The organism is Nocardia seriolae NBRC 15557 (genome assembly GCF_007990715.1).
GTDB lineage: Bacteria > Actinomycetota > Actinomycetes > Mycobacteriales > Mycobacteriaceae > Nocardia > Nocardia seriolae.
In genome coordinates this window covers 1-113,469 of record NZ_BJWY01000007.1, presented here as the reverse complement: position 1 = coordinate 113,469, position 113,469 = coordinate 1, and the positions used below count along the sequence as shown (strand labels likewise).

Genomic DNA, 113,469 nt, shown 5'->3' with positions numbered 1-113,469 from the left:
CGGTGCGCGGCACCTCCAGGATCGAGATCCCGATCTCGGCGGCCGTCTTCACCGCCTCGGAGAGCCGGTCGTCGTTCTCGGTGCCGTTGGCGACGTACAGCGCGGTGGCGGGCACACCCGCGCGCAGGCACTCCACCACCGGGTTGCGGCCGAGCACCAGCTCCGGCCCCTCGTTGTCCTTGCGGCCCGCGATCGGCCGGGAGGCATTGCGCGAACGGGTGGTGGCGGCCGACGCCTCGGCCTTGGCCTTCGCCTTGGCGCGCTTGGCGGCCACGTGATAAACGCGGTCCTCGGCCTTGGGGGTCGCGCCCTTGCCCTCGAGCCCGCGGCGGCGCTGCCCGCCGGACCCGACGGTCTGCCCCTTCTTGCTGCCCGACTTGCGTGTCGCCCCGCGTCGCTGGGAATTGCCTGCCATCACTTCGCCTTCCGTGTCTAATTTGCCCTCCGCTTCGCTCCGGGCGGTTCGCGGCCCCCGAGGTCTCGATTCTTCCCTCCTCCGCTTCGCTCCCCCGCTCCGTCAGTCCAGAATCGAGACGGGCCGCGAACTATGCGTGGTGCGACACTGGCGAGCTGATATCGGTCAGACCCGTAGGGACCCGCTGGCGGTCGGCCTGGCATGATTTTGCGCTGCCGAAGCGGAAAACCGGCCCTGCCGCGCAAGGATCGCTACGAATTGTGCCCCATGCTGGGCCGCGACCCCGAATTCGGTGCGGTCCGCCACACTCGGCGGACCGCCCGGCTCACTTGCTCTTCTTCAGCGCCCACTCCGCGCCCTGCGGCGTATCGGTGACCTCGACGCCCGCGTCCTTGAGCCGGTCGCGGACCGCATCGGCGGTAGCCCAGTCCTTGTCGGCACGGGCCTGCTGCCGCCGCTGCAACTCCGCGCCGATCAGCACATCCAGCGCGTGAATGGCGGCCGAGTTGTCCGCGGGCGCGGCCCAGTGCTCGTCGAGCGGATCCACCCCGAGGATGCCCAGCATGCCCCGGACCTGACCGGCCAGCAGCCGCGCGCCCGAGAGGTCGCCGGCATCGAGGGCCTTGTTGCCCTCGTTCACCACGCGGTGGATCTCGGCCAGTGCCGTGGGCACGCCGAGATCGTCGTTCAGCGCGTCGGCGAAGCCCGGGGTCCAGGTCCCGACCGGCACCTCGCCGGTCCGCTCCAGCACGCGCAGCACGAACGCCTCGATGCGCTGATAGCTGGTCGCGTACTCGGTGAGCGCCTGATCGGAGTACTCGAGCTGCGACCGGTAGTTCACGCTGCCCAGGTAGTAGCGCAGCTCGACCGGGCGGACCCCGACCCGTTCCAGCACATTGGGGATGGAGAGCACATTGCCCAGCGACTTGGACATCTTCTCGCCGCTCATGGTCACCCAGCCGTTGTGCAGCCAGTAGTGGGCGAACCCGTCCCCGGCCGCGCGCGACTGCGCGATCTCGTTCTCGTGGTGCGGGAAGACCAGATCCATTCCGCCGCAGTGAATGTCGAATTCCGGTCCGAGATAGAACTCGGCCATCGCCGAGCATTCCAGATGCCAGCCCGGCCGTCCCGGACCCCACGGCGAGGGCCAGCTCGGCTCGCCCGGCTTGGCGGCCTTCCACAGCGTGAAGTCGCGCTGATCCTTCTTGCCCTGGCCCGCGCTCTCACCCTGGTGCACGTCATCGAGCTTGTGGCCGGACAGTTTTCCGTAGTCCGGGAAGCTCAGCACGTCGAAGTAGACATTGCCCTCCGACGCGTAGGCGTGGCCGCGCTCGATGAGCCGCTCCATCATGCCGACCATCTGGGTGATGTGCCCGGTGGCGCGCGGCTCGCCCGACGGGGGCAGCACGCCGAGCGTCTCGTAAGCCTGGTCGAAGGCTCGCTCGTGGGTGGCGGCCCATTCCCACCACGGGCGGCCGTGTTCGGCGGCCTTCTTCAGAATCTTGTCGTCGATATCGGTGACATTGCGAATGAAGGCGACATCGAATCCGTTGGCGGCCAGCCACCGTCGCAGCACGTCGAAGGCGACGCCGCTGCGCACGTGTCCGATGTGGGGGTTTCCCTGAACGGTCGCGCCGCACAGGTACACCGAGGCTTTGCCAGGGACCAGCGGCGTGAATTCACGCAGGGTCCGCGTCTCGGTGTCGAAAAGGCGCAGAGTCACGACAGAGCATCCTAGCTGTTGGGATCGGGCGGATTACGGGCGCGTCGGGCCCGACGACCCGGCGGTCGTCAGGCCCGCAGACACAGCAGCGCGGTGGCGACGGCCGCCACGCCCTCGCCGCGGCCGGTGAGGCCCAATCCGTCGGTGGTGGTGCCGGAAACCGAAACCGGCGCACCCAGAATCTCACCCAGCACCTGTTGCGCCTCGGCCCGCCGCGGACCGATTTTCGGGCGATTCCCGATTACCTGTACAGCCGCATTGACAATGTCGAATCCGGCCTCGTCCAAAAGCCGCCGGACTTCCTTCAGCATGGCCGCGCCGGACACGCCCTCCCATTCGGGACGACCGGTGCCGAAAATCGCGCCGACATCGCCCAATCCGGCGGCCGACAGCAGTGCGTCGCACAGCGCGTGCGCAGCCACATCGCCGTCGGAGTGTCCCTCGCAGCCGCTGTCGCCCTCGAACAGCAGGCCCGCCATCCAGCAGGGGCGGCCGGGTTCGATGGGGTGCACATCGCTGCCGATACCGGTTCGCAGTGCCCGGGGATCGATCACGGGGCGATCACCGCCTCGCGTGTCGTGTCCAGCCCGCCTGCGGTGTCGGGCGTATCACGGCTCTCGGCAAGGGTATTGGCCAGCACCAGGTCGAGCGGCGTGGTGATCTTGAAAGCCAGGGCGTCACCGAGCACCGTATGTACGGTCGCGCCAAGCATTTCCACCAACCCCGCATCGTCTGTCGCCTGTGTGCCCACAGCGTAGGCGGTGCGCAACAGCTCGGCCTCGAAGCCCTGCGGGGTTTGAACGGCGCGCAGCCCGGATCGGTCCGGGGTGCCGGTCACCGCGCCCGTCGCGTCGACGGACTTGATGGTGTCGGACACCGGCAGCGCAGGCACCACCGCGCGGGCACCCGCGCGCAGCTCGTCGACCACGCGGGCGATGAGCGCCGGGGGAGTGAGCGCGCGGGCCGCGTCGTGCACCAGCACCAGCGTCGCGTCGGGCGCGGCGGCGAGACCGGCGCGCACCGAATCGGTGCGCTCGGCCCCGCCGGTCACCACGTGCACGGGTACGGCGGAGACGGTCAGCAGGGCGCGGGTCTGGGAGACGAGTTCGGCGGGCACCATAACCACAACCTCGTCGACCGAGCCGGAATCGATCAGTCCCTGGACCGCCCGAGTGAGCATGGGACTGCCGCCGACGTGGACGAAGGCCTTCGGCTTGTTCTCGCCGAGACGCACGCCCATGCCGGCGGCAGGAACCAGAGCGACGACACGGTGGCCGTCGCCGGGTGTAGTTTTCACGGTCAGGAAGCCGCTGCGAGAACCTCGTCGAGCAGGGTCTCGGCCTTGATGTCGTCGGTACCTTCCGCGAGCGCGAGCTCACCGACGAGAATCTGGCGGGCCTTGGCCAGCATCCGCTTCTCGCCGGCGGACAGGCCGCGGTCCTGCTCACGACGCCAGAGGTCGCGGACAACCTCGGCCACCTTGTTCACATCGCCGGAGGCGAGCTTCTCGAGGTTGGCCTTGTAGCGGCGGGACCAGTTGGTCGGCTCTTCGGTGTGCGGAGCCCGCAGCACCTGGAAGACCTTGTCCAGGCCCTCCTGCCCAACGACATCGCGGACGCCGACATACTCGGCATTCTCCGCGGGAACCCGAACGGTCAGGTCGCCTTGCGCGACCTTCAGGACCAGATACTCCTTTTGTACACCCTTGATGGTGCGGGTTTCGATAGCTTCGATCAGCGCCGCTCCGTGGTGGGGGTAAACGACGGTGTCTCCGACCTTAAAAATCATGTGTCCCGTGCCCCTTTCGATGTTCACAGTTTAACATGCGACTCGGTAACGGCGCGATCAACGGCGCAGGTCAGGGCCACAACGAGGCGGCGGCGGGGGTTGACAGAACGCGAATCGTGTGCATCCCGTTGTGGCATAAGGGGATAGCGCAACGCGCAGTTCGCGTGCATATGCGAGTGCGTAGTTCGCATACGCGAGCGAGCACCCTCACATAAACGGCAATGCATCACTCGAGAAGTCGTCTCCGAATCTCTGTCAGGCCCCCTGGCACATCCCGCCGCGGTCGTTCGCGGGCTCTCTCCGTCATACGTGGGCGCGCCCGGATCGGTTCGCGCCACACGCGCGCGACACCGCCCGCGTGTAACACGGGGGAACGCACGCATTACTCTCATTGACTACTACTCTCCATAGTGGAGTGAGCCCGGTCGACATGGAGGACCCCGTGACTGCCCTGAAAGCCACCACTGCGTCGAAGCCGCGGCGGCGTGCCGTGACAGTTGCCGCACTCGCCGCGGGCGCGGTGCTCGCGCTGTCGGGTTGCGGCGCCGGTCAGGTCTCGCAGACCGCCACCCAGGTCGCCGCCGTCAACGGCAACAGTGCGAATGTCGGTTCCATCGCGCTGCGCAACGTGCGCTTCCTGCTGCCGCAGACCGAAGAGTTCAACAACGCCAAGGGCGGTAAGGCCGTGCTGGCCTTCAGCGCCATCAACCTGAGCGACAGCAAGACCGACGAACTGGTCAGCATCAGCACCGATCTGGGCCAGGTCAAGCTGGCCGAAAAGATCGAGATCAAGCCGTCGGGCACCGTCGTCGCCGACAAGCCGACCGCCAAGGACGCGGCCCAGGCCGCCGCGGTGCACGAGCAGAACGAGGGCCAGGGCGCCTCGGACAAGGTCACCGATCCGGCCGCCAAGCCGGTCCTGATCGAGGTCACCGGCCTGACCAAGGACGTCGCCCCCGGCCTCACCTACCCGCTGACCTTCGTCTTCAAGGAGGGCGGCACCGTCGTCGTCAACGTCCCGGTCGACGCCGGCGCGAACAACCCGCGCAAGGAGCCCGTGAAGGCTGGCGAGCACTGACCTCGCGCCGAATCTACGACGGTGCCCGCCCCGGACTTCCGGGGCGGGCACCGTCGTATTCGGGCGCGGTGTGCCGGAGGTTGTCGGGGGCGCTGATTAGGCTGCGCGGGTGGCCAAGGTGAAATCGCTGTACCGATGCGCGGAGTGTTCGCACGAGGTCGCCAAATGGGTTGGGCGGTGCCCGGATTGCGGCGGATGGGGGACCATCGAGGAGGTGGCGTCCTCGTCGGCGGCGGTGGCCGTGGGGCGGCGGGCGATGCTGCCGAGCACGGCGGCGGTGCCGATTTCGACGATCGATTCGAACAAGACGCACGCCCGGGGCACGGGCGTCTCCGAGCTGGATCGGGTGCTGGGCGGGGGGATCATTCCCGGGTCGGTGGTGCTGCTGTCGGGGGAGCCGGGGGTCGGGAAGTCGACACTGCTGCTCGAGGTGGCGCACCGGTGGGCGCGGGCGCGGGATGAGATCGCGCTGTACGTGACCGCGGAGGAGTCGGCGGGGCAGGTGCGGCTGCGGGCCGATCGGACCGGGGCGGTGCACGAAAAGGTGTACCTGGCCGCGGAATCGGATCTGGCGACCATTCTCGGGCACGTGGAACAGGTGAAACCCTCACTGCTGGTGGTGGACTCGGTGCAGACCATGCTGGCCGCCGACGCGGACGGCGTGATCGGCGGTGTCACCCAGGTGCGGTCGGTGACGGCGGCGCTCACCTCGCTGGCCAAGGCCAGCGGGATCGCGGTGCTGCTGGTCGGGCACGTCACCAAGGACGGCGCGGTGGCCGGTCCGCGCACGCTCGAGCACCTGGTGGACGTGGTGCTGCAGTTCGAGGGGGACAAGCACTCGTCGCTGCGTATGGTGCGCGGCATCAAGAACCGTTTCGGCAGCACCGACGAGGTCGGCTGCTTCGAGATGCGGGAGGCCGGAATCCATTGCGTGGACGACCCTTCGGGGCTGTTCCTGCATCATCGGACCGACTCGGTGCCGGGCACCGCGGTGACGGTCGCCATGGACGGCAAGCGGCCCATGCTGGGCGAGGTGCAGGGGCTCACGGTGGACACCCAGGCGCCCGCGCCGCGGCGCGCGGTGAGCGGGCTGGACTACAACCGCGTTTCCATGGTCCTGGCGGTCCTGCAGAGCCGCGGGGGCGTGTTCGTGGGCAAGCAGGACGTCTACGCGGCCACCGTGGGCGGTATGCGGCTCGTCGAGCCCGCCGCGGATCTGGCTGTCGCGCTTGCCATCGCGAGCGCCAGCCAGGATCAGGCGCTGCCCAAGGGGATGGTGGCGCTGGGCGAGGTGGGTCTGGCGGGCGAGGTGCGGCAGGTGACCGGGCTGACGCGGCGGCTCGCGGAGGCGGAGCGGCTGGGCTTCACCGAGGCGCTGGTGCCGCCGGGCGTGGAACGCACCGGGCGCAGCATGACTTTGCGCGAGGTGACCGATATTCGTGCGGCCCTTACCGTTACCGGACTGCGCCGACGACGGCGCGCGGACGTCCCCGCGGCTGAGTTCGATGAAAGAGCGGCGGAGTGACAGCCGAAATCGAAAACGGCGGGTGAACCGAATTCGATCGAGAAAGGAATTCGGTTCACAATTACCGGAATTCTCGAATAGCGCGAGGGCTGGATTCAGGCGATATTGAACGGTTCCGGCGAGCTACGGACCGAACCGAGCTGGGCCACAACGGTGTAGGGGCCCGCCGGAACCGGGACCCGGTCGCCGGCGCAGCTGGGCTGGGACGTGGACCCGGACCAGGTGACGGTGAAAGCGGCCTGCTGGCCGGGGGCCAGAGTGCGCATGTCGGGGGTGCCGTCCGGGTAGCAGTCGGTGCTGGACCACAGCTTGCGCTGGCCGTCCAGGGACTGCACCTGGACCAGTTGCAGCCCCGATCCCATGTCGCGTTCGCAGGCGGCACTGGAGATATTGGTGATGACGATGCCGAACTGCGGCTGCTCGCCGGTCTTGTAGGTGGGCTGCCCGACGGTGACCTTCACGGCCAGCGACTGGTCGGGGCACTGGCCCTGCGCGCCCGCCGGGGCGGCGCCGCTCGAGGTCGCGCCGGACGGCTTGGCGGAGCTCGGATCCGGCGCGCCCGAGGTGCCGCTCGGGGGCTTGCCACCCGAGGTGGCGCTGGAACTGGTGGCCGCCTTGGCATCCGGCTTGCTGTCGCCGCCGCCCTTCAGCAGCGCGAAGGCGCCCCAGACGACCAGCGCGAGCGCGATCACCAGCGCACCGATCGCGGCAGCGCGGCGACGCCAGTAGATTTCCGGTGGCAGTGGTCCGTTCGGTTCCAGCACGGTGACAACGGTAAGGGCAGCGTCCGGATCACCCCCGGCAGGGTCTCGGCGTGTCGGACGTGAAAGCGCCTACGGGGACGGTAAATTCCGCCGCCCGCCTCGGCGATCCGCACAACTCCGGCGTCGCACTCTCCTCTCGTGGCCCGTGCCCACTGCTACAGCAACGGGCACGGGAGATTCGGAGAGTCAGACCACCTCGCCGATATTGCCGATGACGCGGTGCAGCTTGATCTCGCCGTCCTCGAGGTTGTAGGTGACGCAGGCGATGGCGCACTCGCCGGTGGCCACGCGCTGGGAGATGATCATCGACCGCTGCATGAGCAGGCGGGCGGTCTCCTCGACGTGGCGGGCCTCGAGTTCGTCGACCGATTCCAGGCCCTCGCGGCGGCCGATCAGGATGGACGGGGTGACCCGTTCGACGACCGAGCGGATGAAGCCGCCGGGCACATTGCCGTGGTCGAGGGCGTCGATGGTGGCCCGGACCGCGCCGCAGCTGTCGTGGCCGAGCACCACGATGAGCGGCACGTTCAGCACCTGCACGCCGTATTCGATGGAGCCCAGCACCGACGAGTCGATGACGTGGCCGGCGGTGCGGACCACGAACATGTCGCCCAGACCCTGGTCGAAGATGATCTCGGCGGCGACCCGGGAGTCGCCGCAGCCGAACAGGACGGCGCCGGGCTGCTGCCCGGCCATGAGCTTGGCCCGAGCGACGGCCCCCTGGCTAGGGTGCTGCAACGTGCCTGTGACGAAGCGCTCGTTGCCTTCGCGCAGGGCCTTCCAGGCACTGATCGGGTTGCTATGCGGCATGCGTCCCATTTTCCACAGACCCGTGGTTACCGGCGAGTCTTCGGCGTTACGGTCCGGCAAAGACGCGCCGACCGCGCCACGGGATGCCCGGTGAGCCGCCGGTTTCAGTGGCCGCGTTCTACGGATACCATCTAGAACGGTCGAGAGGAGCCATGTGTGCCTCGAATGCCAAGGCGACGACTGATTTCGGGACGGTTGGGGTAACTCCCCGGGTACGTCCGAAATCCGGCCACTGATCGACTGCCGGCCCGATGCGAAAACGGCCACGCTCCCCACGGTCGGCAAAAGTCCCGGAGAGGCGGAACAGAACAGACTTGGACAGCGACGCGCTCATCGACTGGTACGGGGAGACCGCGCGGGATCTGCCGTGGCGGCGGCCCGGGGTTTCCGCGTGGCAGATCTTGATGAGCGAGATCATGCTGCAGCAGACGCCGGTGGTGCGGGTGGAGCCCATCTGGCGGGAGTGGGTGGCCCGGTGGCCGGTGCCCTCGGCCATGGCCGCCGAGTCGTCGGGTGAGGTGCTGCGGGCCTGGGGCAAGCTCGGGTATCCGCGACGCGCGCTGCGGTTGCACGAGTGCGCGGGCGTGCTGGCGCGCGAGCACGGCGACGTGGTGCCCGCCGATGTGGACGTCCTGCTCGGCCTGCCCGGCATCGGCGCGTACACCGCGCGGGCCGTGGCGTGTTTCGCCTACGGGCAGCGAGTTCCGGTGGTGGACACCAATGTTCGCCGGGTGGTGGCGCGGGCCGTGCACGGCCGCGCGGACGCCGGGAATCCGGCCGCGCGGGATCTCGTCGAGACCGAGGCGCGGCTGCCCGCCAAGGTCGATCGGGCCGCCGTCATGTCGGCCGCGTTGATGGAATTGGGTGCGCTGGTGTGCACCGCCCGCACTCCCGATTGCGAGCGTTGCCCGTTGCCCAGGTGCGCCTGGGTCGCCGCGGGACGTCCGGCCTCGGAGGTCGTTCGCCGGGTTCAGAAATACGAGGGGACCGACCGGCAGGCGCGTGGACGGCTGCTCGACGTGCTGCGGGACGCCTCGGGACCGGTGGAACGGGTTCGCCTGGATCTGGCTTGGACTCGCGATCCGGGACAGCGGGATCGAGCCCTGGACTCGCTGCTGGTGGACGGTCTCATCGAGCAGACCGCCGAGGGTTTGTTCGCGCTGGCGGGCGAGGGCAGCTGACCCGCGAACGCCCCTCCCGGGTCGAGGGGTTGTGTGGTCCGGGAGGGGCGCGCGGGGGCGATCTACCGCCCCTCATGCGGTAGATCGCGCAAACTCGTCACAGGGTTTCGCTTCGGCGCGCGAAACTTCAGGCGGCGACGAGTGCTCTTCGAGCGGATCCGGCGCGACGATTGCGCGTGCGGGCGCCGACGACGCGGCAGATCAGGTAGATCGTGAACGAGATGGTGGTGACGAAGGTCGAGATCGGCACGCCGGGGGCCAGCGACAGCAGAATGCCGCCGACGGCCGCGATTTCGGCGAACACGATCGAGAGCACCGCGACCCGGACGGGACTGGCGGTGAGCTGCGCGGCCGCCGCGGCCGGGGTGATGAGCAGCGACAGCACCAGCAGCGCGCCGACGATCTGCACGCCGAAGGCGGCGGTCACGCCGAGCAGCACCGCGAAGACGATGGACAGCGCCCGCACCGGAACCCCACGCGCCACCGCCACTTCCGGGTCGGAGCTGGCGAACAGCAGCGGGCGGTAGATCGCGGCCAGCACCACCAGCACGGCCGCGGTGCTGGTGGCCAGCATGCCCAGGCCGGAATTGCCGACGCTCACCACCTGGCCGGTGAGCAGCGAGAACTTGGAGCCCGCGCGTTCGGGGCCGAGCCACAGGAACAGCACGGACAGGCCGAGGCCGAAGGACAGCACCACCGCGATGACCGAATCGCGTTCGCGGGCACGGGAACCCAGCACGCCGAACAGCACCGCGGCCACCACCGAACCGAAGATGGCGCCCAGGCCGACGCCGACGCCCGCCAGCAGCGCGGCGGCCGCGCCGGTCAGCGAGAGTTCGCTGGTGCCGTGCACGGCGAAGGACATCTGGCGGCTGATGATGAGCGGGCCGATGGCGCCGGCCAGCAGGCCGAGCAGCGCGGCGGCGATGACGGCCTGCTGCACGAAGTCGTAGGAGAGCAGGTGCGCGGTGGTCGAGACATCGAACATCTGCGAGAACAGCTTGGAGAGTTTGTCGATCATGCCCGCGCCTCGCTCCGGTGCTCGCCGTGGTTGTGCCGGTTTTCGCCGTGGCAGTGGGCAGCGCCGGATTCGCCGAGCGCGTCCATGGCGTCGCCGGTGCCGACCACGACCAGGCGGCCGCGTACCCGCAGCACATCCACCTCGGTGCCGTACAGCTCCGACAGCGTCTCGGAGTTCATGACCTCGTCGGGCGTGCCGATCCGGAACTGCCCGTCGACCAGATACAGCACCCGATCCACCAGCGGCAGAATGGGATTGATCTCGTGCGTCACGAACAGCACGGCGGTGTCGTGACTGCGCCGCCGCTTGTCGATGAGCTCGGACACCAGCCGCTGATTGGCCAGATCCAGCGACAGCAGCGGCTCGTCACACAGCAGCACCTTCGGATCTCCCGCGAGCGCCTGCGCGACCCGCAGCCGCTGCTGCTCGCCACCGGAGAGCGCGTCCAATGGCGCGTAGGCGAACTGCTCCGCTCCGACGGCCGAGATCGCCTCGGCCACTTTGCGTTTACGGTGGTTGCGCCCCCGGAACCCGATTCCCCAGCGGTGTCCGTCCACGCCCAGCCCCACCAGATCGACGCCGCGTAACTGCGCCCCACCTTCGATGGTCTTCTGCTGCGGCACATACCCGATGGCCGGATTCCCCAGCCGCGCAGGCGCTCCCGCGACTTCGGCGGTCCCCGCGCTCAACGCCACCTGTCCCCACAGCATCCGCAGCATCGAGGTCTTCCCGGACCCATTGGGCCCCAGCACCGCAATGAACTCCCCGGCCTCGACCTCGAGGTCCAGCCCCTCCCAGAGAGTCCGCTCCCCGAACGACAGCCGCGCCCCCGAAAGCCGCACCGCGGGCGTACCGGACTGCCTACCGCGCTCGGTCGCGGACGCAGCCAGAGCTTCGCTCGCCCCGCAGCGGTCGGCGACATCCGAATCTCGACCGTGATCGCCGGAATCGGAGATCCTCGCGCCCGGCTGCGCCGCGGCGGCATTCGAGTCGTCGCGCGGCGCCGGCCGGTCGACCGGCGCCGAGGTGGCGTCCGCCCGTGTGATATCAGTGGTGAGTGAGTCCGTCTGCCCCGGGTGGTCGGCGCGGCCCGCGCGGCCGGAGGGGGTGCGGGGGCGGGCACCGGTGAGGGCGCAGCCGGGTTTGGGGGTGGTGACGGCGGTGGTGGCCGGGGCGTCGGGGTTCGCGGACATGGTGGTGCTCCCGGTTGGGGCGGAACGGGTTTCGGATACGGCGCTGCCGCCGGGCGCGGGGTGGGCGCTCGGCGACAGCGGGGCGGTCCGGTCGTTCAGCGGGGTTCCTGCACTGCGGGGTTGAACTCGGCGGGTTGACGGTTTATGCCAGGGCCTTGGCCAGCGACTGGGCGTTGCCGGTCATCCAGGTGACGTAGTCCTGGCCCGCGGGCAGGGTTTCGGTGACCTCGACGACGGTGACGCCGGACTTGTCGGCGGTGGCGCGCAGCTCCTTGGTGAGCTTGTCCTCGGTTTGGACGTTGTAGACCAGGGCGCGAACCTGCTTGGCGGTCAACAGGTCCCGCACGGCGGCCACGTCGGCGGGCGCCGGGTCGGTGCCCTGCTCGACGGCCTCCTGGAAGGCGTGCGGGGTCTTGTCGTCGGCCTTGGCGGCGGTCAGCATGTACGCGGCCAGCGGCTCGGTCTGCAGGACCGGCTGGTTCGGGTGCTCGGCGGCGATCTTGGCGGTGACGGCTTCGATCGGAGCCAGCTTGGCGGCGAAGGCCGCGGCGCGGTCGGTGTAGGCCTGCTTGTGCTCCGGGTCGAGCTGGCCGAGGGCGTCGGCGATGTGCTCGGCGATGTGGCCGACCTGGTGCACGTTGTACCAGACGTGCTCGTTGGCCTCGTGGTCGTGACCGGCGGTCTCCGCCTTCGCGGGAGCCGGTGCGGCAGCGCCGGTTCCGTGATCGTGGTCGCCCTCGGTCGCGATGTCGAAGGCGTTCACGGTCTTCTTGTCCTTGCCCGCGATGGCCTTGTCGATGAATTCGTCGTAGTGGCCGCCGTTGTAGACGACCAGCTTGGCGTCGGTGATCTTGGCGGCGTCGGCGGGGGAGACCTCGAAGGAGTGCGGGTCCACGCTCGGATCGCTGATGATCGATTCGACCTGCACGTCCGGTCCGGCGACGGCCTTGGTGATATCGCCCCAGACATTGGTGGAGGCGACGACGGAGAGCTGATCGGAACTCTTGGCACTGCCGCAGGCCGTCAGGGTGGCGACGGTGGCGAGTCCGGCGGCGAACACGGCAAAACCTCGGGCAAAGCTTCTGGTCACGCTGGGCACTCCTGGCACTGCGGCTTACTAGAAACGAAAACGATTGCCATTTGAATGTAGCGCAAACGACCGCTAGGTCCCTAGCTCGGAGTTGAAGATGTGGCCCGCGACACGAAAGGCCCGGAGAGTGAACCGCTCTCCGGGCCTTCGATTCGAGAATATCCCTAGGTCAGCGCCGGGACGGGCTGGCTGAGCAACTGCGCGCAGCGCAGCAGGCCGAGGTGACTGTAGGCCTGCGGGTGATTGCCCAGCGAGCGTTCGGCAACCGGGTCGTACTCCTCAGAGAGCAGACCGGTCGGTCCCGCCACATCCACCAGCTGCGCGAACAACGCCTCGGCGTCCTCCCGCTTGCCGATCAGCAGGTACGCCTCGACCAGCCAGGCCGCGCACAGGTGGAACCCGCCCTCGCCGCCGGGCAGCCCGTCGTCGTGGTGGTACCGGTACACGGTCGACCCGCTGCGCAGTTCGGCCTCGGTCGCCACCACGGTGGCCGCGAAGCGCGGATCCGAGGGATCGATGAGCCCGGACAGCCCGATGTGCAGCGTGGCGGCGTCCAGGTCGGTGCCGTCGTAGGCCGCGGTGTAGGACTGCACCTCGTCGTTCCAGCCCTCGGCCTTGACCTCGTCGGAGATGGTGTCGCGCAACGTCTCCCAGTCCGGGTCGGCGGGCCGGGCGAACTGCTTGGCCAGGGTGAGCGCCCGGTCCACGGTGAGCCAGCCCATGACCTTGGAGTACACGTGGTGGCGCGGATTGCCGCGGATCTCCCAGATGCCGTGGTCGGGTTCGCGCCAGCGCCGCTGCACCGCGGAAACCATGGCGTGCACCAGTTCCCAGTCCATATCGGGCAGCGCCTTGGCGGGATCGTTGATGCCCTTGCGTTCGCGCGCGTGGGCCAGCTGGGAGATGAGGTCCACGATGGGCCCGAACACGTCCAGCTGCACCTGCATGTTCGCGGCGTTGCCGACGCGCACCGGCCGCGAGCCGGCGTAGCCGGGCAGCTGGTCGATGACGGCCTCGGGCGGCAGGGTCTCGCCGTAGAGCGTGTAGAGCGGGTGCAGGCGTTCGGGACCGGGCAGGGTCTCGAGCACCCGGTGCACCCAGGCCAGCAGGTCCTCGGCCTCGCCGAGCGAACCCAGCGAGACCAGTGCGGACGCGGTGAGCGAGGCGTCGCGCAGCCAGCAGTAGCGGTAGTCCCAGTTGCGCACGCCGCCGATGTCCTCGGGCAGCGAGGTGGTGGCCGCGGCCAGGATGGAGCCGGACGGCGCGTGCACCAGCCCGCGCAGGGTGAGCGCGGAGCGTTTCATGAGATCGGGCTTGAGCGGCGGCAGTTCCAGGGTGCCGACCCATTCGCCCCAGTACCGTTCGGCTTCCCGGCGGCGGTCGGCCTCGGGCCGCATGGCGGGCGCGAGATCGGAGGTGCCGCAGCGCATCTCCAGCACGATCGGGCCCTGGCGCGGGTCGACCACGGCGCGGGCGGTGTGGTGGTTGCCCTCGTCGATGATCTCCCACTCGACACCGGGGGAGCGCAGCACGATGGGATCGTTGGTGCCCTCCACCTTGATGCCGCCGGTGGCCAGCACCAGCCGCACCGGCACCTGCCCGAATTCGGGGCGCGGCGCGAAGGTGATGACGGCCTTGGCGTCACCGGTGATGACGCGGGTCAGATCGGTGCGCTCGGGCACCACGTCGTGCGGCAGGTAGTCGACGACCTGCAAACTGGACCAACGGGTTTCGACGGTCATGGTGCCGTCGACATAGCGCTGGGACAGCGGCAGGCTCGCGCGCTCGGGCTGAATGGTGAAGTGGCCCGCGCCCTGCCCGCCCAGCAGGTGGGCGAAGACGGCTGCGGAGTCGGGTTCGGGGTGGCACAGCCAGGTGACGGTGCCGTCGGGGGTGACCAGGGCCTTGGAACGCGGGCTGGCCAGCATGGTCAGCCGTTCGATTCGAGGGGCGCTGGCACCTGCCAACCACGTGCGGCGCTCCTCCAGTAGGAACGCCAGCGCCTTCGACACCTCCTCGGTGCTGGCCACGCGGAATTCGGCCTGGGATTCACCATCGCCGACCTTGATACCGACATCCGGCCCCGAAAGCCGTTTGAACGCCTTCTCATCGGTGACGTCGTCGCCGATGAACAGCGCCGCCGAGGCGCCCTGCTGATGCCGGACGATATCGAGCGCCGCGCCCTTGTCGGTCTCGACGACCGCGAGCTCGATGACCTCCTTGCCCTCGGTGGTCTGCACGCCGACCCAGCTGGCCGGGCCCTGGCGCACCGCAACCAGTGCGCGGCGGCCGATTTCGGGGCTGGCATTGCGGACGTGCAGGGCCACGCTGGCCGGTTTGATCTCGACGGTCGCGCCCGGATTGTCCTGAGCGATCTGGGTCAGAGTCGTGGTGACCTCGGCCAGTAGCTGTTTGGCGTCGTTGTCGATGGCGTGCACGAAGCCGACATCGAATTCCGAACCGTGACTTCCGATCAGCTGCACCTCGACGGGCAATCGGGACAGGGCCGCGAGATCGCGCAGGGCGCGACCGGAGATCACGGCGGCGGTGGTTCCGGTGAGTCCGGCGAGAGCGCGCAGGGCGCTCACCGACTCACGATGGGGATATGCCTTCGTCGGGTCGGAGACGATGGGCGCGATCGTCCCGTCGTAGTCCGAAGCGACCAGCAACCGTGGCACGCGGGCGATGGCCGACAGGGCACGGCGAAGTTCGAGTGACAAATCCTGTGCGCTCACGCATCCAACCTAATGATCGGAGGAGATTTTTCAGGGCGCGAGTGATGCTACTGGGTCTTGGTTGCCCGCTTGTGTGTGCGGTGATACATAGCGTTTACAAGACACTTCCGCGGCGTTCACGCGAAATGTGAGACTCGCGCGGGTTGCTCCTGATTCACCCTGGCTGACCTGCGCTGTTCCAGCAAACGAAACAGGGGCTGCCCAGTTCTCCGGACCGGGCAGCCCCTGTGACTCCGTGCAAACGCACGGCTGCGTTTGCGCTCCCCCGCCTCTCCGCGCCTTCAGCGGGCGGCTGGGTGCCGTCGGGGTTGGCAACCCGTGCCGGCGGTTGGGAGCCGAACCGATTCTGGGCGTACCCGGGGAGTTGCCCCGAATCTCGCCAGATCAGTTGTCGCGTCAGGAGACACCTGAGGCTTGGTTGCCGATGAGCAAGTCGACGGTCAGCTCGAGGCGTTCGGTGACGTCGGTGGCGGAGGCGCGGCGGGTGAGCCAGGCGACCAGGTTCGAGAGCCAGACGTCGGAAATGACTCGGGCGATGGCCAACTGGCGGTCGGAGGGGACCTCGTCGGACAGGGCGCGGGCGAAGAAGCGGTCCATCACCTTGCCGACCCGATCGACCTCGGCGGCCGCGGAGGCGTCGGCGAACATGAAGGCGCGGGTCATGGCCTCGGTGAGCAGCGGGTCGCGCTGCATGGCGCGGGTGACCTGGTTGAGCAGCAGGTGCATGCGCTCCTGCGCGGTGGCGCCGGCGAGGGGCTTGCGGCGGCCCTCGAACTGCTCGAATTCCCGGGCCAGCGCGGACACCAGCAGGTGCACCTTGGACGGGAAGTAGCGGTAGAGGGTGCCGACGGCGACATCGGCGCGCTCGGCCACGGCCCGCATCTGGACCGCGTCGTAGCCGCCCTTGGATGCCAGTGCGAGGGTGGCGTCGAGGATGCGCTTGCGCCGGTCGCGCTGCGCCGCCGAGCTCAAGTCCTCCTCGCTGAGGGTGGTGACGGGCGCGGTGCGTCCACCGGGCGCCGACGCGGTGCGTCCGGTATCGGCACCGTCGGCGGCCTGCGATCGGGAGGGACTGGCCATCGGTTGAAAGTCCTTTCCTGCACACGAGTTCGTACCGCGACCGGACGGCGCTTGACTTCAGCCCGGCTCGAACATTAGAACATGTTCTAGGAGTGGAAGTCACGCCGGAAAGGCGGTATGGAGTGTGACCATAGCCACCACTGACGAGAATAAAGCCGTCCAGGAGTCGATGCGCGGATGGGCCGCCGCGGTGCGCCCAATTGCAACACTGCGTTCAGGTGCGCCGGAATTCTGGCGCGAATACTGGCCGCGCCTGGCCGATCTCGGAGTTTTCCGGGTCGCGGTGCCGGAAGAGGCCGGGGGCGCGGGTGGGACCGTCGGGGATCTGGCTGTCCTGGTGGAGCAGGCGGCGCATGACCTGGTCGGCGGACCGGTGCTCTCGACGGCATTGGCGGGACTTGTCACCGGCGAGGCGCTCGACGAGATTACGCCATGCGGCGTCGCGCTCGGGGGCGAAATCGCAATATCGGTGGGCGAATCCGGAGCCTCGGTGTCCGGTGAGTGGGACTCGGTTCCGGGTGCCGCTCCGGGTGCCGCGGTGCTGGTCCCGGTGCGCGATGGCGACCGGCACCTGTGGGCGCTGATCGACGGTGACGCCGCGGGGCTGCGGGTGGAGCCGCTGGCCGGGCTGGACCAGAGCGTGCCGCTGGCGCGCGTGGTCTGTACCGAGGTCGCGGTGGCCGCGGATCGCCTTTTCGAACCGGACTTTTCGGTACTCGACGCGGCCGCCACGCTGGTCGCCGCGGAGGCGGCGGGCATCGCGGGCTGGTGCCTGGAGACCGCCACCGAATACGCGAAGGTGCGCGAGCAGTTCGGGCGCAAGATCGGCGAATTCCAAGCGATCAAGCACATCTGCGCGTGGATGCTGTGCCGGGCCGAGCAGATTCGCGCGGTGGCAGCCGATGCCGCCGCCGCCTTCGATTCCGGAAGCACGGAACTGCGTCTGTCCGCGGCCGTCGCCCTGGCGGTTGCGCTGGACGCCGCGGTGGAGAACGCCAAGGACTGCATTCAGGTACTGGGCGGCATCGGTTTCACCTGGGAGCACGACGCGCATCTGTATCTGCGCCGCGCCACCGCGCTGCGGCAGCTGCTGGGCGGATCGGCGCGCTGGCGCGCCCGGGTCGCCGAGCTGACGCTGGCGGGCGTGCGCCGCACGGTCAGCATCGATCTGGGCGACGGCGAGGCCGGATCGGCTTGGGAGGCGGCCGGTTTGGACGCCGCCGAGGCGGCCGTGCTCGGCGCCGACCTGGCCGAGATCGCCGCGCTGCCGGAGGCCGAGCGGCGCCTGGCGCTGGCCGAGGCCGGGCTGCTGGCCTCGCACTGGCCCGCGCCCTACGGTCGCGGCGCGGGTCCGATCCTGCGCACGCAGATCGACGATCAGATCCGCAAGGCGGGTATCGCACTGCCGGACATCGCGATTGCCAACTGGGCGATCCCGACGCTGTTGCAGTGGGGCACGCCCGAGCAGATCGAGCGCTACGCCATGCCGACGCTGACCGGCGAGGTCATCTGGTGCCAGCTGTTCTCCGAGCCGGGCGCGGGTTCGGACCTGGCGGCGCTGCGCACGGTGGCCGAGCGGGTCGAGGGCGGCTGGAAGCTGCGCGGTCAGAAGGTGTGGACCTCGCTGGCGGATCGGGCGACGTGGGGCATCTGCCTGGCGCGCACCGACGCGTCCGCGCCGAAGCACAAGGGCATCAGTTACTTCCTGGTCGATATGAAGAGCGCGGGGCTGGATATCCGGCCGCTGGTGGAGATCACCGGCGAGGCGCGCTTCAACGAGGTCTTCCTCGATGACGTGTTCGTTCCGGACGAATGCTTGGTCGGCGAACTGGGCAATGGTTGGAAGATTGCCCGCTCCACGCTTTCGGCCGAGCGAGTCGCCATGGGCGGCAAGGGAATCGGCGATGAGCTGGAGGCCCTGATCGCGGCCGCACCGGCCTCGGGTCCGGGTGCGGAACTGGTCGCGGACCGTCTGGGCGCGCTCATTTCAGAATCGGTTGCCGGAACTTTGCTAGAAGCCCGTGCGGCGCAAAAACTGCTGACCGGTGGGGACCCCGCCGCGCAAAGCAGCGTTCGAAAACTGGTCGGTGTCCGACATCGGCAGGCGGTGGCCGAATTTGCCGTCGAATTGTCCGGTGCGGCGGGCGCTCTGGAAACCGATGTGGTGAAAGAATTCCTGCTCACACGCTGTTTGTCGATTGCGGGCGGTACCGAGCAGATTCTGTTGACCGTCGCTGGTGAACGGATCCTCGGGCTGCCACGCGAGTCGCACGGCTAGCCCACACCTCAACCGGGAGCATTGAATTGGACTTCACCAGGGACGAGAGCCAGGACGCTGTCGCCGAGGTTGTCGTAAGTTTGCTGGAACGCGAGAGCGCGCGCGATATCGCGCTGTGGCCGGTCATTTCGGGCAGCGGCCTGCTGGCCGTGCCGCTGCCCGAGAAATTCGGCGGCGACGATATGGGCCTGCTCGAGGTCTCGGCCATGCTCACCGAGCTGGCCACCGACGCCGTGCAGGTGCCCGCGCTCACCACGCTGGGCTTCGGCGTGCTGCCGCTGAAGGCGATCGGCGTGCCGGATGCCCTGGCGGAGAAGCTGTTTCCCGCCGTCGCCGAGGGCGCGGTGCTGACCGCGGCCCTGCACGAGACCGGCTCGCCGTTCACCGTGAAGCCGGAGACCACCGCGGTCACCGACGGCGCGAGCGTGCGGATCAGCGGCCACAAGGTGTCGGTGCCCTACGCCGACACCGCGCGTTGGATCCTGGTGCCCACCGACAACGGCATCGCCGTGGTGGACGGTGACGCCGCGGGCATCACCCGCACCCAGAGCCCGACTTCCGATGGCGTGCCCGAGTTTTCGATCCAGTTCGACGAGGTGCGGATCCCGGCCGAGCAATTGCTCCCCGGCGGTTTGACCGAATTGCACCGGTTCGCGCTGGCGGGCATCGGCGCGGTGGCCGACGGCCTGCTCAAGGGCGTGGTCGCGCTGACCGCCGAGCACGTGCGCACCCGCCAGCAGTTCGGCCGCCCGCTGGCCGAATTCCAGGCCGTCGCACAGCAGATCGCCGATGTCTACGTGGTCTCGCGGACCCTGCACGTGGCCGCATGCTCGGCGGCCTGGGCGCTGGCCCAGGAGGAGCCGGACACCGAGCGCATCGACGACGACCTCGATGTGCTGGCCTTCGCGGTGGCCTCGGAGCTGCCCGCGGCCATGCAGAAGTGTCACCACCTGCACGGCGGTCTCGGCGTGGATATCACCCATCCGCTGCACCGCTACTACTCACAGGCCAAGGACATCGCCCGCTGGCTCGGCGGCGAATCGTTTCGGCTGGACCGATTGGGAGCCAGATGTTCATCGAACTGACCGCGGAACAGCGGCAGCTGCGCGACGAATTGCGCTCGTACTTCACCGGTCTCGTGACTCCCGAGGAGGAGGCCGAGATGAAGGTGAACCGCCACGGTGACGCCTACCGGGCGGTGGTCAAGCGCATGGGCCGGGACGGCAAGCTGGGTGTCGGCTGGCCCAAGGAGTACGGCGGGCAGGGCTTCGGACCGCTGGAACAGCAGATCTTCTACAACGAGGCGGTCCGGGCGGATGTGCCCGTGCCCCTGGTGACCCTGCTGACCGTCGGCCCGGCCCTGCAGTCCTACGGCACCGAGGAGCAGAAGCGGAAGTTCCTGCCCGGAATCCTCACCGGTGACGTCCATTTCGCCATCGGCTACTCCGAGCCGGACGCGGGCACCGACCTGGCGGCGCTGCGCACCTCGGCGGTGCGCGACGCCAACGGCGACTGGATCGTCAACGGGCAGAAGATCTTCACCACCGGTGCGCACGAGGCCGACTACGTCTGGCTGGCGGTGCGCACCGGTCCGGTCGAGGCGCGGCACCGGGCCATCACGATCCTGATCGTGGACACCAAGGATCCGGGCTACTCCTGGACCCCGATCATCACCGCCGACGGCGCGCACCACACCAACGCCACCTACTTCGACAATGTCCGCGTGCCCGCGAGCATGATGGTCGGCGAGGAGAACGGCGGCTGGAAGCTGATCACCACCCAGCTCAATCACGAGCGGGTGAGCCTGGGTCCGTCCGGCAAGATCGAGCAGCTCTACGAGGGCGTGCACGAGTGGGCGCAGAAGCAGGGCGTGCTCGGCGAGGCCGACGTGCGCCGCGCGCTGGGCCGGCTGCATGCCATGACCCGGCTGAACGAGCTGCTGAACTGGCAGGTGGCGTCCAATATGGAACGCCCCGATGCCGATCCGCGCGATGTCATCGCCGACGCCTCGGCGACCAAGGTGTACTCCACCGAGGCGCTGCAGCAGGCGGGCCGCATTGCCGAGGAGATCGTGGGCCGCTTCGGAGATCCCGCCGACCCGGCCACCGCGGAGCTGCTGGTCTGGCTGGACAAGCGCACCAAGCAGAACCTGGTGGTGACCTTCGGCGGCGGCGTCAACGAGGTCATGCGCGAGCTGATCGCCCAGATGGGCCTGCGGCTGCCGCGGGTTCCGCGCTAGATCGCCTGAGGAGAGACGAAGCGTGACAAAGAGTTTCACGGCCGACGAGATCCGCGAGGGCCTGGAGAAGATCAAGGCCGACGGCGAGTCCGCGCCGCGCACGGGGCGCGATCCGATCAATCAGCCCATGATCAACAACTGGGTCGAGGCCCTGGGCGACGCCAACCCGATCTACGTGGACGAGGCCGCCGCGCAGGCGGCCGGGCATCCCGGCATCGTGGCCCCGCCCGCCATGGCGCAGGTGTGGACCATGTTGGGGCTGGGCGGTATTCGCGCCGACGACGACCCCATGACCCGCACCAACGAGCTGTTCGACGCGGCCGGGTTCACCTCCGTGGTGGCCACCAATTGCGAGCAGGTCTACCACCGCTACCTGCAACTGGGTGAGCAGGTGACGGTGCGCACCAGCATCGGTGACATCGTGGGGCCCAAGAAGACCGGGCTCGGCGATGGCTGGTTCACCACCTACCTCACCAATTGGTACGTGGGCGAGGAACTGGTCACCGAGATGAAGTTCCGGATGCTGAAGTTCGCGCCAGGCACCGGAAAGACGGCCGCTCCCAAGGAATCCGGCGAGGTTTCGGCGGACGATCTGGCCAAGCGCGTGCGCCCGACCGTCTCCAGGGACACCGAGTTCTTCTGGGACGGAGTGAAACTCGGCGAACTGCGGATCCAGCAGCGGCCCGACGGTTCGCTCCAGCATCCGCCGGTGCCCGCGCTGTGGAAGGACCACTCCGAGCAGAGCGACTACGTCGTGGCCTCGGGCCGCGGCACCGTCTTCAGCTTCGTGGTGCATCACGCGCCGCGCGTGCCGGGACGGCAGCTGCCGTACGTGATCGCCCTGGTCGAGCTGGAGGAGGGCGTGCGCATGCTCGGCGAGCTGACCGGTATCGACCCGTCCGAGGTCGAGATCGGCCTGCCGGTCGAGGTCGGCTTCCTGAAGCTCGACGACGACAACACCGTGCCCTACTGGAAGGCCGTGAAATGACGACCGTCGAACTCTCGGCCGTGCAGGTCGGAACCGCCCTGCCGGAGTTGGTGATTCACGCCGACACCACATTCATCGTCTCGACGGCGCTGGCCACCCGGGACTTCCAGGACGTGCACCACGACCGCGACAAGGCGGTCGAGCGCGGGTCCAAGGACATCTTCGTCAATATCCTCACCGACACCGGTCTGGTGCAGCGGTTCGTGACGGATTGGGCGGGCCCGCGGGCCATCGTCAAGTCGCTGTCGCTGCGACTGGGCGTGCCGCTGTACGCGGGTGACACCCTCACCCTGTCCGGCACGGTCTCGGCCGTGGACGGCGCGGACATCACCATCGACGTGGTCGGCAAGGACTCGCTCGGCGACCACATCACGGCGAAAGCCGTTATCTCCCTACAGGAGGCGCAGTGACCGGCCTACGTAGTCGAGATGTGCTGAGCCGCAAGGCCGCCATCGTCGGCATCGGCGCGACCGACTTCTCCAAGGATTCGGGGCGCAGCGAACTGCGACTGGCCGCCGAGGCCGTCACCGCCGCGCTGGCAGACGCGGGCCTCACGCCCGCCGATGTGGACGGTCTGACGACCTTCACCATGGACACCAATACCCAGGCCGCCGTCGCGCGCGCCGCGGGCATCCCGTCCCTGAAGTTCTTCAGCAACATCCCCTTCGGCGGTGGGGCGGCCGCCGCGACCGTGCAGCAGGCCGCCATGGCGGTCGCGACCGGTGTCGCGGATGTCGTTGTGGCGTACCGCGCCTTCAACGAGCGCTCGGGAAATCGATTCGGCCAGTTCGCGACTCACCTCGCCACCGGCAACCCGAGCTCCTCGGGCGTCGACAACGCGTTCTCCTACACCCACGGCCTGGGCACCCCGGCCGCGCAGGTGGCCATGGTGGCGCGTCGCTACATGCACGTATACGGCGCGCGCAGTGAGGATTTCGGCCGTGTCGCGGTCGCCGACCGCAAGCACGCGGCCGTGAACCCGGCGGCCCACTTCTACGGCAAGCCGATCATCCTCGAGGAGCACCAGTCCTCGCGCTGGATCGCCGAGCCCCTGCACCTGCTGGACTGCTGTCAGGAGACCGACGGCGGCGTGGCCATCGTCGTCACCTCCGCCGACCGCGCCAAGGACCTCCCCAACAAGCCCGCGCTGATCGCCGGTGCCGCACAGGGTTCCGGCGCGGACCAGTACGTCATGACCAGCTACTACCGCGACGCCATGACCGGCCTCCCGGAAATGGGCCTGGTCGGCTATCAACTGTGGGCGCAGTCGGGCCTGCGTCCGGCGGACATGCAGGCGGGCATCCTCTACGACCACTTCACCCCCTTCGTCCTCATGCAGCTCGAAGAACTCGGCTTCTGCCCCCGCGGCGAGGCCAAGGACTTCATCGCCGACGGCGCGATCGAAATCGGCGGCCGCCTCCCCCTCAACACCCACGGCGGCCAACTGGGCGAGGCCTACATCCACGGCATGAACGGCATAGCCGAGGGCGTCCGCCAAATCCGCGGCACCTCGGTCAATCAGGTCCAGGGCCTGGAAAACATCGTGGTCACCGCCGGCACCGGCGTCCCGACCTCGGGCCTGGTCCTCACCACCAACTGAGCCATCCGCGCGTCAACGCGAGGGGGATTGCCGAAGCGTGGCTTCGGTGATCCCTCTCGTGCTTCGGCCCTCAGTCGATGCTGCCCTTCGGTACGACCCACACGTGCGGTTGCCGGGTTACGGCTGCGATGTGCTCGAAGTCGGCGTCGTAATGCACGATTGCCGCACCGTGAAATTCGGCGATCGCGGCGGTCATCAGATCGACGATGCCGGCCGCACGATGTCGACCGTGGCGAGCCATGAGCATCTGAACCTCGCGGGCACGCTCCGCGATGCTCTCGTTGATCGGCAAATTCGCATACAGTGCCCGGCGGCGCTGGGCGATGTTCTGCACATCCGCCAGATTCCGGCCCGAATACCCCGCCTCGAGGTCCACCGTCACGCAGGTGGCCGCGGTTCGGTCGGAGATCATCCGGACGATGACATTCCGAACTGCTTCGTTGCCGATTCGGGCGGCGGCAGAGGTGTCTATGAGGTGCAGGCGCAGGGGAATCTGCTCACTCATCGACGAGCCTGGCCCATGACCTCCGGATCGCCGATGTCCGGTCCCACCCCGATCCCGTAGGGATCGTTCAGCACCTGCTCGATGCGCTGACGCCGCTGTGCTACGAACTCCAGCGCGGCGTTCACCGTGTCTTTCTTCGTGGTCGTCCCAAGCTCCTTGGCCGCCAGCGCCAGCATTTCGTCGTTCAGGTCGATCATCGTCTTCATATGTCTCACGATATGTCTCCAGCATTAGTGTCGGCAATACTCTTGGTTCGCTGCCGACGCTGTCCCGGATGGCTGGATGTCGTGTCGGCTGAAAGCACCTCCGAGGCCAAGCGCTCGAGCTGATCGTCGAGGCGTTCGGCCAGGGCGGCGCTCGCGGTGAGGTGTTCGGGCGGGGTCAGGCCGCCGAAGACGATGCCGATCTTGTTGAAGGGGAGCATGTTCCGAGATAGCCGGTCATAATGTCCGCTTATTCTGGATCGGTTGCGGTTGAGCAAGTTTCAGCGGCGATCACGTCGCCCGGCGTAGCCTGGGGCGGGATTCACCTGTGGGGAAGGGGTCACGATGACCTTGCGGGAACGGTTGAACGAACTGCCGGCGATGGGGGGCACGCTGGTCTACAGCGAGCCACACGAGACTTCGGATGGCACAACGGTCATCACCGTCGCGGCCGTCAACCCCTGGCGGGGGGCGCGGCCGATCGGGGTATTGGTCATTCGTGAGGGCGACGTCAAGTGGGAAGCGGCCTTGGACGCCACCCGCATCGCCACGATTGGGGTGCTCACCGGCCTGGTGGCGGCGACGCTGGCCACGCTGGCGGTGTTCAAGCAGCCGCCCTGGCCCAGCCTGCGCTTCTGGGATGTCCACTACCGGACTAATTGACGGCCCGCAACTGGACGACCAGCACGGTCGCCAGCTGCCGCACGCTCTTCGCGGTGGCCGGTGCGAGTCCGGCACGGGCACCGGCGAAGCGATCGAACACCAGACCCTCGATGACCGCGATGAAATCCGCGGCGGCCGTGGCCGGGTCGGTCGCGCCGAGGGTCTCGAACAGGGTGGTGGCGTGCCGATGCGAGAACAGGCAGCCCGCGAGCTTCGCGTGCAGTTCGGCATCGCCGAGCAGTTCGACAATGAGCGCCTGCCGCGCGATCAGGTGGTTGCGGCGTTGCGCCAGTAGGCGATCCAGCCAGCTCGCGATCCTGTGCGCGAGCAGCTCCGGATCGATCTCGTCCATTCCGGGCTCGCGCGCGGCGAACTCGGTCCGGGAACGGGTCGCGATGCGATCCACGATGCCCTCGATCAGCGCGCGCCTGAATGCCGGAATCAATGAGTACGGAAACATCGGCGCCTCCGCGGACGCGCTGCTGGGCGACGCCGAGCTGATCTGCTTCGACGAATTCCACGTGCACGACTCCGGTGACGCGCTTCGTGAATCTGGTCGACGTGCTCTACGACGCCGACCTCGAGCTGTCGATCTTCGCCGATGTGCCACTGTCCGAATTGGGCGGCGATATCGAGCGCGTGCCCGATCTCTACCGCACCCTGAGCCGCCTCGGTGAACTGCGAGAACCGGTAAACCTCGAGTCTGTATAGCCGTCCGGCGAAGCCCCGGTGAACTGGCCGACTTGATCGACGTACACGGTTCACGTGCCGTCAACGCGCAGGGGGTCTTGCGTTGCGGGCCGGTTCCTACCGTGGCGTCAGGAGCTGCACCGAACCGGAGGGGACCGATGCGAATCCGCGAGCAGGCAAGGGATTCCGCGCCGCGGAACCCGAGCATACCGAGTAGCCCTCACCTCAGAAACAGCGCCCGGCTGCGGGTACTGGTCGTCGCCGAGTCCTTTCTTCCCCAGGTCAACGGCGTCACCAACTCCGTACGCCGGGTGCTGGACCACCTGGCCGCCAAGGGTCACGAGGCCACGCTGGTCGCGCCGACCGGGCCCGATAAATACGCGGGCTTCCGCGTGCACGTGGTGCGCGGTGCGCGCCTGCCGTTCTACCGGGACTTCCGGATCGGCCTCGAGACCCGCCGCCGGCTGCGCAAGATCATGCGCGAATTCCGGCCCGATGTCGTGCACATCGCCTCCCCGGCGACGCTGGGCTATCAGGCGGCCAAGGTGGCGGGCGAACTCGGGGTGCCGACCATCGCCATCTATCAGACCGATCTGGTGGGTTTCGCGCTGCGCTACGACCTGCCGGGCGGCGTGCGCGCCATGACCGCGCTGACCCGCCGCATCCACCTGCGCGTGGACCGCACCCTCGCACCCTCCACCGCCAGCCTGCGCCAGCTGGAGCTGATGGGGATTCCGGGGCTGGGCCGCTGGCCACGCGGCGTCGACCTGCAGCAGTTCGGCCCCTTCCGGCGGTCGGCGGAACTGCGGAAGCGCTTGGCCCCCAACGGCGAGACACTGATCGGCTATATCGGCCGGCTCGCGCCGGAGAAGGAGCTCGAGCTGCTCGCGCACCTGCGGCCGCTGCCGGGCGTGAAGCTGATCATCGTGGGCGGCGGGCCCGAGGAGAAGCGGCTGCGAAAGCTGTTGCCGGAGGCGGAGTTCCTGGGCGTGCTGCACGGTGACGAGCTGGCCGCGGCCTACGCCTCACTGGACGTCTTCGTGCACACCGGCCGCCACGAAACCTATTGCCAGGCCGCGCAGGAGGCGCTCGCCTCCGGGGTGCCCGTGGTCGCGCCCAGGTCGGGCGGGCCGATCGACGTGATCACGCCGGGTGCCGGGTTCCTGTACCCGCCCGGCGACGCCGAGGCCATGACCGCGCTGGTGCGCCGCTTGATCGAGGATCCGGCGCTGCGCGAGCAGACCGCCGCCACCGCCGTGCGCAGCGTGCGCGACCGGTCCTGGGCTGCGGTCCACGACCTGCTCGTCCGTCACTACCGCGAGGTTATCGCGGAACGCCTGCCATCGGATTCATCGCCGGGCGAGGTCCCGGCCACCAAGGAGGCATCCTGATGCTCCGCATCTCCGTCATCGGCACCGGATACCTGGGTGCCACCCATGCCGCGGGCATGGCCGAACTCGGCTTCGAAGTGCTCGGGGTGGACAACAATCCGGCCAAGGCGGCGGCGCTGTCCGCCGGGCAGGTGCCCTTCCACGAGCCCGGACTGCCGGAGCTGCTGGCCGGGCACGTCGCGGGCGGGCGGCTGCGCTTCGGCACCTCGCTGATCGAGGCCGCCGAGTTCGCCGATGTGCATTTCCTCTGTGTAGGAACGCCTCCGGGGGTGAACGGGGCGGCCGATCTGTCGCAGCTGTACTCCGCGCTGGACGGCCTGGTCCCGCATCTGACCCGCAACTGCCTGATCGTCGGCAAGTCCACGGTGCCGGTGGGCACCGCGGAGGCGCTCACCGCGCGCATCGCCGAGCTGGCGCCGGAAGGGATTTCGGTCGATCTGGCCTGGAACCCGGAGGTCCTGCGCGAGGGCCACGCGGTATTCGACACGCTGAACCCGAATCGCCTGGTCTTCGGCGTGACCACGCCGGACGCGGAATGGGCGCTGCGCCAGGTGTACGCCACGCCGATCGCGGCGGGCGCACCGGTGGTGATCACCAATATGCCGACCGCCGAGCTGATCAAGGTGTCGGCGAATGCCTTTCTGGCGACCAAGATCTCGTTCATCAACGCCATGGCCGAACTGTGCGACCGCACCGGCGCGGATGTCACGCTGCTGGCCGACGCGCTGGGCCACGACGACCGGATCGGCCGCAAGTTCCTCGGCGCGGGCCTGGGTTACGGCGGCGGCTGCCTGCCGAAGGACGTGCGCGCCTTGATCGCTCGCGCCACCGAGCTCGGGGCCGGGGAGACGGTGGAGTGCCTGCGCGACATCGACGCCGTCAACCTGCGTCGGCGCGAACGCGTGGTCGCGGAGACCCTGGAACTGCTCGGCGGCGGACGGCGGCCCTCGGGCCGGGTCGGGGTGCTGGGCGCGGCCTTCAAGCCGCTCTCCGACGACGTGCGGGATTCACCGGCGCTGGATGTGGCCGCCCGGCTGCACGCGGCCGGGGTGGACGTGACCGTATTCGACCCCGCCGCAACGGTTCCGGCGCGCGCGGTGGCGCCCCAGCTGGTTTTCGCCGCCACCGCGACCGCCGCGCTGCACGAGGTCGATGTGGTGCTGCACCTGACCGAGTGGCGCGAATTCCGGGAGCTGGACCCGGTTTTTCTGCGGAAGGTGGCCCGCGGACGGGTCATCATCGATGCGCGCAACACGCTGGATCCGGAGCCGTGGCTGGCCGCGGGCTGGGACTTCCGGGCCTTGGGACGGCTCGTGGAGCGCACGGAAACGCGCACCGCGCCCGCGCGGATCGCGACGGTGACCCCGGTCATCACCCCGTACGCCGCGCCGTCCGCGCGGCTGGAGACGCCGTCCCCGTTGACCCGACTGCGTGCCCGGGTGCGCCGGACGGCCTGACCCCCTTGGAGACGGTCTGACGCCCTCCGAGTCAGCCTGAATTCGTTCGACCGGATGCTCGGGTCGGGGTGCCACCCCGGCCCGAGTTTCTTTTACGACAGTGCAGGTTGCGGATTCATGTGGTTCGTGTATGTGATTCCAGGTTCACGATTTTGGTCCTGACGAACCGCTTGGCATGTAACTATGTGCCTGTTTTCTGCTGGACTCTGGTTAGGCGTACCTCCGCATTCGCTCCGGCCATGCGCTGGTCAAAGGACGGCTACGCCGACTGCGCCCGTTAGGAGTGTTCGTGACTGGGGTGGGGACGGTGGCAGCGCGCGCGATCGGCTTGATCGCGCTCGTGATGCTGGCTGTCGTCGCACTGCGCGGCTACATTCCGGGAACCGGAGGCCCCGCCACCCCGCATCCCTCGTCCGCCGTTTCGCTGGCCCTGATGCCCGTGCTGCTGCTGGTATCGATGGTGATCCTGGTGGCCGGGGTGGTGAACAGCCAGCATCGGCTGCCGTTGGCCATGCCCGAACCCGACCGCGAGAACGCCTCGAGCAGGCTGGGATTGCGGCGCATCGGGCTGCTGGTGCTGATCGGCATCGCGGGCATCGCACTGATCGTCACCGCGGTGATCTCGGTGTATCTGGTGACGCCGGAGCGGCAGAGCGAGGTCGGGCAGCAGCCGGCCGCCGGGCCCACGGGCAGCACACTGACCCCGGAAACCGTTGCCACGGCTCCGGATACGGTGTCCGCACCGCCACTGACCGGCACCGCGCTGCTGCTGGTCGGCATCGGCGCGGGTGTCCTGGTCTTCGTGGCCATGACCGGATTGATCGTGGTGGCGGTGGGTTCGGGCCGTGCGCCCTCGCTGGCGCGCACCCCGCTGCCCAAGGCCGTGCCCGGCGAGGCGGTGTCGCTGGCCAAGGTGGCGGAGATGGGTCTGGCGGCCATGATCGCGCCGGGTCAGGATCCGCGCACGGCCATCATCGCCTGCTATGTCGCCATGGAACGCGGCCTGGCGACGGCCCGCGAGGTCGCGCCGCTGGCCTCGGACACCCCCTCCGAGGTGCTGGCGCGCGCCTTCGATCGGGGCTTTCTGCACGACGCCTCGGCGCGGGAACTGGTGGCGCTGTTCGAGGAGGCCCGGTTCAGTCCGCACTCCATGCTGGAGTGGCAGCGGATGCGGGCCGAGCAGCTGCTGCGTATCGTTTTGGCTGATCTGCAAGGGCAGGCCGCATGAACCGGATCGCGATCGTGGTGGGCGCGCTGGCGCTGGTCGGGCTGTTCGAGGCGCTGGCCTTCGGCAATCAACGCGAGACGCTGCTGGCGGTCACCGGGATTCCGGTGGCCGGGGCGCTGGGACTGCTGGTGTGGTCGCTGCTGGAACGGTCCCGGCGACTGGCGCCCCCCGAACCCGACGACAACGACATCGACAACGGCCCCGTCGACATGCTGCGCCGCTGGCAGGCACGGGCCCAGATGCTCGCCGACCGATCCGAGGGCTCGCGCGCCGACTGGGATCGGCACCTGCGCCCCTTGCTGGCCAAGGAATTCGAGCTGACCAGCGGGCACCGGATGGCCAAGAACCGGCGCGCACTGGAGGTGGCGGGACAACTGCAATTCGGCCCCGACCTGTGGCGCTGGGTGGATCCGGCCAATTCGGCGCTGCGCGACCAGGCCAACAGCGCACCCGGGCGCGCCGCGCTCGACGAGATCCTGCGCTGCTTGCAGAACATGTGAGCCCGCTACCGAACATGTGAGATGAGATGCGAGACATGCGATGACATCACCGATGGACGTGACCATCAAGCGCACCGATGCGGTGCTGCGTGAAGTGGCCCGGGTCGTGGTCGGCAAGCGGGACGAACTGCAGCTGATCATGATCGCGGTGCTTTCCGGCGGCCACATCCTCATCGAGGACCTGCCCGGACTGGGCAAGACGCTCATCGCGCGCTCCTTCGCGTCGGCGCTGGGGCTGAACTTCACCCGCGTGCAGTTCACCCCGGACCTGCTGCCCGCCGACCTGATCGGCTCCACCATCTACGACATGCATTCGGGCCGTTTCAGTTTCCGGCGCGGCCCGGTGTTCACCAATATGCTGCTGGCCGACGAGGTGAACCGCACCCCGCCCAAGACCCAGGCCGCCCTGCTGGAGGCCATGGCCGAGGGGCAGGTCTCCATCGATGGTGAAACCTTCCCGCTGCCACAGCCTTTCATCGTCTTCGCCACCGACAACCCGATCGAGTACGAGGGCACCTACCCGCTGCCCGAGGCCCAGCTCGACCGCTTCGCCATGCAGCTGCGGCTGGGGTACCTGTCGGAGTCCGACGAGATGAACATGATCCGCCGCCGCCTCGAACGCGGCTCGCAACCGGCCCAGATCGCCCAGGTCGTGGACGCCGACGGCCTAATGGAAATGCGGCAGTCCGTCGAATACGTGACCGTCCACCCCGACGTGGTCGGCTACGTCGTCTCCCTGGCCGCCGCCACCCGCAGCCATCCCCAGGTGGAGGTCGGCGCCAGCCCCCGCGCCGAACTCGACCTGGTCCAGATGGCCCGCGCCCGAGCCCTGTTGAACGGCCGCGACTACGTGGTCCCCGAGGACGTCAAGGCCCTCGCCATCCCGGCCATCGCCCATCGCATCACCCTGCGCCCCGAAATGTGGGTCCGCCGCATCCGCGGCGAGGACGTCATCTCCGAACTGCTGCGCCGCCTCCCGGTCCCCCGCGCCAGCACGCCCGCGTGAGCCGCACATGAGTCACAGCTCCACCTGCGCGGCAGACCCTCCTCGTCATTCCGGCATGCTTTCGGCCGGAATCCACTGTGCCAAGGGAGATCCCGGCCACCGCGCCGGGATGACGGGCGGGGCAGTCGCTGAGCACGCCCTGATGACGGGCGGGCCGACGTGAAGCATCGCGATACGACTACGGCGGTTGAGGCCGAGTTGCGCTGGCGGCCCGCGCCATTGGTGTTCATGCTCGCCGCGGTGTCCGCACCCGCGCTGGTGCTGGCGGTGGTGCTGGGGAAGTGGCAGCTGGTGGTTTTCGCCGCGCCCATGCTCGGGGTGCTGGCCACCGCGCCGCTACAGCAGTCGCGGACCCGCATCCAGGTCGACGGGGCCGGGGTGCTGCGGTGTTTCGAGACCGAAGAAGTGGTGCTGACCGCGGCCGCGTTCGTCGAGAGCGGGCACGCGCTGTTGCGGCTGCATCCGGAACCGTTGCACGACATGGAGGTTCATGTCGAGGAGACGGTGGACTCCGGGGCCGCGCCCGCGGGGCTGCGGCTGGCGCTGTCGGCGCCGCGCTGGGGGCGCTATCCGGTGCCGATGCGGGTGAGTGCGCTGAGTCCGGCCGGGCTGGCGGTGGCGTCGGTGCGGCTGCCCGCGGGTGAGGTGTACGTCTATCCCATCACCGACCCGCAGCGAATGCGGTTGCCGCGCACCGAGCTTCCCGAACGCATCGGCACCCACCTGACCCGGCGGCACGGGCCCGGCGTGGAGTACGCCGATATCCGCGCCTACACGCCCGGGGATCAGCTGCGCACGGTGAACTGGCCGGTGAGCGCGCGGCGCGGGCAGCTGTTCGTGACCGAGCGGTTCACCAACCGGGCCGCGGATGTCGTTGTGCTGCTGGATACTTCGCTACAGGCCCCGGGTCCCGCGTCGGACTCGCTGGAGCTGTCCGTGCGCGGCGCGGCCCAGGTCGCCCAGTCGGCGCTCCAGGCCGGGGACCGCACCGCCGTCGTCTGCCTGGGCCGCAGCCCGCGCTGGCTGCGGCCCGATATCGGCCGCCGCCAGTTCTACCGCATCGTGGACGCCGTCCTGGACGTGGGCGACGAGCACATCCTCACCCAGGGCACCCTCGCGCCGCACGCCGCGGTGCCGATCGGCGCGGTGGTCGTGGCCTTCTCCACGCTGCTAGACACCCAATTCGCCCTGGCCCTCATCGATCTGCGCAAGCGCGGGCACGTCGTGGTCGTGGTCGACGTGCTGCGCGGCACCCCGTTCGGCCCGGACCTGGACCCCACCCTGGCTCGCATGTGGCAGCTGGAGCGCAGTTCCATGTACCGCGATATGGGCACCGTCGGCGTCGATATCGTGTCCTGGCCCGCGGATGCCCGCCTCGACCAGGTCATGCGCCTGCTGCCCGAACACCGCCGCACCGCGAGGGTCCGCCGATGACCAAGTTCCTGGCCGTGCTCTCCGGCCTGCTGCTCGCGGCCGCGGTCGCGATCGTGCTGCCGTGGGCCGTGATTCCGGTGGCGGTCTTCGCCGTGGCCGGTTGGCGATGGCGGGTGAGCGCGGTGCTCGCGGTGCTGTCGGCCATGGCGGCGCTGGCCTGGATCGGGACCGGGGCGTTGGTGGCAGGCGGCATCGGGCTGGTGGCGACCACCTATCTGCTGAATACGGCCACGGTGTCGGCCCCGGTCGGGGTCGTGCCGACCACCGTGCCGTCGGTGGCGGGCGCGCTGGTCTTCACCGCCGCGGCCGGGGCGGCCACCGTGCTGCCCGCCGGCCTGACCTGGATTCCGATCCTCGCGCCCTTCACCGTGATCCTGTTATATGCCTTGCTTGTTCGCGTTCTGGTGGACGACCGTGCAACGCATGGATGAAAAGAACATGGTCAAGACCTCGAAGCGATTGTCGAGGCATCTGCGCCACGCGCCCGGCGAGATCGGCCTCACGCTGGACTCGGCCGGGTGGGTGGAGGTTTCGGGGCTGCTCGCGGCGCTGGGCAGTCACGGACGCACACTCACCCGGTCCGAGCTCGACGAGGTGGTGGCGCGGAACAACAAGCGCCGCTTCGAATTCGATGCGACGGGGACTCGGATTCGCGCGAGTCAGGGACACAGTGTCGACGTTGACTTGGAATATCGGGCGAGCACGCCGCCCGATCTGCTCTACCACGGCACCGTTGCCGCGGCCCTGGCCGGAATCTGGTCCGAAGGCCTGAAGCCCATGCGCCGCCACGACGTCCATCTTTCGGCGGATCTGGATACCGCGCTGAAGGTAGGGGCCCGGCGTGGCAAGCCCGTGGTGCTGACCGTGGATGCCGCGGCCATGAACCGCGACGGGCACGTTTTCCGGGTCAGCGCCAACGGGGTCTGGTTGGCGGCCGCCGTCCCGCCCGGCTACCTGTCGGGGCTCTGAACTGCCCGTTCGGTAGCCGGTGGGACGGCGTGGCCACTATTGCAGGGCGGGTGGCATGCGGGTCGGCTTGATGCGGCCCGCGTCGATGAGCGCCCGGAATGCCGCGGCTTTGCGCGCGCATTCCGCAACCGGGCAGCGGCGGTGCTGCTGCATGGTGCGGTGGGCTTCCTGGACACCCAGCGGGTGGTCCGGGGCGAGGTGCGACCACGACGAGGGGTCGGTGGTCGCCAACGCTAATGCGTTGTGCTCGCTGTTGATTCGATCTCGGATCCGATCTACCGAGAGCCGGTTCGGATCCTGGTGTGGGTGGTGCAGGCTCATGATTGCGATCGCCATGATCACGAGCGTTGCGAGGGTGGCCGTGAACACTTGCCAGGCGGCCATTGGTTCACCTTCTCCATGTCTATCGGTTGTAGTCAGCTAGGTATTCAGTTGGTTAGCTAGATATTCACCGTATGTCTGAAGACGTTACGCCTCCAGTGCCTCCTGGGTCAGAAACAATCGAATTTCGGCCGCTTTCAGCAACTTCCCCGCTCGTTCCGCCCCCTGGCACGCTGAAAGTTTGCGACCATTTCGATGTGACGGACGGTCAGGCTCAGCTGCGCTCCATCACCAGCGCGGCGCTTCTCGTCGAGTTCGCGGTGGCACGCGGGCTCGCGACGCCGGATCTGCTGCGCCACACCGGAATTCGCGAGCGCGATCTGATGGACTCGACCGCCGAGATCACCCTGGCGCAGGAGCTGTCCCTGATGCGCAATGTCGTGGCCGGCGTCGGCGACGAGCCCGGAATGGGGCTTATGGCCGGATTACTCTGTCACCCACCGAGTCTCGGTGTCCTCGGCTTCGCCCGCATGAGCTGTCAGACCGTGCGCGACGCCGTGGATCTGGCGCTGCGCTACGCCGATCTGTCCTTCACCGTGGCCAAGCACCACCTCGTCATCAATGGTGAGGAGGTCTCCATCGTGCGCGACGACACCGGCGTGCCGCCCGAGGTCCGGCGCTTCGCGGTGGAGCGGGATGTGGCCGCCATCTGGACCATTCAGCAGGACGTCATGCCCATGCGCCCGCCCATCACCCGCGTCGCCGTCGCTTTCTCGCCGCATCCGGTCTACGAGATGTTCGGCGCCATGCTCGGCGTCGAGGAGGTCGTCTTCAATTCGCCCCGCTCGGTCGTCACCGGACCCTCCAGCATCCAGCATCTGCAACTGCCCCAGGCGAATTCGGCCACCGCCCGCTTCTACGAGCAGCAGTGCGCCGAACTCATGCAGCGCCGCAAGCGCCGCCTGGGCATCAGCGGCCGGGTCCGCCAGCTCCTCATCTCGAGGGGCGGCATAGCCGACCAATCGCGCATAGCGGCCGAACTGGACGTCAGCGTCCGCACGCTGCGCCGCCGCCTCGCCGACGAGGGCACCACCTTCCGGGAACTCTCCACGGAGACAGTGGGTCTGCTCGCGGAGGAACTCCTGGTGGCCGGAATGACGGTGGAACAGGCCGCGATTCGCCTGGGTTACGCCAGCGTCTCCGCCTTCACCTCGGCTTTCCGCAGCTGGAAGGGCCAATCCCCGGGTCAGTTCGCCCGCGAGAACCGGGGGCGCGTCTCGGTCCGGGTGTGAGATCAGTTCGCGAGCGCGGCGGCGAGCTCGGCATTGGTCGGCTCGATCAGCACGGTCCCGTCCGGCGTCACGATCACCGGAATGTTCTTCCGCCCGCCCGCGATCTCGACGGCCCGCTCCCGCGCGGCTTCATCCTGTTCCACATCGATCTCGGCGAACGCCACCCCGTTCTCCCGGAACCACGCCTTCGCCCGCCGGCAGTCCCCGCACCAATCGGCCCCGTACATAACCACCTGGTCCATGCGCCCGACTCTGCCATATCCCGTCCGACCGACCGGTCCCACATCCCACAGCCCCGGGTCACAGCTACCTCAGAGTTCGATTACATCCGATCCCTACGCTTGCCGTTCATGGCCTTCCTCCACCGCATCACCATCGACCCCCGCATCTGCCGAGGCGAACCCATCATCGCGGGCACCCACTACCCCGTAGCCCTCATAGTCGCCCTCCGCCGCAGCGGCATCACCCCCACCGAACTCCTCACCGACTGCCCCACCCTCACCCGCGAAGACCTCATAGCCGCCACGTGCTACTCCGCCTCCCCCCTTCGCGCCGCATGCTGAACGAGATCAGGGAGCTCTCATTGCGGAAATCTGTCCGATTCACCGCGGTGAGAGCTCCCTGATCTTGGTGTCACCGGATGGCTCGGGTGGCAATGGCGGCTCGGAGGCGGGTGAGGATGAGGTGGGGGTTGCGGAGGTGGGCGGCGGTCAGGCGGATGATGATCCAGCCGAGGGATTCGAGGGCTGCGAGGCGGTCTATGTCTCGGGAGCGCTGTTTCGGGTCGGTCCAGTGTTGAGCGCCGTCGTATTCGAGGGCGATTTGCCATTCGCTCCAGCCCATGTCGAGGCGGGCGACGAAGTTGCCGCGACCGTCCCGCACCACGATCTGGGTTTGCGGGCTCGGAAATCCGTTGTCGATCAGCAGCAGGCGGGTTCGGGACTCCTGGGGTGATTCGGAGCCCGGGTCCACGAGGGAGAGCGCTGCGTGGACGTGCGACACGCCACGATCCCTGCTGTGGCTGGCTGCGGTCGCGAGGTCCAGAACCTGTTCGGGTCGAATTCCCGTTGTGCCGCAATGAGAATCGAGGAGGGGTACCGCTACGTCGCGGGGATACCGCCGTGCGATGTCGTACGCGGTGCGAACCGGCGTCGTCACCCGAAATCCGTCGATCTCGCACCACTCGTCCTCCGCGATCCGATCCCGCACCACCCGCACCCCCTCGGGCGCATGCCGCGAACTCCGCAACGCGATCTCGGCCGGAAGCCCCTCGTCCACATACCGACTCCCGAACATCGCCATAGCAGACACCCCAACGAGCACCCCCCGCTTCTTCGCCCAGCACCCCACCGCCACCGCCCTCTCCCGCGGCCCAAGCAAAACCCCCCGCGGCACATACACATCGGTCATCACCCGCCGATAACCCCCACCCCGCAGCCCCCACACCGTCACCAGCCCCGCCGCCACCGCCCAAGACCCCACAAAAGGCCCACTCAATTCCCCCATGCCCCCATATTCCCCCACCCCACCGACACCCTCCCGCAGATCAAGATCAGGGAGTTCTCACTGCGGAGATTTGTCCGATATCCCTCCGTGACAGCTCCCTGATCTTGAAATACCACTGGGCCGCAACCGGAAGTGGTTGCGGCCCAGGAGGGATGCGGGGTCAGGCGTTGGCGGTGGCCTTTTCCTTTTCGCGCTGGAGTTCCAGGGCGATGTCGATGAGTTGGTCTTCCTGGCCGCCGACGAGTTTGCGCTTGCCTGCGCGGACGAGCATTTCGGCGGCGGAGACGCCGTAGCGTTCGGCCTGGCGTTCGGCGTGGCGGAGGAAGGAGGAGTAGACGCCGGCGTAGCCCATCATCAACGCCTGGCGGTCGAGGAGGCATTCGCTCGGCATGGCCGGGCGGACAACGTCTTCGGCGGCGTCCGTGACGGCGAAGAAGTCGACGCCGGTCTTGATGCCGAGCTTGTCGCAGACGCCGATGAAAGCCTCGACGGGGAGGTTGCCCGCGCCCGCGCCGAAACGGCGTGCGCTGCCGTCGATCTGGGTGGCACCGGCGCGCACCGCGTAGACGGAGTTGGCGACGGCGAGGCCGAGGTTCTCGTGGCCGTGGAAGCCGACCTGGGCGTCGTTGCCGAGTTCGGCGACCAGGGCGGAGACGCGATCCGTGACCTGGTCCAGCACAAGGGCGCCCGCCGAGTCGACGACGTACACGCACTGGCAGCCGGCGTCGGCCATGATGCGGGCCTGCTTGGCGAGGTTCTCCGGTGTGGTGGAGTGCGCCATCATCAGGAAGCCGACGGTCTCGAGGCCGAGGTCGCGGGCCATATTGAAGTGCTGGATGGAGACGTCGGCCTCGGTGCAGTGGGTGGCGATGCGGCAGATGCTCGCACCGTTGTCCTGCGAGATCTTGATGTCTTCCTTGACGCCGACACCCGGCAGCATGAGGAAGGCGATCTTGGCCTGCTTGGCGGTCTCCGCGGCGGCCTTGATCAGTTCCTGCTCGGGGGTTTTCGAGAAACCGTAGTTGAACGAGGAGCCGCCCAGGCCGTCACCGTGGGTGACCTCGAGGACCGGGACACCGGCGGCGTCGAGCGCGCCGACGATGTCACGCACCTCCTGCACGGTGAACTGGTGGCGCTTGTGGTGCGAGCCGTCGCGCAGGCTGGTGTCGGTGACCCGGACGTCGAGGTCGGCCGAGAACGGCTTGGGGACATTGGGATTGCTCATTGGCGGTTCTCCTTACACCCGAGCCGAGATGATCTGGTCGGCCAGCACATTGCCCACCTGGGTGGCGGCCGCGGTCATGATGTCGAGATTGCCCGAGTACGGCGGCAGGAAGTCGCCCGCGCCCTCGACCTCGACGAAGATCGAAACCTTCGCCATGCCACCGGAAACCAGCGACGGCTCGTCGAACTGCGGCTCGTTGAGCAACCGGTAGCCGGGCACGTACTGCTGGATGGCCTTCTCCATGCGATGCACCGACTCGGTGATCGCGTCGCGGTCGGCGTCTTCGGGGATGGCGCAGAAGATGGTGTCGCGCATGATCATCGGCGGCTCGGCCGGGTTCAGGATGATGATCGCCTTGCCGCGCTTGGCGCCACCGATGGTCTCCACGCCCGCGGAGGTGGTCTTGGTGAACTCGTCGATGTTCGCGCGGGTACCGGGACCGGCGGACACGGAGGACACCGACGCCACGATCTCGGCGTACTCGACGGGCACGACGCGAGACACCGCGTGCACCATGGGAATCGTCGCCTGGCCACCGCAGGTGATCATGTTGACGTTCATCTCGTCGCGCAGCGAGTCGAGGTTGACCGGCGGGATCACGGCCGGGCCGACGGCGGCGGGGGTGAGGTCGATGGCGCGAATGCCCGCCTCGGCGTACTTGGGCGCGTAGGCCCGGTGCACGTACGCGGAGGTCGCCTCGAACAGCAGGTCCGGCTTCTCCGGCAGCGCCAGCAGCCAGTCCGCGCCCTCGGCGGAGGTCTCGAGGCCCAGGCCGCGGGCGCGCTTGAGGCCCTCGGAGTCCGGGTCGATGCCGATCATCCAGCGCGGCTCGATCTTGTCCGAACGCAGCAGCTTGTACAGCAGATCGGTGCTGATATTGCCGGACCCGACGATCGCGGCGGTGACTTTGCTTGCAGTCACTGGGTTCTCCTACTCGTTTCGATCAGGTCTAGGCGAAATTCAGATGGACGGAACCGAGTCCGGCGAACTCGGCGATGAACTCGTCGCCCGGGCGGGCGTCGATGGCGCGGGTGCAGGAGCCGGGCAGCACGATGTCGCCCGCCTTGAGCCGCACGCCGAACGAGGCGACCTTGCGCGCCAGCCACGCCACCGCGATGGTGGGGTCGCCCAGCACGGCGTCCGAGCGGCCCTCGGCGATGACCTCGCCATTGCGGGTCAGCACGGCGTCAATTGCCTTGATATCCAGCTGATCCGGCGAGACGCGCTGCTTGCCGAGCACGTAACCGGCCGAGGACGCGTTGTCGGCGATGGTGTCGCAGAGCGCGATCTTCCAGTCCTTGATGCGGGTGTCGATGAGCTCGATGGAGGGCGCGTACGCGACGGTGGCCTTGCGCACGTCCTCCTCGGTGCAGTCCTCGCCTGGCAGGTCCGCTCCCAGGATGAAGCCGACCTCGACCTCCACACGCGGGTACAGGTACTTGGACGTGTCGACCGGAACGTCTTCGAACACTTCCATTTCCGCGAGCAGGTGCCCGTAGTCGGGCTCGTCCACGCCCATCATCTGCTGCATGGCCTTGGAGGACAGGCCCACCTTGTGGCCGACCACCTTGGCACCGCCGTCGAAGCGCTGCCGCATATTGATGAGCTGGATCTCGTAGGCGTCGACCACGTCGATCTCGGGGTACCGCACGGCCAGCGGATCGATGGGCACCCGAGTCCGCTCCGCCGCCGCGAGCTCCTCGGCCAGTTCCTTGCGTAGCGCGTCGGTCAGCACGCTGTGTTCCTTCCATCGGGGGTACCGGCCGGTGGCCTTCCGGTAACGAGACTAGAAATTGAAACGAGTTTTTGTGAAGAACATCGCTTCAGCAGTCCCATCTGCCAGACCAACATAGACCAAACCAGGATTGATTCTATAACGTGTTCTACATGACTGATCGGGATTACGACGTGGTGGTGGTCGGCAGCGGTGCCGCCGGTATGTCCGCCGCCATCACCGCTGCGCACCACGGTCTGCGCACGGTGCTCATCGAAAAGGCCGCTCATTACGGCGGTTCTACCGCGCGCTCGGGCGGTGGCGTCTGGATTCCGGGAAACAAGGTGCTCAAGGCCGCGGGCAAGGGCGACGACCTCGACGAGGCGCGGACCTACCTGTACAGCATCATCGGCGACGTGGTGCCGAAGGAGAAGATCGACACCTACCTCGATCGCGGGGCGGAAGCCTTCGACTACATGCTCGACCACTCCGCGCTGAAGATGTGCTGGGTGCCCGGCTACTCGGACTACTACCCCGAAGCACCGGGCGGCAAGGCGGATGGACGCAGCTGCGAGCCCAAGCCGTTCAATCTCAAGGTCCTCGGTGACGAGCGCTTCAACCTGGAGCCCGCCTACAGCAAGGCTCCGCTGAACGTGGTCGTCATGCAGGCGGACTACAAGAAGCTCAACCTGATCCGCCGCCACCCGGTCGGCATCGCGCGCGTGCTGCGCGTCGGCACCCGCTGGGCGTGGGGCAAGGTCACCGGCAAGGCGCTGGTCGGCATGGGCCAGGCCATTATCGCGGGCCTGCGCAAGGGCTTGCTGGACGCGAATGTGCCGGTGCTGCTGAACACTCCGCTCACCGGACTGGTGATCGAGAACGGCGTGGTCACCGGTGTGGACGCCGAGCAGAACGGCGAGACCGTCCGGTTCAACGCCAAGTTCGGTGTCATCCTGGCCAGCGGCGGGTTCGAGCACAACGCCGATATGCGGCACAAGTACCAGCGTGAGCCCATCACCACCGAGTGGACCACCGGTGCGGCCGCCAATACCGGCGACGGCATCCGGGCGGGCATCGACGCGGGCGCGGACATCTCGTTCATGGACGACGCCTGGTGGGGGCCGACCACCTTCCGCGGCGAGGGCAAGCCCTGGTTCTGCCTCGCCGAGCGGAATCTGCCCGGCTCCATCATGATCAATACGCAGGGGCGGCGATTCGGTAATGAGTCCGCTCCTTACGTCGAGGCAGTGCACACCATGTACGGCGGCGAATACGGGCAGGGTGAGGGTCCGGGCGAGAACGTGCCGTGCTGGCTGGTGTTCGATCAGCGCTACCGGTCCCGCTACATCTTCGCCGGATTGCAGCCTGGCCAGCGGATTCCGTCCCGCTGGATGGAAAACGACCTGATCGTCGTCGCGCCGACGGTGGCCGAATTGGCGGAGAAGATCGGGGTGCCCGCGGACCAGCTGGCCGCCACCATCGAGCGGTTCAACGGGTTCGCCGCGACCGGCAAGGACCTCGACTACAACCGCGGTGACTCCGCCTACGACCGCTACTACGGCGACCAGACCATCAAGCCGAACCCGTGCCTGAACAAGCTCGAGGTCGGGCCGTTCTACGCGGTGAAGATGGTGCCGGGCGACCTGGGCACCAAGGGTGGTCTGGTCACCGACAACGACGCGCGCGTGCTGCGCGAGGACGGGACCGTCATCGAGGGGCTGTACGCGGCGGGCAATACCTCCTCGCCGGTCATGGGCCACACCTACGCCGGGCCCGGCGCGACCATCGGACCCGCGATCACCTTCGGATATCTGGCCGCGCTCGATGCCGCCGCCAAGAAGAAGAACAGCGCGCCGGTTTCGGCGGAAAAGGCGTCCTGAACCGTCCCAACCCGGTTCAGGATCGGGTTGGGCGCGAGTCGGGTCACGTCGAGTCCGCGCCCAACCCACCCGCATGCCCCGCTGTACCGCTCTATCCCGGCGAGGCGCGGGAAACACAACTGAAAAGCCCGGATTCGTCACCGCGGAACGCTCTTTCCCGGTGGCGGGTCCGGGAACCCAGACCTTCCGCAACCCGGTCAGCGGGGCGGCGGCTTGCGGGGAGGCGAGCCGCGCCGGAGCATCGGATGCGAGTGACGAGGAGAACCCTTCATGCCCATCGATTTGAATGTCGCGCTCGGCGCGAAGATCCCCGCGCGCGAATTCAGCTGGTCCGCCGGCGATGTGCAGACCTACAACTTGGCGCTCGGCGCGGGTAACCGCTGGACCGACCCGGCCGAACTGCGCTACGTCGACGACCGCGACCCCGCCGTGCTGCCGTCCTTCGCGACCGTCGCGCCGTCCTTCCACGAGACCGAGCCGCCGAAGGTGAAGTTCGACGGCATCGACATCGACCTGGCGAAGGTCGTGCACGGCAGCCAGGAGATCATCGTGCACCGGCCGATCCCGGCTTCCGGCAAGGGCAGCGTCTCCGGTCGCATCAGCGAGATCTGGGACAAGGGTTCCAACGCCGTCATCTGGCGCGAGGACACCGCCGTCGGCTCCGACGGCGAAGTCCTGTGGACCGCCCGCTCCTCCATCTTCGCCAAGGGCGAGGGCGGCTTCGGCGGCGACCGCGGCCCCAGCACCAAGACCGAATTGCCGGACCGCGCACCGGATTTCGAGGTCCTCACCCCCACCCTGCCCCAGCAGGCCCTGCTCTACCGCATGTGTGGCGACCGCAACCCCCTGCACTCGGACCCCGAATTCGCCCGCAACGCAGGCTTCCCGAACCCGATCCTGCACGGCCTGTGCACCTACGGCCTGGTCCTGAAGACCGCGACGGATACGGTGTTGTCCTCGGATGTGTCCCGAGTCAAGGGTTTCCGCGCCCGCTTCGCCGGTGTCATGTACCCGGGTGAAACCCTCCGCTCCCGAATCTGGCAGCAGGACGGCGAACTCATCATCGCCGTCACCGTCGTCGAACGCGACGACGCCCCCATCCTCGCCGACGTGGTCCTCACCCACTCCTGACCCACCCAAGCTCCAAGATCAGGGAGCTCTCACCGCGGTGAATCGGACAGATTCCCACGCTGAGAGCTCCCTGATCTTGTTTTGAGGGGCGGGGGAGTGCGTCGCGGGATACGTCTCGGGTGGGAGACTTTGGGATATAAGTTGGAGACTGTGGGGTATTCAGAGTCTTCTGCTGGGGGCATAACGTTGTCGGTGTTCGGTTTGAGCGATGAGCCGAGGGACAGCGTCAGAGGGAGATGAAGGCTATGCGTGCAGTCATTCAGGAGAGCTTTGGTGGGCCCGAGGTGCTCGAGGTTGTGGAGCTCGAGAAGCCTGAGTTGTTGTCGGGGGAGGTGCTCGTGCGGGTGAAGGCGAGTGCGGTCCATCCTGTTGATGTGGCTGTGCGGTCGGGGGCGTTTCCGTTGCTGGGGCAGCCGCCGTTCGGGGTGGGGTGGGATATCTCGGGGGTGGTCGAGGCGGTCGGGCCGGGCGCGCGGTATGAGGTCGGGGAAGAGGTGTTCGGGATGCCGTTCTTTCCTCGGGCCGCAGCGGGTTACGCGGAGTATGTGGCTACGCCCTCGCGGCAGGTGGCTCGGAAGCCGAAGTCGCTGAGTCATGTTGAGGCTGCGGCGTTGCCGTTGGCGGCGTTGACCGCGTGGCAGGGGCTTGTCGACAAGGCCGGGGTGAAGGAAGGGGATCGGGTGTTGATTCACCGGGCTGCGGGTGGGGTTGGGCATTTGGCGGTGCAGATTGCGAAGGCGAAGGGGGCGTACGTGATTGCGCTGGCCAGTGCGGGGAAGCACGAGTATGTGAAGGGGCTCGGTGCCGATGAGGTGATCGATTACCGGGCAACGGATTTCACCGAGGTGGTGCGGGATGTCGATATCGTCTTCGATTCTGTCGCCGATGGTGCTCGGTCGCTGAGTGTGTTGAAGCCCGGTGGGGTGCTGGTGACGATTCTCGAGCACCCGAGTTCGGAGCTGGAGCAGACGGTGAAGGAGGCCGGGCGTCGGTTCGCCGGTGTGTCGGTGGAGCCGGACTATTGGGCGCTGGAGCAGATCGCGGAGCTCGTCGACGCCGGGCAGCTGCGGCCGACCGTCGCGGAGACGCTGCCGCTGGAAGAGGTGGGGAAGGCGCACGAGATCGTGGCTTCCGGCCGGACGGTCGGCAAGGTTGTATTGACCGTCGAGTGATGGGAGAGCGGGCGATGGATGTGCTGAGCGAGGCGTTGGCCTCCATGCGGACCGGCGTGCCGAATTCGGTGCGGACCGATGGGAGGGCGCCGTGGGCGCTGCGGTTGCCGTCGACCGTGGGTGCGGGATGTCACGTGGTGTTGCACGGGACCTGCTGGTTCTATCCGACCGAGGACAGTTCGCAGGCGATCGCCATGGGTCCCGGGGATGTGGTGTTCGTCCGGGACGGGGCGGGTCACATCCTCGCCGACCACCCGGACACCCCGCCCGAGGTGCCCCGGCTCGAGCAGTACATCCAGCGCCCGCCCGTGGGTGTGTTGCAGCTCGGCGGGGACGGCCCGGCCACCAGCCTGCTCTGCGGGAACTACCATCTCGACGGGCAGCGGCCGCATCCTCTGCTGCGGCAGCTGCCCGAGGTGATCTATCTGCCAGCCCGGCACGGCAGGCATCCGGAATTGACCGCCGCGATCGGGCTGCTCGGTGCGGAGCTGGACAACCCGCGCATCGGTTCGCACGGCATCGTGCCCGCGCTCATCGATTCGCTGCTGCTCTACATTCTGCGCGCCTGGGTCGAGGATCAGCCGCAGTCCGAAGCGGCGGGATGGGCTGCGGCCCTGCGGGATCCGGCCGTCGCCCCGGCGCTGGCGGCCATGCACGACGACCCGGCCGCCGCCTGGACCGTGCAGTCGCTGGCGGACCATGCGGGCCTGTCCCGGGCCGCGTTCGCCCGCAAGTTCAACGCGATGGTGGGCGAGCCCCCGCTGGCCTACCTGACCCGCTGGCGGCTCACGACCGTCGCCCGCCTGCTGCGTGAGGACGACATGGCCATCGAAAAGGTAGCCACCAGAGCGGGTTACAGCTCGGAGTTCGCCTTCGGCAAGGCGTTCAAACGCGAATACGGCCTGGCCCCAGGGCAATACCGCCGCCAAGCCCGCGCCGCCGCCTGACTTGTCCATGCCGCCGGATCATCCCGTGGTATTGACCCCGGGCTTTCCAGAGGTGACGAGCGAGTATTCGGACAACAAGGGCCGCATATGCGAATGACCCCTGTGGAGAAGCTTCACAGGGGTCATTCGCTATCGCCAGGGTTCTGGAGGAACCCGCCTCACAACCAGGTATCCAAAGTGGTGGTGGTGAGGAAGTGTTCGAGGTCCGCGCGCCAGGGCGCGGGCGTCGTCTTCTCCGGTTCGATGGCCGTGTACTGACCCCGGTAGAAGAGCAGCGGCCTGCCGGAGTCGGTGGACTCCGACAGGGCCTGAACCCGGCCGATCACAATGTAGTGATCGCCGCCGGCGAGCACGTCGTCCACAGTGCACTGGATCGTGGCCAACGCGCCGTCCAGCACCGGGAGGTCCAGTTCCGAGGTGTGCCAGTCGATTCCGGCGAACTTGTCGGGTTCGCGGGAGCCGAAGCGGGCGCACACCGGCTGTTGCTCCTCGGCGAGCATGTTCACGGCGAAGCTGCCGTTGCGCTGGATCGCCGCCCAGGAGCGGGACTCCTTGGTGGGGCAGAACAGCACCAGCGGCGGATCGAGGGACAGGGCGGCGAAGGACTGGCAGGCGAAGCCGATCGGTGCCCGCTCCCCGCCCTCGCCGTCGAAGGTGGTGATGACGGTGATGCCGGTGCAGAACTGCCCCAGCACATTCCGGAACTGCCGCCCGTCGATGACGGGTTCTGCGTCGGTGGTCATGAGCCGCCCCTGTCCGTTCGCTCTACTTGAATCCGACGCTGAAGTCGTGGCCCCACAGGCTGACCGCGGTGGACTCGCGCGCGATCCAGGAGTGGTCGTCGACTTCGAGTCCCTCGCAGCCGAATTCGATATCGAATCCGCCCGGCGTCTTCATGTAGAACGACAGCATCTTGTCGTTGATGTGCCGGCCGAGGGTGGCCGACATCTTGACCTTCTTGCGGTTGGCGCGATCCAGGCACAGGCCCACATCGTCGGAGTTCTCGACCTCGACCATGAGGTGCACGATCCCGGTCGGGTTCGGCAGCGGCAGGAACGCCAGCGCGTGGTGGCGCGGGTTGCAGCCGTAGAAGCGCAGCCAGGCCGGGTCGCCGTCGGCGGGGCGGCCGACGATCTGGGGCGGCAGCCGCATCGAGTCGCGCAGCCGGAAGCCCAGGATGTCCTGGTAGAACGCCTGTGCCGCAGCGTCGTCGGCGCAGGTGAGGACCACGTGGCCCAGGCCCTGCTCGGCGGTCACGAACTTGTGGCCGTAGGGGCTCACGAACCGGCGGCCGAGGTACTGCGCGCCGTAGAACGCCTCGAGGGTGTTCCCGGATGGATCCTGGAAGCGGATCATGCCCTCGACACGACGCTCACCGAGTTCTTCCTTGGTGCCCTCGGTGAACGCGATCCCGTTCTTGGCGAGGGTCTCCCGCAGCTGCTGCAGCCCGCGGGCATCGGTGACCTCCCAGCCCGAGACCAGCAGTCGGTCCTGCTCGCCGGGCACGATCACCAGTCGCGCCGCGAAATCGTCCATGCGCAGGTAGAGCGCGTCGGGGTTGAGCCCGTCGCCCTCCATCATGCCGAGCACCTTCAGGCCGTACTCGCGCCAGGCCGCCATGTCGGTGGCCTCGATGCGCATGTAGCCGAGCGCCTTGATACTCATGCTCACTTCTCCTTGACGCCGAGCAGGAAGTCGGTTGCCAGGCGGTTGAATTCGTCGAACTTCTCCAACTGCGCCCAGTGGCCGCATCCACCGAACACGTGCAGCTGCACGCGCGGCACCATCTTCAGTGCCACGAGCGCGCCGTCGATCGGGTTCACCCGGTCTTCGCGGCCCCAGATCATGAGTACAGGCTGCCGCAACTTGAAGGCGTCGCGCCAGATCATGCCCTTGGCGAAATCCGGTCCGGCGAAGGACTTGCCCATGGCGCGGGTGGCGGCCAGGGATTCCGGCTGCGCGGCCGAGGCGAAGCGCTCCTCGACCAGTTCCGGCGTGATCAGCGACTGGTCGAAGACCATGATCCGCAGGAACGCCTCCAGGTTCTCCTTCGTGGGTTCGAAGTTGAACTTGGACAGCAGCTTCACGCCCTCGGTGGGGTCCGGCGCGAACAGGTTGGTGGACAGCCCGCCCGGGCCCATCAGCACCAGCTTGCCCGCGCGGTCCGGGTAGTCCAGCGCGAAGCGGGTGGCCGCGCCGCCGCCGAGCGAATTGCCCAGCAGGTGCACGCGTTCGGTGATGCCGAGGGCGTCGAGCAGGTCCTTCAGCGCCGTGGCCGAGTGCACGAAGTACTGCGGGTGCTCGGTCGGCTTGTCCGACTGACCGAAGCCCGGCTGGTCGACGGCCAGGACGTGAAAGTCCTTGGCCAGCACCGGAATGTTCTTGGCGAAGTTCGACCACGAGCTCGCGCCCGGTCCGCCGCCGTGCAGCAGCACGATGGTGGGGCCGTTGCCGACGCCCGCCTCGTGATAGTGCAGCTTCAGATCCGGCCGCACCTGCGCGAAGCGCGAGGTGGATTCGTAGGTGATTTCTCCCACTGCGGCGGGCCGCAAATCAGACTCGGTGGTCATCGGTTACACCATCGTGTCGGTGATCGGGAGACCGAACGCGTGGGTGCCGTACATGACGTAGGCGCGCTCGGCGTCATTGGCCGCGTGCACCCGACCGGCGTGCGCGTCACGCCAGAAGCGCTGCAGCGGGGTGCCGTTGGCGAGCGCGGTGGCACCCGACGCCTCGAAGAGCTTGTCAATGGAGGCGACGGCGCGGCCGGTGGCGCGCACCTGGTCGCGGCGGGCGCGGGCGCGCACGTCGAAGGGCACGTCCTCGCCGCGCAGCAGGTAGGCGTACTCGTCGGCGACATTGCCCGACAGCTGCCGCCAGGCGGCGTCGATGTCGCTGGCCGCCTCGGCGATGCGCACCTTGCCGAACGGATCGTCCTTGGCGTTCTCACCCGCGTAGGCCGCGCGCACGCGCTTGCCCTGGTGCTCGACGTGGGCTTCGTAAGCGCCGTATGCCATTCCGACGATCGGGGTGGAGATGGTGGTGGGATGAATAGTGCCCCAAGGCATCTTGTACACTGGGTCGGTATTCTGCTCCAGGCCAGGCGCTTTCAGCTCGCTCATGGCACGGAAGCTGAGGAAACGGTGCCTGGGGACGAAGACATTCTCGACCACGATGGTGTTGGAGCCGGTGCCGCGCAGGCCGACCACGTGCCACACGTCGTTGATCTTGTATTCGCTCCGCGGGATCAGGAACGAGCCGAAGTCCACCGGCTTGCCGTTCTTGATCACCGGCCCGCCGACGACCACCCAGTCCGCATGGCCCGAGCCCGAGGACCAAGCCCAGGAACCGTTCACGGTGTAGCCCTCGCCGTCCTCGGTCACCACGCCCGCGCCCATGGGCGCGTAGGACGAGGAGATCCGGACGTCGGTGTTCTCGCCCCAGACCTCTTCCTGCGCCCGCTGATCGAACAGCGCCAGGTGCCAGTTGTGGACGCCGATGATGCCCGCCACCCAGCCGGTCGACCCGCAGGCGCTGGCGATCTTGCGCACCGTGTCGTAGAAGACGACCGGGTCGGCCGCGTAGCCGCCCCACTGCTTGGGCTGAAGCAGCTTGAAGAAACCGGCGGCCTCGAGTTCCTTGATGGACTCCTCCGGGACCTGGCGCAGATCCTCGGCCTGCTGGGCGCGCTCACGCAGGGTGGGCAGCAGCGCCTCGACCCGCTCAACTACTTCTTGCGTCATCTCGCCAGTTGCTCCTGCCTGGTGCTGGTACGGGAAGCGGTCTTCGTTTGCCCCTGAGAGTAGAACACGTTCTTATTCCTGTCGAGAACGCAATACAAGCGCAGCTCAGGGCGCCCCCATCCAGGTAGTGGGACGTATCGCTGGCCAACCGCCAGCCAATTTTGTAACGTGTTCTAGTACATCCATAGGAGGATCAACGATGGCGACAAGCGCCCAAGGGCCCCGCGGGAAGGTCCGCGAGATCGACGTGGGCTCGATGCCCACCCGCTACGCCCGGGGTTGGCACTGCCTGGGGCTTGCCAAGGACTTCCGTGACGGCAAGCCGCATGCGGTCAACGTATTCGGTACCAAGCTGGTCGTTTTCATGAACAGCCAGAACGAACTCAAGGTGCTGGACTCCTACTGCCGTCACCTCGGCGGCGACCTCTCCATGGGTGAGGTCAAGGGCGACTCGATCGCGTGCCCGTTCCACGACTGGCGCTGGGGCGGCGACGGCAAGTGCACCGGCATTCCCTACGCGCGCCGCGTGCCCCCGCTGGCCCGCACTCGCGCGTGGATCACCCTCGAGCGCAACGGTCAGCTGTTCGTGTGGCACGACCACGAGGGCAACCCGCCGCCGGACGAGGTGACCATCCCTTACATCGAGGGCCCGTTCACCAATGCCGATGGCACCCCGTCGGAGGGCCGCAACGAGGGCTGGACCGACTGGACCTGGCACTCGCTGCTGATCGAGGGCTCCAACTGCCGCGAGATCATCGACAACGTCGTGGATATGGCGCACTTCTTCTATATCCACTACGCCTTCCCGACGTACTTCAAGAATGTGCTCGAGGGCCACGTGGCCACCCAGTACCTGAAGACCACGGGCCGCCCCGATGTCGGTCAGGCCGCCGAGGCGGGCATCGATGTGACGCTCGAGTCCGAGGCGTCGTACTTCGGGCCGTCGTACATGATCAACCCGCTGCTCAATATCTACAGCGGCTTCGAGGTCAAGACGGTCCTCATCAACTGCCACTACCCGGTCACGCAGAACTCCTTCATGCTGCAGTGGGGTGTCTCACTGGAGAAGCCGAAGGGGCTGCCGGACGAGCAGGCCGAGGCGTTCGCCGCCAAGATGACCGAGGGCGTGTCCGAGGGCTTCCTGCAGGATGTCGAGATCTGGAAGCACAAGTCCAAGATCGACAACCCGCTGCTGACCGAGGAGGACGGGCCGGTCTACCAGCTGCGCCGCTGGTACGACCAGTTCTACGTGGATGTCGCCGACATCGACCCGAAGTCGGTGCAGCGCTTCGAATTCGAGATCGACACCACCAAGGCCAATGAGGCCTGGGGTCTCGAGGTCGAGGAGAACCTGCGCAAGAAGCGCGAAGCCAAGGAAGCGGAAGCCGCTGCGGCCCAGGCCGGTTCGGAGCCCGCGTCGGAGGAGGCGGAAGTCTGATGACCAGCTGGGCGAAGGCACCGGATTTCGCGGACCGTCCGGAACAGCGTGAACAGGTGCGCGCCCAGACGGTTCTCGACAAAGAGCACTACATGGAATCGGGCATGACACCCATCGCGTGTCAGACCTGCGGCGTCGAAGTGCTGGTGCGCAAGCACTCCAGCAACCAGCGCACCACCCAGTGGCGGAGCAATCCGGCCGACAGTTGCCCCGTGTTCCAGAAGCTCGCGCAGAACGGGCCCGCCTTCGGCAAGCCCGATTCCTGCCCCAATCTCGAGAAGACCATCGATCACGCCGTGGCGGAGGGGCTTCTCGAAGTCGACCAGTAGGGCTCGACTACCGAAAGCAGCTCAGTCGAGCCGGAAGTCGGCGAAATCGAAACCGGGGGAGACCACGCAGCTCACCAGGCTGTAGTGGTCTCCCGCCGGTCGGGCGGACTGGGAAACCCCGCCGGGGACCACCGCCTGGGGGCGCTGCCCCTGCTCCACATCGGGCCCGAGGACGATCTCCTCACCCCCGATGTTCAGCAGCAGGGGCCCGCCCCGATGCCAGAACCACATCTCGTCCGACGTCACCGTGTGCGGCGCGGATTTCTCGCCCGGCAGCAGCAGGAAATAGATGGCTGTCGCACTCGCCCGCGGCCCGTCGTACCCCTCCGGCTCGAATTCCACTCCACCGCGCCAGGTTTCCCGATACCACCCGCCCTCGGGATGCGGCTCCAGATCCAATTCCACGGCCAACTTCGGACGGTCGTCGCCGGGGAGCCCACGGTCGCTCATGGCCCCCACCGTATACGGCGGATGCGGCCGGATCAGCCCGACGCGGGCACGTTCACGAACCGGTTGTGCTCCGGGGTTGGGGCATGAGGTGCCCGGGGCCGAGCAGATGGCGCGAGGCCCCGATGCCCGTGCTGCCACGACGGCTCAATTTCCGGTACCGATGGTCCACATGATGCCGTGGGGTGCGAGGGAATTCAGGAACTCGGCGGCGTCGAAGGCTTCGCCGGGGGCCAGGGCGCCCGGGCGGGGTGCGTTGGTGGCGAGCCGGGTCGCGACTTCCACGGCCAGCAGGGCGGAATCGCGGTAGGAGTCGGTGCCGCTGACCACGCCGCGGACCTGATCGCCGCCGGGGCCGTAGGCGTCGACGATCACGTCGTAGCTCAGGTCGGAACCCGGTGTGTCGGGCATGGATTCGAGGGCCTCGGCGGTGAAGCCGCTCAGGTTGGCGTGGAAGGCCTGCGCGATCGCGCCCGCTACGTAGGACACCTTCCTGTGCCGTGGGATGGTGAGGACGGCGGACTGCGGAGACTTGTCGACCGGGACGGCCGCGGCGGTGCCGGGGAAGGTCAGGGTGCGGTGCCGGGTGGTCGGGCCGGTGCGCAGGGTCCCGTCCTCGTAGTGCCAGCCGCCGTCACGGAACCATTCCAGATTCGCCAGTACGGTTCGCGCGCTGCCCTTGGACCCGTCGCCGCCGCCGTGACTGTGGTGGGTGACCACCAGATCGGCGGGGCCGTCGATCTCGGGTACCACCAGGTCTGCCAGCAGATCGGCGGCGAGATTGTTGTCGGTGACGCCGGAAACGACTGTCACCCCGGCCTTTTCGGCGAGCGGGCCGAACTCTTCCAGCGCTCGGCGCACGAACCGCTGCTCACCGGAGGTGTCGGTGTAATGCGCGCCCGCCTCGATCGCGGCGGCCAGTACCGCGCCGCCGCAATCGACGAAGGCGAAGAGCGCGCTGATCACCACGTCCGCGCCGGTGAAGGCGGTGACCAGGGCGGCATGGTCGTCCAGATCCGCGATGCGGATCTCGGCGTCGGGCAGTCCGGCGGCGGCGTGCAGACGATCTGCGTTGCGGCCCACCAGGATCGGGGTCAGGCCGCGTCGGGCGAGCTCGGCGAGGATGTAGCCGCCGGGTGACCGGTCGCGCCGTAGACGGCGATGGTGGTGGAGCCTGCGGTGGTTGCGCCCGGTGTCTGCTGCTTCGTCATGAGAGCAAAGCTATTCGGGTAGTGTGAGCATTTGAATGGTCCGATTGCTCATGATTATGCTCTGAACGCTCAACCATTGAGCTATATAGTCCAGGCATGGACATCCTCAGCGAGGCTATCGCCGCCATTCGAACCGGCACCCCGGCCTCCGGTCTGTTCGTCCGGCACGCACCCTGGGGTCGTCACTATCCGAAGGTGCCGGGCGCGGGATTCCATGTGGTGCTGCAGGGTTCGTGCTGGGCGGTGCCGCCCGCCGGGGAGCCGATCGCGCTCGGGGTGGGTGACGTCCTGTTCATGCCGCGCGGAGCGGACCACGAGCTCGTGGACGCGCTCGGCTCGCCGATCACCGAGGTGGCGCGCCCGGGCGAGCCCCGGGAGATCACCGGACCGGGGACCCGGACCGCATTGGTGTGTGGCGCATACGAACTCGGGCGGCAGCGCAGTCATCCGATTCTGGACGAGCTGCCGGAGTTCATCCATCTGCCCGCGCGCCCGGGACGCCATCCGGCGCTGCGGGCGGCGGTGGACCTGCTGGCCGGGGAGATCGGTGCACCCGGGCCGGGCACCGATGCGGCGGTGCCGCCGCTGCTGGAAACGTTGCTGCTGTTCATCCTGCGCGCCTGGCTGGCCGACCGGGCCGAGACACCGACCGGTTGGGCCGCCGCCTTCGCCGATGCGGCGGTGGCCGCCGCCCTGCGCGCCATTCACGATGCGCCGGAACAGACCTGGACAGTGCCCGAACTCAGCGCCGTCGCGGGCGTCAGCCGCGCCACCCTGGCCCGCCGCTTCCTCGCCACCGTCGGCGAGCCCCCACTGTCCTACCTCACCCGCTGGCGCATGCTCACCGCCGCCCGCCTGCTCCGCGAGACCGACACCCCGCTCGCCGGTGTCGCCCGAAAGGTCGGATATCAAAGCGAATTCGCCTTTGCCAAGGCCTTCAAACGCGAATACGGCGTCGCCCCCGGCCGATACCGCCGCGCCGAGGACGCGCCCGCCGTCATCGCCGTCTGAGCGCACGAACCGAGGGCGGCTCGCGCCGCACCCGTGGGCCCGGCGGCCATACCGCGGTGATCAGGTGATCGCCATCGTCGCGTGGAGCGTCGGCTCGGCGGGTGCGACGCCCGTCGCGGCAATGGGATCCGATCGCGGGTGATTCGGCGCTCGGCGGGCCGGACGGACGCGGCCTAGGCTGGGGTACGTGACGGACTGGCGGGCACGCAAGGGGCCGATCGGAGTGCTGACGGGGGCGGGGATTTCGACGGACTCCGGGATTCCGGATTTCCGTGGGCCGCGCGGGGTTTGGACCGCGGATCCGATCGCGGAGTTGCTGTCGACCTACCAGAACTATGTGGCCGATCCCGAGCTGCGGGTGCGGGCTTGGCTGGCGCGCCGGGACAATCCGGCCTGGCGGGCGACACCGCATCCCGCGCACGAGGCGCTGGTGCGGCTGGCGGCGAGCGGGCGGCAGGTCGGGATCATCACCCAGAACATCGATCGGCTGCATCAGCGCGCCGGATCCGGCGGCGTGGTGGAGATCCACGGGAACATGTTCGAAGTCGTCTGTATCGACTGCGATTTCACCGATTCCATGACCACCACCCTGGAGCGGGTGGCCGCCGGGGATCCGGATCCGGCCTGCCCGGATTGCGGCGGCATCCTCACGGCGGCGGTCGTCATGTTCGGCCAGCAGCTCGACACCACCGCCATCCGCGCCGCCGTGCAGATCGCCGAGAGCGCGGAAATCTTTCTGGCCGTGGGCAGCTCGCTCCAGGTCGAGCCCGCCGCCTCGATGTGCGCGGTGGCGGTGGACGCGGGGGCGGACCTGGTCATCGTGAATGCCGAGCCGACCCCCTACGACGACTACGCCGCCGAGATCGTGCGCGACCCCATCGGGGCGGCACTGCCCCGGCTGGTGTCGGAGATTCTGGGGGCCTGAGGTCTTCAGCTGAACGGCGTCTTGGGTCGCGGCTGCAATTCGCCGTCCACCCAGATGTCGACCTTCTCGTTGTAGAACGACGCCAGTCCGGCGATCTTCTGGCTCTCCGGCAGCGGGGTGCGGTAGATCCACACCAGATCCGCATGTGTGGTCTCACCGAGCTGGACGTCCCAGTACTCGGCGTGGCCCTTGTACGGGCACGAGGTCCGGCTGGCCGAGGGCCGCAGCAGTTCGCGGCGCAGATCCGACAGCGGCAGGTAGTAGCGCGGCGGCAGCCCGGTCTCGAACAGGATGTGCGGCGAATGCGAATCGGCGAGGGTCTCGCCGTTCAGGGCCACCCGGACGTGCCGGGAGCTGAACAGGATGTCCACCCGGGTGTAGGGGTCGCGCGGGTGGACGTAGATCGGCTCGTCCTCCTCGAGCCATTCGTCCATGGCGTGGAAGTCCAGCTTCACCAGCTCGCGCAACTCCGGAATGGGGGAGTCGAGGTGGCGCACGGCCGCGCCCGCGGCGATGACGCCGTCGGCCACCACATCGAATTCGGTGCCGTCGCCGCGGCTGGGGGAGGGGCGGGTCTGCCCATTGGGCTCGAGCTTGACCCGCAGGTCGGCGACCGGCAGGTAGTAGGTGGGGTAGTGCGGGGATTCCCACACCAGCATCGGACGGACGGAGTCGGCGGCCAGTTGACCGCCCAGGTACGCACGCACCCGCTTGGCGCTCGGCTCGACGCGCACCCGGCCACGCTGTGTCTCGGTCATACCTCCCGACGGTACTCCGCCGTGGAAACGCCTGTCGGAGAGCGGGATTCGCTGCATCCGCAGCATCCCGACCGGCGCGGGCCGGACAGGCGATTTTTATCGCCTGACCAGGCTCGATATGGTGGTTGAGCAACACTCGAGCAACACAAGAAGGTGGCGGTCAGATGTCGGAATCCGAGAGCACCCGGCTGATGGAACCCGGCGTCGAGCCGCAGGGTCTGCGTCCCGGACTCCGGCGCCGGCACCTGACCATGATCGCCATCGGCGGCGCGATCGGCGCGGGCCTGTTCGTGGGCAGCGGCTCGGTCATCAAGACCGCCGGGCCCGCCGCCATCCTCTCCTACGCCGGAGCCGGACTCGTGGTGCTGTGCGTGCTGCGCGCCCTCGGCGAAATGGTGGTGGCCCGCCCGGTCGCCGGATCGATGGGCGAGTACGCGCGCATGGCCATGGGACCGTTCGCCGGATTCACCGTCGGCTGGCTGTACTGGTACCTCTACGTCATCCTGGTCGGGGCCGAGGCGGTGGCGGGCGCGGCCATTCTCGGCAGCTGGATCGACCTCGACCAGTGGGTGCTCTCGGCCGGACTGCTCGTCGTCATGACCTCGGTCAACCTGGTGTCGGTGAAGTCCTTCGGCGAGTTCGAGTTCTGGTTCGCCTCCATCAAGGTGGTGGCCATCGTGCTCTTCCTGGCCATCGGACTGGCCTGGGTGTTCGGGCTGTGGCCGGGCTCGGAGCCGGGCTTCGCCAACCTGACCGAGCACGGCGGCTTCGCGCCCAATGGCATCGGCGGCGTCTTCTCCGCCATCGTGGTGGTCATGTTCGCCTTCGGCGGCACCGAGATCGTCACCGTGGCCGCGGCGGAATCCGAGGAGCCGGGCAAGGTGGTGGCCCGCGCCACCAACAATGTGCTGTGGCGGGTCGGCCTGTTCTACGTGGCCTCGATCTTCCTGGTGGTGGCCATCCTGCCGTGGAACGACGCCAAGGTTTTGAAGAGCCCGTTCGTGAGCGCCCTCGAGCACATCGGCATTCCGGCGGCGGGCACCATCATGCAGGTGGTGATCCTGACCGCGGTGCTGTCGGTGCTGAACTCGGCCATCTACGTCTCGTCGCGCATGCTCTACGTCCTCACCCGCGACGGCGACGCCCCCGCCTCCCTGGTGAAGATCAACAAGCGCGGCGTGCCCGCCCGCGCCGTCCTGCTCGGCACCGTCGCGGCCTGGGGCGCGGTCATCGCCTCCTACGTCTCCCCGGACAAGGTCTTCACCTTCCTGGTGAACTCCATCGGCGTGGTCCTGGCCTTCATCTACGTCGCGATCATGTTCTCCCAGTTGCGACTTCGCGCCCGGCTGCGCCGCGAGGACCCCTCGGCGCTGACCTACCGCATGTGGGGCTACCCCTACATCAGCTGGGCCGTCGTGGTCGCCATCTTCGCCGTCTTCGTGGCCATGGCCTGCAACCCCGACCAGCGCAACCAGCTCATCGCCTCCACCATCTCGCTGCTGGCGGTCATGGCGATCTACCCGCTACGCGCCAAGCTGGGCCGCAAGGAGCCGGTGCGCGAGGTCGAGGTGCTGCACCACTGAGCCGGTCGACCGAGTCCTACTGATCGACGGGCTTCACGATGACCGCCGTGCCGTAGGCGGCGACCTCGCTCATGGTGTTGTCGATCTCGTTGCAGTCGAAGCGCATGGCGATGACCGCGTTCGCGCCATAGGCCATGGCGTGCTGGCACATTCGCATGATGGCCTCGTGCCGCGACTGGTAGAGCAACTGGGTGTACTCGTGGATCTCGCCGCCGCCCAGGGCGCGGAACCCGGCCGCGAAGTTCGCGCCCAGACCGCGACTGCGCACGGTCAGGCCCGCGACCTCACCGATCACCTGCGTGATCTCCTGGCCGGGCACGTCGTTCATGGTCGAGACCAGGATCGGGAACTGCGGACCCGGGGCCTGCTGCGGCTGCCCCTGCTGCGGGTAAGGCTGCTGGCCCTGCGGCGGATACGGCTGCCCCTGCTGCGGATATCCGGGCTGCGGCTGGCCCGGTTGCGGGTGCGGATACTGCCCTTGCGGCGGCATGGGTTGGTTCATGGGGCGGATCGTACGGGGTGAAACCGAACGCGGACCGCACCTTCCGGGCGCGGTCCGCGAACATCCGAAGATCTCGGGTGATCAGGCCGGGCGGGCCAGGGGACGGGCCGGGGTGCCGAAGAGTTGGGCGTCGGCGTGGGCGCGTTTGAAGAACAGGTGGGCGTCGTGTTCCCAGGTGATGGCGATGCCGCCGTGCATCTGGACGGTTTCGGAGACCACCGAGTTGAAGGTGTCGATGGCGTGCAGACGGGCAGCCTGCACGTCGATCGGGTCGATCGCGCCCGCGGCCAGGCCCGCGATGGCCAGGTAAGCGATGGATCGGGTCGACTCGACCAGCACGTACATATCGGCCATGCGGTGCTTGAGCGCCTGAAAGCTGCCGATCGGGCGGCCGAACTGCACGCGCGACTTGGAGTACTCGACGGTCATGTCGAGGCACTGCTCGGCCGCACCGAGCTGCTCGGCAACCACTGCCGCCCAGGCGATTTCCCGCAGGCGGGTGATATTCGGCTGTCCGACGGGCCGAGCCTCGGCCGAGTCGAAGTCGATGCGGGCCAGCTTGCGGGTCGGATCCTGGGTGACGACCGCGGTGCGGGAGACACCGGCGGCGTCGCCCTCGATCTCGAACAGTCCGTCGGCGGTGAGCACCAGCAGGGTGTCCGCGTGCACCCCGTCGAGCACGTAATGCGCCGAGCCGGAAAGCTTTTCACCCGAGGCCGTGACCCCGAACGAATCCCAGCCCCGCGCCCCGGCCCAGCACAGCGTCAGCGTGCGCGTGCCCTCGGCGACCTCCGGCAGCAGCCGCTCGTTGACCTCGGTGTTCCCGGCCAGCAGCAGCGCCTGCACGCCCAGCACGGCCGACCCGAGCATGGGCGGCGCGGCCAGGGTCCGACCGAGTTCCTCGACCACCAGCAGGGATTCGACCAGTCCGACCCCGATCCCGCCGAACTCCTCCGGAATCGCCAGCGCGGCAACCCCGACCTGCTCGCACAGCAGCTTCCACAGCTGCTCGTCATACCCGAGCTCGCTGTCCAGCCCGCGCCGCATGGCCGCACTGTCCCCGTGCTTGGCCAGCACCGCGCGCACGGTCGTGACGAGTTCCTGCTGCTCGGCAGTGCGGCTCATGCCTTCGCTCCCAACGTGTAGATGGTGGTCACGCGACGTTTCCGGCGCGGAGGGCGGTTGCGATGCGGGCGCGGTGTTCTGCGGGGGTGCCCCAGGCCGAGCGCAGGGCGGTGACCTTGGTGAGCCACAGGGACAGGTCGCATTCGGCGGTGTAGCCGATGGCGCCGTGGACCTGGAGGGCGATGCGGGCGGCCCGGTAGGCGGCCTCGCCGCAGGCCAGCTTGGCGGCGGAGATGTCACGGCCGCGAGTCCGGCTGTCCGCGTTCGACTCCAGCGTGAGAGCGGCCCGATAGAGCAGCGGCAGCGCCATTTCCAGGCCGATGTGGGCATTGGCCAGATGATGCTTGATGGCCTGATTGCGGCCGATCGGGGTGCCGAACTGCTGGCGCTGCTTGACGTACTCGACGCTGGTGTCCACCAGTGCACGGCCCGCGCCGAGCAGCTGCGCGGCGGCAGCCAGGGCGGCGGTGTCGAAGGCCAGATCGATTGCGGCGGAGACGCCCTCGCCCTCGGCGAGGGTCTCGGCCGCGGTGACGGTGAACAGGCGGCGGGCCGCGTCCACCGACGTGACTAGTTCACCGGCGGTGGCCAGCGCGATGCGGTCGCCCTCGGCGATCAGCACCAGGTCGGCGATATCGGCGTCCAGTGCGGTCGCCGCACCCGCGGCCCGGCCCGCGTTCGCCCCGCCGGAAGCGGTCACGGCGAGCGTGCCCAGCTGTGCGCCCTCGGCCAGCTCCGGCAGCTTCGCGGCGGCCAGCGCCGGATCCGGAAGCGCCTGCAGCAGTGCGGGAATCGTGGCGGCGGTCTCCACCAGCGGGCCCGGCACGGCGGCCCGGCCGATCTCGGTGAAGGCCACGATCAGCTCGACCGGGCCCGCGCCGAACCCGCCGTTCTCCTCGCTGACGGTCAGCCCCAGCGCGCCCGCCTCGGCCAGCTGGCCGATCAGCGCGCGCCCGGCGGCGGAATCGCCCGTGCCCCAGGCCCGGACGACGCCGGGCGTCTTGGCGGCCTCGCCCATCTTGCGCAGGCTGGCGGCGAAATCGTTCTGTTCTGCGGTCAATGCGAATCGCATGTCGTCGTCCTCCCTGTGGCTATCGCGGCAGGCCGAGCAGGCGTTCGGCGATGATATTGCGCTGAATCTCGTTGGTAACGGCGTAGATCGGGCCCGCCAGCGAGAACAGGTAGCCGTCGGTCCAGGCCGACTCCTGCTCCGCGGCCGCGCCGTGCAGATCCAGCGCGGTCTCGTGCATGGCGATGTCCAGATCCGACCAGAACACCTTGTTCACCGAGGATTCCGCGCCCAGCTGGCCGCCGTTTGCCAGGCGGGTCACGGTGGCCCAGGTATTGAGGCGGTACGCCTCCGCACCCACCCACGCGTCGACGACGCGGTCGGCGAGAGCGGTGTCGGACTCGTCCGCCGCGTTCTGCCACAGCTCGATGAGCTTGGCGGCGGTGGCGGTGAACCGGCCCGGCGCGCGCAGCGACAGTCCGCGCTCATTGCTGGAGGTCGCCATGGCGACCTTCCAGCCGTTGTTGGCTTCGCCGATCACATCGGCGTCCGGCACGAACACATTGTCCAGGAAGATCTCCGCGAAGCCCGGCTCGCCGTCCAGCTGCGGAATCGGCCGCACCGTAATGCCTTCCGCGGTGAGCGGGAACATCAGGTAGGTCAGCCCGCGATGCCGCTCGGCCTCCGGGTCGCTGCGGAACAGGCCGAAACCCCAGTCCGCGAACGAGGCCCGCGAACTCCAGGTCTTCTGGCCGTTCAGCAGCCAGCCGCCCTCGGTGCGCTTGGCGGTGGAGCGGATGCCCGCCAGATCGGATCCGGCCTCCGGCTCCGACCAGGCCTGCGCCCAGATGTCGTCGGCGCGTGCCATTCTCGGCAGGATGCGGGCCAGCTGCTCGGGGGAGCCGTGCTCGAACAGGGTGGGCGCGAGCAGGAAGATGCCGTTCTGCGAGACGCGACCCGGCGCGCCCGCGGCGTAGTACTCCTCCTCGAAGATGACCCACTCGGTCAGCGAGGCGTCGCGGCCGCCGTACTCGGCGGGCCATGCCACACACGACAGCCGGGCCTCGGCCAGCTTGGCCTCCCACGCCCGGTGCGCCTCGAACCCTTCCTTGGTGTCCATGGAGGGCAGGGGAGCGGCGGGCACATTGGCCGCCAGGAACTCCCGCACCTCGGCGCGGAATTCCTCGGTCTTGGCGTCGAAGTCGAGATCCACTTAGTTGGCCCCGTCCTTGTTCGTAGCGGCCGCCTTCATCGACTTGGCGTTCATGCCGCCCAGCGAGTCCGCGCCGACCTCGGCGTTGTGGGCGTGCGCGAAGTGGTGCAGCCCGAACACGGAATCCATGCCCGCGCGCATCCCCATCAGGTCCTCGCACTGGTTGACGGCCTTCTTGGTCAGCGCCAGCCCGAACTGCGGCATCTCCGCGATCTTCTCGGCCAGCGCGAAGGTCTCGGTCTCCAGATCCTCGCGCGCGACAACGCGATTGAGCATGCCCCACTCGTAAGCCTGTGCGGCGGTGAAGCGCTCACCGGTGAACAGGATCTCCTTGGCCCGGCGCGGCCCCAGCACCCACGGGTGCGCGAAGTACTCGACGCCCGGAATGCCCATGCGCACCACCGGATCGGAGAAGAACGCGTCCTCCGACGCCACGATCATGTCGCAGGACCAGGCCAGCATGAGCGCGCCCGCGATGCATGCGCCCTGCACCATGGCGATGGTCGGCTTGGGGATCTCCCGCCAGCGCCGGCACATGCCCAGGTACACCTCGGACTCCCGGGCGAAGCGCTGATCGCCGCCGGGCCGGTCGGTGTGGTCCCACCACAGCGCGGCCTTGTTCTCGTACTTGATGTGGTGATCGCGGCCCGGCGTACCGATGTCGTGGCCCGCGCTGAAATGCTTTCCGGCACCGCCCAAGACGATGACCTTGACCTCGGGATCCTCGACGGCCTTCACGAAGGCGGCGTCGAGCGCGTAGGTCATGACCGAGTTCTGCGCGTTCCGGTAGTCCGGCCGGTTCAGCGTGACGACCGCGATCGGTCCCCGCTTCTCGTAGCGGACGACCTCGCCCTCATCCGGGACAGGTCCCAATTCCTGGCTCACACTGCTTCCTTTCGCGCGATCGAGCGCCCTGCGTGGTTACGCTGCGCTACCGCCTCCGGGCTGGACTCGCTCACGCCTTCTCCTCACGTAGTTCCCGCTTGAGCACTTTCCCGGCCGCGCTGTAGGGCAACTGGTCGCGGAACTCCACGAACCGCGGCACCTTGAAATTGGCCAGCAGCGTCTTCGCGTGCGCCACCACGTCTTCGACGGTCAGCTCGGCACCGGGCGTGCGCACCACGAACGCCTTGCCGACCTCGCCCATGCGCTCGTCCTCGATCCCGATGACCGCGGTCTCGGCGACGCCCTCCAGCCGGGCCAGGGCCTGTTCCACCTCGGCGGGGTACACATTGAACCCGCCGGAGATGTACATGTCCTTGAGCCGGTCGGTGATCTTCACGTAGCCGCGCTCGTCGATGGTGGCGACATCGCCGGTGTGCAGCCAGCCGTCGGTGTCGATGGTGTCCGCGGTGGCCTGCGGATCGTCGAGGTAGCCGAGCATCACCTGCGAACCGCGCAGCAGCAGTTCGCCATTGTCGGCCAGCTTGGTCTCGAAGTCGCCGATGGCGCGGCCGCAGGTATTGGCGATGGTCTCCGCGCTGTCCTCGGGCCGGCACATGGTGCCGAAGCCGCCGGACTCGGAGAGCCCGTAGGCGGTGAGCACCACGTCGAATTGCAGTTCGCTGCGCATTCTTTCGATCAGCACGACCGGCACGGTGGCCGCACCCGTGACCGCGACCCGCAGGCTCGACAGGTCGGCGTCGTGGCGCGCCGGGTGTTCCAGGATGGTCTGGTAGATGGTCGGCGGGCCGGTGAGCACGGTGATGCCCTCGTCGTGCACCAGGCGCATGGTCTCCGGCACGTCGAAGGTGGCCTGCGGGATGATGCTCGCCCCGGTGACCAGGCACGCGATGATGCCCGCCTTGTAGCCGAAGTTGTGGAAGAACGGCGGCACCACCAGGTACCGGTCCGCGCTGTGCAGCGTGGCGCATTCGGACCAGGCCCGCGCGCCCGCCAGCGCCTGCCGGTGCGCGATCAAGGTGCCCTTGCTGCGCCCGGTGGTGCCGGAGGTGAACAGGATGTCGGAAAGGTCGTCCGCGGAGACGGATTCGGCCCGCGCGATGGCGTCCTCCAGGCTGACCGCCTCGGCCAGCTTGCCCAGCTCTGACCAGACGATGGCGTCCTGCACGGGCTCCTCCTTTTCGGAGGGAATGACGATGACCGTCTCGATGCCCAGTTCCGGTGCGGCGGTGCGCAGTTCGGTCAGCCGGTCGCGGCCCAGGAAGGTGCCCGCGATGAACAGCGCCTTGGCGTCGACCCGGCCCAGCACGTCCGCGGCCTCGTCGGCCACGTACCGCGTGTTCAGCGGCACGATGGCCGCGCCCACGTAGTGGGTGGCCAGGACCGCCGTCACCCAGTGGTGGGTGTTGGGGGCCCAGATGCCGATGCGGTCGCCGCGCTGGATGCCGCGCGCGATCAACGCCCGCGCCGTCTCACGCACCGAGTCCAGCAGTTGCGACCAGCTCAGACGCACGGCACCGTCACCCACGGCGGGCGCGTCACCGTACCGGTGGGCGGCCTCGTGCAGGGCGAGCGGTGTGGTCTGCGGAGGAGAAGTCACTGAGCGTCCTCGCTGTCCGGGAATGGGTCTAACAAAGCAAGTGCTTGGTAGGTTACTCTACCGACGTGAGCATGATCCAGACCCCCGAACCGGCCAGCGGGATTGAGCCCGCGGAGGATGCCGAATTCCGCACGGAGGTGCGGGAATGGCTGGCCGAGAACCTGAACGGCCAGTTCCGCGAGCTGCGCGGTCTGGGTGGTCCCGGGCGCGAGCACGAGGCCTTCGAGGAGCGGCTCGAATGGGACCGCGCCCTCGCCGCCGCGGGACTGACCTGCCTGGGCTGGCCCGAGGAATGGGGCGGCCGCGACGCCACGCTGCGGCAGCAGGTCATCTTCCACGAGGAATACGCCAAGGCCGATGCGCCGAGCCGGGTCTCGCACCTGGGTGAGGAACTGCTCGGACCCACCGTCATCGCCTTCGGCACCGAGGAGCAGAAGCGGCGCTTCCTGCCGGGCATCCGCAATGTCACCGAGCTGTGGTGCCAGGGCTATTCCGAACCGGGCGCGGGCTCGGACCTGGCCGCCGTCACCACCTCCGCCCACCTGGACGGCGACGAATGGGTGATCAACGGCCAGAAGATCTGGACCTCACTGGCCCACCTGTCGGACTGGTGCTTCGTGGTCGCCCGCACCGAGAAGGGCTCGAGCCGCCACCACGGCCTGTCCTATCTGCTGGTGCCCATGAAGCAGCCGGGCGTCGAGGTGCGGCCCATCATCCAGCTCACCGGGACCGCCGAATTCAACGAGGTCTTCTTCGACAATGCCCGCACCGCGGCCGATCTCGTGGTCGGGCAGCCCGGCGAGGGGTGGAAGGTCGCGATGGGCACGCTCACCTTCGAGCGCGGCATCTCCACCGTCGGCCAGCAGATCCGCTACGCGCGTGAGCTCGCCGACCTCGAAGCGGTCGCCCGCGAGAACGGCGCGATCGAGAACCCGGTCATCGCCGATCGCCTCGACCAGGCGTGGGTCGGCCTGCGGGTGCTGCGCGCGCACGTGCTTCGCACCCTCGAGTCCGGTCACGACGGAGCCTCCGTGGATGCCCGCACCGCCGCCGGGCAGGCGTCGGTGACCAAGCTGCTGTGGGCCAATTGGCATCGCGGACTGGGCGAACTGGCCATGGACGTGCTCGGCGCGCCCGGCCTCATCGCCGACGGCCCCGGCGATGATCTCAATGCCTGGCAGCGCATGTTCCTCTTCACCCGTGCGGACACCATCTACGGCGGTTCGAACGAAGTGCAGCGCAATATCATCTCCGAGCGCGTGCTCGGACTTCCCCGAGAGGCTCGACCGTGAGTGACCTTTCCACCGCCCCCGAAATCACCCCGGGCCACAACCTGCTCGCGGACAAGATCGCGGTCGTGACCGCCGCCGCGGGCACCGGCATCGGCTCGGCCACCGCGCGCCGGTTGCTGTCCGAGGGTGCGGACGTGGTGATCTCCGACTGGCACGAGCGCCGCCTGAAGGAGACCGAGGAGGCCCTGCAGGCCGAATTCCCGGACCGCCGAGTCGCTTCCGTGCCCTGCGACGTCAGCTCGACCGAGCAGGTGGACGCCCTCATCGCCGGTGCCGTGGCCGCGTTCGGCCGCATCGACGTCATGGTCAACAATGCCGGTCTCGGCGGCGAGGTGCCCGTGGTCGACATGACCGACGAGCAGTGGGACAAGGTTCTCGACATCACGTTGAACGGGACGTTCCGGGCAACTCGGGCCGTGCTCAAGTACTTCCGCGAGGCCGGGCACGGCGGCGTCGTCGTCAACAACGCCTCCGTCCTCGGCTGGCGCGCCCAGCACGGCCAGGCCCACTACGCCGCCGCCAAGGCGGGCGTCATGGCGCTGACCCGCTGCAGCGCCGTCGAGGCCGCCGAATTCGGCGTCCGCATCAATGCCGTCGCCCCGTCCATCGCCCGGCACGCCTTCCTCGACAAGGTCACCTCCGCCGACCTGCTGGACCGGCTGGCGGCCGGTGAGGCCTTCGGCCGCGCCGCGGAGCCCTGGGAGGTGGCCGCCACCATCGCCATGCTCGCCAGCGACTACACCACGTACCTCACCGGCGAGGTGGTCTCCATTTCCAGTCAGCGCGCGTAATTCGGATTACTCGCCCGTACAACCGAATTAGTGCGTTCGGTTCTTACGGAATGCTGTGTCTTCCGGTCGCAGCTTTTCTCACTGCCGCGTCCCCAGAGGGGGCGCGGCAGTGCGTGTTTTATTCGGAAGGGAAAATGGCTGGCGCGTTGAGGGTCTCCCTGTGCAATCCTGGTTTAGGCCGGTACCGCTAGTCGAAGGGCACGACCCATGGGTCCGGATCGCAGACAACAAGCAGCCCCAGAACAAGCCCACGAGGAAATGGAACTCGAGCTGGTGCGCGAGGTCGTCTTGGCGCGCCGACGGCTCGACAATGTCGTTCTGGCCGCACTGACTTTGGGTGCGGAATTGCTCGACCACGACTCGGAACGCGCCACCGCCATGCGTGCGGCGCAGATCCTCGAACAACACGCCGTGGATGAAACCGATGTGGCGCGCGATCCGCGCGCCGCCCTGCGGCGGGACATGATTCGCGACCGCGATCGGGCCCGCCGACTGGGACTGTCGCGGGCGACCGGATACGGCGATTCCGATGCGGATCGGCGGCGTCGCAAACGAACCGCCCTGCTCTGCGAGGTTCGTGCCGACCTGTTGGAGGTGGTGCGCAATTGCAGACGCCTGCGGTTCGATCATCTCGCCTTCGCCGATGAGATAGCGCAGGGGTTATGCGCTGCCACAGACAAATTGGTGGTGGGGGCCGATATGGAGACGTATCGGGCATGGCAACGGGGAATGATTCTCAAGATCATCGAGGAACCCGATCACGGCGGCGGGCCGCCGCGGGTCATGGCCACGGTTGACGCCGGACCCGGCCGGGAGCCGCTGATCGTCGAATGGGACAGTCCGGAACGCCGCCTGGCGCTGGTGGCCCGGATGGCCCGGGCCGGGATCTCACCGGTGGTCATCTGCGATCGGCTCTTGGCCGACCTATCGGTCTCTTCGCCGCTGCGCTATTCGGTGCGCTGAACGCCACTCCGAGGCGCGGTGATCAGGCGCCCTGGTGGACCAAGCAAATGCTTGGTTGTATATTGGCGGAGTGACCCAACCTGACCCCTCCAAATCAGCACGTCGCAACGAGCTGCTCGGCCTGGCCGCGAACCTATTCGCGGAACGCGGACTGCGCGCCACCACGGTTCGTGACATTGCCGACGCGGCGGGGATTCTATCCGGGAGTCTGTACCACCACTTCGATTCCAAAGAAGCCATGGTGGACGAAATCCTGCGCGGGTTCCTCGACGACCTCTTCGGGCGGTATCGCGAGATCGTATCCGCTGGCGTGTCCGCGCGCGACACGCTGGAGGCGCTGGTCGTCGCGTCCTACGAATCGTTCGACCGGTTCCACGCCGCCGTCGCCATCTACCAGGCCGAGGCCAAACGCCTCAGCGGCACACCGCGATTCGACTACATCGCCGAGTACAACAAGGAGTTCCGCGAACTCTGGCACCAGGTGCTGGCCAACGGCGTCGCCGACGGCAGCTTCCGGCCCGAGATGGACATCGCACTCGCCTACCGGTTCCTGCGCGACACCGTCTGGGTGTCGGTGCGCTGGTACCAGCCCGGCGGCCGGATCACCGTGGACAACCTCGCCAAGCAGTACCTGACCATCGTGCTCGACGGGCTCACCAACCCTCAGACGCACACCTAGACAACAACTTCACAGCCCCAGCGTTCAGCAGTAGGAGTTCTCATGTCAGCACCGTCCCGCCGCCAGTACTCGCCGATGCGTGAGGCGTATGTGATCGACGCCGTGCGCACCCCGGTCGGCAAGCGGGGCGGTGCGCTGGCCGGTGTGCATCCGGCCGATCTGGGCGCGGCCGCCATCAAGGGCCTGGTCGAGCGGAGCAACCTCGACCCGGCCGCCGTGGACGACGTGGTGTTCGGCTGCTGTGACACCATCGGTCCGCAGGCCGGAAACATCGCTCGCACTTCGTGGTTGGCCGCGGGCTACCCCGAGTCGGTGCCGGGCGTCACCGTGGACCGGCAGTGCGGCTCCTCGCAGCAGGCCATCACCTTCGGCGCGCAGGCCATCATGTCCGGCACCGCCGAGGTGATCGTGGCGGGCGGCGTGCAGAACATGTCGGTCATCCCGATCTCGGCCGCCATGCTGGCCGGGCAGGCCTACGGCTTCGACTCGCCGTTCGTCGGCGCGCAGGGCTGGGACCACCGCTACGGCACCGGCGAAGTGTCGCAGTTCAATTCGGCCACCATGATCGCCGAGAAGTGGGACATCTCCCGCCGCGATATGGAGGAGTGGGCGCTGCGCAGCCACGACCGCGCCCGCAAGGCCATCGTGGACGGCCGCTTCGACCGCGAGATCGTGCCGGTCGGCGACTTCTGGATCGACCAGTGCCCGCGCGAGACCACCCTCGAGAAGATGGCCGGGCTACAGCCGCTGGCCGAGGGCAGCCGCATCACCGCCGCGCTGGCCAGCCAGATCTCCGATGGTTCCAGCGCCACCCTGCTGGCCTCGGACTGGGCGGTCGCGGAGTACGGCCTCACCCCGCGCGCCCGCATCCACCACGTGAGCGCCCGCGGCGCGGACCCGATCTACATGCTCACCGCCCCCATCCCCGCCACCAAGTGGGCCCTCGAGAAGACCGGCCTGACCATCGACGATATGGACGTCATCGAGATCAACGAGGCCTTCGCCTCGGTGGTGCTGGCCTGGATCAAGGAAACCGGCGCCAACCCGGACAAGGTCAACGTGAACGGCGGCGCCATCGCCCTCGGTCACCCCCTCGGCGCGACCGGCGCCAAGCTGTTCGCCACCATGCTCAACGAACTCGAGCGAGTGAACGGCCGCTACGGCCTGCTCACCATCTGCGAGGGCGGCGGCACCGCCAACGTCACCGTCATCGAACGCCTGAGCTGACCCACTCGCAGCGTTTCCAGAAGCCGCACATCGACATCCGGTGGGCGGCTTCTTCCGTTCGCGCGGGCTCGTCATGGCGCTGTCGCGGGACGGCCGACGGGGGCGCGAAGTCATCGAAGCCACTCGGCATGTGGCACGGCGTATTTAGGCTGGGCCCGTGGCGATATCGGGGGAGGGGCGGTTCGAGGAGGTGGCGCGCAAGGCGCGACGGGTGCAGGACGCCGTGGCCGAGGTGCGCGGCCGGGCGGCTCTGAACGGCGTGCGGATCGAGGTAGAGGCCGACGGCCGGATCGTCGGTCTCGAGCTGCCGGATGCGGCTTTGGCACAGGTGATTTCCCGTGCTCATGAGCTGGCGCTCGCGCGAGCACGGGAACGGGCCGCCGAGCTTCGCGCCGAACTCACCGCCGATCCGATGGTCGCCGGTGTGCTGCGCCGCCTCACTCGTGCCCTGCCGGATCTCGCGAACTCGCCTGGTCCGCAAGCCTTTCCGCCGGATGGCGTCGACGAGGGGGCCAACGGTTATGCGCTACCGGCCGCAATTCGACGTCGCTACGGCCTCGGATAGCTTGCCGTAGCGGTGAAGCGGCCGCCGCCGCACCCGATCGGTGAGGATTGCCCGCGCCCACCCCTGCGTCGATCGAAAATTGCTGCACCACAGGGTATTTCCGGCGCTTGTGCCGGGAATGCGAGTCCGATCCGGTCGTACTCCGGGTTCGCCGCGGCATGGTCCGGTGGGGTGATGCGCTGCCGCCGGGTTGCGGCGGTGGTCCGAATCAGGGCGAGCGGCTCCATCGCCCGGCCGGTGTGCGTGGGTCGCCGACTCGTGTGCCGCCAGAGCTGGGGGTTTGCTCGGATTAGGATGGCCGCGATTGGTTTCGGACCTTCGGGAGAAAGCGGGCGGTTGATGGGTTTGGGTGTCCGCTGGACGGTGCACGGGGATGGGCGTACGCCCGCGCCCGGGGCGGTGGTGCGGCCGGATGAGCGGTTGTCGTGGCCGCGGACCTTCGGGTTGGGTGCGCAGCACGTCGTGGCCATGTTCGGGGCGAGTTTCGTCGCGCCCGTGCTGATGGGACTCGACCCCAACCTGGCCATCATGATGTCGGGCGTGGCCACGGCGATATTCCTGCTGGCCACCCGCGGGCAGGTGCCCAGCTACCTCGGCTGTTCGCTGTCGTTCGTCGGCGTGGCGGCGGTGATCCGGGCCCAGGGCGGAAGTAGCGCGACGGTTACCGGGGCCTGTCTCGCGGTCGGCGTGGTGCTGTTCCTGATCGGTCTGGCGGTGCAGAAGTTCGGGGCGCGCATCGTTCACGCCGCCATGCCGCCGGTGGTGACCGGCGCGGTGGTCATGCTCATCGGCTTCAATCTGGCTCCCGTCACCGCCTCGACCTACTGGCCGCAGGATCAGTGGACCGCCCTGCTGGTCATGCTCTTCACCGGGCTGGCGGTCGTCGGTTTGCGCGGATTCTTCTCGCGCATCGCGATTTTCCTGGGCCTGGTGTTCGGGTACGGACTCTCCTGGGTGCTGGACCGGGTGTTCGGGAAGATCCACTCGGCCGATGGCAGCGGCAAGGTCGTCGATCACTGGCGGCTGGATCTCTCGGGCGTGGCCAAGGCGGACTGGCTGGGCCTGCCGACCTTCCACGCGCCGTCGTTCCAGTTGTCGGCGGTGCTGGTCGCGCTGCCCGTGGTGATCGCGCTGGTCGCGGAGAACGCCGGGCACGTGAAGGCGGTCGGCGAGATGACCGGCGGCAATCTGGACGGCAAGCTCGGCACCGCCATCGCCGCCGACGGCGCGGCCTCCATGCTGTCCACCGCGGTCGGCGGCCCGCCCAACACCACCTACTCCGAGAACATCGGCGTCATGGCCGCGACCCGCGTCTACTCGACCGCCGCCTATTGGGCCGCGGCCTTTTTCGCCCTGCTCTTCGGTCTGTGCCCCAAGTTCGGGGCCATCGTCGCGGCCATTCCGGGCGGCGTGCTCGGCGGCATCACCGTCATCCTCTACGGCATGATCGGCCTGCTGGGCGCGCAGATCTGGACCAATGCCGGGGTCGATCTGCGCAATCCGCTCAACCTGGTGCCGGCCGCCGCGGGCCTGATCATCGGCATCGGCAATGTGAGCATGAAGTTCACCGACAACTTCACCCTCGGCGGCATCGCCCTGGGCACGCTGGTCGTCATCACCGGCTACCACGTGCTGCGGTTCTTCGCGCCCGCGCACTTCAAGGTGGAGGAGCCGCTGCTGGACGAGGGCACCTCCTCCTACGACGACGAATCAGGCCGGTAGCGAACTGGGTTCGGTGTCGTCGGTGACCTCGAGCGACTGCCCCGGGTACGGCAGTGGCAGCACGTACCAGGAGTGTTCGCTCGAATACTCCAGGTACTGCGAGGCTTCCGGATCGCAGGCCAGGCCCTCGACCCGGGTCCACTGGCCGTCACCGGAGGCGATGGTGTCGGTGTAGCGCACGTGCAGGTGCCCGTGGAACAGCACGCTGGGCCGCAGCGCTTCGACGACGCGCTGGACGCGGTCCTGATTCGGATAGCACTCCGGCTTGTCCTTGCGGTTCCATTTCGGCTCGGAGGCACGCGGTTTGTCGTGGGTGAGCAGGATGTCCACCGGTGAGCCGTCGGCCTCGAGCAGCGCGCTCAGCTCGTCGTCGGTCATCTCCTCCTCCGGAAACCACAGCGTGCCCGCGGTCTCCGGCCGATGCAGGGACCCGTAGCGCCGCCGCTTCTCGACCTGTTCGGCCTTGCGCGCCTCCCGCGCCAGCCGCCAGCCCTTGTCCGTGGACAGCGCCCCGCCGAAGGCCGCGAACGTGGTCCCCTCCCAGCTCCACCGGTGCCCGCGCGGCGCGTACCGCAGGTGCTTGCGGCACACCAGGAATCCCTCGTCATCGCGGTTGTCGTCGTAGAGCTCGTGCAGCAGCGAACTCTTGTCGTGGTTCCCGTCCAGGAAGTACACGACCACCCCGGCCCGCTTGGCCGTCTTACCCACCACGTCGAAATACCGCCGCCCCGAGGCCATGTGCTCCCACGCCCCGAAGTCCCCCACCACGAACACCCGCGAGCACTGCTCACGCTGCGCGGTACGCACCGCGGTGAGCGCGTGCGCAGTGTTCCCGTGCAGGTCTCCGACAATCAGGATATTCCCCATCGCCACATGGTGACACCCCCACCCCCGAACAGCATCCCCATTACCCCGTGCCATGCCGGGCCGCTCCGAATTAGGCTGACCACCATGAACTCTGTGTTGGTTACCGGCGCGGCGCGCGGCATCGGAAAGGCCATCTGCCTGCGAATGGCCCAGCAGGGCTGGCAGGTCTACGCGGGCGTCCGCAAACTCTCCGACGGCGAAGCACTGGCCGCCGCCGACTCCCGCATCACCCCGGTGCAGCTCGACGTCACCAACCCCGAGGACATCGCCGCCCTCGACGCGGTCCTCCCCGCCGACCTCACCGCCGTCGTCAACAACGCGGGCGTGGTCGTAGACGGCCCGGTCGAACTCCTCACCCTCGACGAACTCCGAAACCAGTTCGAGGTCAACGTCTTCGGCGCGGTGGCCGTCACCCAGGCCGTCCTCCCGCGCCTGCGCGCCGCCAAGGGCCGAGCCGTCTTCATCTCCTCCCTCTCCGGCCGCATCTCCACCCCCGGCACCGGCGCCTACAACTCCTCGAAATTCGCCCTCGAGGGCCTGGTAGACGCCCTCCGAGTAGAACTCCGCCCCTTCGGAATCCACACCACCCTCATCGAACCGGGCCCCATCGCCACCGACCTCTGGTTCGGCGCCACCGACATGGTCGACACCACCACCGCCCACCTCACCGACGCCCAACGCGACCTCTACGCCGCCCACCTCGCGGGCCTCCGCAAAATGTCCCAGCAGGTCCCCAAGATCGCCGCCCCGGTCGACTCGGTGGTCAAGGAAGTCGAAAAGTCCCTCACCGCAAAGCACCCCAGGGCCCGCTACATCCCCGGCATCGCCGGAAAGATCCAGGTCGTAGCCACCGCCATCACCCCGACCCCGGTCCTCGACACCCTATTCGCCCTGGTCTCCGGAATCCGCCGCCGCTGACGGCGACGGATCACGCTGCGCGGTCGACGAATTCCACAGCCAACTCCTCGCCCTTGAAGGACAACTTCAGCTCCGCCTCGAGGGCGATGGACAGGCGGTGCAGCAGGGGCAGTGTTGGAGTGACGTCTCCGCCTTCGAGGCGGCTCACCTGCGGCTGAGTCATTCCCGCCCGGCGCGCCAACTCGGTCTGGGTGATGCCCAGCTTTGCGCGTCGGTCGTAGACCGCCTGTGCCAAGGCGAAAGCATCAGCGGCTGCGATGTATTCGGGGTCGGCTCGATGTTCGTCGGGGATCTTCCACCGAGTGTGGTGCGCCCGAATCATGGCTGGTCCTCCTTGAAGATACGGTCGTAGATATGAGTGGCGGCGCCGTGTTCGGCCTCGCACTCTTTCTGAGCCTGAATTACTCGGCTGACTTCGAGCGTTTCGCGCATTCGGGTCTTGTGGAACACGGTCAAGAACGAGCCGTTGGCCCGGTGCGAGCCAGTATCCGATCCGTACCGAGGCGCCGTTGAGCCGGAAGCGTAGTTCTCGGACCGGTCCTTCGAGGTGACGCGTCCAAGGTTCGCCCAATGTGGTTGGGCTGGCGGCCAGTCTGTCGACCTTGAACTCGACTGCTCGGTATTCGGCCCTCGAGAGCGTGTCGAGCCAAGCGCTGACCTCAGGTTCGAGCTCGATCGCGTAAGGCTCCTCCATATAATCGACGGTATATGCAATGCAGTGTATAACGCCTGGTATTCGCAGTCGATTGTGAGCAGCGGGCACCGGAAATGCGCGAAGCCGCCCCCGGGCGAGAGGTTCCGGGGACGGCTCGGCGCGCCGATAGGGGCGCGCGTGGATCCGATGGTGTGCGGATCCGGGGTGCGCGGTCGGGCTGTGGTGGCCGCGCACGTTTTCAGGGACGCGTCAGGCGGTGGTGGTGACGCGGTAGGAGTTGAGGCTGTCGATGCGCTCGACGGCCTCGGTGATGATGCGGTCGATCAGGTCGGCCACGGTGGGCAGGTCGTCGATGATGCCCGCGACCTGGCCGGAGGCGAGGACGCCCGCGTGGGTGTTGCCTTCCACCAGACCGGCTTTGAGCAGCATGGGGGTGTTGGCGGCCATGATGACCTGGGACCAGGCCAGATCCTTGTGCTTACGCATGGCGAGGCCGTCCTTGACCATGGTCGACCACTTCATACCGGTCATGTTCTTGAACTTGAAGGCGTTCGAGACCGCCGCGGCCAGGCCGCGCGCACCACTCGAATGTTCCAGCTTGTCCACGAGTTCGTTGTTCAGCACGCGGTGGGGCATGCCGTCGACCTTGGTGGAGACGACGGTGTCCTGGAGTCCGCGCTTGAGGTACTCCTGCTTGACCGAATCCGGCACCGCCGAATCCTGGGTGAGCAGGAAGCGGGTGCCCATGGCGACACCGGCCGCACCGTAGGACAGCGCGGCGGCCAGACCGCGGCCGTCGAAGAAACCGCCACCGGCGACCACCGGGATGTCGACGGCGTCGCGGACGGACGGCAGCAGCAGAGTCGTTGCGACGGAACCGGTGTGGCCACCGCCCTCACCGCCCTGCACGATCACCGCGTCCGCGCCCCAGGAGGCGACCTTCACCGCGTGCTTGGCCGCGCCGATCGACGGCACCACCACCACGCCGTTGTCCTTGAGCCGTGCGATGAGCTCCTTCTTGGGAGCCAGGGCGAAGGAGGCCACCTTCACGCCCTCGCGGATCATGAGCTCGCAACGCTCGGTGGCGTCGAAGCCATCGGCGCGGATATTGACGCCGAAGGGCTTGTCGGTCTTCGCCTTCGTTTTGGCGATGGCCTGTTCGAGCTCCTCGAAGGTCATGGTGGCCGAGGCCAGAATGCCGAGGCCGCCCGCGTTCGCGGTGGCCGCGACCAGACCCGGACCGGCGACCCAGCCCATGCCGGTCTGCACGATCGGGTGCTCGATGCCGACCAGTTCGGTCAGCGGCGTCTTCAGTCGCTGTGCGGTCATGCCGTCACTTCCTTCTCGCGGAAGCCCTTGGGGTCCAGCACGGTCCGGATGATGGTGAGCTCTTCCTCGGTGGGCAAACGGGTTTCGCCCGCCTCGGCCAGGCCCGCGATTTCGAACAAGGTGTTCTCGGCGACCTCGTCGGCGGACACACCCGGGTGCAGCGACAGCGCACGCATGGTGTGGTCCGGGCCGTTGAAGTCGAACACGCCCAGGTTCGAGACCACCCGGTGCAGGTGGTGGAACCGGTAGGCCGGGTTCTCGGAATCGATCTTGTCGTAACCGATTCCGGAGACGATGTCGACCTGATCCACGAACACCCGCTTGTTGTGCTTGGGCACGAAGTAGCTGGTGGCGTGGTTGATGGTGTTGCCCGGCGCGCCGCGCACACCGAACATCTGCCGGGTCGGCTGCTGCAGCGGGCCGAAGGCGGACAGGTTCTGGTTGCCGAAGCGGTCGAGCTGGTTCGCGCCCATGACCACGTGGCGGCGACCGGAATTCACCACATCGAAGACCTTGGAGAACGGAATCCAGCCCTCGATGGGTGCCTTGCCGCCGATCGGCGGGACCTCGGCGAAGAACAGCGCCTCACCGTCGGACAGCAGCAGGTCCGGCTCGAAGGTGAGCCGCGCCAGCCGCGCGCCGATGGTGGTGACGGTGGACATCGGGGAGGCCATGATCTCGCCCGCGCCCCGGAAGATCTCGGCGGCCGCGACGACGCAGATCTCGGCGCGGGTAACCGTAGCGGTGTCAGTCATTACTTCTGCTCCTCGGCGAAAGCCTCGACGGCGGCCTGGTATTCGTCCTCGGACACATCCAGGTAGCGGGCCTTGAACTCGGCCCACGACTCGGGCGTCTTGGCGGCCTCGACGTAGTGGCGCTGGAACTTCTCGTCGCGGCCGTAGCTGCCGGAGAAGGTGAAGTGCGCGCCGCCGGGGGCCTCGACCACGCCGTCGACCATCATGCGATTGAGGATGAGGGCCTGCGTCGGAACGGCTTTCACCAGTTCCTCGGTCTCGACCAGGCGATCCACCGACAGGTAGCGCTTCTCGGCGGAGAGCATGTACAGGTCGTCCATGTACGGGTCGACGCCGGTGTAGGCGGCATTGCCGTGCTTGTCGCCCAGGTCCAGGTGCACGAACGCGGCATCCAGGTTCAACGCGGGCATGGCGACCAGGGTCTCGGTCTTGCCATCGGTCGGGTAAGGCGACTGGACGGTCTTGAGCTCGCCCTCCCAGAAATCGATGACGGCAGAACCCAATCCGGCGCGGATCGGCAGGAACGGCAGCCGGGCCGCCGCGGCCTGCAGACCGCACTTGACCATGCCCTCGTCCATCTCGCGCACGGTGATCGCGCCCTCGGTGCGCGCCTTGGCGAACCACGGGTCGTAGAACGGCGCGGAATCCAGCGACACGAATCCGTAGTACGCCTTGCGCACCTTGCCCGCCGAGCACAGCAGACCCAGATCCGGACCGCCGTAGGTGACCACGGTCAGGTCCTTCAGATCCGAACGCAGCAGCGCGCGCACGAAGGCCATCGGCTTGCGCCGCGAACCCCAGCCGCCGATGCCGATGGTCATGCCGCTGCGGAGCTCGCCGACGACCTCGTCGAGGCTCATTCGCTTGTCGCGCATATTATTTCGGTCCTTCTACTGTGCTTTTCCGGGCGGCCAGGTCGTCGTCGAAACGCGCCCGGATCTCATCGGCGACACCGGCGAGGTTGAGCTCCATGGTGAAGCCCTGCTCGAACCGGTAGGAGCGGTGCACGTCCTGCACGTCGATGCCGTTGAGCGCCTTCTTGGCGGCGCGGATGACGCGGCCGTCCTTGTCGGCGATGTTCTTGGCGACTTCCATTGCGGCGGCGTCGAGTTCGGCGCGCGGGACCACCTTGAAGACCGAGCCGTAGTGGTGCAGCTGCTGCGCGGTGAGGGTGCCCGCGGTGTAGAACATGGTCCGCATCAGGTGCTGGGGGACCAGCCGGGCCAGGTGGGTGGCCGCACCGAGCGCGCCGCGGTCGACCTCGGGGAGGCCGAAGGTCGCGTCGTCGGAGGCGACGATGACATCGGAGTTGCCGACCAGGCCGATGCCGCCGCCCAGGCAGAAGCCGTTCACGGCGGTGACGACAGGGACCTCGCAGTCGTAGACCGCGGCGAAGGCGGCGAAGCAGCCGTGGTTGGCGCGGATCAGGGCGGTGTGCCCGACATCGCGGTTCATCTCCTTGATGTCCACGCCCGCGTTGAAGCCGCGGCCCTCGGCGCGCAGCACGACCACGCGGGTCTCGGGGTTCTTCCCGGCCTGGGTGATGGCGTCGGCGAGGGCGAACCAGCCGTCGGAGGGCAGGGCGTTGACCGGCGGGTAGTCGACAGTGACGACTTCGACGCCCTCGGTTTCGGTGTGACGGTTGATCCCCATCGAATGTCCCATCGTTGACAAAACAAGCAAGTGCTTGGTAGGTTAGCACGGTGGGAATCGAAGTAAACCTGTCCGGCTCGGTCGTCCTGGTCACCGGCGGCGTGCGCGGCGTCGGGGCCGGCATCAGCCGGGTCTTCCTGGACGCGGGCGCGACCGTGGTGGCCTGTGCGCGGCGGCCCGGCGACACCCCCGTCGAGAGCAATGGACGCGGCATCGACTTCCTGCCGTGCGATGTGCGCGACGCCGATTCGGTGCGCGGGCTGATCGACGCGATCGTCGAGAAGTACGGGCGGCTGGACACCGTGGTGAACAATGCCGGTGGCGCGCCCTTCGCACTGGCCGCCGATGCCTCCCCCAACTTCCACTCGAAGATCGTGCAGTTGAATCTGCTTGCGCCGCTGCTGGTTTCACAGGTGGCCAATGAGGTGATGCAGAAGCAGGAGACCGGCGGATCGATCGTGATGATCTCCAGCGTCTCCGGACATCGGCCCTCGCCCGGCACCGCCGCCTACGGTGCGGCGAAAGCAGGTGTGGACAGCCTGGTTTCGTCGCTCGCGGTGGAATGGGCACCGAAGGTGCGGATGAACTCCGTCATCTGCGGCCTGGTCAATACCGAGTCCTCGCACCTGCACTACGGCGACGAGGACGGCATCGCCGCGGTGAGCCGCACGGTTCCCATGCAGCGCATGGCAACCCCCGAGGACATCGGCCGCACGGCCGCCTTCCTGGCCTCGCCCCTGGCCGCCTACATCACCGGCAGCGCGCTGCTGGTGCACGGCGGCGGCGAGAAGCCCGCGTTCCTCGAAGCTTCCACCGCAGACGTCCCCGCCGTCTCGGGCCACTAGACCGATCGACAACGAAGAGGTAATCGATATGAGCGACAACAAGATCTGCGACGGCCGCGTCGTCATCGTGACCGGAGCGGGTCGCGGCATCGGCCGCGCGCACGCCCTCGCCTTCGCCGCCGCGGGTGCCAAGGTGGTCGTGAACGACATCGGTGCCGAGCTCGACGGCGCGCCCAGCCCGGATTCCCCGGCCGCGCAGGTCGTCGCGGAGATCAAGGCGCTCGGCAGCGACGCCGTCGTGAACGGCGACGACATCTCCGACTGGGAGGGCGCGCGCCGCCTGATCGCCACCGCCGTCGAAACCTTCGGCCGCCTCGACGTTCTCGTCAACAATGCCGGTATCGTCCGCGACCGCATGCTGGTCAACCTCGGCGAGGACGAGTGGGATGCCGTCATCAAGGTGCACCTCAAGGGCCACTTCGCCCCCATGCGGCACGCCGCCGAGTACTGGCGCAACGAGGCCAAGGCGGGCCGCACCCCCGAGGCCCGCATCATCAACACCAGCTCCGGCGCGGGCCTGCTCGGCTCGGTCGGCCAGGGCAACTACTCCGCCGCCAAGTCCGGCATCGCGGGCCTGACCCTCACCGCCTCCGCCGAATTCGCGCGCTACGGCATCACCGTCAACGCCATCGCCCCGGCCGCGCGCACCCGCATGACCGAAACGGTCTTCGCCGACATGATGGCCGCCCCCGAGGACGGCTTCGACGCCATGGCCCCGGAAAATGTCTCTCCCCTGGTGGTCTGGCTCGGCAGCACCGACTCCGCCGGCGTCACCGGCCGCATGTTCGAGGTCGAGGGCGGCAAGGTCACCGTCGCCGACGGCTGGCGCCACGGCGTCTCCATCGACCGCGGCGCCCGCTGGGAGCCCGCCGAACTCGGCCCGGTCGTCCGCGACCTGCTCTCCAAGGCCACCACCCCGGAGCCCGTCTACGGCGCGTAAGAGCCCGGGCTCGACTTCTCATCGCCGGTATCCCCACGCGGGATGCCGGCGATGGTCGTTTCAGGGTCCTCGCACCGCTTGCGGTCACAAAGGCCGAAGGGTCCTGATGCGCCCGGGTTCCGTTGCTTCGTCGCTGATTTCGCCGAGGACGGTGCGGGCGGTCGCGACCTTCGCGGGGCCGACGCGGTCGGCGAGGCGCTGTTCGTAGGCGGCGTGGAAGTCGCGGACGGTGCGGAGCATGTCTTCGCCGCGCGGGGCCAGATGGAGGAGTTTGGCGCGTTTGTCGGCGGGGTCGGGGCGGCGTTCGACGTAGCCGTGGCGGACCATCTCGTCGACCACCTTGGCCGCGCCCTGTGCGGTGATGCCGAGTTGCTCGCCGAGTTGGCTTGCGGTGCGGGGGGATTCGGCGAGGGCGCGCAGCACGTAGCCGTAGGACGCGCCGAGCACCTCGTGGCCGTGGTCGGCGAGGTGGGCGTGCAGTTGCTGCACGAAGGACTGGTAGGCCTGGCCGAGTAGCACGCCGAAATCCATGTGTTGACGCTCCTTTCGCATGGGCATATATTCAACTCTAGTTGGACAACCTTGGTTGAAGATATGGAGACAGCATGCCACTCATCAAATCCGCCGACGCACCCACCTTCGAGGGTCCGGGCATGACCGCCACCGGACTGGCCGCACCCAGTCGGGGCTCCGGAGAGAACAGCGTGTGGCGATTCACACTCCAGGCCGGCAGCGGTGGTCACGCGCACGCGGTGTCGCGGGAGGAGATCTTCGTCGCACTCGCCGGCGGCGCCCGCATCGAGATGGATGGCGCGGTCGCGGATTTCCGGGCCGGGGACGCACTGGTGATTCCCGCGGACACCGTTTTCAGGCTGTCGGTGCCGGGGGATGAGCCGTTCGAGGCGGTGGCGGTCCTGCCCGTGGGGGCCTACGCCCAGGCGCCCGGCGGCGAGCGCGTCAGCCCGCCGTGGGCGCAGTAGGTGAACATATCGTCCGCCTCGTGATGACGGATGATTTGCTGCCCTGTTGGTCTGAATTGTCGATATTCGACAAGGTCGCCGGGCCGCACGGCGGGGACCGGGAGGTGGTCGGGCAGGGCAGTGGGGACCGGTCTAGGCCAATTGGGCTGGGGCGCTTGGTGATATTCGATACGTAGGGGGTTGGGCAGGCGTACGGTTTGTTGGACCCCCTAATGCAATCGGGACTTGTGCGGGATCACGTAGTGACCGGTACGATGGCCGCGTTCCGCAACGGTCTGGCAATCGGGGCGACAGGGAGCTCGAAACCTGTCCCGATCCGCCGGGCGTGGATCGGGATTCCGTACCCCTGGTGCGGAGACAAGCCAAGTGCGCGGTATCGATGAGGGGATGGCTGTCGCATGATCGTCGATCGTGCAATGCGCCTGGCGGCAGTTATCGCAGCTGTCGCCGGTTCGGCGCTGCTCGGGCCCGCGGCCGCCGATGCGCAGCCGGGTGGCATCCCGCTCGATCCCGTGCCCGCCGGGCAGGACCCCGGCCAGTCGGCACCCCAATCCCAGCCCGTGCCCCAATCCCAGCCCATCGACGGGCAGGCGCAGGCCGCCACCCCGGTGGCCGGGCCGCTGGATCTGCTCTCCATTCTGCTCGGCCTCGGCACCGGTTCGGCCGGTGTCGGTTCGGCCGGCGTCGGCGCCGTACTGGGCGGCACCGGATCCGCGGTCCTGGGCACCGGTTCCGCCGCAACCGGATCCGCCGGCGCGGGTTTGGGTTCGGCCGTCGCGGGTGCCGGTTCGGCCGGAGCCGTGACCGGTTCCGCCGCGGTCGGTTCCGCCGGACTCGGCACCGGATCGGTGCTCGGCCTGGGCTCCGCGGGCGTCGGCTCGGCGGGCCTCGGCACCGGCTCCGCGCTGCTGGGCGTGCTGCTCGGTACCGGTTCGGCCGCAACAGGTTCGGCCGCCGTGGGTTCGGCGGCCGTCGGCTCGGCCGGACTGGCCGCGCTGTGCACCGGGTCCGCGGCGGTGGGTTCGGCCGGAATCGGTTCCGCCGGTGTGGGTTCCGCGGTAGGCGGTTCGACCGGCGTGGGTTCGGCGGGTGTCGGCTCCTCGGTCGGTTCGGCCGCGACGGGCTCGGGCGTCGGCTCGACCGCGACGGGTTCCGCCGCCGGCTCGGCCGATCTCGGTTCGGCCGCGGTGGGTTCCGCGGCCCTCGGCTCGGCAGGCCTGGGCTCGGCCGCGATCTGCGCTTCCCCCCTGCTGCTCCTGCTGATTCCGTTGCCCAGCCCGCCCGCCGTGGTGCCGCCGGTGCCGATCGAGATTCCGCAGTCCCCGGCCGTGCCGCAGCTGCCCGCCGTGGTCGCCCCGGCCGCCGCGCTGCCCGAACCCGAACCCGAGGCCGCGCCCGCCCCGCCGCCTCCGCCGCCACCCGCGCCCGCCCCGGCTCCCGCACTGGCGCAACCGAATCCGGATGTGAAGCCGACCTCCAACAACACACCGCTGCCGCCGTGGAAACCACTGTCGGTGATCGGCGGGCTGATCGCCATGGCGCTGGTGGGCACCGGCTCGGGCGCGGTCAGTTTCCAGAGCGCGTCCGCCGCCCAGGGACGCGTCGATGCCGCACGCGCGGCGTTCTTCGGACCGAGGGCATGAGAGGACCGCGATGACCGAGAGCAAGGCTCATAGCATCGGGTCCTACCGGCGGGTGGCCGCCGCGGTGGACGCGGTGTGCGCGGTGGCGGCCGACTTCGACGCCACCGACCTGGACGAGGTGGTGCTGGCCATCTCCGCCGAGCGGCGGCGGCCCATCGAGATCGCCAGCGCCCAACTGGGTCCGGGCGTCTGCGGCCAGCGCCGCAGCTATCCGGACCGCGATGTGATCGTGCTGGCGCAGGCGCTGCCCAGCCGCGAGCACACCCTCGCGCACGAGTTGGGCCACATCGTCTTCGACCATCCGGGCGAGGCGGCGACCGAGGTGGTGCTGGAGGCCAGCGACGATCTCATCGCCTACATGCTCAGCCAGCGCGCACACCAGAAGACCATCGATCTGGGCGACGACGAACAGTGCGAGTGGGAGGCGGAGACCTTCGCGAGCATGCTCATGACCCGGCTCCGCGTGTTCAACAGCCGAGGCGCGGGCGTCTCGGTCCTTCGATTCGACGAGGCACTCGGATGACCGGGGCAGGTCCCGGAGGCGGCGGCGTGCGTAACCACGCAGGGCCCCACGGGCATCCGCGAAAGGGCGCAGCATGACTTTCTGGTTGACGGCCATGTTGGTCTGGATGGCCTCGGGTGCACGCGTCGGGCGCGTGCTGGTGAAACCGGCGACCACGGCTCGGGTCGCGATCGTGATCGCGGTGGCCGCGGTGGCCTTGGCGGTGACCGTCGGGGTGCCGGAAATCGGTCTGGCGGTGGATCATCTGGCGCCCGGCGGGGTGCACGGCATGTGGCTCGGCGATCGGCTGGTGACCGCGGCCTGGATCATGTTCGCCACCGCGGCCTCGGTGGTGGCGGCCGCGGCGTGGCCGGTGGTGTCGCGCCGGAATCTGCGTCAGATCGGCATGATGATCTACGCGGGCGGCGCGATCGCCATGATCCTGACGCTGCTCTGGTCGGCCACCTTCGGCTGGGCGGTCGTCGTGCTCGAGTGCGTGTTCATCGTGATCACCGGTGTGCGCAACCTGGATTGGACCACCCTGGGCCGCGGCATCGCGCTCTACACCACCGGCACCTTCGTGGTCGGCGTGCTGGCGGCGCTGTCGATTCGCCGCGCGGCGCACGACGAGCCGATGCCGAAGGCTGGCGACGCGGGCTGGTTCTGGCCGGTCTGGCAGCTCGCCGCCATGCTCATCGCCGTCGGCGCGGTGTGGATCGTGCTGGAGCTGTGGTGGCGAGCGCGGGTGCTGCTCAAGCAGATTCGTACCTTGCACCGGGTGCTGATCGCCCGCTTCCCGGAGGTGGTGGCGCACGAGCAGACCGGATCGGGCACCCAGCTCAAGGCTTCCGATCAGGTCGCGCAGATCATGGACGCGCTCTACCTGCAGTCCGGTGGCGGAGTGGAACTGGCCGCGGCGGGTGCGCCCCCGGTCTCGGTGACCGAGCGCGCCGGGCGGGTGGCCGAGTGGGCGCGGAATCCGTTCGGCCCGGTGGTGATCGACGGCCGGTGGATCTCGCCGCCGGCGGGGGTGAGCCCGCGCGGCTGGGTGCAGGCCATCGCCCGCGCCTACGATGCGGCCGGGGCGGATTCCGCCGCTGTTCAGGGTTCTGCCAGCCGGTAGTCATTACCCGTTCATTACTGTTCCGGGGAGCCATCCATTACTGTCCGGATGCGCCCCGAAGTTGATCACGCGGAGATCACCGGGCGCATTTGCGATCTTGTCGCAAAAGAGCAAGTCCCGCACCGCGCTGATTGCCAAGGGCGTGGCATTCCGTCGGGCCTTCTCGATGAGACTTCGTATCCGAGGTTTCGTCTCATCGCACCCGGCGTGCGTGGTGCGGGACTTACTTGTCAATGAAGTTGTCACTCTTGCTTGTCGCGAGATGGTGCATTGGGGGCGAAACACTCACAGTGCACAAAACGACATAGTGCACAAAACAACTCACTCGGCCGACCGGGAAGTCCCGGGCGGCGTTATGCCAGGTTTGTGCATAATGCACCAGCGCAGGGGTCTACGCCACATGGCCTCAGCATGCTGATACCGGTGCAACACTCTTCACTCAGACCGAATGGTCTGCGGGACACCGGCGCCGCCCTGCAAGCGCCGCCGGTGACCCGCCTATGTCTGGTTCAGAACAAGCCCTGTAACAAACCAACACAGTGCGGCCTCCGAGCTAGCCGCACTGTGTTGCGCTGTGGCAGTGCCTATTCCGTGCCGTCCGGAGGAATTTCGGGCAGCCCTTCGCTGGCCCGCAACTTCTCCGCCATAGAGGTGAGGAGGTTCTGAGATTCTTCGGAGAGGTCGAACGCCCTACTCGACAGACGACGGAGTCCATAGCCCTGCAGCTGGGGCAGCAGCTCGAGATCGTGATCGATCTTCGCCGCGTAGATGTCGTTGAAGAAGTAGTCCGGCTTGACCTTGAAGAACTTTGCCAGTGCTGCCACCGTCTCATCCGACGGGTTCGTGCGCTGTCCCGACCGCAACTGCGACAGATACGGTTTCGAGATCGGATGGCCGGATGCCGTCAAGGCGGCCGCCACCTCTGCGTTCGTGTGCGGCTTACGCCCCGGGGGATGCACGGTTTCGAACAGCTTGTTCAGCCGCGCCGCGAAATCAGCCATTGTGAGCCGCCCAATTCCCTTCGCTGTACTAACAGTCGTTATCTCGGATACGTATCATTGATATTAGCGGCTCAGTAACTGAAAACCTACGCCTGATTCGCGATTTCCTTGAAGCTTCTAGGCGGTGATCCGCTTCACCCACTGTGGCTTGGGCGTTTGCGGGGTCACCCCACGGTTCTTGCCGAGGGCTTAAGAGCCCCGGTTCTGGCCCGTCGCGAGGGTCTTCCCGGACGGGCCTCGGGTAGCCATAAGATAGCTGACGTCTCATCTTCCTGTCTGTACCGAAGTTTGTGTGGCGTACGCCACGTTTCGGGGCAACTCAGATGAACGTTCAACCTGGCCGAAAATCATTGAGGGACTAGATCCGTTCGATGATGGTGCCCGTCGCGAGGGCGCCGCCGCAGCACATCAGGATCATGGCGGTGCTCTTGTCGGTGCGCTCCAGCTCGTGCAAAGCCGTTGTGATCAAGCGGGATCCGGTGCTGCCTACCGGGTGGCCGAGCGCGATCGCACCGCCGTTGACGTTCACCCGATCGAAATCCGGCTTGTGCACCGAGGCCCAGGACAGCACCACGGACGCGAAAGCCTCATTGATCTCGAACAAATCGATATCCGAGATGGACATGCCGGTGCGCTCGAGCAGTCGCTCGCACGCCTGAACCGGACCGTCCAGGTGGAATTCGGGCTCGCCGCCCACCAGGCACTGCGCCACGATGCGGGCGCGCGGGCGCAATCCCTCACGCTGCGCGGCCTTTTCGTCCATGAGCAGCACCGCGGCCGCGCCGTCGGAGATCTGCGAGGAGGTGCCCGCGGTGTGAATTCCGCCCTCCACCACCGGCTTCAGCTTCGCCAGGCCCTCGCGGGTGGTCTCGCGCAGACCCTGGTCGCGGCTGATGTCGGCGGTCTCGCCGGTGAGGTTGCCCTCCTTGTCGACCTGCGGCGCACCCTTGATGGTCAGCACCTCGCGGTCGAAACGACCCTCGGCCCACGCCTGCGCGGCCAGCTGCTGCGAACGCAGCCCCAGCTCCTCGATGTCGTCGCGAGTGATGCCGCGCCGCTTGGCGATTCGCTCGGCGGCCTCGAACTGGTTGGGCATGTCGATGCTCCACGAGGCCGGACGGCGCGGGCCCGCGTTCGTTCCGACATTGGCGCCCAACGGAACATGGCTCATGGACTCGATGCCGCAGGCCATACCGGCCTCGATGGCGCCGGTGGAGATGAGACCGGCGACCAGGCCGGCGGCCTGCTGCGCCGAACCGCACTGGTTGTCGATGGTGACCGCACCGGTCTGCCACGGCAGCCCGGCGTGCAGCCACGCGGTGCGGGTGACGTTGTTGCCCTGCTCGCCCACCTGCATGACGCAGCCGCCGATGACCTGTTCGACCAGTGCCGGATTCAGCTCCGCGCGCTCGAGCACGCCCTTCTGGGCCGCACCCAGCAGCTCGGCGGCGTGCAGGCCGGCCAGCCAGCCATTGCGCTTGCCGATCGGGGTGCGCGCGGCCTCGACGATGACGGGAGTACCCATGTCTGTCCTTCCGGATTAGAACTGCAACGAGTTCACTGCAAGTAACGTAAGTCTGTTCGGGTCCATTACCTAGTCCCTTCTCTTGTTTTACCTCCTATGCTTCAATAGCGGTAGAACGTGTTTCAGTTGGTCAAAGGAGACTGCTGGTGGTGGACACTGCAGCCCGGCCCGGAGTGCCGGATGGATTCGATGTCACCGACCCCGAGATGTGGGCGCAACGGGTGCCGGTCGAGGAACTTGCCGAACTGCGCCGCAGCGCCCCGATCTGGTGGAACCCCAAGTCGCCGGACAAGGGTGGCTTCACCGACGATGGCTTCTGGGTGCTGTCCAAGCACGCGGACGTCAAGACCGTCTCGCGCCGCGATGACGTTTTCTCCACCTATGAGAACACCGCGATCCCGCGGTTCCAGGACGACATCACCCGCGAGCAGATCGATCTGCAGCGCTTCGTCCTGTTGAACAAGGACGCGCCCGAGCACACCAAGCTCCGCAAGATCATCTCCAAGGGCTTCACCCCGCGCGTCATCAACGGCCTGCGCGCCGAGCTGACCGCTCGTGCCGAGGCCATTGTGAAGGCGGCCGTCGAGGCGGGCTCGGGCGACTTCGTGGAGCAGGTGGCGGCCGAGCTGCCGCTGCAGGCGATCGCCGAATTGATCGGCGTGCCACAGGATGACCGCAAGAAGCTGTTCCAGTGGTCCAATGACATGACCAGCTACGACGATCCGGAGAGCACCGCCGATCCGGTGGTCGCCTCCACCGAGATCCTCGGCTACTCCTACCAGATGGCGGAGGCCCGGCGCGCCTGCCCGGCCGACGATATCGTCACCCAGCTCATCAATGCCGACATGGACGGCGAGGCGCTGCTGCCGGAGGAATTCGGCTTCTTCGTCATGATGCTGGCCGTCGCCGGCAACGAGACCACCCGCAATGCCACCACCCACGGCATGATCGCGTTCCTGGAGAACCCCGATCAGTGGGAGCTCTTCAAGAAGGAGCGGCCCAAGACCGCCGCCGACGAGATCATCCGCTGGGCCACTCCGGTCAGCTCGTTCCAGCGCACCGCGCTCGAGGACGTGGAAGTCAGTGGCGTGCAGATCAAGAAGGGGCAGCGGGTGGTGCTGTCCTACCGCTCGGCCAACTTCGACGAGGAGGTGTTCGAGGATCCGTACACCTTCAATATCCTGCGTGATCCCAACCCGCACCTGTCCTTCGGCGGCACCGGCGCGCACTTCTGCATCGGCGCGAACCTGGCCCGGCTGGAGATCGAGATCATCTTCAACGCCACCGCCGACCACATGCCCGACATCAGCAAGCTGGGCGACCCGCGCCGGCTGCAGTCCGGCTGGCTCAACGGCATCAAGGAATTCCAGGTCGACTACCGGACGTGTCCTGTGAAGCACTGAGCCGTAGATGATTTGATCTGTCCCGCACCCCTCTCACTCCTCGGGGCAGAGAAAAAGGAAGCGGGCGACCGGATAATCCGGTCGCCCGCTTTATCTTTCGAATCCCGGCCGAAAGGTCTAGACCTTCTTCATCGTCGACATTGCGCGCTCGGTCTCCCAGAAGGCGCGCAGGGCAAGGATTTTGCCGTCATCGTCCACCTTGTAGGTGAAAACGCCTTCGGCATCGATGATATGGCCGCCCATGGTGGTGCGAATGCGGCCGGTGAAGGCCACCTCGCGCCCGCACGCGAAGGAGTCCTCGAAGAGGAATTCGATGGAGTCGGTCTGGGCGATCGCCTTGTCCCAGAACGCCGCAATGGCCTCGGCCCCGCGGTGTCCCACGCCCTCGGGGTCGAAGAAGGACGGCCCGACCGGATCCTCCACGATGCCGTCGGCGGCGAACAGCGCCACCCAGGCGTCCTTGTCCTTGGCGCGGACCGCGGCCTGGGAGGCGGCGCCCGCCACCCGGGCCGGATGTTCGGTGGTGGTGGTCACGGCTGCTCACTCCCCACGACCCACATCGAGAAGTACTGCGACCCACCGCCGTACGCGTGGCCGAACGCCTTGCGCGCATTCTTCACCTGGTAGTCGCCCGCGCGGCCCATGACCTGCTTGGCGGCCTCGGCGAAGCGGATCATGCCGGACGCGCCGATCGGGTTGGAGGAGAGCACTCCGCCCGACGGATTGACCGGCAGCTTGCCGCCGATGGCGGTCTCGCCGGCATCGGTGAGCTTCCAGCCCTCGCCCTCGGGCATGAAGCCCAGGTTCTCCAGCCACATGGGCTCGAACCATGAGAAGGGGACGTAGATCTCGGCCGCGTCGATCTCCTCCAGGGGGTTGGTGATCCCGGCCTGCTTCCACAGCGCCTTCGCGGCGTGCCGTCCGGCCTGCGGGTTCACCTGGTCGCGGCCCGCGTAGGCGAGCGGCTCGGTGCGCATGGCGGTGCCGTGCACCCACGCCACCTTCTTGCCCTGCGCCTCGACCGCCTTGGCCGACGCCTCGTCGCCGATCACCATGGCGCACGCGCCGTCCGAGGACGGGCAGGTCTCGTCGAAACGAATGGGGTCCCAAAGCATTTGGGACGACATCACCGATTCCAGCGTGATGTCGGGCTGATGCAGGTGCGCGAGCGGATTGCGCGCGCCATTGCGGCGATCCTTCACCGCCACCATCGCGCCCACATGCAGCGGGGCATTGGAGCGGCGGATATAGGCGCGCACGTGCGGGGCGAAGTAGCCACCCGCGCCCGCGCCGACCGGCTTGGTGAAGGGCACCGGATTCGACAGCGCCCACATGGCGTTGGACTCCGACTGCTTCTCCCACGCGACGGCCAGCACTCGGCGGTGCACGCCCGCCTGCACCTGATTGGCGGCCACGATGGCGGCCGAACCGCCGACCGAACCGGCCGTGTGCACCCGGAGCAGCGGTTTTCCGGTGGCGCCCAACGCATCCGCGAGGAACAGCTCCGGCATCATGGAGCCCTCGAAGAAGTCGGGGGCCTTGCCGACGACGACGGCGTCGATATCGGCCATGGTCAGGCCGGAGTCCGCCAGCGCACGGTCGATCGCCTCGCGGACCAGGCCCGCCATGGATACATCGGACCGTTTGGTCACGTGATGAGTCTGTCCGGTGCCGAGCACCGCCGCCGGGAATGGCCCACCCGTCGCCCCGCCGCCGCCCCCAACGGAATCGCTACGCGATGCGATGTTCATTTTGCCTCCAGGGTGGCAACCAGGTTCTGCTGCAAGGCCGGTCCCGAACTGGCGTGTGCCAGTGCGTGATTCGCATTGCCGTTGAAGATTTCGGTGGCGGCGAAGCCGATGCGCTCGAGCCCGGTCGCGAACATCGGGTTGCCCGAGAGGGGCCCGCCCGAGGGATTGATGCGGGTATTCCCGTTCAGGCCGATGGCCTGCTTCAGGATCAGCTCCTCGTGGCTGTACTGGGCGTGCAGCTCGGCGACATCGAAACCGCTCGCGTCGCCGCCGGTGACGGCGTCGGCCGCCTGCTTGGCGGAGGCGGAGACGGTCAGGTCACGAGCGCCCAGCACGGGGGAGTCGATGTAGTGGGCGATGCCGGTCAGCCAGGCCGGGCGCGCGCACAGCTCGCGGGCGCGGTCACCCACGGCCAGCACGATGGCGGCCGCGCCATCGGTGATGGGGGCAATGTCGTGGGCGCGGAACGGATCGGCGACCTTGGCCGCGGCCAAGTACTTTTCGGCGTCGCCGCCGGTGCTGCGGGCGGCGACCGCGGCCATATCCGCTTCGGTCCACTTGCCCGCGTCCAGCCCGGCGCGGGCCTGCAGTCCGGCGATCGAGACCGAATCCGGCCACAGCGGCGCGACCAGGTAGGGATCGGTCTGCAGGGCCAGGATCTGCCGCAGCGTACCGGCCGAGGACTTGCCGAAGCCGTAGACCAGCGCCGTCTTCGCCTGTTCGGAGCGGAGTTTCACCCACGCCTCGTACAGCGCCCAGGCGGCGTCCATCTCGACGTGCGATTCGTTGATGGGCGGCACCGCGCCGATCGAGTCGATCGCCGAGATGAACGAGAAGGCGCGTCCGGCGAGGTAATCCGAGGAGCCCGAGCACCAGAAGTCGATATCGGCGACGGTGGTGCCGAGCTTGGCGTGCAGCTCCTGGAACAACGGCGCGAGCATCTCCACGCCATTGGTGGTGCCGAAGGTCTCCGGCACGTGCGGCGCGTGTGCGAAGCCCACCACCGCAATATCAGTAGCGTTGTTACGCCCTCCCGTCGCCCCGCCGCCACCCCTATGGGAATCGCTACGCGATACAGAGTTCATTATTTCAGCGCCTCTCTACAGGTGGTGCGCGAAAGAGTCGTAGTCGGCGTCCGGTTCGCCGGTGGGCCGGAAGTGGTCGATATTGCCGATGGACAGGCCCCACTCCTCGCGCGGCTTCCAGACGGCCTCGACCCGCATGCCCATCCGGACTTCGCTCGCCTCGATGCCGAGCACCAGGTGCAGGAACGGAATGTCCGCGCCGTCGAGCAGGATGTAGGCGGCCACGTACGGGGGCTTGATCGACTGACCCATGAACGGCACGTTCACGATGCAGAAGGTGGTGACCAGGCCGGTGTCGGCGACCTCGACGTAATCGTCGGTGGGGGAGCCGTCGCGCGGGTCCGCGCCGCGCGGCGGGAAGTACACCTTGCCGTCCATGCGGGCGCGGGCGCCCAGCAGACGACCCTCCATGAGCGCATTCAGGAATTCGGCCTCCTGCGGCGCGGCGGTGTGCTTGATATTGAAGTCGACCGGGGTCACGATGCCGGTGACCGGTTCGGTCGCGGCATCGGAAGACGCTGGGGCGGCGACGGATTCGGCACCGGGTTCGAAGGCTGCGATGTCCTGGATACGCCCGGTGCGCTCGGCGGCCCAGCGCGCCCGTACCCGCATGCCGGTCGAGATGTCGGCGGGGGAGGCCACGTCCACGGCGTGCAGGATGGCGGTGTCCGCGCCGTCGAGCTTGATCAGCGCGAAGGCGAAGGGCCGGTCGAAGGGTTGGCCCGGAATCGGCTCGGCCACCCAGGACCAGGTCTGGACCGTGCCGACATCGGAGACCTCGACGCACTCCGAGAGCGGCTCGCTGGTCTTCGGATCGAATTCCGCGGGCGGCACGATCACGCGCCGGTCGGAACCCCGCACCCCGACGACCTTGCCGGACCGCAGTTCCGTGAGGAAGCGACCGATGATCGGACCGGTGGAGCGGGTGTAGTCGAATTGCATCCGCAGCGGTGCGGACAGTATCTCGGTGTTCCCCAGAGTCACGAGATCGAGTAGAACAGGTTCTAGTGATGGTGGCAAGAGCCGGGGCCGGGCCCCTGCTGACCGCCCCGCGATGTTCTAGGAAGGAACCTGCAATGCGCTTCGGCCTGCAACTCGGATACTGGGGCGCGCAGCCGCCCGCCAATACGCGGGAGCTGGTGCTGGCCGCGGAGGAGACCGGCTTCGACGCCGTTTTCACCGCGGAGTCCTGGGGCTCGGACGCCTTCACGCCGCTGGCCTGGTACGGCTCCGACACCAGCCGGGTGCGCCTGGGCACGTCCGTGGTCCAGATGTCGGCGCGCACCCCCACCGGCACCGCCATGGCCGCGCTGACCCTCGACCACCTCAGCGGCGGGCGGCACATTCTCGGGCTCGGCGTCTCCGGCCCGCAGGTGGTGGAGGGCTGGTACGGCCAGCCGTTCGGCAAGCCGCTCGCGCGCACCCGCGAATACGTGTCGATCGTGCGGCAGGTGCTGGCCCGCGAGGGCAAGGTGACCGGCGACGGACCGCATTACCCGTTGCCCTACAACGGTTCCGGGTCGACCGGGCTGGGCAAGCCGCTCAAGCCCATCACCCACCCGCTGCGCGCGGACCTGCCGATCTGGCTGGGCGCCGAGGGGCCCAAGAATGTCGCGCTGACCGCGGAGATCGCCGACGGCTGGCTGGCCATCTACTACACGCCGCGACTGGCCGATATGTACAACGAGTGGCTCGACGAGGGTTTCTCGCGGCCCGGCGCGCGGCGTTCGCGCGAGGATTTCGAGATCGCGGCCACCGCACAGGTCGTCCTGACCGACGATCGCAAGGCCGCGCTGGACGCGATCCGGCCGTTCAGCGCGCTGTACATCGGCGGCATGGGCGCCGAGGAGCTCAACTTCCACGCCGAGGTCTACCGGCGCATGGGCTACGGCGCGGCCGTCGACGAGATCACCGCGCTGTTCCGATCCGGCCGGAAAGAGGAAGCGGCCGCGGCGGTGCCGGACGAGCTGATCCTGGACACCACAATCATCGGCGACGAGGCCGAGGTGCGTGAACAGCTGAAGGTATGGGAGCAGGCCGGAGTCACCATGATGCTGGTGGGAGTCCGGGACGTTTCTCAGTTCGAGCGCCTCCGTCCGCTGATCGAATCGTAGGAATGTCTGTAGTGTGTGACAGGGGGCACATTCGGTCCATCGACTGAGTGAGATTTGTGGCTTGTCACACACAAGAACACGTTCTATTTTGATCCTGTGAGCTACAACATTGCGGACCTCGTCGAGCACACCATCGACCTCATGCCGGAACGTGTCGCACTGGTTGACGACTCGCGTTCGGTGACCTATGCCGAACTGGAGGACCGGGCCAACCGGCTGGCGCACTACCTGCAGGATCAGGGCGTGAAGCCGGGTGACAAGGTCGGCGTGTACTCGCGCAACACCATTGAGGCCGTGGAGGCCATGGTGGCCATCTTCAAGGCGCGCGCGGTCATGATCAACGTGAACTACCGCTACGTTGAGAACGAGTTGCAGTACATTTTCGAGAACTCGGACATGGTCGCGCTCATTCACGAGCGGCGCTACAGCGACAAGGTCGCCAATGTGCTGCCGAACGTGCCGGCGATCAAGTCCGTGATCACCGTCGAGGACGGCACCGACCTCCCGCTGCCCCCGACCGCGGTCGAATACGAAGCGGCGCTGGCCGGTTCGCGCGGCGAGCGTGACTTCGAGGAGCGCTCCTCCGACGACATCATGATGATCTACACCGGCGGCACCACCGGCATGCCCAAGGGCGTCATGTGGCGGCAGGAGGACTGGTGGCGCGTGCTCGGCGGCGGCATCAACTTCTACACCGGCGTCTTCGTCGAGGACGAGTGGGAGCAGTCCAAGGGCGGCGCCAGCGGCAATGCGCCCATGGTGCGCTACCCGATTCCGCCGCTGATCCACGGCGGCGCGTTCACCGCCACCCTGCACAGCCTCTTCGACGGCGGCAAGGCCGTCATGCTGCCCGAGTTCAGCGGCCACGGCGTGTGGCGGGCCATCGAGCGGCACGGCGTGAACATGATCTTTATTACCGGTGACGCCATGGCCCGTCCGATGCTGGACGCGGTGGCCGAGGGCAACCCGGAAACCGTTGAGCCGTACCAGCATTCGAGCCTGTGGGTGCTGGCCTCCAGCGCGGCGCTGTTCTCGCCCGCCTTCAAGGACGACTTCATCGAGCGGTTCCCGAACGCGCTCATCACCGACTCCATCGGCTCCTCCGAGACCGGCTTCGGCGGGCTGGCCGTGGCCGCCAAGGGCGCCACCCACACCGGTGGGCCGCGCGTGAAGATCGACGGCTCCACCAAGGTGATCGACGAGGAGGGCAACGAGGTCGTGGCAGGTTCCGGCCAGGTCGGCATGCTGGCCCGCACCGGGAACATTCCGCTGGGCTACTACAACGACCCGGTCAAGACGGCCGAAACCTTCAAGGTGTTCAACGGCGTTCGCTACTCCATCCCCGGCGACTACGCCCGGGTGGAGGAGGACGGGACTGTCACCATGCTGGGCCGCGGTTCGGTGTCCATCAACTCCGGCGGCGAGAAGATCTACCCCGAGGAGGTCGAGGGCGCGCTCAAGGCGCACCCGGAGATCTTCGACGCGCTGGTGGTCGGCGTGCCGGACGAGCGCTGGGGTCAGCGGGTGGTGGCGGTCGTGCAGTGTCGCGGCGAGTCTCGCCCGACCCTGGAGGAGCTGCGGCCGACGCTGGTCAAGGAGATCTCCTCCTACAAGATGCCGCGCAGCCTGTGGTACGCGGACGAGATCAAGCGCTCGCCCGCGGGCAAGCCGGACTACAAGTGGGCCAAGGCGCAGACCGAGGCCCGCGAGGCCGACAACCACGCGCAGGCCTCGAGTTCGAAGTAGTTCCAGCGCACGGAATTACAACAATGTGATGCCCGCCTGCTTCGGCAGGCGGGCATCTTTTGTCGGTGGGCTGTGCGAGGCTGTCTGGCATGAGCGAGAAGGCAGGCAGATCCGCCGTCACCGTGTCGGATGATGTATTGCGCTCTTTCGAAGGGCATCGGCGGGAACTATGCGCCTATGCGTATCGAATGCTCGGGTCCTCGTTCGAAGCCGAGGACGCGGTGCAGGAGACGTTCACGCGCGCGTGGAAGTCGTACGACTCGTTCGAGGGCCGGTCCAGCCTGCGATCGTGGCTGTACAAGATCGCGACCAATGTCTGTCTGGACATGCTCGACGGGCCGCAGCGGCGCGCCCGGCCCATGGATCTCAACGGCCCGTCCACGCCGGATTCGACGCTGCCCGCGCCGGAACCGGATTACGTGTGGGTGGAACCGATTCCGAACGCGCTCGCCTTCGGCGCCGATCCGGCGGAGGCCGCCAGCGCGAAAGACACTCTGCGACTTGCCTTCGTGGCCGCGGTGCAGCATCTGCCCGCCAGCCAGCGCGCCATCCTGATCATGCGCGAGGTGCTGCGGTTCTCGGCCGGAGAGACCGCCGACATGCTCAATGTGTCTCCGGCGTCGGTGAACAGCGCTCTGCAGCGCGCCCGGGCCACCATGTCGAAGGTGCAGGAGAGCGCCACGGTCTCCGACACCTTCGACGAGAACAACGAGCAGCAGCGCAAACTCGTCGACGACTTCGTCAAGGCCTTCGAGGCCTACGACATGGACGCGCTCACCGATCTGCTCAAAGCCGATGTGGCCCTGTCCATGCCGCCGTTCTCGCTGTGGATCTCGGGCCCGGAGAACGTGGCCGCCTTCATGCTCGGCACCGGCCACGCCTGCCGCGACTCCCGCATGATCCCGCTCGCGGGCGCCAACGGCCTGCCCGCCTTCGGCCACTACAAGCCCGGCGACGAGCCCGGCCTGTGGACCCCGTGGTCCATCACCACCCTGGAACTCGACGGCGACCGCATCTCCGGCCTCACCTTCTTCCTCGACACCGAGAAGCTGTTCCCGCTCTTCGGCCTCCCCATGGAGCTACGCCCGAACTAACCTGGCGCGAAGGGTTTTCGCGGAAGGGGGAGCGATGACGGTCGAACTGCCCGCCGACGAGCGCTGGGTGGGGAATCTGCGCGGAATGCTGGCGGAGGTCCGGCACGAGGCCGTCATGACCATGACGAGACCGCGGCGCGGGCGTTGGGGGTGTCGCTGCGCACCTACCGGCGCTACGTCGCTCAGCTCATGGCCCGATTCGATGTCAGCACCCGATTCCAGCTGGGTGCGCGGATTCGTGAACTGGGACTGTCGCGCTGAGCGACGGCCGGTCCCTCAGCGGGGCGCGCGCATGGCCTCGGCGCGCTCGGCCGCGTAGCGCTTGGCGGCGGGATAGTCGGCCTTGCCGCTGGGCTGCCGCATGACCTCGTCCACCAGCCAATATCCGCGCGGGGCCTTGTGTCCCGCGACCTTGGTGCGCAGGTGCGCGTCCAGTTCGTCCAGGGCGAGCGCGGCGTTCGGGCGCGGCTGCACCAGCGCCGCCACCGCCTGCCCGAATCGTTCGTGCGGAACACCGATCACCAGGGCGTCGAAGACATCGGGATGCGACTCGAGGGCCGTCTCGACCTCCTCCGGAAACACCTTCTCGCCACCGGTGTTCACGCATTCGGAACCGCGGCCCAGCAGGGTGACGGTGCCGTCGGCCTCGTAGCGGGCGTAATCACCCGGTGCCACATAGCGTTTGCCGTCGATCTCGAAGAAGATCGTCTTCGATTTCTCGGGGTCCTTGTAGTAGCCCAGCGGCACGTGGCCTGTGCGGGCCATTCGGCCCACCGCTCCGGGACGGGGTTCGACCAGGTTTCCGTCGTCGTCCAGGAGCGCGGCCTGCGCCCCGAACTTCACCCGTGGCCCCTGCGAATGGTCGGAATCCTTGGTGACCACCGACAATCCGGTGCTGCCGCTCTCCGACGACCCGATCACGTCGGTGATGAACAGGTTGGGGAAGGCATCGATGTACTGCTGCTCGAGCGAGTGCGAGAAGAGTGCGGCATGGCTGCTGAACGCCCAGAGCGACGAAACTCGTACTGTCCAGCGTGATACGCCTCGAGCAGCGGTTTGGCCATGGCGTCGCCGACCACCGTGAGCACATTGACCCCGTGCCGCTCCACCACCCGCCAGACCTCGTGCGGGTCGAACCGCGGCACGAGAACCACGGTGCCGCCGGAGTTCAGGGCGATGAAGGCCGCCCACTGGGCCGCGCCGTGAATGAGCGGCGAGAGGGGAGCCATGACGATGCCGGTCGGCGCGGACTCGGCACCGTTGGCCAATTCCCATTCGTCCGATACATATTCGCCGGTCACATGGTTGATGCCGCCGCCGAGCGCGCGCCACACGTCCTCGTGTCGCCACATGACGCCCCTGGGCATGCCGGTGGTGCCGCCGGTATAGAGGAGGTAGAGATCGTCTCCGCTGCGCGGGCCGAAATCCCGCTCGGGGGATTGCGCGGCCACTGCCGCGTCGTAGTCGGGCCCGATCGCGAGGATCTCGGTCAGGCTCGGCGCGGCTGCCCGGACCGCCGCCACGATATCGGCGTATTCCGCCTCGTGCACAAGGGCTTTCAAATCGGCATTGGCGACGATGTAGCGCACTTCTTCGGCCCCATGGCGATAGTTCACGCAGACCGATACGGCCCGTAATTTGTAGGTCGCGAGCATTGTTTCGAGTGCCCCGACGGAATTGCGCGAATACACCCCGACGTGATCGCCCACGCGGATTCCGCGGGCGGCCAGATGATGGGCGAGCCGGTTGGCTCGCTCATCCAATTCGCGGTAGGTGAACCGCCGGTCCTCGCAGATCAGCGCGGTGCGCTCCGGGACCGCGTCCACCGCGTGTTCGAACAGGTCCGCAACGTTGAAAGCCATGGCCGCACCCTGGCTTTCGCGGGAGTGGAGCGACAGTTCATCGGATGGCAGGAAGTTGTCATGCGGCCCGGCCGTGGGATGTTCCGCGAGCCGGTCCCCTTCTGTCCAAGCGCGTAGACATGAACCCGGCCCGCGGCTCTCCCACCCTCGCTGCCGGGTCGATCAAGATCAAGATCGAGAACCCACCCGTATTGGGTGCCATCCCGGCCTTCACCACAGCACGATGTCCGAGGTATCGGGGTCCGCGGTGGCCGGGTCGGGGTAGCGCGGGGTCAAGCTGAACAGCTCCACGTCGCGATGCGGGAAAACCCAGCGCAGAACGTCGATCTGATACTCCGTGACCGCACCGGTGTCCGGATCCCGCATGAGGGCGGTGTCATCGAGGAGGACCTCGCGCGGGCACGGGGTGTTCCAGATGCGGTCGAACTCCGGGCCCCCGGCCGCGGCGGACACCGCCAGATCGTCACCCGTCGCGATGGACCACAGCACCCGCCGCCGGATCAGGGGCATCTCGAACAGCCGGGCCAGCGCGTTCAGGGTGCCGGGATGCGGAATGCGCTGGCCGTTCTCGATCTTCTCGTAACCGCTGGTCGACATGTGCAGCGCGGCCGCGACGCCGCGCTGCGTCATGTGCTGGCGCAGGCGTTCCCGCTCGAGATACGCGCCGAGCGATATCCCCTTGCGGCCTTCGGACTCCGGTGAAAACACGAGGGACACCATGCCACCGCCGGCCGGAAACGTCCGACCGGCAACCGGATACCCGGGATCAGGCTCCCGGATAGGCCATGTAGAAGGGCTCCCACTGGTGCCCGTCGGGGTCGAGGAAGGTGCGGCCGTGCATGCCGACCTGGGCTTCCTGGGCGCGTTTCTCGGCATTCACCTCCTCGGTGCCGCCGGCGCGCAAAGCGGCCTCGGTGACGTCGTCGACCTCCTGGGCGCTGGTCAGGGCCAGGGCGTAGAGGGCGCTGACCGTGCCGTCGATGTCACCGATCGGGCGGGTGCTGAACGTGGTGAAGAAGTCGTGGGTCAGCAGCATCAGGCAGATATTGTCGTCCACCACGATGCAGGCGGCATTGCCATCGGTGAAGTCCTGGTTCACCTTCCAGCCGATGGCCTCGTAGAACCGTTTCGACCGGTCCAGGTCGGCCACGGGCAGGTTCAGGAAGATCATCTTGCTCGGCATGGCGGTAACCCCTCTTCTCGATGTACCGGTAGGGACGAACCGGGTGCGGAAAACTCATCGGTCGTGGAAGAGTGACCGGTGGAGGTGTCCGATGAATCACAGCTACCTGGTCGCTCTCACCGGTAGCGGCGGAACTGTGCCGCCGGAGCTGGGCGTGGTGCGGCGGCTGGTACGGCGTGGACATCGGGTGACCGTGCTGGCCGAGGAATCCCTGGCCGATCGGGTGGCGGCGACCGGGGCGCGGCTGCGGCCGCGCGCGGGAGCCGGATACGCCCGCGATACCGCCGACGAAATCGATGCCGAGCGACCGGATCTGGTGCTGGCCGCCTACTTCGCCGTCGGGGCCATGGTCGCCGCGCAAGCCTGCGAGGTGCCGTTCTCGGTGCTCATCCCCGGCATCTATCCGCTGCCGGTGGAGGGCGGGCCGCCGCCGGGAACCGGTTTCGGCCGGGCGCACGGACCGGTCGGACGGTTGCGCGACCGGGTGGTGGGCTCGCTGGTGCAGCGCCGCTGGGACGGGGAACTGCTACCGCGGCTCAATGCGCTGCGCGCGGACTTCGGTATGGAACGGCTGGCCCACTACCGGGACCAGGCGCAGCTGGCCCGGCGGCAGCTGGTGTTGACCAGTGCCGCTTTCGATTTCCCGGGTCAGAGTCCGGACGGGGTGCGCTGGGTCGGGCCGATCCTGGACGAGCCGGACTGGGTGCGGGCGGCGGACTGGACCCAGACCGACGGCGGCGAGCCGCTGGTCCTGGTCGCGCTGTCGACCACCTTCCAACGCCAAACCGATTGCCTGCAAAGGATCGCCGACGCGCTGGGCCTGCTCCCGGTGCGCGGCGTCATCACCACCGGCCCGGCGGTCGATCCCGCCACGATCACGGCCCCGCCCAATGTGAGCGTGCTGCCCGCGGCCTCGCACGGCGAGCTCATGCGCCACGCCAGCCTGGTCGTCACCCACGGCGGCCACGGCACCCTGATGCGGGCCTTCGCCGCCGATCTCCCGGTCGTGGTGCTCCCGCACGGCCGCGACAATGCCGACAATGCCGCCCGCGTGCGCGCCCACCACGCCGGAATCGTGCTGCCTCGCACCGCGACTCCGCAGCGCATCGCCCGCGCCGTGCGCCACGCCCTGCGCACCCCGGCGCACTATCGCGTGGCCGCCGAGCTGGGCCGGGCCATCCGCCACGATGCCCGCGGGGATGCCCTGCTGCACGAACTCGAACCCTCGCACGATCATCCCGACCCGGTGGGCGAGCACATCTTCTCGGCGCGCGAATTCGAATCCTGAGTTTGGCCGGATTTCGCCGAGAGCAGTCCAGATATGGCTGGCACGCTGGGCATTCACTCCTTTAGCGTGGGCCGCATGGATTTCGTGGCCGTTTTGCGCGAGAAGTTGAGCGAGTTCGGGGAGCTGATCACGCCCGGGGTGGATCTGGCCGCGCCGGTGCCGAGTTGCGGCGACTGGACCTTCTACGACCTGGTCGACCATCTCGGACAGGGGAACATGTGGGTGGTGACCGGGGTCGAGGAGGGCCGCGGGGACTACCTGGGCGAGCCCGCCCCGAAGGATCCCGCCGAGCTGCGGGCCTGGTACACCGACACGGCCGCCGCGATCGACGCCGCGCTGGCGGTGGATCCGGAGACCCCCGCGTGGACCTTCACCAGCCTGCTCCCGCGCACGGTCGGGTTCTGGCAGCGTCGGCGCGCCCACGAGACCGTCATGCACCTGTGGGACGCGCAGAACGCGCTCGGCACGGCCGTGGATTTCGAACCGGCCATGGCGGCCGACGGCATCACCGAGGTCTTCGAGATGTTCGCGCCGCGCATGATTCAGCGGGGGCTGGCCAAGGAACCGGAGGCCGGGCTGAGCGTGCGCGCCACCGACACCGGTGACAGCTGGACCTACGGTCCGGGCACGCCGGTCGCGGAAATCTCCGGCACCGCATCGGATCTGCTGCTGGCGCTGTGGCAGCGCAAGGGGCCCAAGGACGCGGGGCTGAACTGGCAGGGCAACTGGGCGGCGGGGGAGCGGGTGCTCGCCGGGCCGCTCGTGCCGTAAACCGTTTCCGGGCAAAGAAAAACGGCGAAGCGGTGGCCGGTATGGAAACCACCGCCTCGCCGTCGGCCGCGGATGCAGGGTCGGCCGAGTTTCCGAACGGTTCTAACTGTGCGAGCGCCTGTCTACTGCGCCAGCAGCGCGCCCAGCGCCCGCAGATGATCGGTCGCGCCGCCGAGCGCGAACTCATTGTGCTTGGCCGCGGTGAAGTACTGGTTAACGATGTGGTCCCGGTCGATGCCGACTCCGCCGTGCACGTGCACCACGGTGTGGGCGACGCGGTGGCCCGCCTCGGCGGCCCAGAACTTGGCGGTGTGGATCTCGGCGGTGGCCGGGAGCCGCTCGGCCACCAGCCAAGCCGCCTGCTGCACGGCCAGGCGCACGCCCTGCACATCGATGTAGCCGTCGGCCAGCCGCTGTGCCACGGCCTGGAAGCTGCCGATCTTGCGGTTGAACTGCTCGCGTTCGCGGGCGTAGTCGGCGACCAGTTCCAGGCCCTTCTCGACCACGCCGAGCTGGGTGGCGGCCAGGCCGAGCCAGGCGCGCTCCAGCAGCCAGGTCAGGATCTCGCCGCCCTGTTCGACGGTGCCCACCAATTCGGCCGGGGTCCCGGCGAATTCGACCTCGGCCTCGGGGGAGCGGTCGGTGACGATCTGGTCCTCGACGCGCACCGACTCGTGCGACGGGTCGACCAGGAAGACGGCGGGGACTCCGTCGACGCTGGCGGGCACCAGGATGCGAGCGGCCTGCCGCGCGAAGGGCACGGTGGTCTTGAGGCCGGTCAGCAGCCAGCCGTTACCGGCGATGGCGGTGGTGACCGGCTTGCCCGGCTCCCAGTTGCGCTCCTCGCTCAGCGCCGCGGTCAGGATGACCTCGCCGCTCGCGGCCTGTGCGGCCAGCTCGCGCTGCGGCGCGGAGCCGAACTGCGCGAGCGCGCCCGCGCCCAGCACGATCGACCACAGGTACGGCACCGGCGCGACGGACTTGCCGATCTCGCGCAGGATGGCCGTCTGCTCCAGCACGCCGAAGTCGCTGCCGCCCACCGATTCCGGCAGCGCCGCGGCCAGCACGCCGGTCTCGGCCAGGGAGTTCCACAGCGATTCGTCGAAGCGCACGGTCGGGTTGCCGTCGGTGTCGAAGTTCTTGTCGAGCTCACGCAGCCGGTCGGCGGTGACCAGCTTGCCGGTGACCTCGGCGGTGAGGCGGGCCAGATCCTGCTGCGCCTCGGTGAGGGTGAAATCCATGATGGTTACCTTGGTTTCGGTTAGCGCGCGGCGGCGGGCTGCTTGAGGGCGGTCATGGCGATGATGTCGCGCTGCACCTCGTTGGTGCCGCCGCCGAAGGTCAGGATCAGGCAGGCGCGGTGCATGCGCTCGAGTCGGCCGCGCAGCTGCGAACCGGCCGAATCCTGGCGCAGGTAGGCCTGCGGGCCGAGGATCTCCATGAGCGCGCGGTAGGACTCGGTGGCCAGCTCGGTGCCGTACACCTTGGTGGCCGAGGCGTCCCACGGGCGCGGAGCGCCCTCACCGGCACCGGTCGCGGGGTCCTTCTGCGCGTCGGCGCGCGAGGCGATCTCCCAGTTGGTGAGCTTCAGATATTCGACCTTGGCGTGGATGCGGGCCAGGCTGAGCTGCACCCACTCCTGATCGATGACGCGGGAGCCGTTGGCGGTCTTGGTATTGCGCGCCCACTCGGTGACCTGCGCGACGGCCAGCGCCAGCGGCGCGGACGAGGTCAGCGCGACCCGCTCGTGGTTGAGCTGGTTGGTGACCAGTGCCCAGCCGCCGTTCTCCGGGCCCACCATGTCGGAGTTCTTGACCCGCACGTCCTGGTAGTAGGTGGCGCTGGTGTCGGGTCCGGCCATGGTGTGCACCGGGGTCCAGGAGAAGCCCTCCGCCGTGGTCGGCAGGATGAACATCGAGATGCCCTTGTGCTTCTTGGCATTCGGGTCGGTGCGCGCGGCCAGCCAGATGTAGTCGGCGTAGGCGATGAGGGAGGTCCACATCTTCTGGCCGTTGATGATCCAGTCGTCGCCGTCGCGGACCGCGGCGGTGCGCAGCGAGGCCAGGTCGGTGCCCGCGCCCGGCTCGGAGTAGCCGATGGCGAAGTGCAGCTGACCGGCGGCGATCTTGGGCAGGAAGAACTTCTTCTGCTCCTCGGTGCCGTAGTGCATGATCGTCGGCGCCACCGAGTTGATGGTCAGGAACGGCACCGGGGCGCCCGCGATGGCGGCCTCGTCGGTGAAGATCAGCTGATCCATGGTGGACCGGTCCTGCCCGCCGTACTCCTTGGGCCAGCCGAGCGCGAGCCAGCCGTCGCGCCCCATCTCGGCGACGACCTCGCGATAGACATTGCCCTCGCCGTATTCGCCGGTCTGCGCCGAAAGCGCTTGCCGCCGTTCGGGAGTGATGAGCTTGGTGAAATAGTCACGTAGCTCGGCACGCAGCTGTTCCTGTTGCGGCGTGTAGGCGATACGCATACCAGTACCTCTAGCCTTCGTTTCTCGGTTCAGCCGATCATCGCACGCGAGTGAAACATGTTCCAGTATTGGTTCCGGTTAGGGCTGCTTTGCTGTTGCGGCGGGCCCCCGGTTGTTAGGCTCGGGCACAACCTGTGGTTAAGGAGAGAAACATGAAGGTCATCGTCGACTTCGATCAGTGCGAAGCCAACGGAATCTGCGTCGGAATCGCCCCTGACGTCTTTGATCTCGATGACGACGACAACCTGTCGGTCAACGAGGCCGAGGTGACCGAGGCCAATCGCCGCGATATCGAGTCGGCCGTGGCGCAGTGCCCCAAGGCGGCGCTGAAGCTGGTCTGAGCGCATGCTTGCCCGGCGGGTGGAACACGTTCTAGAGTCGGTCGCGCGAGTGAGCGAAGCGAGTGAGCCATAGGCACAGCGCGCATCGCGCACGCTCGCGACGAGCGAAGCGAGGAGTGAGCGTGAGCGATTCTGCTGTGAGTCTTGCCGGCCGGGTTGCCATCGTCACCGGCGCGGGCGCCGGGCTGGGCCGGGCCGAAGCCCTCGAGCTGGCCCGGGCCGGTGCGTCGATCATCGTCAACGACCTTGCCGAGAACGACACGGTGAGCGCAACCCTCGCCGACATCCGGGCGCTGGGCGTCAAAGCGGAGTTCGTGGCCGGCAGCATTGCCGAGTCCGCGACCGCCGAGGCGCTGATCCGTACCGCCGAGGAGACCTTCGGCCGGTTGGACATCGTGGTGAACAATGCCGGGATCACCCGGGACAAGATGCTGTTCAACATGTCCGACGCGGACTTCGACGCGGTCGTCGCGGTCCACCTGCGCGGTCACTTCCTGTTGACCCGCAATGCCGCCGCCTACTGGCGAGGTGAGTACAAGGAGACGGGTGCGCCGGTCTACGGCCGCATCATCAACACCTCCTCCGAGGCCGGTCTGCTCGGCCCGGCCGGGCAGGCCAATTACGGTGCCGCCAAGGCCGGTATCACCGCGCTGACCCTGTCGGCCGCCCGCGCGCTGGAGAGCGTCGGCGTGCGCGCCAACGCCATCGCGCCCCGGGCGCGCACGGCCATGACCGAGAAGGTCTTCTCCGCGGCCCCCGAGCAGGGCCCGGACCCGCTGTCCCCCGATCACGTCGCGCGGTTGGTGGCCTACCTGGCCTCGCCCGCCGCCGATGCCATCAGCGGCCAGCTGTTCGTCGTCTACGGCCCGATGGTGGCCCTGATGGCGGCTCCGGTGGTCGAGCAGCGCTTCGACGCCGAGGGCGAATGGACCCGCGAGGGCCTGGCGGCCAGCCTGGGCGGCTATTTCGCCGAACGCGGTTCGGACGCTTCGTTTTCCGCTTCCTCGCTGAAGGATCTGGGCTGAGGGTTACCTCAGTTTCCCCGCCGGGGGCCGTGAGTTCGGATGGACACGGTCCGGCCCCCGGGGCCTGCGGTTGATCACGGGATCGATCATTGGTAGGAATGGGGATCAACCATGTGTGTCGCCTCACAGTGCGGCATATCTTTGACGGTTAGGCTGGGGTGAACATGTTCTCGAAACTGGACACCGGTACAGAAAGAACACCTGTTCAAACCAGCGAAACCTTCCCGAACCGTATGAGAACGTGTTCTAATCTTCGAGCGGGACCGAGATCACATCCATATCTCGGTTGCTATAGCTAGGCAGGGGCAGGAGGAATAGCGGGAATGAATGAAGTCCTTGCCGTACCGCTGCGGGCGGTCGGAGGGTTCTTCGAACTCGCCGGTGCTGTCGCTCGCGCCGCGGTACGGCCCCCGTTCCAACGACGGGAATTCATCGATCAGTCCTGGTTCGTCGCCCGGGTTTCCATCGTCCCCACCCTCTTGGTGGCCATTCCGTTCACCGTGCTGGTGAGCTTCACGCTCAATATCCTGCTGCGCGAGATCGGCGCGGCCGACCTGTCGGGCGCGGGTGCGGCCTTCGGCGCCATCACCCAGATCGGTCCCATGGTCACGGTGCTCATCGTGGCCGGCGCGGGTGCGACCGCCATCTGCGCGGACCTGGGTGCGCGCACCATTCGCGAAGAGATCGACGCCATGAAGGTGCTCGGCATCGATCCGATCCAGCGCCTGGTGGTGCCGCGCGTGCTGGCCTCGATGTTCGTGGCGTTCCTGCTCAACGGTCTGGTGGCCACCATCGGCATTCTGGGCGGGTTCCTGTTCTCGGTCTTCCTGCAGGGCGTGAATCCGGGTGCGTTCGTCAACGGCATCACGCTGCTGACCCACCTGCCCGAGCTCGTCGAATCGCAGGTGAAGGCCACGCTGTTCGGACTCGTCGCCGGACTGGTCGCCTGCTACCTCGGTCTGAACGTCAAGGGCGGGCCCAAGAGTGTGGGCGACGCCGTCAACCAGACCGTCGTATTCGCCTTCATGGCGCTGTTCGTCATCAACGTCGTGGTAACCGCCGTTGGCATCAAGTTCACGGCGCGGTGATCAGATGGCGTTCGTGATCCAATCTCGTTTCCCGAAGGTGACCAAGCGCTTTCGGCGTGTCAACGAGGGTCTCGACTCGGTCGGCAAGCACGCGGTGTTCTACGCGCAGTCGATCGGCTCGGTGCCCAAGGCGCTGGTGCACTATCGCACCGAGACCATCCGGCTGATCGCCGAGATCTCCATGGGCACAGGCGCTCTGGCCGTGATCGGCGGCACCGTCGTGATCGTCGGCTTCCTGACCCTGGCCGCCGGCGGCACCATCGCCGTGCAGGGCTACAGCTCGCTCGGCAATATCGGCGTCGAGGCCCTCACCGGCTTCTTCGCCGCGTTCATCAACGTTCGCATTGCGGCGCCGGTGATTTCGGGCATCGGCCTCGCGGCCACCCTCGGCGCGGGTACCACCGCGCAACTCGGTGCCATGCGCGTCTCCGAGGAGATCGACGCCCTGGAGGTGATGGCCATCCGGCCGATTCCCTTCCTGGTCGGTACCCGCATGCTCGCGGGCATCATCGCGATCGTCCCCCTGTACTCACTGGCGGTCATCGCCTCCTTCATCGCGAGTCGCTTTGCGACGGTGGTGATCTACGGCCAGTCCGCCGGTGTGTACGACCATTATTTCGATACCTTCCTGATCCCCAGCGATATCCTCTGGTCGTTCGCGCAGGCGATCTTCATGGCCATGGCGGTCATGCTGATCCACACCTACTACGGCTACAACGCCGCGGGTGGTCCGGTCGGCGTGGGCGTGGCGGTAGGTAATGCGGTGCGGGCCTCGCTGATCGCGGTCGTCATGGTGACGCTGCTGATGTCGTTGGCCATCTACGGCACCTCCGGCAATTTCCATCTCTCCGGGTAGGGTGGGACATGGTGCAACAACACAGCGATGTGGTGAGCCCGATCGGCTCGCCGTTCGTCGCGAAACCCGCGCCCAAGCGGTACCTCGAGCAGGGCTGGGTCATTCGCCTGGCCGGTGCGGGCATGGTGCTCGGCCTGGCCGCGGCCGTCGCGATCTGCCTGATCATGTTCGCGGGCGGGTTCGAGAACACCGTCAAGGTGACCGTCGCGGCGCCGCGCGCCGGTCTGGTCATGGACCGGGATGCCAAGGTGAAGATCCGCGGCGTCGAGATCGGACGGGTCGAGTCCATCAGCGACGCCGCCGACGGCAGCGCGCGGATCGAGCTGGCTCTCGATCCCGACAAGCTGAAGCTGGTTCCGGCCAACGCCACGGTGAACATCAACTCGACGACCGTGTTCGGTGCGAAGTACATCAACTTCGTTGCTCCGCAGAGTCCTTCGGCCGATTCGCTGCGACCCGGCACGACCGTGGCGGCGCAGACCGTGACGGTGGAGTTCAACACCATCTTCCAGCACCTCAATGACGTGCTCGCGAAGGTGCAGCCGGAGAAGCTGAACGCGACGCTCACGGCGCTGGGTACCGCGCTGCAGGGCCGCGGCGACAAGCTCGGCCAGGCGATGGCCGACGCCGACGCCTTCCTGGCGCAGATCAACCCGTCGCTGCCGACCCTGCAGAACGATCTGCGCAAGACCGCGATCGTCAGCGGCACCTACGCCGACACCGTGCCGGATCTGCTGCGCACCACCGACAATGCGGTGGTCACCGGTAAGACGATCGTGGACGAGCAGCAGCGGATCGACGCGATGCTCACCGATCTGATCGGGCTGTCGGACACCACCACCCCGATCCTGGAGGAGACCGGCTCGCCGATCGTGGAGGCGCTGCGGTTGCTCGACCCGACCACCGCCCTGCTCAACAAGTACAAGTCGGCTATCTACTGCACCGTGGTGGGTCTCGGCTCGAACATGTCGATCGTCGCCGACGAGTTCGGTGGCCGGTACCCGGCGGTCAATATGAACGCCAGCATCATGCCCGGCGGTACCCCCTACAAGTACCCGGAGGATCTGCCGAAGGTGAACGCCACCGGTGGCCCGCACTGTGAGGGCGTGCTCGATCACGTACCCGGCACCAATGCTCCCTACCTGGTGACCGACACCTCCGAGGGTGAAGTGTGGCATCCGGAGACGAACCCGCACTTCAATGCCAACGTCTTCCAGCTGCTGTACGCGGGCATGCCCGGACTGGCGGGGGGCAACAAGTGAGGTTCAAACCGCGCGCGGTCACCGTCAAGCTCGGCCTGTTCACCCTCGTCATGGTGCTCGTGCTGGCCATGCTCGCGGTGGTCTTCTCCCAGATGCGTTTCGCCCGTGAGAACGGCTACCACGCGGTCTTCACCAGCTCGTCGGGCATGCTGCCCGGGTCCAAGGTGCGCATCGCCGGTGTGCCGGTCGGCTCGGTGAGCCGGGTGTACGTGGGCAAGGACAAGATGGCGCACGTCGACTTCGACGTGGATCGCAAGTACAAGATCTACTCCAGCACCCAGGCCACGATCCGCTACGAGAATCTCGTCGGCGACCGCTACCTGGAACTGCTCGAAGGACCCGGCACCACACAGGCTCTCGGCAAGAACGGCACCATCCCGGTCGCGCAGACCAAGCCCGCCCTGGATCTGGACATGCTGCTGGGCGGGTTCAAGCCGCTGCTGCGCGGGCTGGACCCGGCCCAGGTCAACGATCTGACCAGCGCGCTGCTGCAGGTCTTCCAGGGCCAGGGCGGCACCCTGGTGGCGCTGCTCAACAGCTCGGGGTCGTTCGGAAAGACGCTGGCGGACAAGGACGCACTGATCGGCAGCGTGATCGAGAACCTGAAGACGGTGCTGTCCACCATCGACGACCGCAATCAGGCTTTCGGTACCACCCTGGACGAATTGCAGCGACTGGTCAGCGGGCTGGCCGCGGACAAGGATCCGATCGGCGACGCCATCCCCCGGAGCTCCGGTGCCACCGGCGATCTGACCGACCTGCTGCGGACGGCGCGGCCGGATCTGAAGGCGACCTTCGATCCGCTCGGCCGGACCGCGGGCGTGCTCGACGACAACACCGATGAACTGCAGTGGATCATCGAGAACCTGCCCGACGCCTACAAGAAGCTGGTGCGCATCGGTTCCTACGGTTCGTTCCTGAACATCTACGCCTGCCCGACCGACCTGATCGTGGACGGTCCGGACGGAAAGCCGCTGCATGTCAAGCTGCCCGGTGGCCAGACGACCGGAAGGTGCAGCAAATGAGCGAGCGTTCGCCCCTGATCAATTACGGCATCATCGGCATCGTGCTGGCCTCGACCATCTCGCTGGCGTCACTGCAGTTCGATCGCCTGCCCTTCGTACGATCCGGCGCCGAGTACTCGGCGCTGTTCGCCGACGCGGGCGGCCTGCTGCCGGGCGACCAGGTTCAGGTCGCCGGCGTGAAATCGGGCCGGGTGCAGCAGGTCCAGCTGGACGGCGCCAAGGTGAAGGTGCGGTTCACCCTCGACGAGGGAATTCCACTGGGCAACAAGACCACCGCGGCCATCAAGACCAATACGGTGCTGGGCCGCAAGTCGCTCGAGGTCACCCCCGAGGGTGACGGCACGATGCGCGGGGACTCCACGATTCCCTTGGAGCGCACCACCTCTCCGTACTCGCTGAACGACGCGCTGGGCGATCTGTCCAATACGGTCAAGGGCCTGGACATGGACCAGGTCAACAAGACCCTCGACGCGCTGTCGGACACCTTCAAGGACACCCCGGCCCCGCTGCGCTCCGCGCTCGACGGCATCACGGCGCTCTCGCGCAGCATCAATACCCGCGATCAGGCCCTGACCGATCTGCTCGGCAAGGCGCAGAGCGTGACCAAGGTGCTGGCCGACCGGGCCTCGGAGATCAATACGCTGCTGGTGGACGGCAACAGCCTGCTGGGCGAGCTCGATGCCCGCAAGGCCGCGCTCGGCCAGCTCATCACCTATGTCAACGGTCTGGCCAAGCAGCTCACCGGCTTCGTCAACGACAACGAGGCACAGCTCAAACCCACACTGGACAAGCTGAATTCGGTGCTCGGGGTGCTGCAGCGGAACAAGCAGAATCTGTCCGACGCGCTCGACGCGCTCGGGCCCTACGCGGGCGCGCTGGGTGAGCAGGTCGGCAGCGGTCCCTACTTCCAGGCCTACATCGTCAACGCCAACAGCGACTACGTCCAGATGCTGGTCGACTCCATGGTGTGGCCGGACCATCTGCCCAGCGACCTGCAGCACTACCTGAAAGACTTCCCGCCGGTCATTACCCCGGCACAGACGGAGCCGGGTAAATGAACGCACTGCGCAAAGTTGGAACTCTGCCCCGCTGGGCGCGAATCGTCGCGGTGGTGGCGCTCGCCGCCCTTGTCGTGGGCGTCGGCTACTCGGCCGTGAACCGGATCGGCAAGACCGAGATCACCGCGTACTTCCCTTCCACCAGTGGGTTGTACGCGAGTGACGAGGTCCGCGTGCTCGGCGTCAAGGTCGGCACCATCGATGCGGTGGAGCCGGGCAAGGACCGGGTCACGGTCAAGATGACGCTGGACCGGGGCATCGACATCCCCGCCGATGCCAAGGCCGTGATCGTCTCGCCGTCACTGGTTTCCGCGCGTTTCATCCAGCTCGCGCCCGCCTACGTCGGCGGGCCGAAGCTGAAGGACGGCGGGACCATCCCGATCGAGCACACCGCCATCCCGGTCGAATGGGATGACATCAAGGCCGAATTGAACAAGCTGGCAACCACTCTCGGCCCGGTCGGCCAGGACAAGCAGGGCTCGTTCGGGCGCTTCGTCGATACCGCCGCCAATAATCTCGACGGCAACGGCCAGGCGTTCCGCGACGCGCTCAAGGAGCTGTCGGGCGCGCTGACCACGCTGTCGGACGGCCGCACCGATCTGTTCGCGACGATCCGCAATCTCCAGGTCTTCGTGGACGCGCTGTCGCACAGCAACGATCAGATCGTGCAGTTCGGCAACCGGCTCGCCTCGGTGTCCTCGGTGCTGGCGGGGGTGTCCACCGATCTCGGTGCGGCACTGGACAATCTGGATGGCGCGGTCTCGGACGTACGCCGGTTCATCGAGTCCCGCGGCGGCGCGCTCACCGACAGCCTGCAGCGCATGGCCGACGTGACCCAGCTGCTGGTGGACAAGCGGCCCCAGCTCGAGCAGGTGCTGCACTCCGGCCCCACCGCGCTCACGAACTTCTACCAGATCTACAAGCCCGCGACCGGCTCGGTGACCGGCTACCCGGTGCTCACCAATATGGCCGATCCGATGAGCTTCCTGTGCGGTTCGATCGCGGCGTTGCAGGACAACGACTCCGACAAGAGCGCGAACCTCTGCGCTCAGATCCTGGGACCGGTCTTCGGCAATCTGGCCATGAACTACCTGCCGTTCATGCTCAGCCCCGCCACCGCGGCGGGCGCGCACCCGGACCAGATCAACTACAGCACACCGGAACTCCAAGCCCGCGCCAATGCTCAGGTCAGCGTGCCCAAGAGCCTCGCCGAACTGGCACTCCCGGGAGGCAACCGATGAAAACCATTCGCGGCCGCAAGCAGGTGGCGGGCCTGGCGATCGGCATCGCGATCGCCCTGGGCGCCACCGGATGTGAGTGGGACGGCCTGAACTCGCTGCCCATGCCCGGTGCCGCCGGCACCGGGGAGGGGGCGTGGCAGGTGAAGATCCAGATGCCGAATGTCACCACGCTGACCCGCAATTCGCCGGTCATGGTCAATGACGTCACCGTCGGCTCGGTCACCGGGATCGATGTGGAGGGCTGGCACGTGCTGGTCACCGTCAGCATGGACAAGGGTGTGAAGCTGCCCGCCAACGCCGTCGCCAAGATCGGTCAGACCTCGCTGCTGGGCAGCAACCACGTCGAACTCGCCGCGCCGACAGAAGTGGTGGCGCAGGGCGAATTGAAGGACGGGGACATCATCCCGCTCGAGCGTGCGGGCGCCTACCCGACCACCGAGCAGACGCTGTCCTCGCTGTCGGTGGTGCTCAACGGCGGCGGCATCAGCCAACTCGAGAACATCACCGGTGAGCTCGACAAGGCGTTCACCGGGCGCACCGACGCGATCCGGGATCTGTTGCCGCAGTTGAACACTCTGATCGGCACCCTGGACAACCAGACCAAGGACATCATCGCGGCGATGGGCGGGCTGGACCGGTTCTCCGGCATCCTGGCCCAGCAGAAGGACCAGCTGGCCAGCGCCATCGACAATATCCATCCGGCCCTGACCGTGATCGCCGATCGGCGCGCGAACATCACCGAGACGCTGACCGCACTGGGCGGTCTCAGCGATGCCGTGGACAAGATCGTCCAGCAGGGCGGCGCCGACCTGAAGTCCAACCTGGCCAATATCTGGCCCGCGCTGGAGCAGATCGCCAATACCGGCAGCAATCTCACCAGTGCGCTGAACATGCTGCTCACCTTCCCGTTCCCGATGCATCAGATGGACGGCGCGGTCAAGGGCGACTACCTCAATGTGAAGATCACCTTCGATCTCACCGCGGCCCGCCTGGCCAAGAACTTCCTCACCGAGACCCCGCTCGGCCCGCGCTACGCGGGCGTGGAGGGCGCGCTCGGCCAACTCGGCGGCACGCCGGGCGAGCCGGTCGATCCCAAGAACGCCCCGTTCCAGGCGCACCCCGATACGCCCGCGCCGATGCCGACCCTCCCCGGTATCGGGCAGGTCCCAGGTCTGCCCGCGATTCCGGGTCTCACCGTGCCGCAAGGGAAGTGACGATGAAACTCACTCGCTTCGTCAAGGTTCAGCTGGTCATCTTCTCCGTGCTGACGGTCATCGGCATCACGGTGATGGGCGGCTACTACGTCAAGCTGCCCGCCGCGTTCGGCATCGGACGCTATGACGTCACCGTGCGGCTGACCGCCACCGGTGGGCTGTACGAGCACGCCAATGTCGCCTACCGGGGCACCAATGTCGGCAAGGTGAAAGAGGTCGTCCTGACCCCGGCCGGGGTGGACGCGAAGCTGTCGATCGACAGCGATTACAAGATCCCGAAGGACGTCGACGCCTGGGTGCGCAGCGTGTCGGCGGTCGGTGAGCAGTACGTCGATCTGGTTCCGGCCGATAACGCCAAGGGCGGCAACCTGTCCGACGGTTCGGTGATCCCGGTCGAGCGCACCAAGCTGCCGCAGGACGTCGGCAGCCTGCTCGATCAGACCGACCGGCTGCTCAACAGCGTCGCCGACACCAAGCTGAAGCAGGTCATCGACGACGCCTTCGTCGCGTTCAACGGTGCGGGACCGGACCTGCAGCGCTTCCTCGACTCCGCGACCCTGCTGGTGCAGGAGGCGAAGACCAACACCGAGGCCACCAAGGACCTGATCGAGAAGATCGGCCCGCTGCTGGACACGCAGGTGCAGTCCGACGAGGCCATCCGGAGCTGGACCAGGGATCTGGCCACGGTCACCGACCAGCTGCGCGAGCACGATCCGGCGCTGCGCAATGTCATCGAGAAGACGCCGGGCGCGGTTACCCGTGCGACCCAGCTGTTCCAGGATCTGAAACCCACGCTGCCGCTGCTGGCCCGCAATCTGGTCAGCGTCGGTCAGGTCGGCTACACCTACAACCCCAGCATCGAGCAGCTACTGGTGGTCTTCCCGCCGCTCATCGCCGGGCTGCTGTCCGTCGCGACCGGCGGGCCCACCGAGTACGGCGCGATGGTGGACTTCATGGTGAGCGTGAACGATCCGCAGGGCTGCACGACCGGGTTCCTGACGCCGGAACAGCGGCGCTCGCCCGCGCTGCTGGACCATCCGGACACCCCGAGCGGCCTGTACTGCAAGGTTTCCCAGAACTCCCCGCAGGCGGTCCGCGGTATCCGCAACACCCCGTGCATGGAGGTCCCGGGCAAGCGCGCGCCGACGCCCGAAATGTGCCGTGACCCCGAGGGTTTCGTGCCCACGGGTGACAATCCGCCCTTCGGCAAGCCGAATCCGGTGGACAAGAACGGCAATCCGACCGGTGGCGGCACGCCCAGTTCCGACACTTCCAAGCCGGGTGCGGGCAACCAGGTCCAGCCCGCGTCGGTCCAGACCCAACCGTACGATCCGCGTACAGGTGAGTTCCTCGGGACGGACGGACGCACGTATCGTCAGGCGAACCTCGACGGCAACGGCTCCGGGGTAATCCCGGCAACTCTGACAGCAATGGTCCAGGAGCAGGTGAAATGAGCGATTCGAGTGTGGTGAGAAACCGGACACGACGGCGGGCAGTGCGCTCGGAAGGGCCTCCGCCGGAGGAGAAGGGGACCGCCACACCGGCGTTCGAGACCGTCGTACCCGTGGCGGACAAGCCCGACGTCGTGGCGCTCGCCAAGGAGTCCCCGGCCGACTCGGCACCGGTGGAGGTGACCGGGTGGGGCGATGTCGCCGTCGCGGACGCCGCGCCGCCGGACTCCCCGCCGGAGTCCGGCGAGCCGGTCGAAGACGCCCCTGCCGCTGCCCCCGAATCCGAAGCGCCCGCAGTCGCTTCGGCCGACGGCGGCAGCCTCTGGATGCGGGTCGTCGCGATCGCCGCCCTGGTGCTCACGGTGGTGACGGTGAGCGGCACCGTGTGGGCCGCCCACCAGCGCAGCGCCATCGCCGATCAGGACGCGCTGCGCGCGGACTACGTGCAGGCCGCCAAGCAGGCGATGCTCAATGTCACCAATATCAGCGCCGATACCGCCCAGGACGACATCAACCGGGTGCTCGCGGTGACTTCCGGTGACCTGCACAAGGATTACACCGACCGCAAGGACGACTACGCGGGCATCGTGCAGAAGGCACAGGTCCGGGCCAAGGGCGAGGTCGTCGAGGCCGCCCTGCAGTCCTCCGACGATCACTCCGCGATCGTGCTCGTCGCGGTCAAGCAGGTCCTCACCAACGCGGGCGCCGATGGCCAGCAGCAGCGGCAGTACCGGTTCAAGGTGACGCTGTCCCGGGACGACAAGGGCGGCATCACCGCGACCGGAATGGAGATGACGGTATGAGCAAGCGCCAGCGCGATCTGATCCTCATGGTCTGTGCCCTCGTCGTCTTCGCCGCCGGTCTCGGCATCGGCGGCTGGATCGGCTACGGCTACTGGCAGGACAGCCACGTCGACCAGGCCCGCGAGCAGTCCACCGTGGTGGCCACGCGGACCGTGGAAGGCATGTTCGGCTACAACTTCCGGACCATCGACACCACCATGCCCAAGGTGTGCGAGGACATGACCCCGAAATTCCGCGACGATTGGCTGAAGGTCACCAATACCGTCCTCGCGCCCGCCGCGAAGGAGAAGGAACTCGTCGTCCAGGCCACCGCCACGGAAACCGGTGTGATCAAGGCGGATTCCGAGCACGTGGAGGTCATGGTCTACCTCAACCAGAAGGGCGCGGGCAAGGACCCCTCCAAGGGCACCTACGACGCGAGCCGGCTGCGGGTGACGCTGGACAAGAACGGCAGCCGCTGGCTGGTCTCGGACGTCAACCCGATCTGAGCCCGGCCCCGCGATCGCGGTCGACGATCGAATCCTCGCTCGGCGAGCCAGGTGAGCACGGCGTCGAAGCCGTCGGCGCCGTTCGGTTCGTGCGCGATGCCGTGGCCCGCACCGGGCTGGACGTAGACGTCGGGAGGCGTCGACGGGTCGAAGTAGATCCGCTGTGTTTCGCGGACGGTCGCCGGGTCGCCGCGCTGGTGTTCGGGCGGAGTGCGGAAGAGCCAATCGTTACGGCCAGAATGTAACACGTTCTACCACTGTGGGATTCGTTGTTCCGGCGATGGGATCGGTGCGGATCAACTGGTACCCGTGTACAACTCGATCTAGTAC

At 67.9% G+C, this 113,469-nt stretch carries 114 protein-coding genes and 1 pseudogene (1 of these 115 only partly in view); 62 read left to right on the top strand and 53 right to left on the bottom strand.

The genetic code is table 11. From position 1 onward, the window contains the following. The 5 genes from rlmB to carD form a co-directional block, all read right to left on the bottom strand. On the bottom strand, positions 1-415 hold the 5' portion of the coding sequence (gene rlmB, locus NS2_RS03950) for a 23S rRNA (guanosine(2251)-2'-O)-methyltransferase RlmB (protein ID WP_033085577.1). Its footprint begins 569 nt before the window's first position; the window shows 415 of its 984 coding nt (coding positions 1-415); the start codon lies at positions 413-415; the stop codon falls past the left edge of the window. 325 nt (positions 416-740) lie between these two features. Next, positions 741-2,138: a cysteine--tRNA ligase gene (gene cysS / locus NS2_RS03945; RefSeq protein WP_033085578.1), complete on the bottom strand. Its 1,398-nt coding sequence runs from the start codon at positions 2,136-2,138 to the stop codon at positions 741-743. A gap of 68 nt (positions 2,139-2,206) precedes the next feature. Further along, complete coding sequence (ispF, locus tag NS2_RS03940; protein ID WP_033085670.1) at positions 2,207-2,674, bottom strand: 2-C-methyl-D-erythritol 2,4-cyclodiphosphate synthase; 468 nt, start codon at positions 2,672-2,674, stop codon at positions 2,207-2,209. A 14-nt stretch (positions 2,675-2,688) separates the two neighbouring features. Continuing rightward, positions 2,689-3,435 carry a 2-C-methyl-D-erythritol 4-phosphate cytidylyltransferase gene (gene ispD, locus NS2_RS03935; RefSeq protein WP_261772258.1) on the bottom strand — a complete coding sequence of 249 codons (747 nt, stop codon included), beginning with the start codon at positions 3,433-3,435 and terminating at the stop codon, positions 2,689-2,691. A gap of 2 nt (positions 3,436-3,437) precedes the next feature. After that, positions 3,438-3,926 carry an RNA polymerase-binding transcription factor CarD gene (gene carD / locus NS2_RS03930; protein WP_033085579.1) on the bottom strand — a complete coding sequence of 163 codons (489 nt, stop codon included), beginning with the start codon at positions 3,924-3,926 and terminating at the stop codon, positions 3,438-3,440. 442 nt (positions 3,927-4,368) lie between these two features. On the opposite strand from carD, the gene NS2_RS03925 reads away from it, so the two are divergent. Together NS2_RS03925 and radA are read left to right on the top strand one after the other, a co-directional pair. Then, the gene (locus NS2_RS03925) at positions 4,369-5,004 is read left to right on the top strand and encodes a copper chaperone PCu(A)C domain-containing protein (RefSeq protein WP_052085978.1); all 636 of its coding nucleotides are present in this window, start codon (positions 4,369-4,371) and stop codon (positions 5,002-5,004) included. 109 nt (positions 5,005-5,113) lie between these two features. Then, complete coding sequence (radA, locus tag NS2_RS03920; protein WP_033085580.1) at positions 5,114-6,529, top strand: DNA repair protein RadA; 1,416 nt, start codon at positions 5,114-5,116, stop codon at positions 6,527-6,529. Between the two features lie 95 nt (positions 6,530-6,624). Here the strand turns inward: radA and NS2_RS03915 are convergent, their stop codons facing one another. Next, positions 6,625-7,293, bottom strand: coding sequence for a hypothetical protein (locus NS2_RS03915; RefSeq protein ID WP_033085581.1), 669 nt, complete (start codon positions 7,291-7,293; stop codon positions 6,625-6,627). A gap of 186 nt (positions 7,294-7,479) precedes the next feature. Continuing rightward, positions 7,480-8,103, bottom strand: coding sequence for a carbonic anhydrase (locus NS2_RS03910; protein ID WP_036547629.1), 624 nt, complete (start codon positions 8,101-8,103; stop codon positions 7,480-7,482). 314 nt (positions 8,104-8,417) lie between these two features. Between NS2_RS03910 and NS2_RS03905 the strand changes: the two genes are divergently transcribed. Then, positions 8,418-9,284: an HhH-GPD family protein gene (locus NS2_RS03905; protein WP_033085583.1), complete on the top strand. Its 867-nt coding sequence runs from the start codon at positions 8,418-8,420 to the stop codon at positions 9,282-9,284. A 127-nt stretch (positions 9,285-9,411) separates the two neighbouring features. Here the strand turns inward: NS2_RS03905 and NS2_RS03900 are convergent, their stop codons facing one another. From NS2_RS03900 to kstR, 5 genes are all read right to left on the bottom strand, one after another. Next, on the bottom strand, positions 9,412-10,305 hold the full coding sequence (locus NS2_RS03900) for a metal ABC transporter permease (protein ID WP_033085584.1): 894 nt from the start codon (positions 10,303-10,305) through the stop codon (positions 9,412-9,414). Continuing rightward, the gene (locus NS2_RS03895; RefSeq protein WP_147207075.1) at positions 10,302-11,195 is read right to left on the bottom strand and encodes a metal ABC transporter ATP-binding protein; all 894 of its coding nucleotides are present in this window, start codon (positions 11,193-11,195) and stop codon (positions 10,302-10,304) included. The genes NS2_RS03900 and NS2_RS03895 overlap by 4 nt, the downstream gene beginning before the upstream one ends. Before the next feature lie 445 nt (positions 11,196-11,640). Beyond that, positions 11,641-12,588, bottom strand: a complete 948-nt coding sequence (locus tag NS2_RS03890) for a metal ABC transporter solute-binding protein, Zn/Mn family (protein WP_033085585.1) — start codon at positions 12,586-12,588, stop codon at positions 11,641-11,643. Between the two features lie 164 nt (positions 12,589-12,752). Further along, on the bottom strand, positions 12,753-15,323 hold the full coding sequence (otsB, locus tag NS2_RS03885) for a trehalose-phosphatase (protein WP_071811561.1): 2,571 nt from the start codon (positions 15,321-15,323) through the stop codon (positions 12,753-12,755). A 396-nt stretch (positions 15,324-15,719) separates the two neighbouring features. Further along, the gene (gene kstR / locus NS2_RS03880) at positions 15,720-16,403 is read right to left on the bottom strand and encodes a cholesterol catabolism transcriptional regulator KstR (RefSeq protein ID WP_033085587.1); all 684 of its coding nucleotides are present in this window, start codon (positions 16,401-16,403) and stop codon (positions 15,720-15,722) included. Between the two features lie 124 nt (positions 16,404-16,527). Between kstR and NS2_RS03875 the strand changes: the two genes are divergently transcribed. Genes NS2_RS03875 through NS2_RS03850 form a run of 6 tightly spaced genes read left to right on the top strand, consistent with a single transcriptional unit; the run spans position 16,528 to position 23,508 of the window. Continuing rightward, complete coding sequence (locus NS2_RS03875) at positions 16,528-18,681, top strand: acyl-CoA dehydrogenase family protein (protein ID WP_071343518.1); 2,154 nt, start codon at positions 16,528-16,530, stop codon at positions 18,679-18,681. Positions 18,682-18,707: 26 nt separating this feature from the next. Next, positions 18,708-19,766 (top strand): acyl-CoA dehydrogenase family protein, encoded by a 1,059-nt coding sequence (locus NS2_RS03870; protein ID WP_033085589.1) that lies wholly within the window; start codon positions 18,708-18,710, stop codon positions 19,764-19,766. Further along, on the top strand, positions 19,751-20,920 hold the full coding sequence (locus NS2_RS03865; protein ID WP_033085590.1) for an acyl-CoA dehydrogenase family protein: 1,170 nt from the start codon (positions 19,751-19,753) through the stop codon (positions 20,918-20,920). The genes NS2_RS03870 and NS2_RS03865 overlap by 16 nt, the downstream gene beginning before the upstream one ends. Before the next feature lie 22 nt (positions 20,921-20,942). Then, positions 20,943-21,908 (top strand): bifunctional MaoC family dehydratase N-terminal/OB-fold nucleic acid binding domain-containing protein, encoded by a 966-nt coding sequence (locus tag NS2_RS03860; protein ID WP_033085591.1) that lies wholly within the window; start codon positions 20,943-20,945, stop codon positions 21,906-21,908. Continuing rightward, on the top strand, positions 21,905-22,318 hold the full coding sequence (locus tag NS2_RS03855; RefSeq protein WP_071343519.1) for a MaoC family dehydratase: 414 nt from the start codon (positions 21,905-21,907) through the stop codon (positions 22,316-22,318). Before NS2_RS03860 ends, NS2_RS03855 begins: the two co-directional genes overlap by 4 nt. Next, entirely contained in the window at positions 22,315-23,508 is a 1,194-nt protein-coding gene (locus tag NS2_RS03850) for a lipid-transfer protein (protein WP_228102542.1), read from the top strand. Before NS2_RS03855 ends, NS2_RS03850 begins: the two co-directional genes overlap by 4 nt. Before the next feature lie 70 nt (positions 23,509-23,578). On the opposite strand, the gene NS2_RS03845 is transcribed toward NS2_RS03850, so the two are convergent. The 3 genes from NS2_RS03845 to NS2_RS03835 are packed head-to-tail and all read right to left on the bottom strand — an operon-like array spanning position 23,579 to position 24,437. Beyond that, complete coding sequence (locus tag NS2_RS03845; RefSeq protein WP_033085594.1) at positions 23,579-24,013, bottom strand: PIN domain-containing protein; 435 nt, start codon at positions 24,011-24,013, stop codon at positions 23,579-23,581. Further along, positions 24,010-24,219: a type II toxin-antitoxin system VapB family antitoxin gene (locus tag NS2_RS03840; protein ID WP_033085595.1), complete on the bottom strand. Its 210-nt coding sequence runs from the start codon at positions 24,217-24,219 to the stop codon at positions 24,010-24,012. The genes NS2_RS03845 and NS2_RS03840 overlap by 4 nt, the downstream gene beginning before the upstream one ends. A gap of 5 nt (positions 24,220-24,224) precedes the next feature. Beyond that, positions 24,225-24,437 carry a hypothetical protein gene (locus NS2_RS03835; RefSeq protein ID WP_033085596.1) on the bottom strand — a complete coding sequence of 71 codons (213 nt, stop codon included), beginning with the start codon at positions 24,435-24,437 and terminating at the stop codon, positions 24,225-24,227. Positions 24,438-24,561: 124 nt separating this feature from the next. On the opposite strand from NS2_RS03835, the gene NS2_RS03830 reads away from it, so the two are divergent. After that, positions 24,562-24,879: a hypothetical protein gene (locus tag NS2_RS03830; protein WP_033085597.1), complete on the top strand. Its 318-nt coding sequence runs from the start codon at positions 24,562-24,564 to the stop codon at positions 24,877-24,879. Here the strand turns inward: NS2_RS03830 and NS2_RS35800 are convergent. Then, complete coding sequence (locus NS2_RS35800) at positions 24,872-25,339, bottom strand: ABC-F family ATP-binding cassette domain-containing protein (RefSeq protein WP_052085972.1); 468 nt, start codon at positions 25,337-25,339, stop codon at positions 24,872-24,874. The two genes, NS2_RS03830 and NS2_RS35800, sit on opposite strands and share 8 nt — an antisense overlap. 74 nt (positions 25,340-25,413) lie before the next feature. On the opposite strand from NS2_RS35800, the gene zapE reads away from it, so the two are divergent. From zapE to NS2_RS03780, 9 genes are all read left to right on the top strand, one after another. Then, a complete protein-coding gene (gene zapE / locus NS2_RS35795; RefSeq protein WP_081985623.1) occupies positions 25,414-25,590 on the top strand; it encodes an AFG1/ZapE family ATPase in 177 nt (58 codons plus the stop codon). 137 nt (positions 25,591-25,727) lie between these two features. Then, the gene (locus tag NS2_RS03815) at positions 25,728-26,960 is read left to right on the top strand and encodes a glycosyltransferase family 4 protein (protein WP_045436143.1); all 1,233 of its coding nucleotides are present in this window, start codon (positions 25,728-25,730) and stop codon (positions 26,958-26,960) included. Further along, the gene (locus NS2_RS03810; RefSeq protein ID WP_063897690.1) at positions 26,960-28,417 is read left to right on the top strand and encodes a UDP-glucose dehydrogenase family protein; all 1,458 of its coding nucleotides are present in this window, start codon (positions 26,960-26,962) and stop codon (positions 28,415-28,417) included. Before NS2_RS03815 ends, NS2_RS03810 begins: the two co-directional genes overlap by 1 nt. A 289-nt stretch (positions 28,418-28,706) precedes the next feature. Beyond that, positions 28,707-29,645 carry a DUF4129 domain-containing protein gene (locus NS2_RS03805; RefSeq protein ID WP_231992946.1) on the top strand — a complete coding sequence of 313 codons (939 nt, stop codon included), beginning with the start codon at positions 28,707-28,709 and terminating at the stop codon, positions 29,643-29,645. Beyond that, complete coding sequence (locus tag NS2_RS03800) at positions 29,642-30,145, top strand: hypothetical protein (protein WP_033085598.1); 504 nt, start codon at positions 29,642-29,644, stop codon at positions 30,143-30,145. The genes NS2_RS03805 and NS2_RS03800 overlap by 4 nt, the downstream gene beginning before the upstream one ends. A 40-nt stretch (positions 30,146-30,185) precedes the next feature. Then, positions 30,186-31,151, top strand: coding sequence for an AAA family ATPase (locus NS2_RS03795; protein WP_033085599.1), 966 nt, complete (start codon positions 30,186-30,188; stop codon positions 31,149-31,151). 159 nt (positions 31,152-31,310) lie between these two features. Further along, complete coding sequence (locus NS2_RS03790) at positions 31,311-32,585, top strand: DUF58 domain-containing protein (RefSeq protein WP_033085600.1); 1,275 nt, start codon at positions 31,311-31,313, stop codon at positions 32,583-32,585. After that, the gene (locus NS2_RS03785; RefSeq protein ID WP_033085601.1) at positions 32,582-33,016 is read left to right on the top strand and encodes a hypothetical protein; all 435 of its coding nucleotides are present in this window, start codon (positions 32,582-32,584) and stop codon (positions 33,014-33,016) included. The genes NS2_RS03790 and NS2_RS03785 overlap by 4 nt, the downstream gene beginning before the upstream one ends. After that, positions 33,009-33,554, top strand: coding sequence for an RNA 2'-phosphotransferase (locus NS2_RS03780; RefSeq protein ID WP_033085602.1), 546 nt, complete (start codon positions 33,009-33,011; stop codon positions 33,552-33,554). Before NS2_RS03785 ends, NS2_RS03780 begins: the two co-directional genes overlap by 8 nt. Positions 33,555-33,590: 36 nt before the next feature. Here the strand turns inward: NS2_RS03780 and NS2_RS03775 are convergent, their stop codons facing one another. After that, entirely contained in the window at positions 33,591-33,938 is a 348-nt protein-coding gene (locus NS2_RS03775) for a hypothetical protein (protein WP_033085603.1), read from the bottom strand. A gap of 194 nt (positions 33,939-34,132) precedes the next feature. Between NS2_RS03775 and NS2_RS03770 the strand changes: the two genes are divergently transcribed. Further along, positions 34,133-35,167, top strand: coding sequence for an AraC family transcriptional regulator (locus tag NS2_RS03770; protein ID WP_036545275.1), 1,035 nt, complete (start codon positions 34,133-34,135; stop codon positions 35,165-35,167). Between the two features lie 2 nt (positions 35,168-35,169). Here the strand turns inward: NS2_RS03770 and NS2_RS03765 are convergent, their stop codons facing one another. Next, complete coding sequence (locus NS2_RS03765) at positions 35,170-35,394, bottom strand: glutaredoxin family protein (RefSeq protein ID WP_230464070.1); 225 nt, start codon at positions 35,392-35,394, stop codon at positions 35,170-35,172. A gap of 123 nt (positions 35,395-35,517) precedes the next feature. Here NS2_RS03765 and NS2_RS03760 point away from each other — a divergent pair, with 123 nt between their 5' ends. Beyond that, positions 35,518-35,730, top strand: a complete 213-nt coding sequence (locus tag NS2_RS03760; protein ID WP_033085678.1) for a DUF433 domain-containing protein — start codon at positions 35,518-35,520, stop codon at positions 35,728-35,730. Between the two features lie 70 nt (positions 35,731-35,800). Here the strand turns inward: NS2_RS03760 and NS2_RS03755 are convergent, their stop codons facing one another. The 4 genes from NS2_RS03755 to NS2_RS03740 all read right to left on the bottom strand — a co-directional run bounded on the left by NS2_RS03755 (position 35,801) and on the right by NS2_RS03740 (position 39,633). Next, positions 35,801-36,469, bottom strand: coding sequence for an endonuclease domain-containing protein (locus NS2_RS03755; protein ID WP_143161171.1), 669 nt, complete (start codon positions 36,467-36,469; stop codon positions 35,801-35,803). Positions 36,470-36,833: 364 nt separating this feature from the next. Then, positions 36,834-37,898, bottom strand: a complete 1,065-nt coding sequence (dmpG, locus tag NS2_RS03750; RefSeq protein ID WP_033085607.1) for a 4-hydroxy-2-oxovalerate aldolase — start codon at positions 37,896-37,898, stop codon at positions 36,834-36,836. 12 nt (positions 37,899-37,910) lie between these two features. Next, entirely contained in the window at positions 37,911-38,819 is a 909-nt protein-coding gene (locus tag NS2_RS03745) for an acetaldehyde dehydrogenase (acetylating) (RefSeq protein ID WP_036545265.1), read from the bottom strand. Positions 38,820-38,847: 28 nt separating this feature from the next. Next, the gene (locus NS2_RS03740) at positions 38,848-39,633 is read right to left on the bottom strand and encodes a 2-keto-4-pentenoate hydratase (protein WP_033085609.1); all 786 of its coding nucleotides are present in this window, start codon (positions 39,631-39,633) and stop codon (positions 38,848-38,850) included. Positions 39,634-39,785: 152 nt separating this feature from the next. Here NS2_RS03740 and kstD point away from each other — a divergent pair, with 152 nt between their 5' ends. The 4 genes from kstD (at position 39,786) to NS2_RS03720 (ending at position 44,742) form a co-directional block, all read left to right on the top strand. Continuing rightward, a complete protein-coding gene (gene kstD, locus NS2_RS03735) occupies positions 39,786-41,492 on the top strand; it encodes a 3-oxosteroid 1-dehydrogenase (protein ID WP_071812298.1) in 1,707 nt (568 codons plus the stop codon). 270 nt (positions 41,493-41,762) lie between these two features. Further along, positions 41,763-42,623: an enoyl-CoA hydratase ChsH3 gene (gene chsH3 / locus NS2_RS03730; RefSeq protein ID WP_033085611.1), complete on the top strand. Its 861-nt coding sequence runs from the start codon at positions 41,763-41,765 to the stop codon at positions 42,621-42,623. A 245-nt stretch (positions 42,624-42,868) separates the two neighbouring features. Next, on the top strand, positions 42,869-43,795 hold the full coding sequence (locus NS2_RS03725) for an NADP-dependent oxidoreductase (RefSeq protein WP_033085679.1): 927 nt from the start codon (positions 42,869-42,871) through the stop codon (positions 43,793-43,795). Then, positions 43,795-44,742, top strand: coding sequence for an AraC family transcriptional regulator (locus tag NS2_RS03720; protein WP_230464064.1), 948 nt, complete (start codon positions 43,795-43,797; stop codon positions 44,740-44,742). Before NS2_RS03725 ends, NS2_RS03720 begins: the two co-directional genes overlap by 1 nt. 158 nt (positions 44,743-44,900) lie before the next feature. On the opposite strand, the gene hsaB is transcribed toward NS2_RS03720, so the two are convergent. From hsaB to hsaA, 4 genes are read right to left on the bottom strand one after another with little or no spacing between them, the layout of a single operon-like run. Beyond that, on the bottom strand, positions 44,901-45,485 hold the full coding sequence (gene hsaB / locus NS2_RS03715) for a 3-hydroxy-9,10-secoandrosta-1,3,5(10)-triene-9,17-dione monooxygenase reductase subunit (RefSeq protein ID WP_033085613.1): 585 nt from the start codon (positions 45,483-45,485) through the stop codon (positions 44,901-44,903). Positions 45,486-45,507: 22 nt separating this feature from the next. Beyond that, positions 45,508-46,407, bottom strand: coding sequence for an iron-dependent extradiol dioxygenase HsaC (gene hsaC / locus NS2_RS03710; protein WP_036545259.1), 900 nt, complete (start codon positions 46,405-46,407; stop codon positions 45,508-45,510). 2 nt (positions 46,408-46,409) lie between these two features. Then, complete coding sequence (gene hsaD / locus NS2_RS03705) at positions 46,410-47,312, bottom strand: 4,5:9,10-diseco-3-hydroxy-5,9,17-trioxoandrosta-1(10),2-diene-4-oate hydrolase (protein ID WP_033085615.1); 903 nt, start codon at positions 47,310-47,312, stop codon at positions 46,410-46,412. 3 nt (positions 47,313-47,315) lie between these two features. Beyond that, positions 47,316-48,485 carry a 3-hydroxy-9,10-secoandrosta-1,3,5(10)-triene-9,17-dione monooxygenase oxygenase subunit gene (hsaA, locus tag NS2_RS03700; protein WP_033085616.1) on the bottom strand — a complete coding sequence of 390 codons (1,170 nt, stop codon included), beginning with the start codon at positions 48,483-48,485 and terminating at the stop codon, positions 47,316-47,318. A gap of 199 nt (positions 48,486-48,684) precedes the next feature. On the opposite strand from hsaA, the gene NS2_RS03695 reads away from it, so the two are divergent. Together NS2_RS03695 and NS2_RS03690 are read left to right on the top strand one after the other, a co-directional pair. Next, on the top strand, positions 48,685-49,923 hold the full coding sequence (locus tag NS2_RS03695) for a 3-ketosteroid-9-alpha-monooxygenase, oxygenase component (RefSeq protein WP_033085617.1): 1,239 nt from the start codon (positions 48,685-48,687) through the stop codon (positions 49,921-49,923). Continuing rightward, positions 49,923-50,252, top strand: a complete 330-nt coding sequence (locus NS2_RS03690) for a hypothetical protein (protein ID WP_033085618.1) — start codon at positions 49,923-49,925, stop codon at positions 50,250-50,252. Before NS2_RS03695 ends, NS2_RS03690 begins: the two co-directional genes overlap by 1 nt. 21 nt (positions 50,253-50,273) lie before the next feature. Here NS2_RS03690 and NS2_RS03685 read toward each other — a convergent pair whose 3' ends face one another. Both NS2_RS03685 and NS2_RS03680 read right to left on the bottom strand, forming a co-directional pair. Further along, complete coding sequence (locus NS2_RS03685) at positions 50,274-50,702, bottom strand: cupin domain-containing protein (RefSeq protein WP_033085619.1); 429 nt, start codon at positions 50,700-50,702, stop codon at positions 50,274-50,276. A gap of 144 nt (positions 50,703-50,846) precedes the next feature. Continuing rightward, entirely contained in the window at positions 50,847-51,782 is a 936-nt protein-coding gene (locus tag NS2_RS03680; protein ID WP_052085975.1) for a saccharopine dehydrogenase NADP-binding domain-containing protein, read from the bottom strand. 224 nt (positions 51,783-52,006) lie between these two features. On the opposite strand from NS2_RS03680, the gene NS2_RS03675 reads away from it, so the two are divergent. Next, positions 52,007-52,921 carry an AraC family transcriptional regulator gene (locus NS2_RS03675; protein ID WP_033085620.1) on the top strand — a complete coding sequence of 305 codons (915 nt, stop codon included), beginning with the start codon at positions 52,007-52,009 and terminating at the stop codon, positions 52,919-52,921. A 187-nt stretch (positions 52,922-53,108) separates the two neighbouring features. Beyond that, entirely contained in the window at positions 53,109-53,846 is a 738-nt protein-coding gene (locus tag NS2_RS03670) for an SIR2 family NAD-dependent protein deacylase (RefSeq protein ID WP_033085621.1), read from the top strand. 5 nt (positions 53,847-53,851) lie between these two features. Here NS2_RS03670 and NS2_RS03665 read toward each other — a convergent pair whose 3' ends face one another. Further along, positions 53,852-54,604, bottom strand: coding sequence for a DUF427 domain-containing protein (locus tag NS2_RS03665; protein ID WP_033085622.1), 753 nt, complete (start codon positions 54,602-54,604; stop codon positions 53,852-53,854). Positions 54,605-54,768: 164 nt separating this feature from the next. Between NS2_RS03665 and NS2_RS03660 the strand changes: the two genes are divergently transcribed. After that, positions 54,769-56,187, top strand: a complete 1,419-nt coding sequence (locus tag NS2_RS03660) for an amino acid permease (RefSeq protein WP_083414817.1) — start codon at positions 54,769-54,771, stop codon at positions 56,185-56,187. A gap of 16 nt (positions 56,188-56,203) precedes the next feature. Here the strand turns inward: NS2_RS03660 and NS2_RS03655 are convergent, their stop codons facing one another. The 6 genes from NS2_RS03655 to NS2_RS03630 all read right to left on the bottom strand — a co-directional run bounded on the left by NS2_RS03655 (position 56,204) and on the right by NS2_RS03630 (position 62,539). Then, the gene (locus NS2_RS03655; protein WP_033085623.1) at positions 56,204-56,689 is read right to left on the bottom strand and encodes a YbjQ family protein; all 486 of its coding nucleotides are present in this window, start codon (positions 56,687-56,689) and stop codon (positions 56,204-56,206) included. Between the two features lie 81 nt (positions 56,690-56,770). Further along, positions 56,771-57,814, bottom strand: coding sequence for an acyl-CoA dehydrogenase family protein (locus NS2_RS03650; RefSeq protein ID WP_033085624.1), 1,044 nt, complete (start codon positions 57,812-57,814; stop codon positions 56,771-56,773). A gap of 28 nt (positions 57,815-57,842) precedes the next feature. Further along, complete coding sequence (locus NS2_RS03645; protein WP_033085625.1) at positions 57,843-58,886, bottom strand: acyl-CoA dehydrogenase family protein; 1,044 nt, start codon at positions 58,884-58,886, stop codon at positions 57,843-57,845. 19 nt (positions 58,887-58,905) lie between these two features. Continuing rightward, a complete protein-coding gene (locus tag NS2_RS03640; protein ID WP_033085626.1) occupies positions 58,906-60,036 on the bottom strand; it encodes an acyl-CoA dehydrogenase family protein in 1,131 nt (376 codons plus the stop codon). Further along, entirely contained in the window at positions 60,037-60,921 is an 885-nt protein-coding gene (locus NS2_RS03635; protein ID WP_228102539.1) for an enoyl-CoA hydratase, read from the bottom strand. Between the two features lie 70 nt (positions 60,922-60,991). Beyond that, a complete protein-coding gene (locus tag NS2_RS03630; protein WP_033085627.1) occupies positions 60,992-62,539 on the bottom strand; it encodes a FadD3 family acyl-CoA ligase in 1,548 nt (515 codons plus the stop codon). 71 nt (positions 62,540-62,610) lie between these two features. Between NS2_RS03630 and NS2_RS03625 the strand changes: the two genes are divergently transcribed. From NS2_RS03625 to NS2_RS03595, 7 genes are all read left to right on the top strand, one after another. Next, entirely contained in the window at positions 62,611-63,831 is a 1,221-nt protein-coding gene (locus tag NS2_RS03625) for an acyl-CoA dehydrogenase family protein (RefSeq protein WP_071812299.1), read from the top strand. Beyond that, positions 63,828-64,622, top strand: a complete 795-nt coding sequence (locus NS2_RS03620; RefSeq protein WP_033085628.1) for an SDR family oxidoreductase — start codon at positions 63,828-63,830, stop codon at positions 64,620-64,622. The genes NS2_RS03625 and NS2_RS03620 overlap by 4 nt, the downstream gene beginning before the upstream one ends. Positions 64,623-64,880: 258 nt before the next feature. Beyond that, entirely contained in the window at positions 64,881-65,585 is a 705-nt protein-coding gene (locus NS2_RS03615; protein ID WP_230464065.1) for a hypothetical protein, read from the top strand. Between the two features lie 70 nt (positions 65,586-65,655). Further along, the gene (locus NS2_RS03610) at positions 65,656-66,264 is read left to right on the top strand and encodes a TetR/AcrR family transcriptional regulator (RefSeq protein ID WP_033085630.1); all 609 of its coding nucleotides are present in this window, start codon (positions 65,656-65,658) and stop codon (positions 66,262-66,264) included. Positions 66,265-66,339: 75 nt separating this feature from the next. Then, entirely contained in the window at positions 66,340-67,491 is a 1,152-nt protein-coding gene (locus tag NS2_RS03605; protein ID WP_033085631.1) for an acetyl-CoA C-acetyltransferase, read from the top strand. A 157-nt stretch (positions 67,492-67,648) separates the two neighbouring features. After that, the gene (locus NS2_RS03600; protein WP_143161172.1) at positions 67,649-68,056 is read left to right on the top strand and encodes a hypothetical protein; all 408 of its coding nucleotides are present in this window, start codon (positions 67,649-67,651) and stop codon (positions 68,054-68,056) included. A 339-nt stretch (positions 68,057-68,395) separates the two neighbouring features. Continuing rightward, entirely contained in the window at positions 68,396-69,778 is a 1,383-nt protein-coding gene (locus NS2_RS03595; protein WP_033085633.1) for a uracil-xanthine permease family protein, read from the top strand. On the opposite strand, the gene NS2_RS03590 is transcribed toward NS2_RS03595, so the two are convergent. Next, positions 69,767-70,645: a metallophosphoesterase family protein gene (locus tag NS2_RS03590; RefSeq protein WP_033085634.1), complete on the bottom strand. Its 879-nt coding sequence runs from the start codon at positions 70,643-70,645 to the stop codon at positions 69,767-69,769. The two genes, NS2_RS03595 and NS2_RS03590, sit on opposite strands and share 12 nt — an antisense overlap. An 84-nt stretch (positions 70,646-70,729) precedes the next feature. On the opposite strand from NS2_RS03590, the gene NS2_RS03585 reads away from it, so the two are divergent. Next, entirely contained in the window at positions 70,730-71,563 is an 834-nt protein-coding gene (locus tag NS2_RS03585) for an SDR family NAD(P)-dependent oxidoreductase (protein ID WP_033085635.1), read from the top strand. Positions 71,564-71,573: 10 nt separating this feature from the next. Here NS2_RS03585 and NS2_RS38745 read toward each other — a convergent pair whose 3' ends face one another. From NS2_RS38745 to NS2_RS03555, 5 genes are all read right to left on the bottom strand, one after another. Next, the gene (locus NS2_RS38745) at positions 71,574-72,257 is read right to left on the bottom strand and encodes a helix-turn-helix domain-containing protein (protein WP_211724351.1); all 684 of its coding nucleotides are present in this window, start codon (positions 72,255-72,257) and stop codon (positions 71,574-71,576) included. Between the two features lie 210 nt (positions 72,258-72,467). Further along, positions 72,468-73,547: an NAD(P)H-dependent flavin oxidoreductase gene (locus tag NS2_RS03570; RefSeq protein WP_033085636.1), complete on the bottom strand. Its 1,080-nt coding sequence runs from the start codon at positions 73,545-73,547 to the stop codon at positions 72,468-72,470. Further along, entirely contained in the window at positions 73,544-74,302 is a 759-nt protein-coding gene (locus NS2_RS03565; protein WP_036545242.1) for a CoA-transferase subunit beta, read from the bottom strand. The genes NS2_RS03570 and NS2_RS03565 overlap by 4 nt, the downstream gene beginning before the upstream one ends. Next, a complete protein-coding gene (locus NS2_RS03560; protein ID WP_172416802.1) occupies positions 74,302-75,177 on the bottom strand; it encodes a CoA transferase subunit A in 876 nt (291 codons plus the stop codon). The genes NS2_RS03565 and NS2_RS03560 overlap by 1 nt, the downstream gene beginning before the upstream one ends. Before the next feature lies 1 nt (position 75,178). Further along, entirely contained in the window at positions 75,179-75,955 is a 777-nt protein-coding gene (locus NS2_RS03555) for an enoyl-CoA hydratase family protein (protein ID WP_033085638.1), read from the bottom strand. Positions 75,956-76,005: 50 nt separating this feature from the next. On the opposite strand from NS2_RS03555, the gene NS2_RS03550 reads away from it, so the two are divergent. After that, positions 76,006-76,800, top strand: coding sequence for an SDR family oxidoreductase (locus tag NS2_RS03550; RefSeq protein ID WP_370737271.1), 795 nt, complete (start codon positions 76,006-76,008; stop codon positions 76,798-76,800). 28 nt (positions 76,801-76,828) lie between these two features. Next, positions 76,829-77,740 carry an SDR family oxidoreductase gene (locus tag NS2_RS03545; RefSeq protein WP_033085639.1) on the top strand — a complete coding sequence of 304 codons (912 nt, stop codon included), beginning with the start codon at positions 76,829-76,831 and terminating at the stop codon, positions 77,738-77,740. 84 nt (positions 77,741-77,824) lie between these two features. On the opposite strand, the gene NS2_RS03540 is transcribed toward NS2_RS03545, so the two are convergent. Next, entirely contained in the window at positions 77,825-78,271 is a 447-nt protein-coding gene (locus NS2_RS03540) for a MarR family winged helix-turn-helix transcriptional regulator (protein ID WP_033085640.1), read from the bottom strand. Between the two features lie 74 nt (positions 78,272-78,345). Between NS2_RS03540 and NS2_RS03535 the strand changes: the two genes are divergently transcribed. The 4 genes from NS2_RS03535 to NS2_RS03520 all read left to right on the top strand — a co-directional run bounded on the left by NS2_RS03535 (position 78,346) and on the right by NS2_RS03520 (position 81,988). Beyond that, positions 78,346-78,720, top strand: coding sequence for a cupin domain-containing protein (locus tag NS2_RS03535; protein WP_033085641.1), 375 nt, complete (start codon positions 78,346-78,348; stop codon positions 78,718-78,720). 398 nt (positions 78,721-79,118) lie between these two features. Continuing rightward, complete coding sequence (locus NS2_RS03530; protein WP_052085976.1) at positions 79,119-80,363, top strand: TrbL/VirB6 family protein; 1,245 nt, start codon at positions 79,119-79,121, stop codon at positions 80,361-80,363. Positions 80,364-80,373: 10 nt separating this feature from the next. Continuing rightward, entirely contained in the window at positions 80,374-80,886 is a 513-nt protein-coding gene (locus NS2_RS03525) for an ImmA/IrrE family metallo-endopeptidase (RefSeq protein ID WP_033085642.1), read from the top strand. Between the two features lie 73 nt (positions 80,887-80,959). Next, the gene (locus tag NS2_RS03520; RefSeq protein WP_033085643.1) at positions 80,960-81,988 is read left to right on the top strand and encodes a hypothetical protein; all 1,029 of its coding nucleotides are present in this window, start codon (positions 80,960-80,962) and stop codon (positions 81,986-81,988) included. A 584-nt stretch (positions 81,989-82,572) separates the two neighbouring features. On the opposite strand, the gene NS2_RS03515 is transcribed toward NS2_RS03520, so the two are convergent. Together NS2_RS03515 and NS2_RS03510 are read right to left on the bottom strand one after the other, a co-directional pair. Continuing rightward, positions 82,573-82,989: a helix-turn-helix domain-containing protein gene (locus NS2_RS03515; RefSeq protein WP_033085644.1), complete on the bottom strand. Its 417-nt coding sequence runs from the start codon at positions 82,987-82,989 to the stop codon at positions 82,573-82,575. Between the two features lie 358 nt (positions 82,990-83,347). Beyond that, entirely contained in the window at positions 83,348-84,514 is a 1,167-nt protein-coding gene (locus tag NS2_RS03510; RefSeq protein WP_033085645.1) for a steroid 3-ketoacyl-CoA thiolase, read from the bottom strand. 206 nt (positions 84,515-84,720) lie between these two features. On the opposite strand from NS2_RS03510, the gene NS2_RS03505 reads away from it, so the two are divergent. Beyond that, positions 84,721-85,917, top strand: a complete 1,197-nt coding sequence (locus tag NS2_RS03505; RefSeq protein WP_045436161.1) for a cytochrome P450 — start codon at positions 84,721-84,723, stop codon at positions 85,915-85,917. A gap of 117 nt (positions 85,918-86,034) precedes the next feature. Here the strand turns inward: NS2_RS03505 and NS2_RS03500 are convergent, their stop codons facing one another. From NS2_RS03500 to NS2_RS03485, 4 genes are read right to left on the bottom strand one after another with little or no spacing between them, the layout of a single operon-like run. Continuing rightward, positions 86,035-86,451, bottom strand: coding sequence for a nuclear transport factor 2 family protein (locus NS2_RS03500; RefSeq protein ID WP_033085646.1), 417 nt, complete (start codon positions 86,449-86,451; stop codon positions 86,035-86,037). Then, a complete protein-coding gene (locus NS2_RS03495) occupies positions 86,448-87,668 on the bottom strand; it encodes a thiolase family protein (RefSeq protein WP_081985627.1) in 1,221 nt (406 codons plus the stop codon). The genes NS2_RS03500 and NS2_RS03495 overlap by 4 nt, the downstream gene beginning before the upstream one ends. Continuing rightward, positions 87,665-88,753: a thiolase family protein gene (locus NS2_RS03490; RefSeq protein ID WP_081985628.1), complete on the bottom strand. Its 1,089-nt coding sequence runs from the start codon at positions 88,751-88,753 to the stop codon at positions 87,665-87,667. Before NS2_RS03490 ends, NS2_RS03495 begins: the two co-directional genes overlap by 4 nt. Positions 88,754-88,768: 15 nt before the next feature. Then, positions 88,769-89,737: a Zn-ribbon domain-containing OB-fold protein gene (locus NS2_RS03485; RefSeq protein WP_033085648.1), complete on the bottom strand. Its 969-nt coding sequence runs from the start codon at positions 89,735-89,737 to the stop codon at positions 88,769-88,771. A gap of 92 nt (positions 89,738-89,829) precedes the next feature. On the opposite strand from NS2_RS03485, the gene NS2_RS03480 reads away from it, so the two are divergent. From NS2_RS03480 to NS2_RS03470, 3 genes are all read left to right on the top strand, one after another. Next, positions 89,830-90,867, top strand: a complete 1,038-nt coding sequence (locus NS2_RS03480) for an LLM class F420-dependent oxidoreductase (protein ID WP_033085649.1) — start codon at positions 89,830-89,832, stop codon at positions 90,865-90,867. Positions 90,868-90,963: 96 nt separating this feature from the next. Beyond that, positions 90,964-92,613, top strand: coding sequence for an acyl-CoA synthetase (locus tag NS2_RS03475; RefSeq protein ID WP_033085650.1), 1,650 nt, complete (start codon positions 90,964-90,966; stop codon positions 92,611-92,613). An 89-nt stretch (positions 92,614-92,702) separates the two neighbouring features. Beyond that, entirely contained in the window at positions 92,703-93,707 is a 1,005-nt protein-coding gene (locus NS2_RS03470; protein ID WP_033085651.1) for a sigma-70 family RNA polymerase sigma factor, read from the top strand. Positions 93,708-93,983: 276 nt separating this feature from the next. Here NS2_RS03470 and NS2_RS03460 read toward each other — a convergent pair. The 3 genes and pseudogenes from NS2_RS03460 to NS2_RS03450 all read right to left on the bottom strand — a co-directional run bounded on the left by NS2_RS03460 (position 93,984) and on the right by NS2_RS03450 (position 96,752). After that, a pseudogene (locus NS2_RS03460) lies at positions 93,984-95,569 on the bottom strand (acyl-CoA synthetase). 210 nt (positions 95,570-95,779) lie between these two features. Continuing rightward, on the bottom strand, positions 95,780-96,277 hold the full coding sequence (locus tag NS2_RS03455; protein ID WP_158544161.1) for a helix-turn-helix domain-containing protein: 498 nt from the start codon (positions 96,275-96,277) through the stop codon (positions 95,780-95,782). 58 nt (positions 96,278-96,335) lie between these two features. After that, positions 96,336-96,752, bottom strand: coding sequence for a VOC family protein (locus tag NS2_RS03450; protein WP_033085653.1), 417 nt, complete (start codon positions 96,750-96,752; stop codon positions 96,336-96,338). 91 nt (positions 96,753-96,843) lie between these two features. Here NS2_RS03450 and NS2_RS03445 point away from each other — a divergent pair, with 91 nt between their 5' ends. Together NS2_RS03445 and NS2_RS03440 are read left to right on the top strand one after the other, a co-directional pair. After that, on the top strand, positions 96,844-98,040 hold the full coding sequence (locus NS2_RS03445; RefSeq protein WP_045436135.1) for a glycosyltransferase: 1,197 nt from the start codon (positions 96,844-96,846) through the stop codon (positions 98,038-98,040). 75 nt (positions 98,041-98,115) lie between these two features. Beyond that, a complete protein-coding gene (locus NS2_RS03440) occupies positions 98,116-98,811 on the top strand; it encodes a maleylpyruvate isomerase family mycothiol-dependent enzyme (protein WP_036545226.1) in 696 nt (231 codons plus the stop codon). Between the two features lie 122 nt (positions 98,812-98,933). Here the strand turns inward: NS2_RS03440 and NS2_RS03435 are convergent, their stop codons facing one another. Together NS2_RS03435 and NS2_RS03430 are read right to left on the bottom strand one after the other, a co-directional pair. Beyond that, positions 98,934-100,052, bottom strand: a complete 1,119-nt coding sequence (locus NS2_RS03435) for an acyl-CoA dehydrogenase family protein (protein ID WP_033085655.1) — start codon at positions 100,050-100,052, stop codon at positions 98,934-98,936. 20 nt (positions 100,053-100,072) lie between these two features. Then, on the bottom strand, positions 100,073-101,287 hold the full coding sequence (locus NS2_RS03430; protein WP_033085656.1) for an acyl-CoA dehydrogenase family protein: 1,215 nt from the start codon (positions 101,285-101,287) through the stop codon (positions 100,073-100,075). A gap of 152 nt (positions 101,288-101,439) precedes the next feature. Between NS2_RS03430 and NS2_RS03425 the strand changes: the two genes are divergently transcribed. The 12 genes from NS2_RS03425 to NS2_RS03375 all read left to right on the top strand — a co-directional run bounded on the left by NS2_RS03425 (position 101,440) and on the right by NS2_RS03375 (position 113,139). After that, on the top strand, positions 101,440-101,628 hold the full coding sequence (locus NS2_RS03425; protein ID WP_033085657.1) for a ferredoxin: 189 nt from the start codon (positions 101,440-101,442) through the stop codon (positions 101,626-101,628). Positions 101,629-101,744: 116 nt separating this feature from the next. After that, the gene (locus tag NS2_RS03420) at positions 101,745-102,653 is read left to right on the top strand and encodes a 3-oxoacyl-ACP reductase (RefSeq protein WP_033085658.1); all 909 of its coding nucleotides are present in this window, start codon (positions 101,745-101,747) and stop codon (positions 102,651-102,653) included. 323 nt (positions 102,654-102,976) lie between these two features. Beyond that, positions 102,977-103,741: an MlaE family ABC transporter permease gene (locus NS2_RS03415; protein WP_033085659.1), complete on the top strand. Its 765-nt coding sequence runs from the start codon at positions 102,977-102,979 to the stop codon at positions 103,739-103,741. A 4-nt stretch (positions 103,742-103,745) separates the two neighbouring features. Further along, a complete protein-coding gene (locus NS2_RS03410; protein ID WP_033085660.1) occupies positions 103,746-104,597 on the top strand; it encodes an MlaE family ABC transporter permease in 852 nt (283 codons plus the stop codon). Between the two features lie 8 nt (positions 104,598-104,605). After that, a complete protein-coding gene (locus tag NS2_RS03405) occupies positions 104,606-105,859 on the top strand; it encodes an MCE family protein (protein ID WP_081985631.1) in 1,254 nt (417 codons plus the stop codon). Beyond that, positions 105,856-106,884 carry an MCE family protein gene (locus NS2_RS03400; RefSeq protein ID WP_033085661.1) on the top strand — a complete coding sequence of 343 codons (1,029 nt, stop codon included), beginning with the start codon at positions 105,856-105,858 and terminating at the stop codon, positions 106,882-106,884. The genes NS2_RS03405 and NS2_RS03400 overlap by 4 nt, the downstream gene beginning before the upstream one ends. Then, a complete protein-coding gene (locus NS2_RS03395; RefSeq protein ID WP_033085662.1) occupies positions 106,881-107,942 on the top strand; it encodes an MCE family protein in 1,062 nt (353 codons plus the stop codon). The genes NS2_RS03400 and NS2_RS03395 overlap by 4 nt, the downstream gene beginning before the upstream one ends. After that, the gene (locus NS2_RS03390; RefSeq protein ID WP_033085663.1) at positions 107,939-109,183 is read left to right on the top strand and encodes an MCE family protein; all 1,245 of its coding nucleotides are present in this window, start codon (positions 107,939-107,941) and stop codon (positions 109,181-109,183) included. The genes NS2_RS03395 and NS2_RS03390 overlap by 4 nt, the downstream gene beginning before the upstream one ends. Next, positions 109,180-110,397: an MCE family protein gene (locus NS2_RS03385; RefSeq protein ID WP_033085664.1), complete on the top strand. Its 1,218-nt coding sequence runs from the start codon at positions 109,180-109,182 to the stop codon at positions 110,395-110,397. The genes NS2_RS03390 and NS2_RS03385 overlap by 4 nt, the downstream gene beginning before the upstream one ends. 2 nt (positions 110,398-110,399) lie before the next feature. After that, positions 110,400-111,851 (top strand): MCE family protein, encoded by a 1,452-nt coding sequence (locus NS2_RS03380; protein ID WP_033085665.1) that lies wholly within the window; start codon positions 110,400-110,402, stop codon positions 111,849-111,851. A 110-nt stretch (positions 111,852-111,961) separates the two neighbouring features. Then, positions 111,962-112,651, top strand: a complete 690-nt coding sequence (locus NS2_RS35790) for an Rv1363c family protein (protein ID WP_155239086.1) — start codon at positions 111,962-111,964, stop codon at positions 112,649-112,651. Further along, positions 112,648-113,139, top strand: a complete 492-nt coding sequence (locus NS2_RS03375; RefSeq protein WP_033085667.1) for a hypothetical protein — start codon at positions 112,648-112,650, stop codon at positions 113,137-113,139. The genes NS2_RS35790 and NS2_RS03375 overlap by 4 nt, the downstream gene beginning before the upstream one ends. The last annotated feature ends 330 nt before the right edge of the window (positions 113,140-113,469 follow it).

Bases quoted from the DNA above. Each gene is read 5' to 3' on its own strand.
- carD (WP_033085579.1), bottom strand. From the start codon at position 3,926: ATGATTTTTAAGGTCGGAGACACCGTCGTTTACCCCCACCACGGAGCG.
- NS2_RS03910 (WP_036547629.1), bottom strand. From the start codon at position 8,103: ATGCCGCATAGCAACCCGATCAGTGCCTGGAAGGCCCTGCGCGAAGGC.
- NS2_RS03900 (WP_033085584.1), bottom strand. From the start codon at position 10,305: ATGATCGACAAACTCTCCAAGCTGTTCTCGCAGATGTTCGATGTCTCG.
- kstR (WP_033085587.1), bottom strand. From the start codon at position 16,403: ATGGCCAGTCCCTCCCGATCGCAGGCCGCCGACGGTGCCGATACCGGA.
- NS2_RS03865 (WP_033085590.1), top strand. From the start codon at position 19,751: ATGTTCATCGAACTGACCGCGGAACAGCGGCAGCTGCGCGACGAATTG.
- NS2_RS03855 (WP_071343519.1), top strand. From the start codon at position 21,905: ATGACGACCGTCGAACTCTCGGCCGTGCAGGTCGGAACCGCCCTGCCG.
- NS2_RS03845 (WP_033085594.1), bottom strand. From the start codon at position 24,013: ATGAGTGAGCAGATTCCCCTGCGCCTGCACCTCATAGACACCTCTGCC.
- NS2_RS03840 (WP_033085595.1), bottom strand. From the start codon at position 24,219: ATGAAGACGATGATCGACCTGAACGACGAAATGCTGGCGCTGGCGGCC.
- NS2_RS03835 (WP_033085596.1), bottom strand. From the start codon at position 24,437: ATGCTCCCCTTCAACAAGATCGGCATCGTCTTCGGCGGCCTGACCCCG.
- NS2_RS03830 (WP_033085597.1), top strand. From the start codon at position 24,562: ATGACCTTGCGGGAACGGTTGAACGAACTGCCGGCGATGGGGGGCACG.
- NS2_RS35800 (WP_052085972.1), bottom strand. From the start codon at position 25,339: ATGTTTCCGTACTCATTGATTCCGGCATTCAGGCGCGCGCTGATCGAG.
- NS2_RS03815 (WP_045436143.1), top strand. From the start codon at position 25,728: ATGCGAATCCGCGAGCAGGCAAGGGATTCCGCGCCGCGGAACCCGAGC.
- NS2_RS03810 (WP_063897690.1), top strand. From the start codon at position 26,960: ATGCTCCGCATCTCCGTCATCGGCACCGGATACCTGGGTGCCACCCAT.
- NS2_RS03800 (WP_033085598.1), top strand. From the start codon at position 29,642: ATGAACCGGATCGCGATCGTGGTGGGCGCGCTGGCGCTGGTCGGGCTG.
- NS2_RS03795 (WP_033085599.1), top strand. From the start codon at position 30,186: ATGACATCACCGATGGACGTGACCATCAAGCGCACCGATGCGGTGCTG.
- NS2_RS03785 (WP_033085601.1), top strand. From the start codon at position 32,582: ATGACCAAGTTCCTGGCCGTGCTCTCCGGCCTGCTGCTCGCGGCCGCG.
- NS2_RS03780 (WP_033085602.1), top strand. From the start codon at position 33,009: ATGGATGAAAAGAACATGGTCAAGACCTCGAAGCGATTGTCGAGGCAT.
- NS2_RS03775 (WP_033085603.1), bottom strand. From the start codon at position 33,938: ATGGCCGCCTGGCAAGTGTTCACGGCCACCCTCGCAACGCTCGTGATC.
- NS2_RS03765 (WP_230464070.1), bottom strand. From the start codon at position 35,394: ATGTACGGGGCCGATTGGTGCGGGGACTGCCGGCGGGCGAAGGCGTGG.
- NS2_RS03760 (WP_033085678.1), top strand. From the start codon at position 35,518: ATGGCCTTCCTCCACCGCATCACCATCGACCCCCGCATCTGCCGAGGC.
- NS2_RS03755 (WP_143161171.1), bottom strand. From the start codon at position 36,469: ATGGCGATGTTCGGGAGTCGGTATGTGGACGAGGGGCTTCCGGCCGAG.
- dmpG (WP_033085607.1), bottom strand. From the start codon at position 37,898: ATGAGCAATCCCAATGTCCCCAAGCCGTTCTCGGCCGACCTCGACGTC.
- kstD (WP_071812298.1), top strand. From the start codon at position 39,786: ATGACTGATCGGGATTACGACGTGGTGGTGGTCGGCAGCGGTGCCGCC.
- chsH3 (WP_033085611.1), top strand. From the start codon at position 41,763: ATGCCCATCGATTTGAATGTCGCGCTCGGCGCGAAGATCCCCGCGCGC.
- NS2_RS03725 (WP_033085679.1), top strand. From the start codon at position 42,869: ATGCGTGCAGTCATTCAGGAGAGCTTTGGTGGGCCCGAGGTGCTCGAG.
- NS2_RS03720 (WP_230464064.1), top strand. From the start codon at position 43,795: ATGGGAGAGCGGGCGATGGATGTGCTGAGCGAGGCGTTGGCCTCCATG.
- hsaB (WP_033085613.1), bottom strand. From the start codon at position 45,485: ATGACCACCGACGCAGAACCCGTCATCGACGGGCGGCAGTTCCGGAAT.
- hsaC (WP_036545259.1), bottom strand. From the start codon at position 46,407: ATGAGTATCAAGGCGCTCGGCTACATGCGCATCGAGGCCACCGACATG.
- hsaD (WP_033085615.1), bottom strand. From the start codon at position 47,312: ATGACCACCGAGTCTGATTTGCGGCCCGCCGCAGTGGGAGAAATCACC.
- hsaA (WP_033085616.1), bottom strand. From the start codon at position 48,485: ATGACGCAAGAAGTAGTTGAGCGGGTCGAGGCGCTGCTGCCCACCCTG.
- NS2_RS03695 (WP_033085617.1), top strand. From the start codon at position 48,685: ATGGCGACAAGCGCCCAAGGGCCCCGCGGGAAGGTCCGCGAGATCGAC.
- NS2_RS03690 (WP_033085618.1), top strand. From the start codon at position 49,923: ATGACCAGCTGGGCGAAGGCACCGGATTTCGCGGACCGTCCGGAACAG.
- NS2_RS03685 (WP_033085619.1), bottom strand. From the start codon at position 50,702: ATGAGCGACCGTGGGCTCCCCGGCGACGACCGTCCGAAGTTGGCCGTG.
- NS2_RS03675 (WP_033085620.1), top strand. From the start codon at position 52,007: ATGGACATCCTCAGCGAGGCTATCGCCGCCATTCGAACCGGCACCCCG.
- NS2_RS03665 (WP_033085622.1), bottom strand. From the start codon at position 54,604: ATGACCGAGACACAGCGTGGCCGGGTGCGCGTCGAGCCGAGCGCCAAG.
- NS2_RS03660 (WP_083414817.1), top strand. From the start codon at position 54,769: ATGTCGGAATCCGAGAGCACCCGGCTGATGGAACCCGGCGTCGAGCCG.
- NS2_RS03655 (WP_033085623.1), bottom strand. From the start codon at position 56,689: ATGAACCAACCCATGCCGCCGCAAGGGCAGTATCCGCACCCGCAACCG.
- NS2_RS03650 (WP_033085624.1), bottom strand. From the start codon at position 57,814: ATGAGCCGCACTGCCGAGCAGCAGGAACTCGTCACGACCGTGCGCGCG.
- NS2_RS03645 (WP_033085625.1), bottom strand. From the start codon at position 58,886: ATGCGATTCGCATTGACCGCAGAACAGAACGATTTCGCCGCCAGCCTG.
- NS2_RS03625 (WP_071812299.1), top strand. From the start codon at position 62,611: ATGATCCAGACCCCCGAACCGGCCAGCGGGATTGAGCCCGCGGAGGAT.
- NS2_RS03615 (WP_230464065.1), top strand. From the start codon at position 64,881: ATGGAACTCGAGCTGGTGCGCGAGGTCGTCTTGGCGCGCCGACGGCTC.
- NS2_RS03605 (WP_033085631.1), top strand. From the start codon at position 66,340: ATGCGTGAGGCGTATGTGATCGACGCCGTGCGCACCCCGGTCGGCAAG.
- NS2_RS03595 (WP_033085633.1), top strand. From the start codon at position 68,396: ATGGGTTTGGGTGTCCGCTGGACGGTGCACGGGGATGGGCGTACGCCC.
- NS2_RS03590 (WP_033085634.1), bottom strand. From the start codon at position 70,645: ATGGGGAATATCCTGATTGTCGGAGACCTGCACGGGAACACTGCGCAC.
- NS2_RS03585 (WP_033085635.1), top strand. From the start codon at position 70,730: ATGAACTCTGTGTTGGTTACCGGCGCGGCGCGCGGCATCGGAAAGGCC.
- NS2_RS38745 (WP_211724351.1), bottom strand. From the start codon at position 72,257: ATGGAGGAGCCTTACGCGATCGAGCTCGAACCTGAGGTCAGCGCTTGG.
- NS2_RS03570 (WP_033085636.1), bottom strand. From the start codon at position 73,547: ATGACCGCACAGCGACTGAAGACGCCGCTGACCGAACTGGTCGGCATC.
- NS2_RS03565 (WP_036545242.1), bottom strand. From the start codon at position 74,302: ATGACTGACACCGCTACGGTTACCCGCGCCGAGATCTGCGTCGTCGCG.
- NS2_RS03560 (WP_172416802.1), bottom strand. From the start codon at position 75,177: ATGCGCGACAAGCGAATGAGCCTCGACGAGGTCGTCGGCGAGCTCCGC.
- NS2_RS03555 (WP_033085638.1), bottom strand. From the start codon at position 75,955: ATGGGGATCAACCGTCACACCGAAACCGAGGGCGTCGAAGTCGTCACT.
- NS2_RS03545 (WP_033085639.1), top strand. From the start codon at position 76,829: ATGAGCGACAACAAGATCTGCGACGGCCGCGTCGTCATCGTGACCGGA.
- NS2_RS03540 (WP_033085640.1), bottom strand. From the start codon at position 78,271: ATGGATTTCGGCGTGCTACTCGGCCAGGCCTACCAGTCCTTCGTGCAG.
- NS2_RS03535 (WP_033085641.1), top strand. From the start codon at position 78,346: ATGCCACTCATCAAATCCGCCGACGCACCCACCTTCGAGGGTCCGGGC.
- NS2_RS03530 (WP_052085976.1), top strand. From the start codon at position 79,119: ATGATCGTCGATCGTGCAATGCGCCTGGCGGCAGTTATCGCAGCTGTC.
- NS2_RS03525 (WP_033085642.1), top strand. From the start codon at position 80,374: ATGACCGAGAGCAAGGCTCATAGCATCGGGTCCTACCGGCGGGTGGCC.
- NS2_RS03520 (WP_033085643.1), top strand. From the start codon at position 80,960: ATGACTTTCTGGTTGACGGCCATGTTGGTCTGGATGGCCTCGGGTGCA.
- NS2_RS03515 (WP_033085644.1), bottom strand. From the start codon at position 82,989: ATGGCTGATTTCGCGGCGCGGCTGAACAAGCTGTTCGAAACCGTGCAT.
- NS2_RS03510 (WP_033085645.1), bottom strand. From the start codon at position 84,514: ATGGGTACTCCCGTCATCGTCGAGGCCGCGCGCACCCCGATCGGCAAG.
- NS2_RS03505 (WP_045436161.1), top strand. From the start codon at position 84,721: ATGTGGGCGCAACGGGTGCCGGTCGAGGAACTTGCCGAACTGCGCCGC.
- NS2_RS03495 (WP_081985627.1), bottom strand. From the start codon at position 87,668: ATGAACATCGCATCGCGTAGCGATTCCGTTGGGGGCGGCGGCGGGGCG.
- NS2_RS03490 (WP_081985628.1), bottom strand. From the start codon at position 88,753: ATGAACTCTGTATCGCGTAGCGATTCCCATAGGGGTGGCGGCGGGGCG.
- NS2_RS03480 (WP_033085649.1), top strand. From the start codon at position 89,830: ATGCGCTTCGGCCTGCAACTCGGATACTGGGGCGCGCAGCCGCCCGCC.
- NS2_RS03470 (WP_033085651.1), top strand. From the start codon at position 92,703: ATGAGCGAGAAGGCAGGCAGATCCGCCGTCACCGTGTCGGATGATGTA.
- NS2_RS03450 (WP_033085653.1), bottom strand. From the start codon at position 96,752: ATGCCGAGCAAGATGATCTTCCTGAACCTGCCCGTGGCCGACCTGGAC.
- NS2_RS03445 (WP_045436135.1), top strand. From the start codon at position 96,844: ATGAATCACAGCTACCTGGTCGCTCTCACCGGTAGCGGCGGAACTGTG.
- NS2_RS03440 (WP_036545226.1), top strand. From the start codon at position 98,116: ATGGATTTCGTGGCCGTTTTGCGCGAGAAGTTGAGCGAGTTCGGGGAG.
- NS2_RS03435 (WP_033085655.1), bottom strand. From the start codon at position 100,052: ATGGATTTCACCCTCACCGAGGCGCAGCAGGATCTGGCCCGCCTCACC.
- NS2_RS03430 (WP_033085656.1), bottom strand. From the start codon at position 101,287: ATGCGTATCGCCTACACGCCGCAACAGGAACAGCTGCGTGCCGAGCTA.
- NS2_RS03425 (WP_033085657.1), top strand. From the start codon at position 101,440: ATGAAGGTCATCGTCGACTTCGATCAGTGCGAAGCCAACGGAATCTGC.
- NS2_RS03415 (WP_033085659.1), top strand. From the start codon at position 102,977: ATGAATGAAGTCCTTGCCGTACCGCTGCGGGCGGTCGGAGGGTTCTTC.
- NS2_RS03410 (WP_033085660.1), top strand. From the start codon at position 103,746: ATGGCGTTCGTGATCCAATCTCGTTTCCCGAAGGTGACCAAGCGCTTT.
- NS2_RS03405 (WP_081985631.1), top strand. From the start codon at position 104,606: ATGGTGCAACAACACAGCGATGTGGTGAGCCCGATCGGCTCGCCGTTC.
- NS2_RS03395 (WP_033085662.1), top strand. From the start codon at position 106,881: ATGAGCGAGCGTTCGCCCCTGATCAATTACGGCATCATCGGCATCGTG.
- NS2_RS03390 (WP_033085663.1), top strand. From the start codon at position 107,939: ATGAACGCACTGCGCAAAGTTGGAACTCTGCCCCGCTGGGCGCGAATC.
- NS2_RS03385 (WP_033085664.1), top strand. From the start codon at position 109,180: ATGAAAACCATTCGCGGCCGCAAGCAGGTGGCGGGCCTGGCGATCGGC.
- NS2_RS03380 (WP_033085665.1), top strand. From the start codon at position 110,400: ATGAAACTCACTCGCTTCGTCAAGGTTCAGCTGGTCATCTTCTCCGTG.
- NS2_RS03375 (WP_033085667.1), top strand. From the start codon at position 112,648: ATGAGCAAGCGCCAGCGCGATCTGATCCTCATGGTCTGTGCCCTCGTC.